The organism is Streptomyces sp. NPDC021622 (assembly GCF_040640795.1).
Lineage (GTDB): Bacteria > Actinomycetota > Actinomycetes > Streptomycetales > Streptomycetaceae > Streptomyces.
In genome coordinates this window covers 1-114,678 of record NZ_JBFACK010000023.1, presented here as the reverse complement: position 1 = coordinate 114,678, position 114,678 = coordinate 1, and the positions used below count along the sequence as shown (strand labels likewise).

Here is a 114,678-nt window from a genome sequence, read left to right as displayed (position 1 = left end):
CTGACGCTGGCGCACCTGTTCGCCGAGGTCGTCGGCGTCGACCCGGACCGCGGAATGATCGCCGAGGCAGGGCGCGCGGCCACCGAGCGCGGAGTGGCCGGGAAGACGCGGTGGGTGCGGGCCCGCGCCGAGGAACTGCCCGCGGGGCTCGGTACGTTCACCGTCGCGACCTTCGCCCAGTCCTTCCACTGGATGGACCGCGACCTGGTGGCGACGACGATCAGGGACATGCTCCGGCCCGGCGGAGTCCTCGTACACATCTCGGACGAGAAGTCGGAGCCCCGGACCACCGAGGGCCTGCCGTATCCGGCGGTGCCCTACGCGGCGGTGGACGAGCTGGTCAGACGCTACTTGGGAGCGGTCCGCAGGGCCGGCCGGGGCGTGCTGCCCCAGGGAACCCCCGGCGGTGAGGCGTTGGTGTTCGCCCGCGCGGGATTCACCGGCCCCCGGCGTCACGTCGTGCCCGGAGGCCAGGAGTTGGTGCGCACGGTCGACGACGCGGTCGCCGGGGTGTTCTCGATGTCGTTCTCGGCGCCGCACCTCTTCGGCGAGGACCGCGACGCCTTCGAGGCGGACCTGCGCCACCTGCTCCTGGACAGCTCCCCGTCCGGCCGCTTCTCCGAGCGCCAACCGGGCACCGAGGTCTTCGTGTGGGCGAAAGGTCCCGCCCAGCCGAAGCCGCGATGTGGTGCGGCATGACCCGGCGTCAGCCGTCGTTCTGCCGACTCGTAGGGTCAGAGGGGTGAATCACGACGACGCCATCGCCGCGCCAGCAACCCCCGATCCCGACTTGCCGATGCTGACCGTCGCGCAGGCCGAACGCCTGCGGGCACTTGCCGCCCCGTACTGCGAGGACGGTGGCGGCTACTCCCTGCACAACCTGGCGCAGCAGTGCCGCCATGCACCGGAGGACCGCTGGCCGGCCCTGGTGGACGAGCACTTCGCCGCTTTGCGGGAGGGGAGCCGGGGTGGCGAGAGCGCCGCGGAGTTGCTGCGCGGTGTGCACGCGCGGCTGCTGCCCGCGGATTCGATCGGCCCTGAGCTCGCCGGTGCCATGCGTTACGCACGCGTGGTGGCCGAAGGGCTCGTCTTCGCCTACGCCCTCGACATGCCGACCAGCGTCCGGATCCTGACCGACGCCGACGTGGAGCGTGCCGGTCTGGAGGAACTGGGCCAGGCGGCGTACGCGAACCTGATGCGCGTGCCCGTCGAGCACGACGAAGTGTCCGTCGAGGGAGGGGCGTTGCTGCACTCCCTGTACGGCGAATCCCCGTTCATCGCGAGCAAGGCGCTGTTCCTGTCCGAAGCCGCCCGGCAGATCACCGGCGAGGCACTGCCCGACGCCGGTGCCCTCGTCGTCATGCCGAACCGCAATCTCCTCGCGTACCACCCGATCGCCGACGGTTCCGTCGTCGATGCCGTCAACGGCCTTGCCGCGTACGCACTCGGGGCTCACGAGGACGGTCCTGGCGCCCTGTCCCCGCGGGTCTACTGGTGGCACAAGGGCGCCCTGACGTCGCTCACGGTCATCGACCCCGACACCCGCACCTTCTCGCTGCGGCCGCCGCCGGAACTGCTCCGCCTGATGAAGGGCCTGGTCCGCCTCGACGCCGCCGGACGGCTCGCCACGAGCACCACCGCCAAGGCCCCCGACACGGCCGAACTCACCCCCACCACAGCCGAGTCGATAACCCGGCTCGCCCAGCAGCCTGCCGGACTGACCGACGCCTTCACCTCGGCGCTCACCCTCGCCCACAGCCATTGCGCCGCCGACCCCCGAGTGGCGCACATCGACACGTGGGACGCCTGGGCCACCGCCGTACAGCTCGGCTCGGCGCTGTTCACCGGCGCGCAGGCGCAGAAATGCCGCCTCGGCGAGGACATCGAACCGCAGCTGCCCGCCCTCCCCGCCGAGCCGCCCGCGGACGCCCGCGCCTGGCTCGACGCCTTCTACCTCGCTCTCGCGTGCCGCAGGCAGGACCGGGCCGACCGGCTGTGCCAGGTGCCGCTGGAGGCGCTGCGGCAGGACGACTCGGTCGACGCCTACGTCCTGCACTGGATCGACACGCTGCAGACCTACTGGTCCCAGCGCCCCATGGACGACGTCGTACAGAAACTCCTGGCGACCATGGAAACGTCCATGCCCGAGACCGTGACCCACGCGCCGATGGACTTCGTGAACCAGATCGACTACCAGCCCGTCGCTCTCTTCCACCGCCTCATCGCACGCGACCACGACGCCTTCACCAAGAGCCTCGCCGAAGCGGTCGCCCACCACGGCGCGTACTGGGGCGACTCGGCGGCGCCCCGCGCCCAAGTCGCGCTCGGCCCGCTCGCGATGGCGAGCCTGGCCTACGACTACGGATTCCCCGTCCCGCTGCAGCAGCCGCACCTGCCCACGTACCTCCTCAACCGGGAGCGCATCGAGGAGTTCCCCGGCTGAAGGCCAGGAACCAGCACGGTGGTCCGCGCCGGTTCCTCCGTACCTACACCGGCTCTTCGTAGAGGCGCAGGCCGACCGGCACACGACCGCGCAGCGGCGCAAGGCGGTCGGCCAGAGCCGCGGCCCATTGATCGAGATCCTCGTCAGTGTCGTGGAAGAACCAGGAGTCGAAGCTGCCGAGCTGGACGAGAGCTGGATCCGGACGCTGACGACTGAAGCGCAGGAAGCCCAGCCAGGCATCCTGGGCGGTCAGTTCAGCGATCGGCGACGGCCCGGCCGCCAATTCGCCGCGCAGCAGGCCGAGGGCAGTGGTCAATGACCGCCTACGACCATTGAGCTTGGGATCAATCATCCAGGCGCCCCCGCCCGGGGCGAAGAGCCCCGTCTCGTAGGCGAAAACGACGGCCTGGACGCGGCCGCGCAGGTCCGGGATCCCGGATCCGGTGTCGGCCGTCGGGGGGTTGATGCTGACCGGCCCGTCGCCGGGGTAGCGCATCGCGGGGCGGCCTTCGCCTCCGGGCGCAGCGCGTCGATGAGCTGCTGCTGCTGGCTGCGCCGGTCTTCCGTCTCCATCCGGACATTGTGCTGCGCTCACCACCCCGTCCGCGGCGGCTTCTAGGTTCGCGGGGCCGACAACGGCATGTGCCTCTCGCGACCGACCTCAAGGACGGACGACTCATATGCGTCAAGTGATCGAACTGGAGGGTGTGGCGAAGCGCTACGACAGCGTCGGCGCGCCCGCGCTCGGACCGCTCACGCTCAGCGTCGCCCCCGGCCTGGACAAGCCGACCGACGGCGCCGTGAACGTGGCCGGGCGACGGATCGACCAGCTGAGCGAGCACGCCCTCGCCACGTTCCGTCGCGAACACATCGGCATGGCCCTCCAGTTCTTCAATCTCCTCGACGACCTCACCGTCGCCCGGGCGTTGGTCAACTGGCCCGCGCTGCTGCTCGCCGACGAGCCCACCGGCGCGCTGGACTCCGCCTGCTGGGCCTTGGAGGGATCACGCTCGCGATGCCGGGCCTGTGTAGCCGGGCCCGTGTAGGTGACGAAAGACCCGCCTCTACGATGGACCGATGTCGTCGATCAAGCAGTTCCAAATCACCTTTGACTGCGCGGAACCTGAGCGCGTCGCCCGTTTCTGGTGCGAGGTGCTGGGGTACGTCGTGCCGCCGCCCCCAGAGGGGTTTGCCACTTGGGACGATTTCGATCGAGCGCTGCCGCCTGAGCGTCAGGGTTCGGCGTTCGCATGCATCGATCCCTCAGGTGTCGGCCCGCGACTGTTCTTCCAGCGCGTTCCCGAAGGCAAGGTCGTCAAGAACCGGGTGCACATCGACGTGCGGGTCGGCACCGGGCTCGTGGGTGAAGAGCGCGTGGCCGCGCTTGAGGCCGAATGCGCACGGCTGATCGCACTCGGCGCCTCACGCGTGCAACTACTGCTCGCCGATGGTTTCGACGAGTCGTGCCTCGCGATGCAGGACATCGAGGGCAACGAGTTCTGTCTCGACTAGAGCCTTCAACGGAAGGGAACCTTCGGCATGGCCGTCATCCACCACACCGACCTCAAGCCGACCAAGTTGGAACTGCTCACCTCCTGGCTGCCTTCCCGTCCGTGGTACCGCGGTGGCGCGGCCGAACCGAAGTTGGCCAAGGCCGGCGGCTTCCGGCTGGACGACCCGCAAGGCGAGGTGGGGATCGAGTTCATCGTGGTCACCGATGCCTCCGGCCCTCACCCGACCGCCTACCTGGTGCCGCTCACCTATCGCGGTGCCCCGCTCGACGGGGCGGAGCACGCCCTCGTCGGGACCATGGAGCACGGGGTGCTGGGGCGGCGATGGGCCTATGACGGCTGCCACGACCCCGTGCTGGTCGCCCAGTTGGCGGCCCTGATCGAGGGGCGGGCGCAGGCCCAGGACCAGAACATCACCGGCGTCCCCGACCGGGAGGTCATCGCCTCCTACGCCGGTGAAGGCTCCATCTCCACAGACTTCACCGCCACCGACGATCAAGAAGGCACCCGGCTGACTACGGCGCATGGCATGACCCTGCGCTTGCACCGGGTCCTGCAGCCCACCTCGGACGGCCCGATTCTTCTTCCGCAGGGAGCGATCGGCCACTTCACCGCCTCCTGGCAGCCCCCCGGTGACACCCGTGCCCGGGCGGTGTTCGCCGTCTTGCACACCGGCACCCGGGCGTAGCCCCTACCTGCGTTTGTTCCTTGCACCTCGGGGGGTGGCGACTTTCGCCACGGTGCCGCAGCGTCGCAGCGCGCGCGGCGGCCGCGCCGTGGCGTCAGGCCCCTGATCCCGGATCGGCGGCCCGCCGCTCCCGAGGGCTGATCCACAGCGCCTCGCCCAGCGCGCACAGTTCGCCGTCCACCGTCGCGAGCGCCACCCCCACGGTGACCTTCCGACCCTCGCCGGCGATGGGCCAGGCGTAGGACACATGGCGCTCGCCCGCCCGCACCGGCCGCAGCTGCCTCCCGGTGAGCGCGGCCGTCACCGCGCCCGGCTTCGTCAGGCCGAACCTGATGCCCACCCAGCCGCCGGGGCAGTCGAGGGTCGACCAGACCATCTCAGGTGGCAACGTCCCGTCGTCAAGCGCGAGTTCGGCATCGGGGACCCAGGCCGCGGCGAGCAGCTCGCGCCCGGGGACGCGGGACGGAAAGACCCGTACGCCGAGTCCCACCGGCACCGGGCTGCAGCCGAAACAGTCGGGAATCGGCGGCGGCGACTTGCGGATGTGCCCGAGGTAGTCCTCGGTGGCCGCCTGCGCCTGCTCCCAGGTCGGCATCTCCGGCGGATCGAGCAGCAGTTCGGCGGGCGCGCACGCCACCAAGGCGCCGTTCTCGGCGTCGCCGAGCTGGCAGCCGCCGTCCGGGGTCTGCGTGACGTCCAGCGGCGTGTCGGGACACACCGCGCCACGGAAGTCGACGCGTACCGTCTTGGCCTCCGCGCGGGCGGCAAGCAGCCCCGCGACATAGCCGCCGAAGGCCACCCCCGGGTAGCCCGTCGCATGGGTGGGGACGCTCAGAATCCGGCTCGCTGTCATGGTCGACCACCCCATCACACCACCGCGCGACAGGCGAGGCACGGAGAGGAACAGTGATGAAGATCGCGGATCGCGCGCCGTCTCTCGCCGAACCGCCTTGATGTCAGGCTCACTTGAGATTCCAGGATGCGGTCGCCGCCAAGCTCACACCGCCCCGCGGTCGACCGGTGCCGTACTCGTACGCACGATCAACTTCGGTTCGACCGACGCCGGTTCGTGCTCGGCCTCGGGATTCTCGATCAGCCGCAGCAGGTGGCCGAAGGCCAACGCGCCCATCTCGGCGAAGGGTTGGGCGACGGTGGTCAGGGACGGCGAGCAGTACTCGGCGAGGTCGATGTTGTCGACGCCGACCACGGAGATGTCCTGCGGGACGCGCCGGTCCAGTTCATGCAGCGCGCGGATCACGCCGAAGGCCATCTCGTCGCTGGCGGCGAACACCGCCGTCACGTCGGGGATACGGCCCAGGATGAGGCCGTTGCGGTAGCCGGACGAGGGGGACCAGTCGCCCTCCAGGACGGGCGGGGCCGTGCGGCCCTCCGCCTCCAGGGTCTCCCGCCAGCCCTGCAGACGGCTCGCCGCGTCGAGCCATTCGCCGGGGCCCGCGACGTGCCAGACCGTCTCGTGCCCGAGGTCGAGCAGATGGCGTGTGGCCAGGCGCGCGGCCTGGACCTGGTCCACCGCGACGACCTCGGAGGCCGCCGTGCGCGACCCGTCGACGGTGACCGTGGGCAGGGAGTCCGTCAACTGCTCGATGCGGGGGCTCACATGGATGAGCGGGATGGCGAGGATGATCCCCTCGACGCGCTGGTCCGCGAGCCGGGAGAGCGCCGCCTCGACGGCGGAGGTGTCCAGCGAGGCGGTGGAGGCGGTGGACACCGAGTAGCCGGCCTCGTACGCCGCGCTCTCGATGCCGAAGGTCAGCGTGAGGCGGGAGTAGAACGTGGTCTGCAGTGTGACCACGCCGATCGTCCGGCTGCGCCCGGAGGACAGGATCCGGGCGGCGCTGTTCTTGCGGTAGCCAAGGCGTTCCACGGCGGCGAGCACCTTGGCCCGCGTCTCCTCCCGGACGTTGGGATGGTCGGAGAGGGCACGCGAGACCGTCTGCGCGGAGACCCCCGCGACCCGGGCCACATCGGCCATGCCGGGCGGCCGTCCGCTGCCCTCGCCACCGTTCACCGCATCCATGCGTCCACTGTCTCCACGCGTCCTTACTTCGGTCCGAGCGTCGTTCCGTACGTAGCTCCGTACGGCGTTCCGTACGGCGTTCCGTGCGCCGGATGATACCGGCCTCATCGCCGCCGCACCGGCCTGACAGTGCAATGGGAAAGAGCTATTGGCATCGATAACATTCTCTGCCATAGTTCCGGCCATCGGCGCGCTGAATGAGGCCCCATGTGGCCCACGGTGCATCGATCCCACAGCAGGCCCCGCCCTCGGTGTCCGGGTCTGAACCCTGCCCACGAACACAAGGAGGGGCCGTGCAGAGGACCCGTATGCGCACGGCGGGCATCGCCGCAGCCGCCACTCTCACGCTGGTGCTCGGCGGATGCTCGTCGTCCGGTTCGGATTCCGCCGGCGGAGGCGGTGACGGGACCGGGACGCTGAAGTTCTGGGGCTGGTCGCCCGGGTACGCAGACGCCGTCAAGGCGTTCAACAAGGCGCACCCCGACATCAAGGTCGAGTACCAGGAAGTGCAGCCCGGCGCCAAGGGCGGCTACCAGAAGATGCTCAACGCGGTGCAGGCCGGCAACGCGCCCTGCCTGGCCCAGGTCGGCTACGAGACCCTGCCGAGCTTCGCCGCGCAGGGCGCCCTCAGCGACGTATCGAAGTACGCGAACGGCGACAAGGGCGACTTCCAGCAAGCGGCCTGGCGCTCCGTCTCCCTGGGGGACGCCGTGTACGGGGCACCCGTCGACACCGGCCCGATGGCCCTCTTCTACAACAAGAAGGTCTACGACGAGCTGGACCTGAAGCCCCCGGAGACCTGGGCCGAGTACAAGACCCAGGCCAAGAAGATCCACGCCTCCGACCCGGAGCGCTACATCTCCTCGCCCTATCTGAACTACGACTACGCGGGCCTGTCCTGGCAGGCGGGCGCCAGCTGGTTCGGCATCGACGGCGACGCCTGGAAGGTGGGCCTCGCCTCGAAGGCCAACGAGAAGGTCGCCGGGTACTGGCAGGGCCTGGCCGACGACGGCCTGATCAGCAAGGCCCCCATGTACGACCAGTCCTGGTACACGGGAATTGGTAACGGTAACATCGCCTCCGTCGTCGGCGCCGTCTGGCAGGCCGGCGTCATCAAGGGCGGCGCCAAGGACGGCTCCGGCGACTGGGCCGTCGCGCCGATGCCGCAGTGGCAGGCGGGCGACACCGCGGTCGGCAACGCGGGCGGCTCGGCGACCGCGGTCCTCAAGGGCTGCGAGTCCACCAAGGCCGCGTGGACCTTCGCCCACTGGCTGAGCACCGACCGCAAGGCGTACGGCGGCCTCGTCGACAAGGCATCCCTCTACCCGGCCGCGCCCGCCCTCCTCGACCTGCCCCAGCTCAAGGCCAAGGACCCCTACTTCGGCGGCCAGAAGATCTACGACGTCTTCGCGGAGGCGGCACCCAAGGTCAACTCCGACTGGACCTGGGGCCCGGTCATGACCAAGACCTCCGCGGACCTCGACGACGCGCTGGGCAAGGCCTGGGCCGGCAAGGGCACGTTCAAGGACGCCCTGCGCACCACCCAGGACAAGACGGTCGGCGAACTGAAGAACCAGGGCCTGAAGGTGACCGAGTAGGGCGGACGCCCCGCCGCTCCCGATCCACTCGTTGCTCCCGATCCACCCGGGGCGGCCGGCCGCTGGGACCGGCCGCCCCCGCCAGGCGTCGAACCGGAAGAGAGCTCGTGACCACAACACTCAGCGCGGCCGAACCCGCCGCACCGACGCGGCAGGAAGCCCGGCCGCCCAGGCGCCGCCGCCGGGAGACGGCACTCACCAAACGCACCCTGCTGCTGTTCGGCGGCCCGTTCGTGGCCCTGTTCGCTGCGATGTACATCGCGCCCATCGTCTACGCGACCGTGAGCAGCCTGTACGTCGTCAAGCGCTCGGGCCTCGGACTGACCGCGCCGAGCAAGGAGTTCGACCCGCTGCACAACTTCGCGCAGGCCTTCGGCGACCACGACTTCCTCGCCGCGCTTGGCCGGGTGGGCCTGTTCGCCGTCGTCCAAGTCCCCCTGATGCTGGGCCTCGCACTCGGCCTCGCGCTGCTCATCGACGCCAAGTCGGCGCGCGGCAAGGGCTTCTTCCGTCTCGCTTCGTTCCTGCCCTATGCGATCCCGGGCGTCAGCGCGGCCCTGGTGTGGTCGTTCATGTACTCCTCCGGGTCCAGCCCGATCAACGACCTCCTCGAGCCGCTCGGCATCCAGATCCCGTTCTTCTCCAGCGGCTCGGTCCTGTGGTCGGTGGCGAACATCGTCACGTGGAGCTGGACCGGCTACAACATGATCATCATCTACAGTGCGCTGCAGCTGATCCCCGGCGAGGTCCTGGAGGCCGCGAAGATGGACGGCGCGTCCGCCCTGCGGATCGCCTGGAACATCAAGATCCCGGCCGTACGCGGCTCACTGGTGCTCACCGCGGTCTTCTCGATCATCGGCTCCGCACAGCTCTACAACGAACCGACGGTGCTCCAGCCCATCTCCGGAGGCTCCGTCTCCTCGACGTTCACACCGATCATGTCCGCGCAGTCGGCGGTGGCGGCAGGCAACTACCACTACGCCGCCGCCCAGTCGGTGATCCTCGCCGTCGCCGTCGGCGTGCTGTCGTTCGTCTTCTTCAAGCTGACCAACCGGGGTGACAAGGCATGAGCACCACCGTGACGCGACCCGCAGCCCCGTCCAAGGCGCGCCGCACCGCCAAGGCCGCGGCGCGCCGGGAGACCACGGCCGCAAGCCGCGGCGTCGTCCTGACCCTGCTGCTGATCTCCACCGCGTACTTCCTCTTCCCGCTGTGGTGGCTCCTGGTCTCGGTGACCAAGCCGTTCGGCCGCCAATTCAGCGGCAGCGGACTCTGGTTCGACGGCTTCGGCCTCTTCGACAACCTCAGCCGGCTGACCGCGCAGAGCGACGGCATCTTCTGGCGCTGGATGCTCAACAGCGTCCTGTACTGCGGGATCGGCGCGCTCGGCGCCACCCTGCTGTCGGCGATGGCCGGCTACCTCCTTGCCAAGTACGAATTCCGGGGCAAGGGCGCGCTGTTCGGAGCGGTCCTCGCGGCCGTACTGGTCCCGAAGATCCTCTTCACGCTGCCGCTGTACCTGATGTTCTCCGAGGTCGGCCTGATCAACAATCCGCTCGCCGTGCTGCTGCCCAGCATCGTCAGCCCGTTCGGCGTCTATCTCGCACGGGTCTTCGCCGCCCAGGCGGTGCCGGGCGAGGTGATCGAGGCCGGACGCCTCGACGGCGCGGGGGAGTTCCGCATCTTCCGGACGATCGCGTTGCCGATGATGCTGCCGGCGCTGGTGACGATCTTCCTGTTCCAGTTCGTGGAGATCTGGAACAACTACCTGCTTCCCGCGATGGTGTTGGGGGACGACCGCCTGCAGCCGGTCACCGTGGGGCTTGTGGGGTGGAACGCGGCTCATGGAGTGGCGGTTCCGGCGTCGTTGGTCGTGGTGGGCTCGCTGGTGTCGGTGGTCCCGCTGATCGTGGCGTTCCTGGCGCTGCAGCGGTTCTGGCGTGCGGGGATGACGGCGGGCGCGGTCAAGTGACGCGGCCGGCGGTCCGCTTCCGGGCGATAGCGTGCTCCGATGGCATGGCGAGAACCAACACATCGGACAGTGGACGGGCAGACGATCGACGGGGCCTGGTGCCACGTCTGGCGCCGCAGGCCGTGGGATGACAGACACTTCATCGACGACCTGATCGTCTTCGCCGACGGCGCGGTCAAGTGCGAGGAGTGGACCGATCTGCCCGGCCTGGAGAAGCTCCTGGAATCGGGCGACATCGCGGTCACGGAGCCGGGAGCGCCGACGGCTCCCGCCCCGCCGTCGAAGTGGCGTGCCCGCTACGGCGAACCACTGACCCCGCAGGGGTTCTTGCTCGAAGTCGCCGACAAGGTCGAAGAGTTGAGCGGGCGGCCGACGGCCGGACAGCGCTGCTGGGAAGCGATCCGACGCTTCCAGCGGGACCCGAGCGAACCCAACCGCGCCGTGCTGCGAGAGGCCTACCTCGCGGTGCCACCGCACCTGCGTGTCTTCGTCCTCGGCGACATGGACCACCAGGACCGCCCGCTGCGGATTCTGCTGACCGAGGTGGGGGAGGCCGTCGACGGCGACGGCCCGGTGGCGACGCCGGACATGCACCAGCAGGCCCTGGACTACTTCAACCAAGTGGACCAGGCGGTCGCACGGGCGCAGGAGCAGCGCGCGGAGCGGTACGCAGACGATCCGGCCGAGGCCGGCCAGGCCGCCTTCACCTCGCTGGAGACCGTCTGTCCGCAGGGGTGGCCGGAGGCGCTCGGCCCGTTCGTTCTCCGCAACGAGTACCCGGTGCCGGTGGAGTTCGCCGGGGAAACCTACCCCTCCGTGATCCACGGCTACTGGGCGCTGTCGGCGGCCGACCCCCTCGACCACGACCGGATACGGGATGCGCCGAGCGTTCGGGACGCGCGCGAGATGGGCGGCCGGGTGGAGCGGAGAGCGGATTGGCCCGATGTGCGGCTGGCGGTCATGGAGGGCCTCCTGGAGGTGAAGTTCACTCAGCACCCCGCGCTCGCCGAGATCCTCCTGGCCACCGGGGACAGCGTGATCAGCTACACCGGCCTGTCGGACTCCTCCTTCTGGAGGGATGCCGGTGACGGCCGCGGGCGCAACTGGGTGGGCCGCCTGCTGGAGTTGACCCGCGCCCGGCTCGTCGCGCGAGGGACGTTCCCGGAGGCAGTGCTCAGCCACGGACCCGGGCGCGGTCGGCGATGCCCTGAGTGAGGGTTTCGGCGAGGTCCTCGAAGTTCCATTTCCCTTTCCGGTAGGCGTGGTTGCTGACCCAGCAGACGAGGACGCCGTCGCGGAGGGAGCGTGCCAGGACGGCCAGCGACCAGCCGTTGCCGCCGTCGTGCCAGGCCAGCGGCCCCTCAGGGGTGGTGCGAGGTCCACCGGGCACAGACGGTCAGGGGTGGCTGAGGATCCCCAGGAGCCGGGTGACTTCCGTGGCGACGGCGTCGCGCGCGGGGCCGAGGTACTTGCGGGGGTCGGCGAGATCCGGCGCCGCGGCGAGGCGGGCGCGCACCGTACTGGTGAACAGCTTGTTCAGGTGGGTGGATATGTTCACCTTCGTCATGCCGGCCGCGATCGCCTTGGCCAGGTCGGTGTCGCCGACGCCGGATGAGCCGTGCAGGACCAGGGGGACGGCGAGGGCGGTGTGCAGCCGCTGGATGAGCGCGAAGTCGAGGGCGGCGTCGCGGGTGTGCATGGCGTGCGAGCTGCCGACGGCCACGGCGAGCGCGTCGACGGCGGTGGCGTCGGTGAACGCACGGGCCTCGTCGGGGTCGGTGCGGACGCCCGGGGCATGAGCGCCGTCCTTGCCGCCGATCTCGCCGAGTTCTGCCTCGACCCAGACGTCGGCGCAGTGGCAGTACTCCGTGATGGAGCGGGTGGCGGCCACGTTCTCCTCGTACGGGAGCTTGGAGGCGTCGAACATCACGGACGTGAAGCCGAGTTCGACGGCTTCACGGACCAGGTCGGCCGACTCGGCGTGGTCGAGGTGGACGGCCACGGGGACGTGCGCGGCGCGGGCGATCGCGAGGGTCGCCAGGGCGAGCGGGGCCAGGGCACCGTGATAGCGGGCGGTGTTCTCGCTGATCTGGAGGATGACGGGCCGTTGCGCGCCTTCCGCGCCGGTGACGATGGCTTCGGCGTGCTCGATCTGGACGACGTTGAAGGCGCCGACGCCCGAGTGCTGTTGGCGGGCGGCGTGGGTGATGGTGCCGGTGGGGGAGAGGGGCATGGGGCTTCTCCAGGGAGTGGCGGCCGAACGGGTGTGGGGCGTAAGGGACTTGGCCGGCAGACAGACAGGGACCGACGCCGCCTCGATCAGGACTCGATCAGGACTCGATCAGGACTTGGTCACGACTCGATGAGGGCTCGATGAGGACTCGATCAGGACTGGCCGTCGGCGAGGATCACCGAGCGGGTCAGGTTGCGGGGGCGATCCGGGTCGTATCCGCGGTCCTGTGCGATGAGGACCGCCAGACGCTGTACGAGGATCAGGTCGGCCAGCGGATCGAGGCCGCCCGCACCTTCGGAACCGGCGACGAAGGCACCGCCGACCTTCGCGACGTCGTCGGCCAGGCCCTGCGGAGCGGTTCCGAACAGCCACGCCACCCGGTTCGGCCCGGTGATGCTGATCGGCCCGTGGCGGTACTCCATCGCCGGATACGCCTCGGTCCAGGCGCCCGCCGCCTCACGCATCTTGAGCCCGGCCTCCAGCGCGAGCCCGTACGACCAGCCCGTGCCGAGGAAGGTGAACTGCTCGGCGCCACGCAGGTCCTCGCCGATCGGGGCGTCGACGGCGCGCTGCGCGTCCTCGATCGCGCCGGCCATCGGACGCACCCCGTCCGGCAGGGCGCCCTCCGCCTCCAGATGCGCGCGGAGCAGGGCGAGGACCGAGGTGGCGAAGCGCGTCTGGACCACCGACTCCTCGTCGGCGAAGTCCAGGACGGCGACGCTGTCGGCCAGGTCCATGACGGCGGTGGCGGGATCGGCGGTGATCGCCGAGGTCGGCACGGTGCCCTTGAGGCGGGCGAGCAGGTCAAGGACCTCCGTCGTGGTGCCGGACCGCGTGATGGCAAGGACCCGGTCGTAGGCGCGCCCGGTCGGGAACTCGGACGCGGCGAAGGCGTCCGTCTCGCCGTGCCCGCCGGTCTCCCGCAGCTGCGCGTATGCGAGGGCCATGAACCACGAGGTGCCACAGCCCACGACGGCTATGCGCTCACCGCGCCGGGGCAGGGCCGCGGAGAGCGATCCGGCGGAAGCGGCGGCCCGGCGCCAGGTGTCCGGCTGGGAAGCGATCTCCACGGAGGTGCGGCAGGTGTGCGGGGCGGCCATGGCGGGTGCTCCTTGGTGAGGGGACGTCTCCTGCGCCGAGCACGCTGTCGTATCGACATGCGTAATGTCAATAGTTGCTCGTTAGGGCGCCAAAAAATGCAGAATCAAGCATAGTGAGTGTGTGCACTGTTCATGGTGAGGTTCCGTGTCGGCCCTCTTCCGGGGCCGGTCACTACGATCAGTGACTGAGCCGGTGGATCAGACAGAGCGGGCAGGAGTCCGAGAACAATGTCCAAACGCGACCGCTGGAGCGCGCTGCTTGAACTGCTGGCCGCCGAGGGGCGGTTGGACGTCGAGGAGGCCGCGGGCGCCCTCGACGTCTCCAGCGCCACCATCCGCAGGGACCTCGACGAACTGGCCGAGCAGCAGATGCTGGTCCGCACGCGCGGCGGCGCGGTCGCCCACGGCGTCTCCTATGAACTGCCGCTGCGCTACAAGACGTCCCGGCGCGCGCCCGAGAAGCAGCGCATCGCCGCAGCGGCCGCCGACCTCATCGGTGACGGCGAGGTGGTGGGCCTCAACGGCGGTACGACCACGACCGAGGTCGCCCGGGTGCTCGCGCTACGGGTCGGCGGCAGCCGGCGGGACGGCGTCGACGCGGGAGCTCCCGCCGCCTCCGCACCCGCGCTGACCGTCGTCACCAACGCCCTGAACATCGCCGCTGAACTCGCCGTCCGCCCCCAGGTCAAGATTGTGTCCACCGGCGGCGTCGCCCGCCCGCAGTCCTACGAACTCGTCGGGCCGCTGACCGGCGGCGTACTGAAAGAGGTCGTGCTCGACGCCGCCGTCCTCGGCGTCGACGGCATCGACCCGCAGCTCGGCGCCATGGCGCACCACGAGGACGAGGCAGGCGTCAGCAGGCTCTTCACCGAGCGGGCCAACCGCGTGATCGTGGTGACCGACTCGTCCAAACTGGGCAAGCGCGCCTTCGCCAGGATCTGCGACCTCGACCGGGTGGACACCCTGGTCACCGACGTCAACATCTCTCCGGAGACCTCCGCACGCCTCACGGAGGCCGGCGTGAAGGTGATCGCCGTGTGACGCCGGGCCCTGGCAGCGGCGGGGAGCCGTTCTCTGCCGGCTCGCCGCAGGTCCGGGCCGGGGCGAGGATGTTTCGCGAGACGTCGCGATCCACGGAAGGCAGCGTCCATGGAGCAGGTCCCTCGCGAGCGCGATGCGCGCACCCGGCTGGATCTCCAGGCCATCGGTGCACTGCTGTCGGCCCAGCGGCAGCGGATCGGCGTCTACGCCCACGCCCACAGGCCGCACCCCCACGACGCGGAGCGGCCGCTCGAACGGCGCCCCGATGCGATCCCTGACGCCGTCGTGGAGCTTCTGGAGGCCATGCCGATGGCCGCGATGCTGGTGACGCCCGTGCTCGACGAGCGGGGCGAGGTCGAGGACATCCTGTACCTGGCCCAGAACAAGCACGCCCGCGCCTACGCGACCACCCATGTGCCGCCGGACGCCGTGCCGCGGTGGACCGGAGCGGTCCGTCTGTTCGAGCGTTTTCCCCTCCTGAAGCACACGCGCCTTCCCCGGATGCTCGCCGCCGCCCACCGCGAGCGCTCACCACAGGGGCCCGAGGCGGTGGAGTGGTTCATCCCCAGGCCGTCCGATCCGCCGGCCCGGCTGAGCAACGAGGTGCACGTCGCCCCGTGCGGCGAGCATCTCCTCGTGAGCTGGGGGCCAGGACACCGACTCCGCATGGCGATGGGCGCCCAGAAGCTGGTGAAGACCTGCTGGGCCGAATGGAACCTGGCCGACGACACGGTCGAACCCTCCGTGGGATTCGGCTACGTACTCGGCCTGGACGAGACCGCGCCCGCTCCCGACCTCCTCGGGCTGGCCGCGCTCGTCGCCCCCGAGAGCCTGCCCGAGCTGTACCGCACCCTGTATGAAGTGCTGCTGCGCAAGCACCGGTCCGAGTGCGAGCTGTGGATGCCGGGCCCGGGCCCGTACAAGCGCGTCATCCGCGTGGTCGCCGAGCCGGTACGCCCCGAAGGAGGGGGGCCGGTGTGGGCAGTGCGGGCCGTCATCGTCGACGTCACCGACGACCGTCGCCGCCGCGGCCAGGCCCGGGCGGCCGGCGAGGAAGCGCGCCGCCAACGCGGGCGCGCCGAAGCCCTGGCCGAGGTCTCCCATGTCCTCCGGGACGCGGTCCTGCCCCGCTTCGCCGGCGAACTCGCGTCCTACGGCCTCGATGCCGTCGCCGTGTACCGGCCGGACGCCACCGGATCGGGCGTCGGCGGCGACTGGTACAAGGCGCGAGGGCTCCCGGGCGGACGTATCCTCCTCGCCCTCGGCGACGCCCGCGGGCACGGTCTCTACGCGGTCACCCTCATGGCGAAGCTCCGCTACGCCCTGGGCGGCCTCGCCTACACCGAGGCGCCGGTGGAGCAGCTCACCCGATGGCTGAACGAGGTCGCATGCGACGACGGCACCGAATCGACCGCGACCGCCGTCATCGCCCGCTACCACCCCGAGCGTTCGCTGCTGCGCTGGACCTGCGCGGGACATCCGCGACCGGTCCTCCTGAGGGACGGCCGCGCCACACAGCTGCCCGCTCCCGAGGGCGGCCCCGGAGTGACCCTCGGCGTCATGCCGGGCATCAGCTACACGGCAGTCGAGACGTTTCTCGACGACACGGACATCGTCCTCCTCTACTCGGACGGGCTGATCGAGCGGCGGGACACCGACCCCGACGAGGACACGACCCGCCTGCTGAACGAGGCGGAGAACTGCCTGCGCGGGGCGAGACCCCCTCGCGGCCACGACGGGCTGCAGGAGTACGCGGAGCGCCTCTTGGACCGGCTCGACGGACCCCACCGCGCCGACGACGCCACCTTGCTCGCACTCCGACGCGTCCCCGTACCGAAGGAGCCGACGGGCTCCCCGTGACGCATCGGATGCGGGCACAGCGGCACACGCTCGTATCAGACCGCGGTGGGTCAGGGCGGGCCCGTCCGGACCGGTGGCGAGGGGCTGGTGCTCGTTCCCGTCCTTGCGCGGGAGGAGGAACGGGGTGGCCAGGAGCAGTACGCCGGCGATGCCGATCGCGATGCGGGCGTCGGTGACGGCGGCCAGGACGCCCCACAGGGCGGTCAGTACGGCGATCGCGCCGGTGCCGGTCACGTTCCAGGCCACCAGGACCCGCCCGACCCGCTCTGCGGGCACCCGCTGGAGCCGCTCGGTCGCGAACAGCGGGTTGAACACGCCCATGCAGGTGATCAGGGCCAGTTCCACGGCGATGACCACGACCACGCCGGCGGTCCCGGGCATGACGAAGAAGAGACCGACGGGCCACAGGGCACGCAGCACTCCGGAGGTGATCAGGACGCGGCGGCGCCCGTAGCGGGCCTCCAGGCGCGGGGCGAGCTGAGCGCCGACGAATCCGCCGACGCAGGGCAGGCCGAACGCGAGCCCGTACTGCCACGCCATCCAGCCGAGGTCCTGCAGCAGCAGGACGGCCATCAGAGGTTCGGTGGCCATGATCAGCGCGTTGACGGCCACGGTGTTCCAGAACAGCGGGCGCAGCCGCCGGTCGTCGTGGATGAACTTCCAGCCCTTGACCAGGTCCGAGGAGGCTGATCGCCGCCCCGCCCATGGTCGGGCCGACCGCCGTGCGGTCCAAGTGGTCGACTCGAAGCGGCCGTTGGCCACCAGCAGGCGGTCCGGGCGCACGAGCTGCTTGAGGTAGGCGCCACTGGCGGAGGCGAAAGCGATGTTCGCCGCCGCACTGATCACGGAGACGAGCAGCAGCTGGGTGTAGGTCAGCCGGCCGGCGAAATAGGCGGCCGGGATCGTCAGGAGGGCGGCGAACCGCACCAGGTCGGTGACGATCACGACGGGCTTCTTGCGGTGCGCCTCGACCCACGGCCCGAGCGGCAGCGCGAGGAGCGCGCCGACCGCCAGACCGGCCGCTGCAAGCGCCGAGACGGCCGCCGGTCCGACGTGCAGCACCTGGATCGCGATCAGGGGGAACGCACCGAACCCCAGCCACGTACCGACCGTCGAGGCGGCGAACGCCGACCACAGCCATCCGAACGATCGCCCGAGCTTCTGCCGTGCCATGAAGAACCCTCCGTCACAACCCACCATTGGCGGCGAGGATTCGACCAGGCGGACCGGCCTGCGATCCAACAACCACACCTTCGGCGAGCCACAACCGCGGGTTGTGCTCACATACGGTCTGCGGCGTGGACATCGAAGCCGTGCGCACCGTCGTCACCGTCGCGGAGACCGGACAGTTCGAGGAAGCCGCCGTGGAGCTGCGCATCACTCAGCAGGCCGTCTCCAAGCGCGTGGCGAGTCTGGAACGCGCGCTCGCGGTAGCCCTGTTCGTCCGCACCGCCCGCGGCGCGCGCCTCACCCTGGACGGACAGGCGTTCCTGCCGCACGCCCGCGAGGTCCTGCGGGCCGTGGAAGGGCGGCCGCCTCCGTACGTCCCGGTGAGCGGGCGCTGCGCGTGGACGTACTCCACCGGCGCATCGCCCCGGCCCTTGCCCTGCGCGGCTTCTACCAGTCCCACCCCGGGGCGACCTGCCCGAGGGAGTCAGCGCCGAGCGTGTCCCGGACGACCCGCTGCAACTGTTCGTCGGACCGGGCCCCCGCTCGCCGCGGCCAAGTCCTTGACCCCGGCGAACGTGGTGGGGCACCGGATCTGGATCCCGGGCATCAAGCAGGACACCGAGTGGGCGGCGTACTACGACGAGCTCACCGAAGCCTTCGACCTGCGCATCGACGCGGTCGGCCCCGACTTCGGCACCGAAGCGCTGATGGACTCCATCGCCGACTCCACCGCACTGGCCACCCTCGTCGGAACCCGGGACAGATACGTGTGGCCGGCGACCCACGACCTGCGACGGATCCCGGTCGAAGGACCGACGCCGGTCTACCCCCACTCGTTCCTGCACCGAACGGCCAACCCGCACCCGATCCTCGTAGCCCTGCGCAGGCATCTCATCGAGGCACGCCCGACGCCACCGGCCGACGCGTGGGCGCCGAGTTGGGCCGGCTCCTGACGCCGACGGCACGACCTGATGGCTTCCGCCAGACGCGGTCCAGGACCACCACCGGGATTTAGGATCCGGGCGTGGCAGACATTTCGGATGAATTGATCAGGCTGGAACGCTGGGCCGAGGAAGAGCGCGCGAAGCTCGCGGGCCTTGAGGGCGAGGAGTACGCGGTGCAGCAGCGCCGGTGGCGTGAGGCATCGACCATGGCGCAGACAGCCATCACGCACCACGCAAGGACGACCGGGCAGGACAGCTCCGAGGTCGGCCATGCGGTGCGGCAGGCCGTCCGGCACGCGAAGGAGGACCCTGCGGAGTAGCTGCCGAGCCGCCGGCATCGAAAGGTGGGAGGGCGGTCGACCGGTTCGTCAGCCCCGCCGCGCTCATCGGCCCGCCGGACCGCGCGCGGGCCCGGGCGGCCTCCACCGGTCGGTCAGCGAGGGCATGGGCGCCGGCGAGCCCCTCCTGGGTGAGTGCGACGGCCCGCGGGTCACCGCTCTCGCGGGCGACGGCCAGACCCTGGTCGTTGAAGGGATAGGGCGGCAGGGGCGTCGCCGCGCTGTTCGGCGAGGAGCAGCGCGGGGCCCGGCCCGAAGTCGACTTCGCGGTGCCAGGCGAGCGTCGTGCGCAGGTGCTCCTCGGCGAGGTCGAAGTCGCCTTCGCGGCGGGCCCCGGGGGCGAGACCGAAGACCGGAAGCCAGCAGCACCAACCGCTCGTAGTCTCCCAGCAGTTCTCAGCTCCAGTCGATCAGCGCACGCAGCGTCCGCTGACGCGGGTGCGTACCGCGGTGGCCGCCGGACAGGAGGCGGAACCTGTCGTCAAGACGCGCGGACAGTTCGTGTACGCCCAGCGCGCGGACCCGGGGCGCTGCCAGCTCCAGGGCCAGAGGCAGGCGGTCGAGGCGGCGGCAGATCTCGGCGACGGCCTCCGCGTTCTGCCCGGTGGCGGCAAAACCGGGCGTGACGGCCGCCGCGAGCCGCGCGAACAACCGCTCGGCGTCGGCCTGTTGCAGGGCAGGCGCCGTCCACACCGTCTCCCCGGCGAGCCGATCGGCTCCCTGCTGGCGGCTGCCGACGGCCACGGGATGAGCGGCATCGCAAGCGTCGTGGAAGCGATCTCCGACTAGCCGGCAGCCGCCTGGCATGCTGAACCGAGGTGTCAGGCCCGACGTGCGGGCAAGGCCATGGAGCGGGGGGATCGCGTTGATCGTCTGGGTGAACGGTGCGTTCGGCAGCGGAAAGAGCACACTGGTGGAGGAGTTGCGCCCGCGCTGGCCCGAAGCCCTGGTCTATGACCCGGAGATGGTCGGCTTCGTACTGCGGGAGATCGTGGAGGTGCCGACCGGCGACTTCCAGGATCTCCGGTTGTGGCGCCGGCAGGTTGCCGACCTGGCGGTGGGACTGGTCGAGGAGTACCGGCGTCCGGTCCTGGTTCCCATGACCTTGGTCAACCCTGACTACGTAGGCGAGATCTTCAGCGCGTTGAAGGACGCGGGCATCGACGTGCACCACTTCTTCCTCAAGGTGTCCCGGGACGTCTTGGAGAGGCGGATCGACGGCCGGACCTTCTTCCCTGACGACCCCGAGCGGGAGGAGCGCGTCCGGCATTGGGCCAAGGGCAGGATCGAGACGTGCATGGCCGCGGCCGACACCCTGCCCGGCGACACGGTCTTCCTGGACGGCGGGCTGCCCCCTCGGGAGCTGGCCGAGCAGGTGCTGGCGCGGGTCCACCTCAGCCCAAGCGCATAGGCAGTTCGGCCAGGCCGCGCAGCAGAGTGCTGGTCCGCCAGGTGAGTTCGGCCGGATCGGTGGCGGAGGCCAGCGCGGGGCGGTCGGCCAGGAGCCGGCGCACGGCGATCGTGGCCTCCGCGCGTGCCGGCGGGGCACCGAGGCAGTGGTGCATGCCGTGGCCGAACCCGAGGTGGCCCTGCGCGCGGCGGGTGAGGTCGAAGCGGTCGGGCCCGGGGAAGTGAAGGGGATCGCGGGAGGCCGCGGCGAGCGAGATCAGGACCGAGTCACCGGCGGCTATACGGGTGCCCGCAAGATCCAGTGGCTCGGCCGCGAAGCGGAACGTGGTGGCGTGGACGGGGGAGTTGTGGCGCAGCGACTCCTCGACGGCCCCGCCCACGAGAATGGGATCGGCGCGGAGCAAGGCGAGTTGGTCCGGGTGGCTGAGCAGGCCGTGAAGTGTTCCGGAGATCAGATTGACCGTCGTCTCATGACCGGCGACGAGGATGAGGAAGACCATGCCGAGCAGCTCTTCCTGGCTGAGGGATGACCGGTCTGCCAGCGTGGCGTCATCGTCGGTGGCGGTCGGTCGGGCGGCGGCCGCGGCCAGATCGCTGAGCAGAGTGTCGTCCGGGGCGGCGCTCTTCCGTTCGATCAGCTCGGTGAGGAATCCGGTGAGCGCGGTGGCCGCCGAGGTCGCGGCTTCGCTCGAGTTGGGCATGACCAGCTCGTTCGACCAGGTGTGGAAGGCGGCTCGCGCCGTGGCGGGGACGCCGAGGAGGTCGCAGATCACCGTGACGGGCAGCGGCAGCGCGTACCGGCTCACCAGATCCGCGGTCCCGTGCCGGGGCAGTGCGGCGAGCAGTTCGTCGGCGATGGCCTCGACCTTCGGAAGGAGCTCGGCGATCCGTCCGTGTGTGAAGCGGCCGGCCACCAGGCGGCGCAGTCGGGTGTGGTGCGGGGGATCGCTCTGCCGCAGACTGTGCAACGCTTGTTCCCGCTGCTCGCCGAGGGGAAGAGTGCGGAGGCGGCGGACCTGTTCGCCGACTCGGTGTCGTTCTCGAACCCGCACCCGCCGGGCATTCCGTGGGTACCGGAGGTCGACTCGGCAGACGGCATGCGGACGTTCTTCGAACTGCTGCGGACCCACGTGCAGGCCAAGGAGTTCGACCTCCGTCAGGTCATCGCCGAGGGCGACGACGTGGTGCTCATCGGGCGCATGGTCTCCGAGGTCAAGAAGACGGGCCGGGACATCGACACCGCGTTCGCCCTGCACACCACGGTCCGGGACGGACGGATCACCCGCTACCACCTCTACGAGGACAGCTACGCCGTTGCCCGGGCCTACTTCGACGACTGATCGTCAGGGGACCGGGACCAGGACCAGGGCCAGCACTTGAACCGTCCTCAGCGCCCACGCAACGCCGCCCCCCGCCTGCGCTGTTCTGCTGCCGGCTAATCCCGGCCCGGCAGGGCTCGACGATCACTACCGTCCCGTCTCATGACGACGATGACGACGATTACGACGCACACGGTCGAATACCCGGCCGACGGCCTGACGATGATCGGGCACCTCGCGCTCCCCGCCGGTGCCGACCGCCGGCCCGCGGTCCTGATCGGCCCCGAGGGGCCGGGCCTGAACGACTTCCAGCGCAGCCGGGCCGACGCCCTGGCCGAACTGGGGTACGTGGCCCTGGCCTTCGACATCAACGGCGGGCGCTGGTTCACCGACCCACAGGAGATGCTGGCGCACGTGACCCCGCTACTCGCCGACATCGACCGGATGCGGGGCATCGGCCACGCGGCACTCGACGTACTGCGCGCCGAGCCGCGCACCGACCCCGACCGGATCGCCGCCATCGGCTACGGCACCGGCGGCGCGATCGCGCTGGAACTTGGCCGCGACGGCGTCGACCTGCGGGCGATCGGGACGGTCAACGCACTGACCACGGGCCGGCCGGGCGAGGCGGCGCACATCCGTTGCCCCGTGTGGGCCGGGGTCGGATCGGAGGACCCGATCATGCCCGCCGAGCAACGGGACGCCTTCGCCGCCGAGATGCAGGCCGCGGGCGTCGACTGGCGCCTCATGGTCTACGGCGGAGCCCTGCACGCCTTCCACCACCCGCCGGTCGACCACGAGCAGACCGTGCTCCCCGGCGTCGGCCACCACCCGCGGCACGCGCAGCGAGCCTGGCACGACGTCGTCGGCCTGCTCGCCGAGTGCCTGCCCGTAAGTTGCCCCTAGGCGGAGACCGCGCCAGAGGCTGGCGATCAAGCTAGGCCGTGGTGACCCGGTCCAGTCGTTCACGCAGGTTCGCGGCGAACTCCTCGGCCCGCGCCAGTTGCGTACGCAGCTTCTCCGTCTGCTCGGACGCGCTCTGCTCGTAGGCGCGCACACGCTCCAGCAGGGCCTCCCGCTCACCGGCCGCCAGTTCCTCGCCGGAGTCGAGGCGGTCGGTGGCGGCCAGCAGGTCGCGCATCTGGTCCAGGGTGAAGCCGAGCGGCTTCATGCGGCGAATGACCATGAGACGGGCGACGTCGGCCTCGGTGTAGAGGCGGAAGCCGCCTTGGGAGCGGGCGGAGGGGATGACGAGGCCGGTCTCCTCGTAGTGCCGGATGGTGCGCAGCGAAAGCTCGGTCCGCGTGGCGACCTCGCCGATCTGCATGTGCTCGCCGCTCACTACGTGGACACCTTTCTCTCCTGTCGCCAAGGCCGCGCAGGCGGCCGCCGGCCGACGTCGATCTCTACCGTAACGTTAGGGTAGAGTACGGGGTCGTCGGGGTCGGCTCCAAGCTGCCCCGCGCCACGGTGCGGGCCGGATCGACTCCCTCACCGTCAGCCGTGTCGGGGCCGACGACGCCCCCGGCGAAGACCGATGCCTGCAGGAGAGAGCGCGTGCGCATGCCCAAGACGCCAAGCGCCGCCGCCTGCCCGCCGTGAACGTTCGCCCCTGAAGCAGCCGCGACGCGCACTCCTGCCCGCGCCCGCTGCGCCTTCTGACTTCGGCCCGCACCCGTACGTGGGCTTCGCAGATGGCCACCCCGGCCATCCGGCGCCTTCCGCACGCCCCCGACGACGGCCGGGTGTGCCCGAGCACGACAGGTACCCGTCTTGTCCACGTCCGCACTGTCCCCGGCCGCGCGCCTGCGTGGCCTGCGCCCCGACTGGCTGAACGACCCGAAGGTCTGGCGCACCGAGATCCTGGGCGGCCTCGTCGTCGCCCTCGCACTGATCCCCGAGGCGATCTCGTTCTCCATCATCGCCGGAGTCGACCCCGCCATCGGCCTGTTCGCCTCGTTCACCATGGCCGTCACCATTTCGATCGTCGGCGGGCGCCGCGCGATGATCTCCGCAGCCACCGGCGCCGTCGCCCTGGTCATCGCCCCGCTCAACCGTGAACACGGCCTGGGCTACCTGGTCGCGGCGGTCATCCTGGGCGGCGTCTTCCAGATCGTCCTCGGAGCGCTCGGCGTCGCCAGGCTGATGCGGTTCGTACCCCGCTCGGTGATGGTCGGTTTCGTCAACTCCCTCGCCATTCTCGTCTTCGTGGCCCAGGTCCCGGAAATGCACGACGTGCCGTGGCCCGTCTACCCGCTGCTCGCCGGCGGCCTCGCACTCTTGGTGTTCTTCCCGAAGGTCACCAAGTCGATCCCGGCGCCGCTCGTCTCCATCGTCATCCTCACCGTGATCACGGTCGCCGCGGGCATCGCGGTGCCCACGGTCGGCGACAAGGGCGAACTGCCCTCGTCTCTGCCGGTGCCGGGCCTGCCCGACGTGCCCTTCACCATGGACACCCTGACCACCATCGCGCCGTACGCCCTCGCCATGGCGCTGGTCGGTCTGATGGAGTCGCTGATGACGGCAAAGCTGGTCGACGAGATCACCGACACCCACTCCTCGAAGACCCGCGAGTCCATCGGCCAGGGCATCGCCAACATCGTCACCGGCTTCTTCGGCGGCATGGGCGGCTGCGCCATGATCGGCCAGACGATGATCAACGTAAAGGTGTCCGGCGCGCGCACCCGCCTGTCCACCTTCCTGGCGGGGGCGTTCCTGATGGTGCTGTGCATCGTCTTCGGCCCGGTCGTCTCCGACATCCCCATGGCCGCCCTGGTCGCCGTGATGGTGATGGTGTCCTTCGCGACCTTCGACTGGCACTCCATCGCACCCAAGACCCTCAAGCGGATGCCCGCGGGGGAGATCGCCGTCATGGTCGTCACGGTTGCCTGCGTGGTCGCCACCGGCAATCTCGCCATCGGCGTCGTCGTCGGCTCCCTCACCGCGATGGTCATCTTCGCCAAGCGCGTCGCTCACCTCGCCAACGTCACCTCGGTCACCGATCCCGACGGCAACAGCGTGGTCTACTCCGTGACCGGCGAGCTGTTCTTCGCCTCGTCCAACGACCTCGTCGGCCAGTTCAATTACGCCACCGACCCCGACAAGGTCGTCATCGACCTGACGGCGGCCCACATCTGGGACGCCTCGTCCGTGGCCGCGCTGGACGCCATCGAGACGAAGTACGCGCAGCGCGGCAAGAAGGTCGAGATCATCGGCCTGAACAGCCCGAGCGCCCAGATCCACGAAAAGCTCAGCGGCGAACTCACGGGCAGCAACTGACCGATGCCCCGGGCTGGTGCGCCACTGCCGCCCCGGCCTGCTGCTGGGGGCGATGCCACGCTGGGCCGACCCGGCCTCTTTTCCCGCCCCCTCCACCCCCTCCGCCCGCTCCGTCAGCCCAGGGACGTGAAGCTCCCCGACTTGATAGGCAAGTGAACGTTTGCCTATCCTGGGGTCGTGGCCGACGACCTTTTCAAAGCCTTGGCCGACCCCACCCGCCGCATCATCCTCGACGAGCTCACGGAGAAATCCGGACAGACACTGTTCGAGATCTGCTCGCGGCTGAGCATGAAGCATCAGCTGGGCATCTCGCGCCAGGGTGTCTCCCAGCACCTTGCCGTGCTGGAGGCCGCCGGGCTCGTCGAGACCAGGCGGGAGGGCCGCTACAAGTTCCACGACCTGAACACGGCCCCGCTGCGGCAGATCGCCGAGCGATGGCCCGTGCCCGATCCCTCCGGACCACAGGAGAGCACCCCATGAAGATCCACCTGACCAGCGTCTTTGTCGACGACCAGGCCAAGGCCCTGAGCTTCTACACCGAGATCCTCGGCTTCGTGAAGAAGTACGACGTCCCGGTGGGCGAGAAGGACCGGTGGCTGACCGTCGTATCGCCCGACGAGCCCGGCGGCACCGAACTCCTCCTGGAGCCCGCCGGTCACCCGGCCGTCAAGACGTACCGCGACGCGCTCGTCCAGGACGGCATCCCGCTCGCCCAGTTCGCCGTCGACGACGTGCAGGCCGAGTACGAGCGCCTGCACGGCCTCGGCGTCCGCTTCACCCAGGAGCCCCTGGAGATGGGCCCTGTCACCACCGCCGTCTTCGACGACACCTGCGGCAACCTCATCCAGATCGCGACGCAGCCGCAGTAGCCGCCCGGCTCAGTCGGTGCCCGGGCCGTAGTGCGCGGCGATGTCTTTGGAGGAGGCCCACCGGTTGTAGGTGGGTTCCTGCGGCCAGCCGTCGGGAGAGTCCTGCCACTCCTCCTGCCGACCGTATGGCAGCAGGTCGATCAGCGCGAAGGTGTGAGTGAGCTGCTCGGCTCCACGGCCGGTGGTGTGCCAGGTGCGATAGACGGTGTCGCCGTCGCGCAGAAACACATTGAAGGCGAATCCTCCACCGGGCGGTGCGCCGACATCCGTTCCGAACGGGCTGTTCGCGGTGGAATACCAGGTCATTCTGTTCCCGACCCGTCGCTTGTAGGCGAGTGCCTCGTTGATCGGGCCCTGGGTGACGATGACGAACCGGGCATCGTAATTGTCCAGGAATTCCAGCCGGGTGTACTGCGAGGTGAGTCCCGTGCAGCCCGGGCACTGCCATTGCTCGCCGGGAAACCACATGTGGTTGTAGACGATCAGCTGCGGCTTGCCTTCGAAGATGTCCGCCAGCCGAATCGGTCCGCCCTCGCCCTCAAGGGTGTAGTCGGGCATCTTGACCATCGGCAGACGGCGGCGCTGCGCGGCGATCGCGTCGAGTTCCCGCGTGGCGGCCTTCTCCCGGATGCGCAGGGCATCGAGCTCGTGCTGCCAGGTGTCGGCGTCGGCGACGGGAGGTAGTGCGTTTGCGCTCATGGTCCCTCACTGATCCTGTGTAGGGCTTGCGGTGTGTGGATGTAGACCCCGCCCGTTCGCCGAACTCATCGGTGGCAGGTCATTCCCGTCGCTGTCCTCTGCGCGGCAGGCGCATGCGGGAGGTCCGGGTCAGCCGAGCGCCGTCGGTGTGAGGCATCATGCTGGTATGAATGATCATCGGGGGCATTACCAGCGTCATGCTCAGCAACAGACACCGCACGGCGGGCAGGCGCCACCAGCACCGCATCCCTACGCGCGGCAGACGCCTTACGCACACCAGACGCCCTACGGGCAGCCCGCGCCTTATGGGCAACCCGCACCTTACGGAGATCCGTCGGCGTACGGAGACCCGTCGGTGTACGGAACGCCGAACTCCCCTTCAGGGCAGAACCCTTCGAGCCGGCTGCCGGCCCTGGCAGGGGACGCGCGCCGGTACCTCGCAGTGACCGTCGACCTGATCGTCGCTCTGTACGGCGCGGTGGCAATCAACGACCTGGTCCCGGAGTCCAGCCCATGGTGGACCCTGTACGCCCTCATACCGGCGGTGTCCTTCACCAATCAGTGCGTCCTGACGCCGCTGTTCCGCGGCAGTGTCGGCAAGCTGCTCTTCGGCATCCGTGTGATGCGCGCCGCCGACGCGGGCCGCCCCGGCCCGATCCGCGCCTTGAACCGCTGGCTCGCCGGACTGTGCTGGCTTCCGCTGCAGCCCTGGTACTGGCTCCGGGAGAACTTCGGCGGCAGGACGGAGAACTCGGTGAAGGAGAGCTGGACCGGCGAGCTCTATGACACGGACATCGCCGGACTCCGCGCCGTACGCCGTAAGGACCTCGCCGCCTGGCAGCGGGGTCACTGAGTCCTGTAGACCCGCAGCCTCGACGGCCCGCCGCCCTTCCCGGGCAGCGGGCCGTCCCGTCCCGCTCCCCGGCGGCCGGCCCGAACGCCGTCCGGCACGGAGGGCGACCGACACCGCCCTGCGGACGTAGCCCTGAAGAAGGCTGAAAGCCACTCAACCGCCCTGTGGGCGGGCAACTTTCGCGCACACCGCCCGGGTCCCTCCCGTCGATCGTCATCAACGAGAGGGACGGCACATGACACCCCGCACGATGAGATTCGGCTTGGCGGCCACGGCGGCGGCAGCAGCCATGACGGCGTCGTCATTCGCAGCGCCCGCCGCGGCGGACCCCGCTGCTGACTCCGCCCTCGCCCCTGGCAGGGATCACCACCGGTCGACCCAGCAGGCCATGGACGCCGCCGTCAAGGACGGCGTGCCCGGAGTGACCGGCCAGGCGATGGACAAGTACGGGACCTGGAAGGGTACTTCGGGCGTCGGAAACCTGAAGACCCAGCAGCCGCGCGGCGCCAGGGACCGCTACCGCGTCGCCAGCACCACCAAGACCTTTGTGTCGACGGTGCTGCTCCAGCTGGAGGCGGAGGGGGAGATCCGGCTCGACGACACCGTCGAGCAGTGGCTGCCCGGCGTCGTCCACGGGCATGGCCATGACGGCAGCAAGATCACCGTACGCCAACTCCTCAACCACACCAGCGGTATCTACGACTGGACCCTGGACCCGGAGATCCAACGGACCCTGTTCGGCAAGGAGTTCCTCAAACACCGTTATCGCACCTGGACCCCCGAGCAGCAGGTGCGGATCGCCATGCGCCATGAGCCGAAGTTCGCGCCGGGCCAGGGCTGGCACTACTCCGACACCAACTACATCGTGGCCGGAATGATCATCAAGAAGGTCACCGGCCAGTCGTACGGGGACGAGATCCGCCGGCGCATCATCGAGCCACTCGACCTGGAGGCAACGAGCCTGCCCGGTACCGACCCGCACCTGCCGCAGCCGAGCAGCCGGGCGTACTCGACATTGCGGGACCCGGAAGAGAAGAAGACGTACGACGTCACCGAGTACAACCCGTCCGTCGCGGGCGCGGCGGGCGAGATGATCTCCGACTCGGCGGATCTGAACCGCTTCTTCACGGCACTGATGCGCGGCGAGCTGCTGCCGAAGCAGCAGCTCGCCGAGATGATGACGACCGTCCCGATGGACGAGGAGAACCCAGACCTCCGTTACGGCCTCGGCCTTCGCCGGTCCAAGGCGAGTTGCGGCAAGGAAGTCTGGGCGCACGGCGGCAGCTTCCACGGCACGGTCGCGGTCGGCGCGACGACCCGCGACGGCAGCCACGCACTGGCGGTCAACTTCAACGGCGAATGGGCCGGCGACGTCGAGGCGGTCATCGACGCCGAGTTCTGCGGCAAGTGAGCCCGGCGAAAAGCGCTGCTGCTTGAAGTGCGGCAGCCGGCGGGGTGCGCCAGACCAGCGCCCAGCGGGCCGGCCGGGCGTCGCGGAGCGGTACGTAGGCGACGTCCGGCCGGGCGAAGTACCGGGTGGTTGGAGGAGACGGCGAGCACGACCGGTGCGACGTGGATGACAGGACCCACCGTCAGATCGGGCTCCCGGACGGGGAGCCACACCATGACGAGATCGAGCTCTCCGGCCCGCAGCCCGGTGTACGGGTCGGAGAAGCCGATGGTGCGGATCTGCACCACCCCCCCCGGGGCGGACGGTGGCGAACGCGTCGAAGCAGGGCTGCAGGTCGTCCACATTGGCGGCGATCATGCCCACGCGCAGTACGCCGTGCGTCCCCCGGGCCGCCTGCTCGGCGCGCCGCAGGCTCTCTTGGATCTGTCGGTGGGGTCGCCCCCAGGCCGTTGTTCGGCCCGCACCACTCACCCCGCCAGCTCCGCCAGCCACGGATGCCCGGGGTGGATGAATTCGAGCCACCCGCGCAGGGCATCCCGTCGCGACCGGCCAAGCAGCGGCAGCACCCCGTCGAAGTCCGCCTGATCCTTGGGTCGCAGCGCCTTCGCCTTGAACAGCAGCACCAACTCCGGTACCAGATACGGGACTCCGTCCGGCGTTCGCTCGATGATCGCGTCGTACGGCAGACGCAACTTCTCGTCCCTCCGGCAGATCCACGTCCCGCCCTCGTGCGGCTCGCGGAAGACGTCGAACAGGAACTGCCCGCTCGCCGGATCGCGCAGCCAGGTCTGATGCGTGGCCGCCAGCACCTCGGCTCCCGCGCCCGGCCAGACCCGCCCTGAACCGACCGCGTCAAACACGTACTCGGGGAAGCGGTCCCGAATCTCCGGGAACTCCGCCGCGGGCACCGCGATCTCCAGATCGCCGTGCGGCCGCGACTCTTCCCCGCGGAACAGATCCAGCGCCCACCCCGCCGCGATGCACCAGGGCGTACCGACCCCGTCCAGGCGCTCCGCGACGTGTTCCGGACGCCAGGCGTCCGCCCAACGGGCCGTCAGCTCGTCCATGGTGGGCACATCGCCGCCGGGCGGCAGGGATTCGGTCATCGGCACAACCTACGCGGAACGCCGGTTGCCGTCGTCGTCGCAGGGCAGGTCTCCGGCCTCGTGGTGGGCGATGAAGTCGCGGGTGGCCTGCCGTTCGACCTCTGAGATCGCGGTGGGTTCGACATTGATGACGCCGCCGAAGGGCCGGTCGACGTCACGGATGATGCACAGCGTCGTCGTCAGGAGCGCGGTGATCACGGTGAGCACGATGAGCTGGCCGCGGTTGTTCCTGCGGGGCAGGCAGACGGCGAGGGCCACGACGGTGATGGTCAGGGTGGCGAGCAGGAACCAGAAGATGGCGCTCGGGATGCTGGCAGTGGCCTGGGTGAGGCGTTCCTCGCGCTCGTCGGACCGTTTGTTGTCGGCGGCGATCAGCATGCCGAAGACGGGCTTGCCTTCCACATCCCGGAAGGAATGGCGGAGGTCGGTCGACCAGATGCTGGGCGCGGCCGACCCGCTGCCGTCGTCGGCCATGGCGGGCCATTCCTGGGCGCGTACGGCACGTGCGTAACACACGGCGTCCGCCTGGATCCGTTCCCGCTCTGACGCCGGTGTGTACTCGGCGATCTCGGTGAGCTGGTCGAGCGCGCGGGCCTCACCGCGCGAGGCGACCTCGGCCTTGCCGTAGGAGCCGGATGCGGTCACCAGCACGAAGGCCAGCAGCAGGACGGTCAGCGTCAGCAACGGGCCGACGAGGTCCTTGACGGCCATGCCGGCGTCGTCGTCGCTCATCAGCCGTGGTCGCAGGAACCGGTTCGCCGCAAGACCTGCGAGCAGAGCGACCACAGCGACGACGATGACGAGGACCACGGATACCTCCTGAGCAGGCGAAAGACCCCGCCGCTGCGGAATCCGCCGTGATCATGACCTGCTCTGCGACGACCGAAAGCCCCGGCACGTTCGATTGCCTCGTACGAGCGAAACGCTTGCGCCGGTAGGCCTCCCCGCCGGCTACGCCTGGGCGAGCCACAGGTCCGGGCCGAACACCTCATAGTGGATGTCGGCGGCGGCCACACCCTTGTCCAGGAGCTGCCCGCGCACGGCCCGCATGAACGGCAGAGGTCCGCAGAGGTAGGCGCGGGTTCCCGTTTCGAGGGGTACGTCGGTGAGGTCGACGCGGCCGGTGCGGTGGCCGGAGTCGGGGTCCTCGTACCAGAAGTGGGCCGTGGCGGCGGGGAGTTTGGCCGTGAGTGCCTCGTGGTCGCCGCTCAGTGCGTGGTCGCCGGGGGAGCGGTCGGCGTGCACGACGGTCACGGGGCCCGGGTGCCCCGTGGCCACGAGCTGCTCGAGCATGGCCAGCATGGGCGTGCAGCCGATGCCCGCGGAGGCGAGCAGCAGGGGCGCGTCACCGGGCTCGAGGACGAGGTCGCCGTAGGGTGCCGACACCCGCAGCTGGTCGCCCTGCCGGACGTGCGTGTGCAGGTGGTGCGAGACCTCCCCGTCGGGGTCTCCACCCGTGCCCGTGACCTGCTTGACGGCGATCGCGCGGGTCGTGGCGGACGGCGCGCCGGTGAGGCTGTACTGGCGTATCTGCCGTGCGCCGTCGGCCAGTTGGACCTGCACGGAGACGTACTGCCCGGCCCTGAAGGCGGGCGCCGGGTGACCGTCGGCCGGGCGCAGCAGGAACGACGCGACATGGGGCGTCTCCTCGGTGCGGGCCACCACCTCCCACTGGCGCCACACGTCACCGCCGGCCACGCCCTGCTCCGCGTACAGCCGCGTCTCGATCGCGATCAGGGCGTTCGCCATCAGCCAGTACACCTCGTCCCAGGCGGCGGCGACCTCGGGTGTGAGCGCGTCGCCGAGCACCTCGGCGATGGCCTCGAACAGGTGCCGGTGCACGAGGGGGTACTCGTCGGCCCGCACGCCGAGCGATGCGTGCTTGTGCGCGATGCGGTTCAGCATCACGTCGGGCCGCTCGTCGGGGTGCTCGACCAGATACGTGGCGAAGGCGGCGATGGATCCCGCGAGCGCCTGGCGTTGGGTGCCGGCGGCCTGGTTGCCGCGGTTGAACAGGTCGCGCAGCAACTCCGGGCGGGCCGCGAACAGCTTCCCGTAGAAGCGTTCGGTGATGTCCTCGATGGCGGCGCCGACGGCGGGAAGCGTGGCGCGGACGACGGCGGCCGCAGACTCGGTGAGCATCGACGGGCTCCTTAATGTGCATGTGAGATTCGTATTAAGCGGTACGCGGCGGCGCGGGCGTCGGCGGCGGTGGTGGTGCGGTCAGTCCGCCCGGGGCGTGGCGGAGAGCGAGACCAGCAACGGGCCGGTGGGCGCCTGGGTGAGATCGCTGAGGGTCAGCGGGTCGAGCGCGGCGAAGAACGCCTCCTGCGCCTGGCGCAGCGCGCCGCGCAGCCGGCAGGCGGAGCGCAGCGGGCACGGTGTCGTCCCCTCGCAGTCCACGACATCCCCGGGCCCTTCAAGTTCCCGCACGAGAGCGCCGACCGAGGCGTGGCGTCCGGCTGCGGTGAGCGCAAGCCCGCCGCCCCGGCCGCGACGCGCCTCGACCAGTCCCAAGCGCTGCAACTTGGCGACGACCTTCGCGGTGTGCGTGTACGGCACGTCCATGGCGGCGGCGACCTCGCGCGTGGTGGGCAGTTCGCCTTCTTCGACGGAGAGGCGCATCAGCACGCGCAGAGCCAGATCCGTGAACCGTGTCAGCCGCATGAGGGCAAGCTATTAAAGTTGCATCTGAAAGGCAAGTGACCGGCCTGGTGCTGGCGGTGCTGGCGGCAGGTCAGGCGTAGATCTGGCTGTAGAGGTCCTGGATCTCTTCGGTGGTGGGTACGACGGGGTTGTTCGCGGGGGAGCCGGAGGCCAAGGCCTGCTGCGCCATGAGGGGTGTCAGACGGCCCCAGGCGTCCCGGTCGATGCCGTGGTCGCGGGGGCTGGGGACGTGCAGGTCCCGGCACAGGCTGTGCAGGGCCTCGACGAGCTTGGCGGCCGCGGTGGCATCGCCGTCCGCGGTCGTCGCGGCCTTCAGGGCGCGGGCGCAGTCGGCGTACCGCGCGGTCGCCGCATGGAGGGAGAAGGCGGTCACGGCGGGGAAGAGCATGGCGTTCGACAGGCCGTGGGCGACGTGGAAGTGCGCGCCGATCGGGCGACTCATGCCGTGGACGAGGGCCACGCTGGAGTTGGAGAACGCGATGCCGGCCTGCGTCGCGGCGAGCATCATCGCCTCGCGGGCCCGGATGTCGCCGCCGTCGGCGTAGGCGTGGCGCAGATGGCGGCCGATGGTGGCGATCGCGGTGAGGGCGAGGCTGTCGGAGAAGGGGTTGGCCTTGCGGCTGACGTACGCCTCGACGGCGTGTGTCAGGGCGTCGATGCCGGTGTCGGCGGTCAGCCGCGGCGGCATCGACAGGGTCAGCTCGACGTCGAGGACGGCGGCGAGCGGCAGGAACGCCGGGCCCAGGCAGAGCATCTTCTCCTGGGTGGCGCTGTCGGTGATGACGGTGAACTGGGTTGCTTCCGATCCGCTGCCGGCCGTGGTGGGGACCGCGATGACGGGCAGCGCGGGGCCGAGGTTGACGCGTGGCGCCTTGTAGTCGCGCATCTGGCCGCCCTGGGCGCCGAGCAGGGCCAGGGCCTTGGCGGTGTCCATCGGGCTGCCGCCGCCGAACCCGATCACCGAGTCCGCCTCGTGGTCGTGCAGCGCCCGCAGTCCAGGGGCAAGGGAGTCGGTCGTCGGGTCGGGCACCGTGCCGGAGAACAGGCGCGGATGCAGCCCGGCCTTCTGCAATGTCGCCAGCATGCGTTCCGCCGCGCCCGTCTGCTCCAGGAATGCATCGGTGACCAGGAGGGGCCGGCTCAGCCCCAACCCCGTGATGACGTTGCCCAGTTCATCGGCGGCGCCGCGGCCGACGCGCATGATCCTTGGCAGGGACAGGCTGGCAACCATGCAGACCTCGCGAGGTTGGGAGGAAGGGGGGAGGGGGGGAGTTGGAAGAGGTGTTGGGGGAGGGGCGAGTTGGCCGGGGCAGTTCTGGCCGGGTCTGTTCTGGCCGGGTCTGTTCGACTGTGCCCCCTGCGCCCGTGTGCGTTCAATCGCCAATGACGCACACACGGTGTGCACTTATGCAGATACGTTGCTCTCGTGCGCCCCTGTCCACGTCCCCAGCCGGCTGCGAGCGAGCCGACCCTGCCCGTGCAGTCCGGCCGTGCGACGGTCGATCCGCGCAAGCTGCGCGCGGACGACCTTCGCCACCTGCTGGCCGTCGCCCGTACGGGGCGTCTGGTCTCGGCGGCCGACGCGCTGGGCGTCGACCACACCACCGTCTCCCGCCGGATCGCCGCGCTGGAGAAGAGCCTTGGCGTGCGTCTGATGGAACGGGGCGCCGAAGGGTGGGTCCTGACGGATGCGGGCCGGGCTGTCTCAGAGGACGCACGGGCGATCGAGGAGGCTCTGGCCCGGGTCGCCGACGCGGTGTCCGGCCAGGAGACGCCGTCGCTGCACGGCACCGTGCGGGTGTGCGCCCCCGACGGCTTCGGAACGGTCTTCGCCACGCCCGCGCTGGCCCGCGTTCGCCGGGACCATCCCCGGCTGCAGGTCGAACTGATCACGGCGACACGGCAGTTGACCCTGCACCCGTCCGGTTTCGATCTCGCCCTGGCCATCGGCAGGCCGCCGGGCAACCGCCTGGTGACCGAACACCTCACGCACTACACGCTTGGCCTGTACGCCAGCGACGAGTACCTCGCCCGGTGCGGATCCCCCGGGACGCGCGCCGACCTGGGGGAGCATGCGCTGATCTTCTACATCGAGTCGATGCTCCAAGTCGGCGACCTCGACATCGAGCGCCATCTGCCGGGCGCCGCTCCCGCGTTCTCCTCCACGAACGTCTTCGCCCAGGTCGAGGCCACCCGCCTGGGCGCCGGCATCGGCGTACTGCCGGCTTTTCTGGCCCACCGGGCGCAGCTGCGGCGGCTGCTGGCCCACGAGGTCGACATCCGGCTGCCCATCACGCTGGCCCTGCGACGCGAGGCGGTCACCCACCCCGCCGTACGGGCCGTGCGTGCCGCCCTGCGACAGGAAGTCGCCGACCACAGCGCGGAACTGCTCCCGGAACGTGCGGGCAAGACTCCTGGGCGCGGCGGGGACTCGGCCTAGCCCTTCGAGTCCGGCTTCCAGTCCTGCGCGAGGAGCCCGAGCAGCACCTCGTCCAGGAACTCGCCCAACACCCAGGCCGAGGAGCGCAGTACACCCTCGCGGACGAAGCCGTTGCGCTCGGCGGAACGCAGCATCGCGGCGTTGTCCGACAGCGTCTCGATCTGCAGCCGGTGCAGGCCGCGCACGACGAAACCGTAGTGGCACAGCACCGCGACCACATCGGTGCCGTAGCCCTTGCCGCGGGCGGACGGCAGCAGCCCGAGGCCGATGTGGGCGGACCGGCTGTGGTTGTCGATGCCCCACAGCGTCGCGGTGCCGACCAAGGTGTCGCCCTCCAGCTCCACGACGGAGAACTGGACGAGTCCCTGGTTCGTGTCGTCCACCACGAGCCGCGGATCCTTCGAGTCGGGCGTGATCGGCCGCCACGGCGAGCCTTCGGCCCGCGAGCCGTTTACCACGTCGTCGTAGAGCTCGGTCCGCAGAACCGGGATGTCGTCCTCGTGGCGGGCCCTGAGCCCGACCTTGTTGCCCCTAAGCATGCAAGGTTCCTATCCGACCGGTCTGGTCGGCGGCAAGCCAATAAGGGGCCGTCGCAGTCGGCGCAGAGTTCAGGTCTCCTTCACCGTGAGCTCCGGCGTCAGTGTCAGTGGCCGTGTTTAGGGTTGTGGCATGAGTTCCTCTCTGAGTGTGTACCTGCTCGATGTGACCGCGACCCGCGCCCTGGTCGGTTCCCGCGACGGCGAGCTGCTCGCGGTGATACGCGACAGCTTCGGCGACCAACTGGCCCATGCCGACTCCGAGTTCGCCCACGCGATTCAGGACGGCGCACCCACCGCGTTCGAGGCGCTGACAGCGGTCGTGGACGGCGGGCCCTTCAGCGACGACAAGAGCCACGCCTTCCAATATGGCTACGCCTACAAGCGGGTGTGTGATCTGACGGGTTCGTTCCTGGACAACTCCTGCTTCACTCCGCACCGGGGCAGCTGGCTTTCCGACGTGGACGAAGGACTGACCGCCCTGGGCATCACGGCGGTGTCGGTGGCGGACTTCGATTACGGCACGCTGCCCGAACCCCTGCCGTGGACGGACACCCCGAGCTGCGGCGAGTGGACACATGACCAGTGCGTACGGGCGTTGGAGCAGTTCGAGGCGACCAAGCGGGCCGTTGATGCCTCGGGCCAGGCCCCGCCCCTGGAGCCCGAGATGGTCGAGGCCGTCATGCAGTGCCTGGGGTGGCTGCGGCATGCGGCGGCACGGCCCGGGTTCGGCGTCATCGGCTTCCGCTTCTGAGCATCTCCGGCGGCTCAGCGTCCGGTGGCGCCGTCGATGAGTTCGCGGATGATGTCGGCGTGCCCTGCGTGGCGGCCGGTCTCCTCGATCATGTGGGTGAGCGCCCAGCGAACGCTCGGTGACGGGCGGCCTGAACGCCCCGGGCGGGGGAGCGGTGCGCCGAGATCGGCACAGGCGTCGAGAACCTTGTTCGCGCGGTCGACGGTTGCCCGGTAGCTCGCGACGACGTCGGCGACGCTGTCCGCAGGGTCCGGCCGGAACGTCGCCTGCCAGTCAGCGACCCTTTCGCCGAGGAACGTCGCGCTCTCGACGGCGATCAGATGACTGAGCAGGCCGAGCAGGCTCGTGCCCGACGGCACTGCTGCCGCCCGGACTTGGGGTTCTGCGGCTCCGTCGACTTTGGCGGCGATCGAGGCGCGCAGATAGTCGAGGAATCCGCGCAGGACGTCAGACTCGCTGTTCGCGGTGCGGGGCGGAGGGGTGTCATTGCGGCGCGCGGCAGTGGGCACGGCCTGCTCCTTCTCGTGGGGTGCTCGCTCTTGTGAGGTGCTCGCTCGTGTGGAGTGCTCGCTGGTGTGGGGTGCCTGGCGGGGCGGTGTCACTCGCTCCGGAGGATGAGCAGGACGTGGTCGATGACCTCGGCGGTGCGCCCGTCGGGGCCGACCGCGGTGCGACGTGGCGCATCCGCGCGTTCGACCGTCCACTGCGCGGGAGAGAGGCGCATCAGTGCCGCGGCCTCCTGAGGAGTCGGATAGCGCACGTCCGGGTCCTGATTCCACGACCACGGCGCCGTCGACCCGTGATCGACGACCAGGAGCCGCCCGCCGGGACGCAGCAGGTGCGCCGCGGAGCGGAGGATGCCGGCCCTGTCTTGCCCGTAGGGAGTGTGGAAGTAGTGGGCGGTGACCAGATCGAAGCGCAGTCCGGGCAGTGAGGCGCGAACGTCGTGCTGCTTGGCGGTGATCCGGTCACTGAGGCCGCGCGTGCGGGCCAGCCGGGCGAGCCGCGTCGCCGCCACGGCCGAGACGTCGAGGGCGGTGACCCGCCAGCCCCGGCTCGCGAGCCACAGTGCGTCGCCGCCACCACCGCATCCGAGGTCCAGCGCGTCCCCCGGGGGCAGTGCGGTGACTGTCTCGACGAGGCGGGCATTCGGCTGCGGATCTGCAGGTGCGGGCCGCTCCGCGTACACCTTGTCCCAGTACGTTGCCGCGTCAGAGGTCTCCATTGCGTTCCTTCCGATCGGTTTCCGTGGGGCCAGTCTCAGTCGACGTGTCGCAATGTGGCGTCGCTCCTTGCCGTTTCGGCAAGCTGGCCCCATGGACCCTGCAATGGAAGAAGTGCTTGACGCGGTCGGACCACGGCTGCGGGCGGTGCGGCTGGCGCGCGGTATCACCCTGGCTGATCTGTCCGCGACCACCGGAGTGTCCGAAAGCACCCTGTCCCGCCTGGAGAGCGGCCGGCGCCGGGCAACACTTGAACTGTTGCTGCATCTGTCCCATGCGTACGACATCCCGCTGGACGATCTCGCGGGTGCCCCGCGCGCCGGCGACCCCCGAATCCACCTGAAGCCGATCCGGCGGTTCGGCATGACCTTCGTGCCCCTGTCCCGGCGGCCGGGCGGAACACAAGCCTTCAAGATGCTCATTCCGGCACGGCCGGAGCCACTCGAACCGACATTGCAGACGCACGAGGGCTTCGAATGGGTCTACGTACTCAATGGCACTCTGCGACTGGTGGTGGGGGAACGCGATCTGACGGTGAAAGCGGACAACGTCGCCGAGTGGGATACGTCTTTGCCACATTGGCTGGGAAGCGCGGACGGCGGAGCGGTGGAACTTCTCGTCCTGTTCGACATGCAGGGTCCGCGCGCCCAGGCTCGCGGATGACGGGCCTGAGGGGGCGTGCCAAGGAGCATGAACGTGTCTGGTGAACGGCTGGACTTGGAGTGGCTGCGAGGCTGGTGCGAGCAGACTTCGGCGGCGCTCGGGCTTTTGATGTCGTCGTTTCTCAGTGCCCATGGCTTCCCGCCGGACGAGAACGCCATCATCCTCGCGACAGATGAGAGCCACGAGGCGACGGACGCACTCGTGGGCCTGACGCCGATCCCCTCCGACCTGACCACCCTTTACTGGGTGGTTCGCGAGATCTCCTGGCCCGATGTCGAGAACGGATATTTCATTCACTCAGCCTCGACGGTCGCCACGCACTTCCGCGAGTACGGTGCCGTTCAGGTCGACGACGAATCGCCTGGCATCGTGTTCGCCAGTGATGGTGGCGGCCATCTCTTCGCGGTGGCAGGCAGTGGACGAGTCTGGAGGTCGACCACGGCTTCCTGGTTCCACGATTTCGAGGTCGCCGCAGCATCCATCCAGGAATTCCTTGAACAGATCGGCCGACGGGTCGCCGACAGCCGGAACTGACGAGATTCGCGATCGCCCCGCTCACGACTTCCGGCACGGATTACGGTGACCGTGTGGATCAGGATGAAGTGCTACGTTACGCCTCGTCGTTCGGCGCAGCGGCCGTCGCCTACGCCGAGCACCGTCCGGACTACGCGCAGGCCGCGGTGTGTTGGGCGCTCGACCCGCGCCCGGCCCGCGCGTGCTCGACCTGGGCGCCGGAACCGGCAAGCTGACCGCCACGCTGGTCGCGCTGGGTGCCGAAGTCATCGCGGTCGAGCCCGACCCGGCCATGCTGACCGAGCTGCGGCGCTCGCTGCCGGGTGTCCGCGCCCTGTCGGGCAGTGCCGAGTCGATCCCGCTGCCGGACGCGTCCGTCGATGCCGTGCTGGCAGGCAACGCCATGCACTGGTTCGACATGGCCGTCGCGGGACCCGAGATCGCCAGAGTCCTCGCGCCCGGCGGCATTCTGGCCGGTTTGTGGAACCTCATGGACGAGCAGGTCGAGTGGATTGCCGGGCTCGCACGGGTCAGCGGCAGCGCGGCCATCGGCCCACGTGACACACCCGCCGGCTGGCGCGCCGAGACAGCCGGCATGCACCTGCCGAAGAAGTCCGGCATGGCCGCCCGTTTCGGCTCGCCGGAGCAGGCCGAGTTCCCGCACGGGCAGCGCCGCACCGCCGACTCTCTCGTCGCGACCATCGCGACGCGCGCGGGGATGCTGGTCATGCCGGACCAGGAACAAGAGGCCACGCTGGCCCGGATCCGCGGATTCCTTGCCGGCACACCGGAGACCGCCCGCGGCGAGTTCACCCTGCCGATGCGGACGGGCGTACTGCGCGTCCGGAAGCTGTGAAGGCCCCCGCGGACCATTAAGTGGTGGCGCACTGCAGGGCCTTGCCGCACTGTGGTCCGGGCCGACGGCAACCGCATCGTCACATCAGGGAGACAGACGCATGAGCACGCCACCATCGCCACCGGCAGCGGAGCGGACCGACGGATCAACCGTCCAGATAGGCGCTCTCGTTCCGCTGACCCGGCCTGGCTGGGCCGAGGCGGGCCAACACCTGCTCGCTGGACTCGAGTTGGCCGTACGCGATGTCAATGAAGCCGGAGGGATCCTCGGAAATCCAGTCGAGCTGGTGGTCCGGGACACGGCAGCTGATCCGGAGAGGGCCGCGGCGGCCGTTGACGAATTGGCTCGCCTGGGCGTGGCCGCCTTGGCGGGGGAATATCACAGCGTCGTCGCCCGCGCCGCTGCCGCCAGGGCCGATGCCCTCGGCCTGCCGTTCCTCTGCTCGTCAGCGGTGCTCGACGCGCTCACCGACGAGCCGACGGAATGGGTGGCGCGCCTCGCCCCGCCACAGTCCCGCGGCTGGCAGATCTACGCGGACTTCCTCCTCAGCACCGGCCACAGCCGTATCGCGGTAGCAACGCAGCCGAGCGTCTACTGGGCAACTGGGACCCGCATCCTGCGGGACCACCTCGCTCCACGCGGCGGCACCGTGACCGAACTCGACATGAGCGCGCTCGACCCGACGGCCCTGTGCGACGAACTCGTCGCTCATCGCGCGACAGCCCTTCTCCTCCTGGTCGGCCACCCGGAGCCGGCAGTGCCGATCGTCAGGTCCGTCCGCCGCGACCAGCGCCTCGCCGAGATCATGATCGGTGCTCCGGCCGGGCAACCGGAGTTCGCCGAATGGGCGACCCTGCTGGGCGACGACGGCGCCGCGATCCCGTTCCTGCGCTACCTGCCAGAGAGCCTCACCCCACTCGGCGTACGAGTCGAGAAGGCCATCCGCGAACAGCTTGCCGAAGCACCCTCCTTCGTCGCCTTCGAGGGCTACGACACGATCGCCGTCCTCGCGGACGTACTGCGTACTCATGGCGTGGACCGGGCGCGTACCGCGGAGTCCTGGCCGCACGTCGCAGTCGAAGGCACCCGCGGCCAGATCCAGTTCTCGCGCACGCCAGGCATCAGCGTGTGGCAATGGGATCGGCCGCCCATCCAAGTCGTTGACCGAGATCCGGCGGAACCCGATCGCTTTCGGATCCTTCACGCGGGCTGAGAGTCTCGCGTGGCGCACCGGACGTTCGCGAGGGCCGAACTCCCGCCGGGCGATGAGGTTCGTATATTCGGGGAGTGACGGATACAGGAGAGGCCTCGCCCATACCGGCCGGCGCTGCAGGGCGGCACGTGCGCGTGCCGCCGGTCAACGCCACGGCAGCTGAGGTCCTTGCCCAGTGGGCGGCAGCCGACGCCGATGTCACCCTGGACGCCACGCATCTGGACCTTTCAGAGGCCGACCTGTCCGGCGCCGACTTGTGCAGCGCGTTGTTGTGCCCGTCGACCGCCCGCGGCATCCTGCTGCGGAAAGCGGATCTTTACCGGGCGAACCTCGGCTGGTCGGACCTCACCGGCGCGGTGCTGACCGGGGCCTGCCTGGTCAAGGCCGAGCTGACCGAGACCGTGCTGCGCGATGCCGACCTGACGGGAGCCGACCTCGGCAGCGCGGACCTGTACGCGGTCGATGCCCGCGGAGCACGGCTCAGGGAAGCGCGCCTCGACGGCGCCTCGCTGCTCGGCGCCACTCGGCTGGAAGGCGCCGACCTGACCGGAGCCGGCGTGGCTCGCACGAGTTTCCAGGTCATCCTCGACGAACGCACCGAGCTCCAGGGATTGCACGGCAGCATCTTCGGGCCCGCCTTCGTCGCCGAACACGATGACCGGCGCGAACTGGCCGGTCTGGAACTCGAGTTGTGGCTCGCTGATCGAGGCGCGACGGTGGAGGTCCTCAACTCGCCCGCAGACACCACGACGTACTACGCGCGCATCTGTGAGGAGTTCCCGCGCGGCAATCCGGCAGGCATCGTGCGCCGCCGTCAGGCCGGAACCACCGTCCGCGACGACGCCTTCACCCGAAACCTGCGCTGGGAACCGACGGAGTACCTGCGCCGCTACGCACTGGGCCACAACGACGACGACCACGTCGAGATCACACCGGCAGAAGCCGATGCCTTCGTTCACCGCATCACCCGACAGCACAGGGCAGAGGACTGAACCGGCGACGGGTGAGGCACCCCGCCCTCCGCCCCTGGTCGGCACGTAGGCTGGCCCCGGACTCGGTGATCACGTGCCTGGAGGGAGGCGGCGTCGGATGGGCGGAGATGTTCTGCGCTGGAGCGAATACCGCAGCATGCCGTGGAAGAACGGCGGTGGTACGACCCGGGAGGTCGCGTCGGGTGCCGTGCAGACGCCCCTGAGCTCGGCGGAGCCCGCGGACGGCTTCGACTGGCGGGTGAGCATCGCGGACGTGGATGCGGGAGGCCCCTTCTCTTCCTTTCCCGGGATCGACCGCGTGATCACCCTGGTCGAGGGCGAAGGCATGGTGCTGACCGTGGACGGGACCCCGCAATCGGTCGGGCCGCTCAGCCCCTTCGCCTTTTCCGGCGACGCGGTGACGGACTGTCGCCTTGAGGCGGGCGCGGTGCGCGACATGAATGTGATGACGCGCAGGGGCCGGGCTACGGCACGGGTGCGGATGGTCACCGTCGCCGCCGCACAGGAAGCGGAGCTGGCGTGCGCCGAGGGCGAGACCCTGCTCGTCATGACCGCAACCGAGGGGATCGCCGTCGGCGGACCGGACGGGCGGGAGACCGCGCTCGGCCGTCTCGACTGCGTACGCCACGAGGGCCCGGGGGCGCTGACTCTACGGGGCGACGGCTCGGTGGCCGAGATCAGGATCACCGCGGCGCGCTGACGGTTGGAGCCCGGGTGCCGCGCGATTCCTGGGCCGGTCCGTCGCCGACTCGGGCGGCTGCCGCACCCCGACCCGGTGCGGATCACGGATCCAGCGGCTCCCACGAGTGGTGACGAGACGAAACGTCTTGTATAGTTCGGGCATGGCTTTCTTCTACTTTCTCTGAGTCCGGGCACGGCCGACGCCGCCGTTTCTGCTGCCCGTAGACCCTTCGCATTCCCAGGGAAAGTCACATGCGCGAACGCGCCCATACCGCTGTGCCCGCTGCCGTGGCACAGCTGTCCGTCAAAGACGTCACCAAGTCCTACGGCACCCGGATCGTCCTCGACCAGCTCAATTTCACCGTCCGCCCGGGCGAGAAGGCCGCCGTCATCGGCGAGAACGGCTCCGGAAAGTCCACCCTGCTGCGGCTCCTCGCCGCGGCCGAGGTGCCGGACGCCGGGGAGATCACCGTCAGTTTCTCCGGAGGCATCGGCCACCTCGCCCAGACCCTCGATCTCGCCCCCCACTGCACCGTGCAGGACGCCGTCGATCTCGCGCTGGCCGAACTGCGCGACATGGAGCGGCAGTTGCGCACGGCCGAAGAGCACCTCGGCGAGGCATCACAAGAGGAACTCACCGCGTACGGCGACCTCCTGACCGCGTACGAGGAACGCGGCGGCTACGAGGCGGACGCCCGCGTGGACGCCGCCCTGCACGGGCTCGGGCTCGCCGGGATCACCCGCGAGCGCGTGCTCGGTTCGCTCTCCGGCGGCGAGCAGTCGCGGCTCGCGCTCGCCTGCGTGCTGGCCGCAGCCCCGGAACTGCTGCTCCTGGACGAGCCGACGAACCACCTCGACGCGGCGGCCGTGCACTGGCTCGAGGAGCACCTGCGCGCGCACCGCGGCACCGTCGTCGCGGTCACCCACGACCGCGGCTTCCTGGAGCGCACCGCCACCACGATCCTCGAGGTCGACCGGGACGCCCGCACGGTGCACCGGTACGGCGACGGCTGGGCCGGCTACCGCACCGCGAAGGCCGCCGCCCGACGCCGTGCGGAACAGGAATACGCCACCTGGCTCGAGGAGGTGGCCCGTGTGGAGGACCTGCTCGAGGCCGCCGGGAAGCGGCTGGCCACCACCGGCAAGGACCCACAGCAGGGCTTCGGCAAGCACCGCCGCTCGCATGAGGCAAAGCTCGGCGGGCAGGTGCGCTCCGTCCGGGAGCGGCTGGCCCAGCTGCGGCGCAACCCGGTGGCGGCACCACCCGAACCGCTGCGGTTCACGGCGGCGCTGACGGCGGCGGGCGCCACGCATTCCGGGAAGGACCCTTCCCAAAGCACTCGTCTTCGCTCAAGCGGCAGCGGACAAGCACAACCCATCGCCGAGCTCGACGGCGTAAGCGTCGGCGAGCGACTGCATCTGGACGGGCTCCTTACGATCGCGCCCGGGCAACGGCTGCTGGTCACGGGCGAGAACGGGGCAGGCAAGACGACGCTGCTGCGCGTCCTGGCGGGCGACCTCCAGCCGGACACGGGGGCGGTGCGCCGACCGGCACGCATCGGGTATCTGGCGCAGGAGCTGCCCGCGCGCTCCACGCGGCTTCCTCTGCTCGCCGCCTACGCCGCCGGGCATCCCGGGCTGCCTGAGGAGTACGCCGACCAGCTCCTGGCGCTGGGGCTGTTCCGTGAGCAGGATCTGGACGTCCCGGTCGCGCTGCTGTCCGCGGGGCAGCAGCGGCGCCTGCAGATCGCGAGGCTGGCGACCCGGCCCGCGGACCTTCTCGTACTCGACGAGCCGACGAACCACATCGCGCTCGACCTGGTCGAGGACCTGGAGGCGGCGCTCGCGGCGTACCCAGGGGCGGTGGTCACGGTCTCGCACGACCGCGACTTCCGCGAGCGCTTCCCGGGGGAGCGGCTGGAGCTGCGCCGTGGCCGCAGATGCCGACCCTCGCCCGCGAGCGCTCCTCGCACCGTGCCGCCGCCCGGTGGCTCCAGGCGCAGCCGCACAGCAATCTGACATCCTGCCACCATGCGCGTACTGATCGTGACAGCAGGGAGCTGGGGCGATGTGGCCCCCTATACGGGACTTGGCGTGCGGCTGCGCTCCGTGGGGCACGAGGTGACCCTGGCCACCCATGAGCGGTTCGAACAGGCGGTGACCGCCCACGGACTCGGCTTCCGGGCCCTGCCCGTCGATCCGCGCCAGGAGCTGGCCTCGCAGGTCGGGCAGGGGTTGGCCAGAGCGGTCAGCCCGCCCGTCGCCATGGCCCGAGTGGCGCGTATGGCACGGGCGTTCATGCCCCGGCTGACCCGTGGCGTCGCAGACGCCGTACGGCAAGGCGCCGACGTCGTGCTGAGTTCCACGGTCACCGACCCCATGTGCGCGGCGCTCGGCGAGGCGTTGGGGCTGCCGAGCATCGGGGTCTACCTCCAGCCGGTCCAGCCCACAGGCGCCTTTCCGCCGATGCTCACCGGCGGCCGCTCGTTCGGATCGCACGGCAACCGCCTTGCCGCCTACGCCCTGTGGGCCGGCACTGACCACATCTTCGCCCCCGCCGTCGGCGCCCTGCGCCGCGAACTGGGGCTGCCGCGCCGGAGGTTCGGCGGCATGCTGGGCCTGCCGCGCGGGCGCAGTGTCCTGCACGGCTTCAGCCCGCGGATCGTCCCCCGCCCGACGGACTGGCCCCGAGGACACGAGGTCTGCGGCTACTGGTGGCCCCAACCTCCACCCGGCTGGGAGCCCGACCAGCGGCTGCTGGACTTCCTCGACGCGGGCCCGCCACCGGTCTTCGCCGGCTTCGGCAGCTTCGTCACCGCCGATGCCGAACGGCTGAGCACCCTGCTCGCCGACGCCATGCGCCGCGCGAGAGTACGCGGCATCATCCAGGCCGGCTGGAGCGGCCTGCACGCCGAGAACGACGACCTGATCACTGTCCAGGAAGTGCCCCACGCCTGGCTTTTCCCCCGGACCGCTGCCGTCATCCACCACGCGGGCGCCGGCACCACCGCGGCCGGGCTGCGCGCAGGAGTCCCCTCCGTCCCCGTCCCGGTCCAGCTGGACCAGCACTTCTGGGCGGCCCGCCTCCACACCCTGGGCGTCTCACCGCGCCCGCTGCGCTACCAGCACCTGACGGCACAACGCCTCTCCTCAGCGCTGACCTCGGCGGTCAAGAGCCCCGCCCTGCGCGCGCGTGCCCGGGACATCGCCGCCGCCCTCTCCCGCGAAGACGGCACACGCCAAGTCCTTACGGCCATCGAGCGGCTCGCCCCTTCCGGCAACGGCATTCCTTGACGACGGTAGCCGCAACTCCCCCAATCCCTGGCGCTATTGGGCCTCCAACCATTGCGGTACGGCCCTACCGCAATCGTTTACGGCGAATGTCAAACCTGGACGTGACGCCAGTGGTCTGTGTATTCCGTAGTTTCGGTGGCGACCAGTTCTGTACGTGTGGACGGGAAACAGCGAGCACGGACGGAACGGAAAGCACGGAACAGAAATGGGGGATACGAGAATGCTGACAATGAAGCACAAGACAATGATCGGCTCGGCCGCTGTCGTGATGGCAGGTGCTCTGGGCGCGACTTCGGCAGTGGCGGCTCCCGCACAGGCCGCCGCGGGCGGTACCGCGCCCGCGTGTATCGAGCGCAGTTACGTGAACAACGCCGACGGCGGAATGCAGGCCTGGCCGTACAACAACTGCGGCAAGACCATGCGGATCAGGATCATCGTCCACAACTGGCGTGACACCTCCTGCCAGTCCATCCCGAACAAGCACAGTGCGTTCTTCCAGACGCTGGGTGGACGGTACGACCGGACCGCGGTCTGCTGAGACACCGTCAGGAGATGATCGACGGCTGAACACGGGAGCGCGGGCCCGGCCACCATGAGGCGGCCGGGCCCCGCTGTCTCAGGCGGCCGGTAGCGTCGGCGTCCATGAACCGCGTTGAACTGACCGATGACGTAGAGGACTTCGGCCGCCCGGCCGCTCTCGTGGAGGAGACGGGCGAGCATGTGCCCCTCACCGAGGACGGTACGCCGGTGAGCGTGCTGCTCCCGGCAGCTGAGCAGGCGCATGACGTTCACCCGGCACCGCGTGGTGGTGGCCGAATTGCGCGATGCTGCGTGGCTTGACTGGCTGGAGGAGCAGGCGCTGCACGCACGCCAGGGGTGCATGAGCCCGAAGCAGGCGGCGGCGTTCGCCGAGTTCCTCGCCCGCCAGTAGTACGCCGGTGGCGTGGTGCGCGGTGGATCGAGTTCCGGTGTTGCGTCGCTGCTGGATGGCGCACCATGGGCCGCAGGGGGCGACGCTGCCCCGCGGGTGCGCCGGATCGGGCACCGAGGGGGAGGAGGAGACACGGTGGACGGGCATCGACCAGAGACGGCGGCGACGGCGATGACGACGGCGTTGGCGGCGGAGATGAGAGAGACGGTGCGGGCATTGCTGTCCGTGCTGGACCCGGAGCAGGTGCGCGAGCTGCGCGCGGGGCCGGCCCGGCTGGACGCGCCCGAGCTGCGGGAGTGGACGTATCTGCCGGGCGCGCGCCCTGGGCTGCCCACCGAGGGTCTTGGCGACCGGCAGCGCGAGGCCGTCGATGCGCTCCTCGCCACGGCGCACAGCGCGGCGGGAGCGGCGCTGGCGCGCGGGGCGATCGAGGTGGAACGGCACCGCCGAGCCATGGTCGGCGCCACGGGTGACGACCGCTACTGGCTGCGGCTCCTGGGTGACCCGGAAGGCGACGGACCCTGGGGCTGGCGGTTGAACGGCCACCATCTCGCCGTGCACGTATTGATCACGGCGGCAGGGATGCGGGTGACGCCACACTTCGTCGGCGCGGAGCCGGCGCGCATCACGCACGGTCCGCAGGCCGGCCGCAGGCTGCTGGGGCCGGAGGAGGATCTGGCCCGGGAGCTGGTCACGGACCTGGACGTCGGCCGACGGGCAATGGCGGTCTTCGCCGGCGCGCCTCCGGACGACATCTTGACCCGCGCCGACCCCTTCGCCGATCCAGACCTGCTGCCGACCGGCCTCCCGTACGGCGACATGACGCCCGGTCAGCGGCGGCTGCTTCAGCGTCTGGTGCGCCGCTACCTAGACCGCGCGCCCACGGCGTACGCGCAGGAGTGCTGGTCCGACGCCGTGGCGCGTGGACTGGACGCCCTCGCGTTCGCCTGGGCCGGTGGCCGCGCACCGGGGGACCGGCACTATTACTGCGTTCGGGCCCCGGACTTCCTCATCGAGTACGACAACACCCAGGACGGCGGCAACCACGCCCACTCGGTCTGGCGGCACGTCCGCCACGACTGGGGCGCCGACCTTCTCCGCGCGCACTACACGGAACAGCACCGGTGACTGAGCACTCGGTGCGGCCTGGGACAGGCGCCTGGTCCGGCCGCGGACAGGCCTGAGCCCCGGGCACATGGTGCGCCGGGGCTCACAGCGGACGAGACGGGGTGCGGTCTAGTACGGGCCGTTCACGTTGTCGATCGAGCCGTACCGGTTGGCCGCGTAATTGCAGGCGGCGGTGATGTTGGCGACGGGGTCGTAGCTGTCCATCGACGTGCCGGGCACGTGGTAGGCCTCGAACGTGGGGGCGATGACCTGCAGGAGCCCCTTGGACGGGGTTCCGGCGACAGCGTTGGAGTCCCAGTTGTTGATGGCCAGCGGGTTGCCGGAGGACTCGCGCATGATGTTGCGGTGGATGCCCTCGTAGGTGCCGGGGATGCCCTGCTCGGCCATGATGTCGAGCGATTCCTTGATCCAGCCGTCGAGGTCGTTGGTGTACGACTTCTTCGCCGGGGCAGCGGCGGGCTCGGCGGACGTGCTCTTGCGCTCGGAGCGGTCCGCCCGCTCGTCGGACGCCCTGGAGTCGGCCGACTCCTCGGCGGAGGCCTTCTTGCCGAGGGTGAGCTTGAGGCCGGGGTGGATCAGCCGCGGGTCGTCGCCGAGGGCGCTGCGGTTGTCCTTGTACAGCTGCTTCCAGCCGCCGCTCAGGGAGTGCTCTCGGGCGATCTTGGAGAGGGAGTCGCCCGCGACGACGACGTAGGTCTTCGGGGCGGCGGCGGGCTTGGCGGGCGGGGCGGCCTGAGCCGCGCCTGCGGAGGTCGCGCCGAGCACCGGGAGTACGAGCACGGCCCCGCCCGTGCCTGCGGCGGCGATGCCCCGGCTGAGCGGGCTGGACTTGGGACGGCGGTGCTTGCCCTTTGCAGGCATGACGAATTCCTCTCCGTCGCCTACGAGGTGAGCTGTCGGGTTCGGACGGGAGATGTCCGGTCGCACTGGGAATGCGACTTCACCCCGAGCCGATCCGGAATGCGGATCGACGGCTTACCTGGGTCCCCCGCTCCTGCCGTGCGTTTGTGAGTGGGTGGAAGAGTTCCCGGATGGCGGCAGGATTCGGCGTTCCATCCGGATTGACGGTGACGTTAGGCGAGAAAGCCCGGACGGAACAAGACACGAATTCGCAGAGGGAATGCCTGAGGTCCGCTCTTGGCGACCAGAATGCCCGGCCCCCTTTGATCGAAAAGCCCAACTTTCTTTGCGCAGAACGGAAGTGCGCTCGGCGACTCTCGGAACCCGCGGCCGCCGGTGTGACTCATTTCACCGAATTAGGCGCAGGTCGATTTGCTGCTCGGCGGCGTATCGGAGCATGCCATTTCGTGTGACTGTCCCGCAATGGCGACAGAATTTCATTCACGCCATAAACAAAGTTAAATGAGCAACTATAGTTGCAAATCTGGACATACTGCGGAGGTTGCTTGTGCCGCCAAAACGGGCATTTCGCCTGTAATGCCCTCGCGTGCACCGCCGCAGCCCTGGACACGGCACCGGATATATCCGGCAGGAGGGGGAGGGCAGGCCTGTGGCCGACGCCGCCGAAGTCATCGTCCAACCCCGTGTCCAACCCCGTACGCCGCCGCCTCCCGCGACGGCAGCCACCGCGGATGTCCTGGACGTCCGGAACCTTCTGGAGCGGCGATTCGGCGTATGTGAAACCACCGGCGGACCTTCCGTAACGCGGTGAAGGAGTCAGCTGTGCCACAGCGATCAGGTGTGGGAACAGCCGGGGGAACAACCGCCCGGCTCCAGGACCAGGACCACTCTTCGGACGCCCTGAGCTGGTGTGCATCGCGCGCGCCGACGCCGGGGGACGCATCACCCCGACCGGCGCGACCGCCGCCGCGGACATCTCCGTGAGCGGTCTCGACGCCGTGGCGGCCTTGGCGGACGTCACCATCAGTCCGCTGTTTCGGCGCGGACCAGGAGAGGCTGCGCGCCCAGGCGGGCGCCCCTCGGAAGGCACCGGTGCCGACGACGCCACCCTGGAGACCTCGACCGGATGGGACTCTTCTTCCATGTCGACGCTCCCGCCGACCAGTTGGACGCGCTGGCCGAGCGGCTCCGCGCGTCGGACGCCGTGGAGGGCGCCTACGTCAAGCCCGCGGCCGCCCTCGCCGTCCCCGAGGTCGTACCGAAGAAGGAGAGCGAGGAGACCGAACTCCCGCCGCTCAACGACATGCAGCCGACGGGCGCCGACGCACCGCCCGTCTCCCCGGACTTCAACGCCCGACAGGGCTGTCTCGACGCGGCTCCGGGCGGCGTCGACGCCCGCTACGCGTGGACCCTGCACGGCGGGCGCGGCGCCGGCGTCCGCGTGATGGACTGCGAGTGGGGCTGGCGCTTCACCCATGAGGACCTTCGCCTGAACCAGGGCGGCATCGTCTCCGGCACCGGCAGCACGGACACCGATCACAGCACCGCGGTGCTCGGCGAAATCGGCGGCGACGTCGACGCGTTCGGGAGCACCGGGATCGCGCCGGACACGGTCACCAGCGCGTCCGCCTTCTCCATCCCCACGGCCACGGCGATCCGGAACCCCGCCGACCGCCTCGGCCCCGGCGACATCATCCTGCTGGAGATCCACCGCGCCGGTCCGCACGCGACAGGCGTCGGCCAGGTCGGTACATCGCCGTCGAGTGGTGGCCGGACGACTACCTGGCCATCCGATACGCCGTCAACAAGGGCATCACCGTGGTCGAGGCCGCGGGCAACGGCGCGGAGAACCTGGACCACGCCGACTACGACACCCCGCGGGCGGGCTTCCCCTCATGGTGGCGCAACCCCTTCCGGCGCACCGCGCTGGATGCCGGCGCCGTGATCGTCGGTGCCGGGGCGCCGCCGCCCGGCACCCACGGCCGCCGGCACGGCCCGGACCGGTCCCGCCTCGACTTCTCCAACTACGGCGCCTGCGTGGACGCACAGGGCTGGGGACGCGAGGTGACCACCACCGGCTACGGCGACCTCCAGGCGGGCGACAACCAGGACTTCTGGTACACGGACCGGTTCAGCGGTACGTCCAGTGCCTCGCCGATCGTCGTGGGCGCGCTGGCGAGCGCCCAGGGCGTCCTGCGGGCGAACGGCCGTATCCCGCTGTCGCCCTCGCGGGCCCGGCAGCTGCTGCGCTCCACCGGCTCACCGCAGCGGGACGCGCGGTCGAGCGGGCCACGGCCACGACGGTCACGTACTGGCTGACGGTGAAGAACGTCGGCAGCACCCGATGAACTTCGAAGGCCGGTACGCGGTTCTCAACTAGGCGAGGAGAACGGCCATGAAGGTGCACATCACGGTCGCGGAGGACGCGGGCGCGGCCCCGGCGGCCGGGCCCGAGCGGCAGCAGCCGACTTCTTCACCACCACCGAACAAGCGCAATCGCGGGGCCGGCTCCGGGCTGAGCGAGCGGCTATACGTGCGCCTCGTCTGATTCTCCGCTGGGTGCCGCAGTTGCGGGACCCCGTCGGGACCGGGTTCGCGTGCCCCAGCGTTCAAGCGATGGTCCAACGGCGCCCACAGCGGCGAAGAACGCACCGAGAAGCAGCCAGCCGATGGTGCCCATTCCGAGCACGACGGTGGTGAGGATGGCAGGGGCGAGCGCCTGGCCCGCGCTGAAGCCAAGCCCGAGAAGCCCTTGATACTGGCCTTGGGCATGGTCTGGTGCCAGGCCGAAGCCAAGGGCGAAGCCGGCCGAGGACTCCCATATCTCCCCGAGGCTGTGGACGAAGATCGCTGCGACCACGAGGCCGGCGGCCGCCCACACGGGAGCGTGCGCGGCCAGGGCCATCATCGGACAGCTGAGCAGGAAGAGCAGTCCTGCCGTGCGGAATGCCTTGCCGCCATCGCGAGGGGTTTCGATGCGGGATCCGATTCTGGTCTGCAGGAGGACGCAGACTGCGGAATTGATCGCGGCTACCGCGGCCACGGTCCAGCGCGGTGCGTCCGTGTGCTCCGAGATCCAAATCGGCAGAAGCAGCGACACCACCGGGTACTGCAGCCCCATCGCACCATAGAGGGCTGCGAAGGTCACGAACGGACGGTCGGTGAGAGCGATCCAGCGGCGCTGCTGCAACGGCGGCGCCAATGCCCGGTAGTTGGGGAGCAAGAACAGGAGCAGGGCGCACAGCGCAAAGCTGGCCGCGTTGCCGAGAATCAGTACGAGATAGGCAGTACGCGTATTCGCTGCCACCGCAAATCCAGCACCCACGGTCCCCAGAACGACGCCCAAATTGACGTAAGTTCGGAGCTTTGCCCTGAACAGCGCCGGGCGGTCAGTACCGACCCGGACCACAAGGGCTCCCCAGGCCGCGCCGCCGGCGGCTGCGGCAAGTTGGTCAATGGTGGCGATGACCGTGAGGGCGGCCCAACTCTCGACCAGCACGAGAGCGGACATGGCCACTGCTTGAACCAACAGAGCGACCATCATGATCGTGCGCGGCCCACGTCGATCGGCCAGGTGACCTCCCGGTATCCCCGCGAGCAGCCCGATCAAGCCGGCGACGGTGAGGGCGACACCCACCTGCACCGCCGGCAGATCCACGACCAGCGTGAAGTAGAGGGCCGACGCACTGTTGAAGAGCCCATTGCCGACTCGATTCACGAAGCTGGCCAGGATTAGTACACGCTCCGACCTGCTGCCCCCCGCTATGCGCCGCGCTATTCGGCCGGGCGATCTCCCCTTGATCATGGCCGCAGGCTAACAGCGGCCGCACACACCGTCATTGGCGCGAAGTTGAACCGATTGCTGTCCTGTCTGAACCGAACTCGGGAACCGTTTCCCCAGATCTTGCGTGACGTCTTTGACGTGTTGTCGGCTGGTGATGAGGGGATCGAATGAGAGCGCGGACGATGGCGAGCGTGGCGGTGTCGGCCTGTGTGGTGCTGGTGGCGTGCGCGTGCGGTCCTGACAAAGCGAAGGAGGACACGGACGCGAAGTCTTCGCAGCCGTCCGCGTCCACGTCCACACCGACCGAAGAGCAGTCGGCCACGCCGTCCGCGTCCGCTCGGACCGAGAAGCCGTCCGCAGAGCCGACCGGCGACCAGCCCGCGCCCAGGACGAAGGCGGGCGCGATCAAGCGGTACGAGCAGTACCTCCACGCGCTGGGCCGTGAGGACATCGACACGGTCTGCGAAGTGGCCCGGCCCGCCGCGAAGAAGGCAGAGGACCAAGGGCTTGGCCCGTGCACGTCGACGTACGCCACCGTGTTCCAGATGATCTCGCCCGCGCAGAAGAAGGCCCTGAAGACGGCGACGGTCGACCCGCAGCGCGTCGCCGTGCGCACGCCCGTCAAGATCGAGATGCCGGTCGAATCGGTCAGGGCTTCCGTCACCTTCTCCGAGAGCGACCTCGGCAGTTACACCCTGGAGTACCTCAAGAACGATTGGTACATCACCGAGTGAACCCGACGCACCGTAGGCGTAGCCGCCCGATCGGCTCCGCCTTATGTGCCTGCTCACGCGCCCGTTAGGCGGATGTTAGTGGGGTGGGAGCTCGGCGTTAGTGACCCCGATCAGAGTGGGTGTTGTTCCCAGGAGCGAACAACACCCACTACCTACGGGGGATCTGCCATGCGTTCCAACACCACTGTCCGCGCTACTCGTCGCCGCACCCTGCGCGTTGCCGCCGCGGCCCTGGGCGTGGCCGCGGGTCTCTCCCTCACGGCCTGCAACGGCGATGACGTCACGGGGCAGGGCGACCCGTCGTCGGCGTCCAGTGCGTCTTCCTCAAGCGGCGGTTCGGGCTCGGGCGGCTCGGATCAGGGCGGCGGGCAGGACTCCGCCGGGAGTTCCGGCGGGCAGGGCACGGCCGCCGGGACCGGCTCCGACGAGAACGGCAGGATCGGCAAGTGCCGCACCGACGAGCTGGACATCACGGCGATGGACAGCACCATCGGCGGCGACACCGAGGGCACCGTCGCAGTGACTCTGGAGAACGGCGGCGGCCGGGACTGCGCGCTGTCCGGGTTCGCGGGTGTCGACCTGAAGACCAGTGAGGGGGCGCTGTCCGCGCAGCGCAGTGGTCAGCCGGCCGAGCGGATGATCCTCAAGGACGGGGAATCGGTGTCCTTCGGCATCAACTACCCGATGAACGACTCGGGCGGTTCCGGTGTCGGCGTCACGGGTCTTGTGGTGACCCCGCCGGGCGAGACGAAGTCGGTCTCCCTGGAGTGGCCGGGCGCAGAGACGTTGCCCGTCACCGACGGCGCCGGCTCCCCGGTGAAGGTCGGCCCGATCGGAAGCGCCGGCCAGGGCGGCTGACCCCCACGACCATCGCGATCCTCGGGGCTGATCTCCTGCTGCCCGACGGCGACAGGGTGCGACCGCCGTCATCTCCGGGCAGAGTTGACCGCGAGGTCATGCCAATGACGCACATGGTGAAAGACAGCTGGACCGACGCGAGGTGCTCTCGCGGAACCGGGGCGAACAATGTTCCGTACGCAGGCGGCCGAAGACGGTGACGAGCTGCTCGCCAGGCTCGCGGCGTTGACCTCCCGGGCCCGGGAACTCGCGGAGATGCAGCGCTCCCGGGTCGAGCTGGCAGTGGCCCTGCAGCGCGGCATGCTGCCGCACGACCTTCCGCACCCTCCCGGCGTCCGGCTGGCCGTGGGCTACATGCCCGCCAATCACGGCCTCAACGTCGGGGGAGACTGGTATGACGCCTTCACCATGCCCGACGGCCGTATCGGCCTGTCCATCGGAGACGTGCAGGGGCACAACATCAAGGCCGCCGCGTTCATGGGGCAGGTCCGGGTGGGCCTGCGTGCGCTGGCCTCGGTCACGGGAGACCCTGGGGAACTGCTCGCGCGTACCAACGATCTCCTGGTTTCCCTGGGCGAGGATCTCTTCGCCACATGTAGCTTTCTCCGGCTCGATCCGGCCACCGGCGTCCTGGAGTGCGCTCGGGCCGGCCACATTCCCCACATCTGGGCCACGGCCGACGGCCGGTCCGGTGTCGACGAAGGAGAATGCGGTCCCCCGCTCGGCGTACTCGAAGGCGCCGAGTACCCCGTGGTGTGCCACCGGCTCACCACGGGTGGCGTCGTCGTGCTGCTGACCGACGGAGTGGTCGAGGGCCCGACACTGAGCCTCGACGAAGGCCTGCACCGGGTGATGCGGCTCGCCGAGATCACTGCCGCTGCCGGACTGGGCATCAACGCTCTCGCGGGCGGTGTGATGCGGCTGGCGGACACGGTGGGCCATGAGGACGATGCCGCCGTCCTCATCATCGGCCACGACGACAGCGACCTGTAGACGTGCTCATCGCGCACCAGAGCAGAGGAGACAGGCGGGGGGATGACCGACCCCTGAAGAGGGCGGACGCGCCCGGACACCGACACGGGCGCTCGCATGGCCGAAATGGTCGGCTCGGTGTCTGATGGCTGCTGTGTTGCTGACCCGGCGGTTCCGGCTGTCCTTGGAGGTAGTCCTCAAGACAGCGGCCGTTGCCGCCTGCTATTACGTAGCCGGGCGGCTGGGCCTGCTCGGTCGACTCACTGTCGAAGGAGTGATCGTCACCCCCATTTGGCCGCCCACCGGCGTAGCCGTCGCCGCCCTGCTTGTCTACGGCGTGTCGGTCTGGCCCGGGATCGCCATCGGGTCCTTCCTCGTCATCGCGTCCCTCACCACCCCTCAGCCCACGACCCTCGTCACCGTGGCGGGTAACACCCTCGCCCCGCTCTGCGCCTATCTGATGCTGCGCGGGGTCGGATTCCGGGTCGGAATCTCACGTCTGCGGGACGGTCTTGCCCTGGTCTTCCTCGGCGGGCTCGTCGCCATGCTGATCAGCGCCACGGCGGGAGTCGGGCTGCAGGTGGTGACCGGTGGACTGGGGACGGGGCAGTTCTGGTTTGTCTGGCTGGCGTGGTGGGTGGGCGACGCGATGGGCGTCCTGCTCGTCACTCCGCTCCTGCTCGTGCTGGCGGGAGCCGCTGGACCACTGCAACTGCGGCGCTGGAAGGAGATGCTGTGCCTCGCCCTCACGGCCCTGATCGTCATACCTCTGGCTGTGCTCGGCAATTTGAGCCTGCTTTTCCTCGTCTTTCCGCTGCTCATCTGGGCGGCGTTGCGCTTCCAGCTGGCCGGGAGCATGGTGTGCGCGCTGTTCGCGTCCGTGCTCACCACCTTCGAGGCGAATACGCAGCAAGGCGCCTTCCTCCACTTGTCGGCCATCGAGGTCATGACCAAACTTCAGGCATTCAACGGTGCCGCTGCGCTGACGGCGCTCTTGCTGTCCGCCATGGCCGCCGAACAGCGCGCCACCCGCCGATCGGTAGAGAGTGCCTGTAAGGAACTCGCTGAGGTACTGGAGCACCTCGCCGCGGGAGAAACACCGCCCGAACAGTCCGCCAGGCACGCCACCGGCCTCCATACCGACGACACGGCGCCGGGGACGGAGCGCTATCGGGACGTGCGTTGACCGCGCTGACAACTCAGGCAGACGCGGCTCGCGCAGCCCGGCCGCATCCACCCCGATGCCCACATCAATCATCTGGAAGTACGCACCTGGCGCCCCCGCTGATCCCGTCCGCGAGCCATAGTCGCGCTCGACACCCTCTCGATGGACCACACGATCTCGCCCGGTAGGCCCCGGGATGCCGGGATGCCCCGATGCCGGGGGAGTGCGGAGGCGTCGGGATGGGGGCGAGGCACTGTTTGCATATGTGATGCGAGGTCAGGGTTTTGATGCGTTTTATGCATGGCGGTGGGGTAGGGTGGCCACCATGGTTGTGGGGCTGGAGGAGTCGTTGCGCCTTTCGGTGGCGGCGTTGATGCAGGCGACGGGGCAGTCGCAGCGCGTGGTCGCGGGGGTGTTGGGGCTGACGCAGGCGCAGGTTTCGCGTCGTCAGTCGGGCGCCAGCTCGTGGACTTTGCGTGATGTCGATGCCCTGGCCGGCTTCTACGGTATCGACGTACTGGATCTGTTGGCGGGTCCGACCAGGGCGTGCGAGGCACTGATGGCCCGCCAAGATCGCCGTGCCGGCACGGGGAAGGGGGCGGCGCGGTGAGTGGCGTCGGTGATTTCGATGCGATCGATTCGCTGCTCGCGGCGGTCGGTCCGGAAGCCGGGCTCCCGGCTCCGGCGAGGCGGCAGGAGCTGCGCGAGCTGGCACGGCTGTCGAAGGCGCAGGTGGCGCGTGCGCTGGGGGTGAGCCCGTCGACGGTTGCCGGGTGGGAGTCCGGCCGGGATCCGGTCGGTGAGATCCGTACCAAGTACGCGTATCTGCTGGACGGACTGAGCGCCAAACTCGCCACCGAGGCCGAGCCGGGGAGCGGGCAGTCCGCTGCTGAACAGCAGTCTCCGGTCCCGGCAGCTGATGTTCCTTCGCCGGGGTGCGACCAGCACGCCGACGAGGTGGAGGTCCTCGGGGTGGGGGAGCCGTGTGTGCTGTGCGGGGCTCCGGCCCGGCACCGGGTGGCGGGTTTCGTCCAGCACCTGGATCCCTCTGACTGCCGACCGGCCACAGCGGGGGCCCCTGCGGCCGAGCCCACCGCCGTCGAGCGGCCGGTGCAGCCGGCCTCCGAGCCGACGTCGAGCACGCCACGCACCCCCGCACCCGGTGTGAAGGTGGTGCCTGTGGGGCGTCGCGTGCAGGCGGCATCGGACATGCCGGACCTCATCGGTGAGGCTGTCGCAGCGGCGCTCGCCGAGCACGCGGGCGATGTGGAGGCAGCGACCGCGGCGCTGGTCAAGCGGGCGATCCCGGACGCGATGGCGCTGCTGGACGAGACCCGCAAGGGCGGCCGCTACGACATCGTCGCCCACCCGTGGCTGCCCGACGTGCTGCGCAAGCAGTCGGCCCGCGGAGCGGACCAGGTCTGGGAGGCCCGCCCGAAATGGACCCGCCCCGAACTGCCGCCCGGCGCCCACGCGGTGACCGCGCTGGACATCAACGGGGCCTACCTCTCCGCGCTGAAGACGCACCTGCCGCTCGGCCAGCTGGAGCACAGCACGGGCTTCGCCCATGACCGCCGCCGTGCGGGCATCCACCTGATCACCCCGCCTCACTGGGCGCACAACGACGTACTGCCCAACCCCATCGGCAACCGCGACGAACCCGGCCCACTGTGGGTGACCGAGCCGACCCTGCGCCTCCTGCTGCGCCTCTCGTCGCCGAAATACGGTCTGTGCGACCCCCCTGAGATCCACGAGTCCTACACCTCGGGCGCCACCGAAGGCTTGCTGGAGAAGTTCCGCATCGCCCTCAAGGACGCCCGCGACACGGCGATCGCCGAGGGCGATGAGGTGACCTTGGAGTACGTGAAGGCGATGTACTCCAAGTTCGTCTCGACCCTCGGTGAATCGAACTACAACCGCGAGATCTACCGCACGGACTGGATGCACCTCATCCGCTCCCAGGCGTTTGCGAACCTGTGGATGAAGGCCTTCAAGGCGCACGAGGAGGGCCTGATGGTGGTGCGGGCGATGGGCACCGACGAACTGCACGTGGCCGGCGACTGGCAGAGGGTCTTCCCCGAGGGACGTGCGGTTACCGAAGTGAAGGTCAAGGACCACTACACCGTCAGCACCGCTGCCCGGGCGGACGCACCGGTCGACGAGGACTGAGACGGGGAAGGAGAGCGAAGTTCCTGAGCGCACACACGACTTCGGCAAGCTCGGTGCCCGCGGTATCAAGGGACACGAGGCCGTCGCCCGCCAGCTCGACGACCTCGCCGACGGCGTCGCCACGCCCGTCGCTGCCAAGCGTGGCCTCATCGCCCGCCTGCGCTACCTCACCCAGACCGACCACGCCCGTGCCGCCGCACGGGCAGCGGGATTGACGGTCACCGACCGTACGATCAAGGCCTGGCTCGACGGAAAGCGCAGCCCGTCGAAGAAGAACCTCGAGAAGGTCGACGCGGCTTACCGTACGGGGCGCCGCCAGAACGTCGCCCGCTACCTGTTGGGACGCCTCAACGCCCGCGGCCGCGGCAGCCGCGTCGAGCTGCACCCCCTCAACCAGCCCCAGGTCGCACGGCCTCACCAGAGGGTCCAACGTCGGCTTCGCCGCCTGATATCCGCGGCGGCGAAGCACCGGGCTCTCATCAGCTTGCCCGTGCGGCCGACTATGGAGGGAACAGCGTGAGCAACCCGAACACTTCGGCTTCTGGCTCGGACCTGTGGAAGGGCTACGGCCAGGACAAGGCCGACGGCCAGCAGACGCTGGGGCGGTTCCGCTGGGACTGGTATCAGCGTGCGGAGTACGGAGCAGGCCGCGTACGTCGCCCGGGAACTCGCACCGGCCCGCGTCACGGCCATCGACAGCTCACCGACACAGCACGCCCGTGCCCTTGAGCGTCATGGCCACCTGCCGAACCTGGAGCTGGTCCAGGCCGACGCCGCGGCCCATCTGCACGAGCGGCCGACGACGTTCGACGTGTGCTTCTCCCTCTTCGGCGCGCTCGACTTCACGGACCCGCACGTCCTTCTGCCAGCCATCGCCGAAGCGTTGACGCCAGAGGGAGTACTGGTGTTCTCCACGCTGGCCCACTACCACAGCGGCCACGCCCCAGAACCGGAAGTGCGACCCGCGCAGATCCCGGCACGGACCGTGGACGGCACTCGGACCACCATGGACCGGTGGGTCCTTGAGGCGAGGCTGTGGGAGCAGCTCCTGGCCGCATCCGGCTTCATGGCCATAGATACCTTCACCGTGCGCGATCCGGGAAGCGACGAAGAGCGGCCCGTGGCGACGAACATCTTCCGCGCGGCACGCCGCCCTGCAAGCCTGTGATCATCTGCCGGGCTTGAGGCCACGGGTGAGCTCGTAGGCCTCGGCGGACCAACGCCAGTCGGTGAGTTCAAGGACCGTGCCGGCGCCGTCGATGACCGTGCGGATGACCCGCTGCAGGCAGACGCCGCGGGGCAGGGCGAGAACCTCTCGCTCGGCCGCGGTGCACGGGCGCGCCGTGATGGTCTCCACCCTCCGGAGCGGGCCGTGCGCGGCTCCCTCGAGAACGCCCCGGATGTCGGCGAGAGAGACCTCGGGGTCCTCGAGCAGGGTGCCGCGGGCCACCGGGGCTGGCTGAGTGGCGTGGGCTCGGGGTGGGGGAGTTCACGGACGATGGTGCCGCGCCGGCGGACCGCCTGGACCAGGCCCTCGTCCTCCAGTTCCGTAATGGCTTGCGACGCGGTCTGCTTGGCCATCCCGAACTGCGCGGCGAGGTCTACGAGGTGCGGCAGAGGCTGCCCGGGAACGCAGTCACCACGCGCGATGGCAGCACGCAACTCGTTGGCCAGCTGCCGCTAGGCAGGCACACGCGAAGCGGTCTCTGAAGAACTGATAACCAGCCATCATATTCCTAGGCCTATTCGGGGCCCGAATCCGCGGGGACCTCGAAACCTAACCTGCTCCAGAACCCCGGACACGAGAGTCCGCCTCTTCGTCACTCGAAGAGAGCCGCACCCATCTCCGGTTACGGAAATGGCCGAGTCACTGACACGCCCCGCCTAGTCGATCAGGAAAATCCCGTTTCCCGTGACAGTCATGCCGTCCTTGCCGTTGCGGCCGTCGTTGGCGCAGGTGAACGCGGTGGCGGTGTTGTTCAGCAGGTCTGTCCGGTTGCTGACCTTGGTCAGGCATGTACCGAGCGCCAGTTGGCCGAAGGAGTTCGGGTGGACGGCTTCCTGGATGTCTCCTTGGGGCGCCCCGTTGAGGGCCGGGTGGTCGGGGAGGTAGGGAACCCAGCGGACCCACTCCGCAGCCTGGGAGGGGAGGGGATTGCTCGAAGAGTTGGCCTGGGTGGCCTGAGCGGAGGCTTTGTTGCACAGTTCATGACCGGCGAACGCGTCGCTGACGTCGAGGAATTTGGCCCGCACCGAGTTCGCGGCCGCCTTGATCTCGCGGCTCATCCCGCCCACGAGGGTCTGCCGGGCCCAGTCCGTGTCGACGTCGTAGAACGGGCAGCCGCCGTTGCTGTACCGGGTGAAACGTGACTCGTTGTATCGGTAGGCGGTGCTCGGGGGCAGCGGAGCCGGGTAGGACTGCACCACCAGGCGGTAGTCGTCAGCCCGGTAGCCGGCGTGTTGCATCGTGGTCTGGATGGCCGCCAGGGCCCGGGTCACCTTGTCCCCGACGGCGTCGAGTCTGCTGTTCATGTCCGACCAGGCGTCGGCGTTCTTGCAGTAGGCGTAGAACGGCCACTTCATGAACCGTTCGGCGCAGTCCGTGATGATGTCCTTGAACCCCAGGTCGTTGCCGCCGATCGACACGACGATCATCTTGACCTGGTACCTCTTCGCGAGGTCCGCGAGCTGGTCGGTCTGTGCGTCCTCGCCTTTGGCGGTGTAGGGGCGGGTGATCTCGTTCGTCGTGGCACCGGAACAGGCGATATTGAAGCGCCGCCACGAGGGGACGCCGGGGTAGGCGGTGGTGCTGATCGGGGCGACGTCGGAGCGGTCGCACGCGTTGCCGCCGGGGGAGTAGGAAGTGGGGCCGTAGACCGTGTCAAGATCATGGTCGCACTCATCCTCACTCCTGGAGCAGTTGGCAGCAGCACGGTCCGTTCCCCACACCGAGCCCTGCACCCCGGTGCCGGCGTTGCCCGCCCACCGCCCGGCTTCCCCGGAGATGTAGCTGTCGCCCAGCGACACGATGGCCGGGTTTTTCGTCGGCACGCACACGGCCCGGCCGGCCCGCAGGATTTCATCGATCGGGTCGCAGGCGAACTCCCGCCGGGGAGTGGGAGGGGCGGCGCTGGGCCAGAAACCGACCGGATAATGGTCGGAGGCGTCCAGGTAGGTCAGACGGAAGCCGGTGTACTGGTTGTCGGTCAGCCCCTTGGCAATCATGTAGTCGAACTCAGACGCCGGGCCTTTCACCGGGTACGTGGGAAGTTCTGATCGGACAATCTCCGCGTCCGGGTAGTCCGAGGCGAGAAGCGAGTCGGGCGTGCGGTTGAAGTCACCCATGGCCGCCCAGTCACTGCTGCCCGCAGCAGCGGAAATCTTGCTGATCAAGCTGGGCACGTCGTTCCGCTGACTGCTGCCCTGTCTGTTCATGGCGTGGAGGGAATAGAACCAGGTCCCGTCCGCAAGCCGGATGCCGAGGGCGGGCTTGGCGCGCGTGTCCACCGTGCCGCCAGGCACGAGCGGCTGAGGGGGGATGACCTGGACCGCCCGCACCCCATCGGCTGGCTGATTGACAATGACAGCCAGAGAACGATTCTGGCGAGTGAGCGACCTCACCTTGTAGATGACGCAGGTACTCCGTTGCGGTGGGCCCGGCAGGGGCGTCCGACAGCCCACGTCCCACCGATAGCGCTCGACGGTGAAGCCGTGGGCGAGCGGCGTCAGCCGATTCACATACACACCGTCCGCCAGTTCCGCATCCGGGGGCATCGCGTCCGGGACTTCCTGCAGGGCGAGGACTTCGACCTGCTTGGCCGCCGGGAACACGCCCTGCTGCCAGCGGTCCTGAGCGCCCTGCATATTGAACGTTCCGGCCCGGTGCCGGTCTGCCTGGGCCCGGGCAGGATCCGGAAACACGGCTGCCTGCACCAGGCTTGCCACCGTGATGAGGACCAGCAAAACGGCCAGCAGAACCCGCCGGGCCCGCACCGGTGCACACAAGGCTGTCATTGCTGCTGTGCCCTCTCCGGAAGCCCTGCGCTCCCCAAAAGTCCCGCGCAGCTACTCCGCCCCTGGAAGCCTGGGAAGCCATGGAATGAAGGTGGCGGGGCGGAGCCGCGCCGGCCCGATGACACCCGGGGACAGAGAAGTACGTCAGGTCCGCGGCTGCCGCCGATCATCACCCGCCCCCAGCACGTCCCGCGCCGCGACACGGGCAGACGGGACAACTCTCCCCCGACTGGGCCCGCCACACGGCCGTGCCGTGAGATGGGAGAGGACCCGAGCATGACGTCGATGGGCAGCCCCACCACCCTGCCGGATCGAGTTCGGGGTCCTTAACGGCGGGGCGTACGCCGAACTGCTGTAGCACTGCGGCGTTGTGGACGTACGTGGACCCCGGCGGCCGGGCTGGCCGGGCCGACGCTTTTGGGAAAGCCCTGCGGATGCTCTTGTGGGCCCCCCGAGACTTGGTCTCGGGGGGCCCACGTCGTGGGTAGAGGTCGGCGATGTTGCGAGGGTTGAGGCTAAGCGTTGTCCCGCAAATGATCGACGAGGTGTTTGACCAGCCTGTTCCTCGTCAGCCGGCCAGGGCGAGGTTGTGGAGGCGGGCCAGAGGTGCCACAGGTCGGCGACTTGGAGGGCCTGCGGGGCGCCGCGAGTGGCGCTGTCGGCGAAGAAGGGGGCGCGGTCGCGACAGACGATCTGCCGGGCCGCTCGGCGAGCCAGGCCGCGAGGGTGTCGGCCTCCCGGTCGGGCAGCAGGTCGATCGGACGACGTGTCTCGACGTCGACGAGCACCGTTCCGTAGATCCGTCCCCTGCGCTGGGCGTGTTCGTCCACCCCGACCACGCGGGGCGTGGCAGTGGGCGGGTCCGGGAGCGAGGCGATCAGCCGCAGCAGGGTGTTGCGGCTGACCGGCGCTCCGAAGACGTCCGTCATGCGAGCCCCGGCCCAGCCCGCGAGCGCGAGGCCGACCGCGATGAGCGTTGATCGCAGCCGTTCCGTCCGCCGTCCGAACCGGCGGGTGAGCCCCGGCACCTGCTCGGCGAAAGTCTTGCGCGGGCAAGAGCTTTCCGCGCAGACGAACCGGCGCACCCTCAATGCCACCACGACGGACTTGCCCGCCGTCGGCAGATCATGAGGAAAGCGCAGATAGGAACCGTGTATTCGCCCCGACAGGCTCCCGCAGCCTGGGCAGGTGCCCTGCCGGGCAGTGCTCAGGGCGTCGACCCGGACGACCATGCCGGTCGCCTCGACCGACTCCGCCAATACATTCTCCAACCAGGAGAACAGCAACTCTTCTACTTGCGGCCGTACTTCGTTCACGGCGCAGCACTGTCGACCAGACCACCCACCGGGCGGGCGATTTTCGGGCTATCTCAGCCACCATTACGAGAAGATCGACAGTCACGCTGCGTACGCGACCACACCAAGTGGACCAGAGCCCGGGGATGGGGGTTGTTTGTCGGCGGCTTCGGGAGTCGTGTTGCGTGTTGTGGGTGTGATCAATGTCGGTGAGTTCGGGTGTCGCTTGCAGTCCAGCGGGTGTTGTCCCTGCCGGCACCCGGCACCTGGCTGCCTCGCACGAGCTGGACCCGGTCTTGGTGGGTCAGCGGGTGAGGGAGACGGCGAAGGGCTTGAGGCCGTGTCGGCGCAGGATGTGGGGCACGACCAGGATCATGGCCTCGGTGGCGCGGGCTGTGGTGATGTCGCCGAGGTCCTCGATCTGTTCGGGCTGCCAGCCCAGGTCGCCGAGCAGGCTGGTGACGGTCTTCTTGGCGTGCTTGTCGTCGCCCGAGAGGTAGGCGGTCGGTGGGGTGGCCAGGGTTTCGGGGGCGGTCATGACCATGAAGAGCATGGTGTTGAGGGTTTTGACCACGTGGGTGTCGGGGAGCGCGGCCTGGAGCCTTTCGGCGAGGCTGCTGCCGGGGTAGCACAGGTCGCCGGGCAGGCCGTGACCGTCGTCGCGGGTGGCGTTGGAGACGTCGATGAGGATCTTGCCGGTGAGTTCGGTGCGCAGGTCGGTGAGGCGGTCCAGGGAGCTGTCGCCGGGTGTCGCGTTGATGACGATGTCCGTGGTGCGGGCAGTGGTGTGCTGGTCGGTGAAGGCGATCTGTGGGGCGGGCCCGGCGGTGCGGGCGGTGGTGTCTTGGGGGCTGCGGCCGCCGAGGGTGACCTGGTGTCCGGCTGCGGAGAGCTTGCCGGCGAGGTTGGTTCCGACGCGGCCGGCGCCCAGGATGCCGATGCTGGTCATGCGGTGATGCTCCTTGTGGTATCGGGTGGGGAAGAGCGGGGACTTCCGGTCAGGTGATCGGAGAGAGGACCTTGAGGGCGGCGCTGTGGATGTTGGGGGCGGCGGCCAGGAAGTCGCGGCTGGTGGTGTTCCAGGGTTCGCCCGTCAGGTCGGTGACGGTGCCTCCGGCCTCGGAGACCAGCAGGGCGCCGGCGACCAGGCCGGAGCGGACGTCGGAGAACTGCCAGAACGCGTCCATGCGTCCGGCGGCGACGTGGATGAGCTGCATCGTGGCGGGAACGGATACACGCACGACCAGGCCGTTGATGAGCATCGCGGTGACGGAGTCACCGATCCGCCGGAAGGTGCGCTCGTCCTCGCCGGGCTTGGCCTGGCCGGTGCCGGTGAGCGTGGCGCCCAGGTCGGTCTTGGCGGACACCTTCAGGGGCCGGCCGCCCAGGTTGGCACCGCCGCCGGCGACTGCGGTGTAGGTGTCGCCGGTCAGCGGCAGGTGGACGACGGTGAGTACGGGCTGGTTGTCGCGGACCAGGGTGGCGGTGACGGCCCAGTCGTCCATGCCGTGGACGTGGTTGATGTTGCCCTCGGCGGGGTCGACGACCCACCACTCCCCGGGCGGGAGCGCGCCGCCGGCCAGCTCGTCCTCGGCCCACTGCGATCCCGGCCGGGCCCGGAGCAGGGGTTCCCGCAGCATGTCCAGCACCGCGTCGTCGTTGGCGTGGATCTCGCCCACGACCTCGTCGAGACTCACGCCCCGGGCGTGCGAGGTGTGGCGGTCGCGCAGCGTGACGCCGGCGGTCTTCACTGCGGCGGTCACGTCGGACAGGAGCGTCGTACCGGCGTCGAAAGGCATGGCTGTGCTCATGGTGGGCTCCCTGGGATCGGTAGAAGCGGGGCGGTTGTCTCGCCCCCGCACTTCGAAGGTAGGGCGCCCAATCGTTAACAACAAGTGCATGCTTGTCACTTGTAGAGTTACTGCCATGCAACTGGATCTGAATCTGCTCACGGCCCTGGACGCCCTGCTGGAAGAGGGCAGCGTCGCCGGCGCGGCAGCACGCCTGCATGTCACCGCACCGGCGATGAGCCGCTCCCTGGGCCGCATCCGCAAGGCCACCGGTGACCAGATCCTGGTCCGCACCGGCCGCAGCATGGTCCCCACCACCCGCGCGCTGGCCATGCGCGCCCAGGTCCACGCCCTCGTGCAGCAGGCCCACCAACTTCTGTCCGCGCAGCAGGAACTCGACCTGGCGGCTTTGGACCGGGTGTTCACCGTGCGCTGGCACGACGCCCTGACCGCAGCCTGCGGCACCGCCCTGATCGCCGCCGTCCACCGCCAGGCCCCCGGTGTCCGGCTGCGCCTGTCCGCCGAACCCGGGACGGACGACGCCGAGCTGCGCCGGGGTGAGGTCGACCTCGAATCCAGCTCCAGCCCTCCGACGCTCCCCGACATCTGCCACCGCCTCGTCGGCAAGGACCGGCTGGTCGTCGCCGTCCGACCGGGCCACCCGCTCACCACAGGCCCGCTGAGCCTTGAGCGTTACGCGGCTGCCGAACACCTCACCGTTTCGCGGCGCGGAAGCCTCCGTGACCCGATCGATGACGCCCTGACCGCACGCGGCCTCGAACGACGCGTCGTGGCCGCCGGGCCCACCGCCGCCTTCGCACTGCAACTCGCCCTCGGCACCGATCTGGTCGTCACCCTCCCCGACGCGGTCACCCGCAGGGCCCGGGAACAACTCGGCCTGGCCGCACTGCCGCCGCCACTCCAGCTGCCCGACGTACCCCTGTACCTGCTGTGGCACCAGCGCTACGACAACGACCGCGCCCACACCTGGCTGCGAGAGCTGGCCACCGAAACCGTCCAGGCACTATTCACACCACCGACCGCCTCTCAACAGCCCCTCACCAACCGGACCGGAAAGTGACGGATACGCCCCGGGAAGAGCCTGCGGCACCCGATTCCCGTTCCCGTGAACATCACCAGTTCGTGCGAGCGCGCGACTCCCCATCTCACGTCGAAACGACGGCATAAGTCGCGTACACAGCCGCTGCGTGCTGGGGTCTGCACGGCGGGCGTTGCCCTCGATCCGGCAGGCCAGGAGCAATGGCCCTTTTGCTGATGAGGATTCCTGAGATTCCCCGGGGCTGCTCGCGGTCCCCGCTTGGTTGCGCGGCGAACGGAGAGGCGGGATTTGTCCGGCAGTTGAGGGTTCGGACGGCTCTTCTGCAGCGAGGGCGCCTGCGGCGTCATGTATCCGCTCTCACCGCCGGTACGGCGTGGCATTACCGCTCTACCGCTCTACTGCTCGGCGGTGCCGTCCTCACCGTCAAACTTCGTAGATCCGCCCTTGGAGCCGTTCACCGGCCCGGTCCGGCCCGGCGCCCAGGCCATACCAGTGCTGATCCTTGCGGCCTTCGGGCGGTGCAAGGTTCACCGCCGCCCAGGAGAACACGCCCAGCAGGATGGAACGCCCGTGCTGCGTTGTGCGCACGGACCGGATAGTTCAAGCCGTCGGGGTGAGGAACTGGTGGCCGCCGCGCAGCGTGGTGCGCAGTTTGCGCTGAGTCGCGCGGCTGTCGAGGCGTACGTCGAGGGCGCCGGGAAGCGCGCTGTCTGCCCGCAGGCCCGTGGGCAGTCGAGAGGTGTCGAGTCCGTCGCGCCTGGCGATGAGGATGCCGAGTTCGTGGCGGCTCAGGGCCTGGTTTCCACCGAGGTGGTGGATGCCGCTGGCTTCTGCCGAGGCGAGTTCCAGGAGGGCTGCGGCCAGGTCGGTCACGTGTACCGGGCAGCGGATGTCGTCGGTGAACAGGACGCCGGGGCGGGCTCCGGAGGAAAGTTCGTGCACAGCACGTTCGTGTACGGACTGCCCGTCGCCGATGATCAGCGAGGTGCGGGCGACCACGGCGTGCGGATGTACGAGGAGAACCCCTGTCTCCGCGGCGGCCTTGGCCGCCCCGTACGGGGTGAGGGGATCGGGCAGGCAGGACTCGTCGTAGTGGACGCGGGCGCCGGAGAACACGGCATCACTGGAGACATGGATCAGACGGCTGCCCGACCTCGCCGCCGCCATCGCCAGGCGGACAGGGCCCTCGGCCGTCACCGCCCAGTCCGCCTTGCCGCTCGACGCGTTGACTACGACACGAGGGCCGACCTTGGCCACGACCGCTTCCACACGTTCGGGATCCCGCAGGTCCAGGGCGTGCCACGGGACCTCTCGCGTGCTCCCGGGCTTGGTCGTGTAGGTCGCGGCCGTAGTGTGCCCGGCCGCGACCGCTTGCCGCGTCAGCTCGGCACCCAGGAACCCGGAACCACCGACGATCAATACGGTCATGGCGCGACACCCTGGACCGGCCGTGCCGACAAGCAGCACCACAGAAGGTGAAGCCAGAGCCGTTGCTCGTGAACAAAGACGTCTCGCGGCAGTGCGAAACGTTGCTGACCGATGGGATGTTGACGCAACGTCTGCGACCGCTGCCAGCGGTTTCAAGCTCTGGATCGCCACCCTGAAGCTCCGGGGCACCAGCAAGTGCCTGCAGCCGGAGTCTTTCGGCCGGGGAGCGGGCATCACACTCCGGCCCTGCAGCAACTCGGCCGTTCAAGAGTGGAGTCTGCGCCTGGAGGCCAAGGCAGGGAGCGCGGAACGCTGGTGGGTCTGGCGGTCCCGGAACAATGCGCGCTGGCGAAGGCGCCGTGGAGGAAGTCAGTCACGACGGGGACAGGGTGATTCTCGATGGCTCCTCCCTCTCCAACGGCCGCATGTGGAAGCTCGCCCCCGGCGGCAAGTCCGGGTAGTTACGGGTGTGGGCAGTTGCCGTGCGGGACGTAGCGCTGAGGTTGGTCATGGTCTCTGGGCCGGCCCGGAGATGCTGGCCGACTCCACTGCTGCTGCCTGCTCCTGGAGAGCCTTGATCAGGGTCGCGAGCCGGGGGTGGTCGCGGCGGCGGCTGATCGTGGCAACGCCGATGTGTCGGGTCGGAGCCGGCTCCTTGATCGGGACGGTGTGTACGCCTGGCACGTGCGGGGCCAGCGCGATGGAGGGGATCAGTGAGATCCCCATGCCTGCGGCGACGAGCGAGCGCGCGAAGAAGTAGTCGGTTGTCGTGCCGCGTATCTCCGGCTCGAAGCCGGCGCGTTCGGCGTAGCGCCGCAGGTATGCCTCTGTCTTGAGGCAGCCGAGCACCCAGGGCTCGGCCGCCAGCTCGGTGATGTCGAGCGCAGCGCGGTCGGCCAGTCGATGGCCCTCGGGCAGCACGACGCGCAAGGGGTCTTTCAGGAGCGCAGTCCACTGCATGCTGGAGTTCTGGCTCACCTGGCCGGGCAGCGGGCCGTCGAAGTGATAGGCCAGGGCGAGGTCCACGGCGCCCTGGCGGACCAGGGGCAGGCTGGCTTCGGGCTCGCCCTCCCTGACATGGAGCACGGTGTCGGGATGGGCGGCCGTCAGCCGGGCGAGGGCGCCGGGCAGCAGAAGCCTGCCGCCGCTGGTGAACGTGGCGACGGTGAGCTGCGTGTGTCCCGTACCGAGCCGGTCGACCTGCTGTTGTGCGTGCGCGAGTTCCGCTGTGACCGACTCGGCGGCCTGGACCATGATCCGGCCAGCCTGGGTGAGGGTGACCCCGCGCGTGCTGCGCGCTACGACCTGCGCACCGAGGCTGCGCTCCAGGACGGCCACGTGCTGGGAGACGGCCGAGGGGGTGAGGAGGAGCGCTGCTGCCGCCTTGTTGAAGCTGCCGTGCTCCGCCACTGCCCGCAGTACGCGAAGGCGCTGCACATCGATCAACAGTATTCCTTAATGCGTATCCAGTAGGTCGGCACTTCTGCTGGTGACGGTAGGTCTTCACGATGGGGGCATGCAACGAATCTGTGTCATCGGCGGCAGCCGGTACTTCGGAAGGCTCCTGGTCCAGCGCCTGTTGGCCGCCGGGCACCAGGTGACGGTGATCAACCGAGGCTCCGCCCCGCCACTTCCCGGCATCGAGCACCTTGTCGCCGACCGTGACGACGAGAGCGCCCTGGCCGCCGCGCTGGGCTCGCGCACCTTCGACGTGGTCGTCGACCAGGTCTGCTACACCCCCGTGCAGGCCGCCATCGCCGCCCGCGCCTTCCGCGGGCGCACCGCGCGGTATGTCATGACGTCCACGATCGAGGTGTACGACCCGGCGACCGCCGCACTGCCCGCCGTCCCGTACGGCACACCGGTGCCGGAAGACATCGTGGATCCCGCCGCCTGGCTGGTGCGGACGGACTTGCCCTGGCACGACGCGGCGTACCTGGAGGCCCACTACGCCGAGGGCAAGCGCCAGGCGGAGGCCGTCTACACCCGGGACGGCGGTTTCGCGTTCGCCTGCGTGCGCAGCGCCCATGTGCTCGGCGGCGGCGTGCAGGAGTTCACCGGCCGCCTGGCGCACTACGTCGAACGCGTCGGCCAGGGCACGCAGATCGCCGTGCACGCCGAGGCGCTGCCCACGGTCTTCATCCACTACGAGGAGCTGGCGGACCTGCTGCTGTGGGCGGCCACGGCCACCGGCTTCACCGGCCCGGTGAACGCCTGCTCCGAGGGACTGCTCGACGTACGCGGCCTGGCCGCCGTCATCGGCGCGCAGAGCGGCCGGGAACCCGCGTACCGGACCGTCGCCGCGGGAGAGGCGGCCTCGCCCTTCTCCTTCGACCGCCACTACGCCATGAGCAACACCCGTGCGAAGGAACTGGGCTTCTGCTTCTCCCGCACCACCGACTGGCTGCCCGGCGCCGTCGCCGAAGCCCTCAACGCATCCGCCCCCCAAGCCACCTGAGGAACTGACCCGCCATGCGATACCGCACCATCGGGAACACCACCGTCAGCGCCGTCGGCCTGGGCGCCATGCCGCTGTCCATCGAGGGACGACCGGACGAGGAACGGGCCGTCGCCACCATCCACGCCGCCCTCGACGCGGGCGTCACGCTCATCGACACCGCCGACAGCTACCACTGGCACGCGGGCGAGCAGGGCCACAACGAACTCCTCATCGCCCGCGCCCTGGCCCGCTACGGCAGCGACACCTCCGGTGTCCTGGTCGCCACCAAAGGCGGCCGCGGCCGGCCCGGCGACGGCACCTGGACGGTCACCGGAACTCCCGGACATCTCAAGCGCGCCGCCGAGGCATCCGGCAAGCGACTGGGCGTCGAGGCCATCGGCCTCTACCACCTGCACAAGCCGGACCCGGCCGTGCCATGGGCCGACTCCGTCGGCGCACTGCGCGAACTGATCGACGCCGGCACGATCCGCGCCGCCGGGATCTCCAATGTGGACACCGCCCAGATCCGCGAGGCGCACGCGATCCTCGGCGACGAGGCTCGTCTGCGTCCAGAACCGGTACTCCGCCGCCGTGCGCGGCAGCGAGCCCGAACTGCGGCTGAGTACGGATCTTGGCCTGGCCTTCCTGCCCTGGAGCCCGCTGGGCGGCATCGCCCGTAGCTCCCTCGACGGCCCGTCGGGCCCGACCTCCGCGGGCACCGCCTTCGACCGCATCGCAGCCGAACGTGGTGTCAGCCCGCAGCGGATCGCTCTGGCGTGGCTGCTCGCCCGTTCCCCGGCAGTGATCCCGGTGCCGGGAGCCAGCCGCCCGGCATCCATCCAGGACTCGGCCCTGGCCGCCGGGCTCGAGCTGAGCGCGGCGGAGCAGGCACTGATCGACGATGCGCCGCCGAGCTGAACCGACGCCGCCCGACGTCCGCCGCGGCGGGACTCCTCGGAGGCAGCTGCTGATCTCCAGCAAACGGCTCGGATCGACTGGCCGGGGCGGGGGCCACGCAGCCGCTGTCGGGGGGGGCTGGGTGATTGTGTGGTGTTCGGTGTGCTGGGTCATACGTCGCTGAACCGGTCGGCCCTGGCCGGTTGCCGGTGAAGGCTGTCCCCCTGGGCTTTGCCCGCCGCTTTGATGCGGGTGACAACCAGGGCAGGGGGGCTGTGTGCGGTGGGGTCGGTGGGCTGGTCTGGGTCAGCCTGCAAGTTGGGTGCGGGCCAGGGTGTGTGCGCGGTCGAGGGCGTCGGTGGCTGTGCAGGGGATGTCCGGCTGCACACCGACACCTTCCCAGTTCGTGCCGGAGACGGGGTTGATGGCACGGCCCACGGGGATGCTGGCCTCCAGATGGGGGTGTACCGTCCAGCCGTCCCGCGGGTGCGCGCCGCCGCGGGTGGGCTCGCCGACGATTTCGGCGCGGCCGAGCTGCTGCAGGTCGTACGCGAGCTCCTCAGCGGCAGAGAAGGTGTTGTTGCTGGACAGTACGTACAACGGCTTGTTGCCACCGAAGCGGGTGCCGGGGACGTGCGGCAGGCTCCAGGACTGCTCGACGCGCTTGCCGCCGTGCCAGTGCATGGTGTTGAGGTGGGTGCGTTTGTCGAGCAGGTGACTGCAGACGAAGGCGACGGTGTCCGGGTCGCCGCCCTGGTTGGCGCGGAGGTCCACGATCAGAGCCTGGGCGCGGGAGGCCAGGGTGAGCGCGGCGCTCAGCGGTTCGGCGGCCCACTCCAGCGGGAACAGCATCGGTGCCAGCTCCAGTACGGCCACCCCTCCGTCGAGCAGTTCCACCCGGGGCGCGCCGCCCAGAGAGGTGTCGAAGTCCCGGCGCATGGCGTCCAGGTTGGCCGCCCCCTTCTGGGAGGGCACAGGGGTGGCGTGGTGCTTCAGCCTCAGGTGCCGGTCGCCGTTGACGGACTGCAGGTCCGCGGTGACCAGCCGGGCGAGCTCCTCGGCGTCGTCGACGTCGTAGGCGCCCTCGGTGAGGCGGCGTTGCAGCAGGCCGGTCAGCTGCTCGGCTGTCTCGGGGAAAACGTAGTGCTCGGTCAGCAGCCGGGCCGTCTCGTCGATGACAGGGGCCGGCGCAAGCTTCGTCTGAGTCGTCATGGCAGGGAGTAGAGCACTGCCCCGGCTTGCGGCGCAGCTCGACGCGAAGAAGGGCAAGGTGGCCCGCCACCTCGAGGTGCTCCGCGAAGCGGGGTTGGTCCACATCGCCGGGACCCGCCAGGTCTGCGGCGGCACCGGGCAGTACTAGCGGCACCGGGCAGTACTAGCGGCGCGCGGCCCGCCAGATGGTCGTCGCCGAACCCCGGGCGGCTGGCAACGCCGCGGTGCGCCGCGGTTGCCCGGGAGCTGGACCGCTCTTCCGTTCCTCTGAGGGACGCCCCCGGATGCGAAAGTGGTGTGTCGGGTCGCATTCAGCTGGCTGACGCCGTGGAGAGTGGGCCTTATGAAAGTCCGCAGCCGCATCGTGCTCCTCGCGTCCGTCTTCACCACGCTGGCGATCCCTGCTACCACTGCGCAGGCCACCGTCGGGAGCGGCTGTGACGCAGCGGCCCGAATCTGGGTGGAAGCGCACCAGCAGACGGCGCGAGCCGAACGGGCCGCACTGACCGACAGGCCGACCGCCCGGGCGGCGGCAGATCTGAAGGCAGCGAAGGAGAAGTTCGCGAGCGATTTCCTGCGCGCCGACCTCGGCTCGTACTCCATGGGTTACGACCTGGCCCAGCGCGTCGGTGACAACAAGCCGATCGCCGACCAGTGGCGAACGTCCCTGGACCCCGCGGCACTGCAATCCGTGATCACTGCCCGGGACGCCTACCTGCAGGCGGACGCGGCGCGGGACACAGCCAAAACGGTGGCCCTGACCGAGGAAACCGAGGCGTACAGAGACCTGGTGCGCTGCTTGGGCATCCCGGGCCCCACGTCGAGGGCCGTCCCGTGAGGGATCTTCGTGGTGGGTCAACGCCGTGTCGGTGGCGGAGTTGTGGGGTCCGGGGGGGGCACGGACGTGAGGGTCCTGGGCCGTGCTGTCGGTCGGAGGCCCTACCGGACCAACCGATCGTGGCCGGATGAATGCCGGCGTCGAGCTTCCCGGCCTGGTTACGGCCCCCTTGCACAGGGGGGCTTCCGCGGAGTGGACTGGCGGCTGCCGGACCTGGTGGCGGCGGTGGCACTGGCGCCGGGAACGGAGCGGGGCGCAGCGTCGGACGCACCCGATGGGCCGTCGGCCGCAGCCGGTCGCGGCGAGGCCGGTAGCAACACCCGAAGCCGCACCCGCCGCCGTCGCCTCCCGCCCCACCGGCCTTTCGATCACACCGTGCTCAAGATCGATAGGACAACGGCTTCTGACACTGCGCCGCCTGTGTTTGAGCCCTGCGAAGGGAGGTGAACTGGGCGAGGCCCTCGCCCAGTTGGTCGATGGGGCCGAGGAGGGTGTAGAGGAGCAGCAGCCCGTGCACGGTGTGTTGGTGGCGCTCTGCCGGCAGGCCCTGCCGGCCGGCACCGCTGGCTCCGCCTTGTTTGTCAGGGGGTGTTGGTGAAGGTGCGGCGGTAGGAGCGGGGTGGTACTCCCCGGCGGCGTACGAAGTGTTCGCGCAGGACGGCTGCGCTTGCGTATCCGACGCGGTGGGCGATTTCCTCGACGGGCAGGTCGGTGGTTTCCAGGAGTTCTTCGGCGCTGCTCAGGCGCAGGTTTCGCAGCCAGGCGTGGGGGGTGGTGCCGGTCGCGGCGGTGAAGCGGCGGGCGAAGGAGCGTTTGCTCATCACGGCACGCCGGGCCAGTTCCGTGACGGGGAGGGGCTGATGGAGGTTTGCGCGGGCCCAGGCGAGTACGTCGGCGAGGCGTTCGTCGCGGCAGTCTTGGGGGGCGGGGGCGGCCAGGTACTGGGCCTGTCCGCCGTCGCGGTGGGAGGGCAGTACCACGTCCCGGGCAACGGTGTTGGCCATCGCGGCTCCGTGTTCCCGTCTCAGCAGGTGCAGGCAGAGATCGAAGCCCGCGGCGGCTCCCGCGCCTGTGATGATGCGTCCTTCGTCGATGTAGAGGGCGTCGGGTTCGACGGTGACGTCGGTGTGGCGGCGGGCGAGGAGTTCGGCGAACCGCCAGTGGGTGGTGGCCCGCCGGCCGTCGAGCAGTCCGGCGGCGGCGAGCGCGAAAGCGCCGACGCAGTGGGCCGCGACCAGTGCGCCGCGTTCGTGTGCGGCCGACAGCGCATCGAGCACGGCGGGAGCCGGTGGTGTGCGAAAGCCGGCCCATGGCAGGGCGATCACCAGATCGGCGGAGGCGAGCCGGTCCAGGCCGTGCGTGATGGTGAGCGGCACGCCGAGGTCGGTGGGGACCGGTCCGGGCCGGTCGGTGCACAGGGCGAGGTCGAAGCCGGGCAGTGCCGCGCCGTGCGGGCCGAAGACCTCGGTGACGATGCCGACGGCGAGCATGCCGACTCCGGGCGGGGTGTAGGCGGCGACGGTCACGAAGGGAGGCACCCGTGCAGTGTGGCACTAATCCTGCGATCAGTGGCAGATGTGCCACTCGTGCGCGATGGGCCTGCCCGGAAGGATGGAGGCCATGACAGACGCACCGCTCGGCCGCAGCGCCGTGTACACGATCCTGACCACCGGGTATGTCGGCTCCACCGGCCCCGGAGTCGCCGCCACCGTCTCCTACGTATCCGACGCCGGCCGGCATGTGATCTTCGATCCGGGCATGGTGGCGAGCCGCGACCACATCCTCGCCCCGCTGGCCGAGTTGGGGCTGGGCCCCGACGACATCACCGACGTGGTGCTCAGCCACCACCACCCGGACAACACCATGAACGTGGGCCTGTTCGGACGGGCCCGGGTGCACGACCACAAGGTGGAGTACGTCGGCGACCAGTGGAGGAACCGGGATGCGGAGGGCTACGAACTCACCGAGTCGCTGCGGCTGATCCGCACCCCGGGCCACAGCGCCGAGGACATCACACTGCTGGCGGGCACGGACTCGGGCGTGGTTGCCTTCGCCGGTGACCTGTGGTGGCACGCGCAGGGCCCGGCGGACGACCCGGTGGCCCCCGACCGTGAGGTGCTGCGCGCCTCCCGGCTTCGGGTGCTGTCCGCCGCGGACCTGATCGTGCCCGGCCACGGCGGCCCGTTCAGGGCCGACGACACCACGCCGCGCTAGCCGCTTTGTGTGGCGCACCGCGGCTCCCACGGCAGTGAGCGCGGTCGGGTCGACGGGGGGCCTCAAACTCCCGGTAGTTCGCCAGCCTGGTCAGGCGGAGGGACCTCATGGGTTCTCGCAGCGCGGCGGGCAGGGCCTGTGCCTCTGCGCAGCCATCAGGTTGGAAAAGGCTCACTGACACCGGGATGCTGCGCCGGTCCCTGCCCTCGCGCCTCTTGGCGCGCGGTCCGCAACGCCGTGTTCGGCAGGCTCGGTACGGGCCAGGACATCGCCGGTGTCGTCGCCTTTTGGCGGCCCCGATGCGGGCTGGATCACCGGTGAGACCCTCTTGGCCGCCGGGGCCTGTTGTGACTCCCTCGCCGGCGCGCACGGTGTCACATCGTCTCCGTGCGTGACAGCACGGCCCGCTGCGCGGCCATCTGACTGTCCGTCACCGCACGCCGCGCGTCCCGTACAAAGCCTCGACTTCTGTTCCGCGAGGAGTCATGAGGCCATGGAACCGTCGACCGGCTCACCGCACCGCGAGCCGGACCCGCTGTCCCGGTGATGGGCACCCGGCCCGGCAGGTACATCGAGTCGGACTTCTTCCACACCCGGCACGGTGCTCGGCTCCCGGTCGGCGCAGATCGGGATCGGCCGCACAGCGCGCACCCTCCTCCACCGACACCTGACGGCCCGGTGTATGAACGCTGTGGGCGCGAAGACGCGAGGGCTGGAGCGCGCCCCTGCTTTGCGCCGGGCGGCACTCCTCGAGGCCAGGCTCGGTGGCCGGGCATTCCAGAAGGGCCGGCACCCCTCTGCGCCGCCCTGCCGGGGCTCCCAGGAGAAGGAGAGAGCGGGGGCGGGAGGTGCAGGCGCCGGGCGAGGGGGCCGGAGCGGGGCCCGCGACCGGCCAGCGCTGCGGCTTCAGCCGCATGGCGGGCCCGCACCGGAAAGACCGGTGCGGCATGCTCACACGAGCGAACTCGTCAGGTCGCGCCCCGAGCCGTGTCAGTCCGGATGGCCGGTCAGGGGGAAACACAGGTCATGGACGGTTTCTGCCCCTCTGGTCCTGCTCCAGCATGTGCGGGAGTTGCCCGAGGAGGGCGACGGCCGGCGTAGGTCCCTCGTGTGACGGGGCCGCCGTGCCTTCGGCGAATCGTGGCTGGCCACTGAGTGCGATGTCCTCGTAGATCCCCAATAGGCCAGTTCTCGCACGGCTTCTCGCGCTCTTTTCCCTGGGTTGCTGTGTGTTGGTTGAGGCTGTCTGCCCCGATCCGGTCCTGCGTGATCGGTGTGGTCGGGGCTGGCCACAGCTCCAGTTGTGCGTGGCAGGCGGTGGTGTTGGGCTACTTGTCGGTCTGTCGTGTTCGCGTAGGTGGGGTCGGGGTGTGCCTTCGTCTGTTGGGCGGCATGGTCGTGCCTTGCCTGTGGTGGGGCTGTCGTTGTGGGTGTCGCTGTCTGCTGCTTTGTGCCGTGCGGGTATGGGCGGTGCCGGCGGGGTGGGGGGAACTGTCCCATGTCGGTGGGGTTTTGTGTGGTTGCCGTGTGCCGTCCGGGGCATCGGTTTTCCGGCTTGTTTGCCGGGGCTGGCTGGGTGGTGGGGCGGGTTCAGGTTGGTGTGTGTTGGTGGCTGAGGTGGGTGGCGAGTTTGCGTATGTGTGGTGATGTGTCGGCTTTGGCGACGTGGCAGAGGAAGGTGATTTCGCTGGGGAGGTCTGTGCCGCCGAGGAGGGGGGGAGCAGGGTTTGTGTGTAGTGGGGGTGTGCCTTTTGCTTTGGTGTGTCGTGCGATGCGCAGCCAGCAGGCGGTGACGTGGGGGTCGGTGTCGGCGGGGGGTGAGGTGGTGTGTGCCAGGTGTGTCAGGACGTCGTTCAGGACGGTTGGGGGGATGTAGCTGCGGAGGCTGAGGATGGCGTCGCGGATTTCGATCACTGTGCGGTAGAGGTGTAGGTCCAGGGGGTCAGGGGAGCGTAGGTAGCCGAGGCGGCGGTGTTGGTGGGGCTGTGCCAGGTGGATTTCGGGTACGGCGTTGATGAGGTCGCGCCACAGGGGCTGGAGTTTGCGCAGAAGCCGTATGCGCCGGAGCGTCAGTGCGGTTGCGGTCGCGAGGGGGACGCAGATCGCGCTCGCTCGGGCGAGGGCGTAGCACCCGAGCAGGAGTGGGGTGGTCGAGGGGATCCACGGGAGCCGGATCCCGATGTAGAGGGCGCTGAGCAGCCAGTAGGCACCGGCGAAGAACGCGCCGAGGCCGAAGAGCCGTAATCCGGCGCGCAGGGAGGGGTTGTGGCTGGCGCGGCTGTACCGCCAGCAGGCGGCTGCGCACACGACGTTCGTGCCGAGGTTGACGGTCACGAGGACTGCCCAGTAGGCGGTGGTCGGTGAGGGCGGGCCGGCCGGGGGGATGGTGTGGTGCAGGTGTGAGTCTGCGGTGGTATCCAGCCAGGTGAGTGTGGCGATCACGGATCCGGCGAAGCCGTAGAGCGAGTAGGTGTGGCGGCCGCGGGCCGCCATGAGGACAAAGTCGAGCACGGCGGCGGAGGCGAGGACGCCGAACAGGTTTCGGGCCAGGGCGGTCAGGTGTGTGGGGGTGACGGCCTGGTGCACCAGCTCGTTGACCCATTCCAGGTGGAAGGTCACGGCAACGGCGGCGCCCATGACCGCTAACCACAGGGGGCGTTGCTCACGTGATCGCGCGGCGGTCGGTGCCCGTAAGATCACCGCCAGCCACATGCACGCGACGCCGGCTGTCTCCAGTTCGATGCCGAAGCTTCGAAGGTCGCTGAGTGTCACGGCCAGCATCGTTTCGGGGTGATGCCCAGAGCCCCGCCGAGAGCTTTGAGCGCGGGATTCGACGGCTCGGCGACCGGGTCATTCTGCGTGGTGAGGATGAGGCTCGCCATCATCTCGGCTTCGCGCTCTCGAGCATCCGAATACCCTGCCCGGTATAACATGTTGCGGACCATTCTCGGGTCCAGGTCCGGAAATAGCAGCTGTGCGGCCGCGCTGTCCGGGGACGATATGCCACGATGGTCGCAGAGTATATGAGCCAGCTCATGCATAATGATGTGATCTTGATGCGGTCGTGTGGTGTTGGCTTCGAATACGACGAAGTCGGCCGTGACCGAGGCTACCCAGAGACCGCACGGCTGTGCGGCCCCCAGGGCGAGGGGGATCAGATGGAGAGGGCGGCCTCGCCGCTCGCTCAGATGTGCGCATAAGTGTGCCGTATCGCGTGATGCGGGGAGCATCAGTGCTGCCAGACGGGCCTCGCACATGCGCCGCAGGTGTGCCGGGCTGCGTCCCTGTCCGCGCTTCATATGTGGCGACACGGGAGATGGCCGGTCAGCGGGGAAGGTCCTGTGGTGCGTGAGTGCACAGGCGCGGAGACCTCCGCCGGTGAGGGGGATCCGGGTTTCCTGGCATTCCTTATGCCGCTCTGGGGGCAGATCCTGAAATACCGGTTCAGCATTTTCCGTTTCCCCTTGTCTGTTGTTCGGTCGAGCCGACCGTGTATGGGGCATCTTGCAGGCGTTGGCCCTCGAGAACGTAGATAAAGGTGTGGTAAAGGCGCTGCTTGTGCGACAGCGGTCACGATAGCTTCGGGCGGTGCATCCAGCCATGAGGAGATCATGGGATTGCAGAGGAATGGCTTGATTTCCGTGCGGCGGCGGGCGGGTTGGTGCGCCGCCCGCCACGGGGAGGAGGGGGGTACCGGGCCGGCCGCCGTTGGGTTCGCTCCGGCGGAGCAGGAGGAGCCGGCCGTGAGGCTGGCGGCCTGCGTGAGGGGCGGCGTCCCGCCGCCGCTTGCTGGATCGCCGGTGCCGCGTGGCCCCGGGTGGGCTGTCCCTGATCGCCGCGGGCGGTGCTCTGGTGGAGGTTTGCGGGTCCGGGTGCGGGGGCGGCGACGGCTGTCGGGCGCTTCGCGGCGGGGTGTGGGCACGCCGGGCGCGGTCCGGGGGCGAGGGGAGATGACCGGCTGCACCAGCAGGGGGGCTTCTGCGGGGGCCTCGGTGAGCGGCTCTGGCCGCCACGCGGCACAGGCCGGTGCGGCGGTCGCGTCGTGAGGTGTGAACACGCCGTGGCGAGGGGGCGGCCAGGCCCAGGCCCAGGCCCTTCTTCACCTGGACAGTGCCTCCGGCGGTGACGGGAACCAGCACCTCAACGATCCTCGTGCCTGCGGGCCGAGGCACTTCCTGCGTTCGCGAACCAGTGGGGCAGCCCGCCTCGTGCAGGCGCGCGGCTGGGGTCAGGGCTGCGCCTTGCAGGCCGCGCGGGCCGCGCCGACCACGGCGACTGCGTCCTTGTATGAGATGTCGAGCTTCTTCTTGGTCTCCCGGGTGATGTTGACGGCGCTGCCGATGGCGCCGCCCACACCGCCGTTGCCGTCGGCGGCGCAGATCGCGTTGCCTTGACTGACGAGTTCCTCGTCGCTGACCCCGGAGGGTTTGTTCTTGGTGTTCTCAAGGACATTGAAGAAGATCTTCTTCCTGGCTCCGATCAGCTCATTGGCACTGGAGGTGCCGGTCGTTGCACGGTCCGATGAGCCGGACTCGCCATCGGCCGGGCCGCAGGCGGTCATGACGGCCATTCCCATGATCGCGACACCAAGGGCGACAATTTTTTTCGTCATTTGTTCTTGAACTCCCTGCGCCAGTGAATCGCTGTTAAGACACAACCCGTACCGGCCAGCAGGGAGCCCGCTAAGGGCTGGCACTTTGCCGCCCATTCGAGAAAGAAATAGTCTTCCCCCTTGGCGTCCGTGACAATTGAACCGATGCCCAGGATAATCATTACTATTCCTGCTCCCATGTCACCTCACCGCTCACACAGCACCGAAGTCGCAGAAATACTGTACAAGCGAAAGGAAGGGCGTAGGTGAGGCCTTGACGCGGCGGTGGAAATTTCATTCCCAGGTATAAGGCCGGGTACATCTTTCGATGTATTCCTTCGAGGGCGGGGTGGGGACGCGGACGGCATTTCACGCGGCCCCCGCTCGGGTGCCGGGCCCACCCGCCAGTGCTGCGCGGTGCGTGCCGTGTGCGCGGCAGGAATCCCGCGGCAGGGCTTCCGCCCCGGGGCGGTCGGCTGGCAGCAGTTGGGCCATCGGGCGGCTGTGCGCGCCGAACCTCCGCTCCACGCGGTGCGTGGTGCGTGGTGGGGGTGGGGGAGTAGGTATCCGGCGGGCAGGCGGGCAGGCGGGCAGGCGGGCAGGCGGGCCGCTTCAGCGCCGCTCCCTGCCGCTCCCTTCCCGTCGCCGTGTTGCGCTCTGGCCGGCGCAGGCGTTCAGGGGGAAGGCCCCCGCATGGGCAGGGCCTGTCCCGCACCAGCCGGAGCCGGAGCCGGTGGTGCTGGCGGCGGTTCCGGTATCCGGTCCGGTCATCGTGACGGTGGTTCCCGGGCGTTGTTCCGTGGTCTCCCGCGCCGTGTTTTGCCTGTACATCGGCGACCCGCAGGTGAAGAGGGCGGATCTATCGGGCCGGCACGAGATGCCCTGGTCGAAGTCCTGGCGCACCCTGGGGCGTTGCCCTGGGTCGTTGCTCTGGGCCGTTGCTCTGGCCCCCCCCGCCGAGGTCCCTGACGGGGTCAGGCTGGGAGGCCAGGGCAGCGAGCAGGTGGCGATCAGCGCGGCGGCCGGGTTGCTGCGGTTCAGAGAGGTGAAGAGTGCGGCCCGGCGGCGCTGACCGCTTTCGTGAGGGCGGGGGGGGATCGGTGTGCAGGGACGGTACTGGCGGCGCGGGGGTGCGGCGCAGGTCAGACGGTCTGCCCCGGTCACTGGTCGCTCAGCTGCGCCAGCAGCCGTTGGAACAGATCCGAGTTGGAGAGCAGCATGAAGCCGGCGATGGCGAACAGCCACGCGGTGTTCTCCTGCGCGTTGTCCCGGAGCCAGCGGTCCAGGCGCCGCAGGACCGGCTGCACGGCGTGCTTGGCGATCACGCGGAGCAGCGTCGCGAGCAGCGCGGGAGCGATCATCACCAGGCAGTACAGCGCAAGCAGGCCGATGCGCGGGCCCAGGGGGCGCTCCTCGCGGCCGAGGGTGTCGATGGCGGAGAGGTAGGGGAACATCGTGGCGGTTTCCAGGACAACGGCGATCAGCGAGACGGCCGCCACCCCCCGCAGTGTCGCGGACTCGCCGACTGCGGATGCCCGCCATCGGATCAGGCGGCCCTCGCCGGACGCGGGACGCCGCAGGAAGCCGTACCAGGCAGCCAGCAGGAGGAACGCGGCCCCGGCGACCGCTGTCACCACGTCGCCGGCCGGGGAGTCCAGGGCCGAGCGCATCGGGTCGCGTACCGCCGAGAGCACGCCCATCAGCAGGACACCGAGCAGCAGGTATCCGGCGCCGACGAGCAGGAGGTAGCAGAAGACGTTGGCGATCCGCAGTCCGCGGGGGGTCAGCAGGAACCAGACCGGGATCGCCAGTGTGGAGACGCTCAGCGTGTCGAGCAGGGCGAGGGGCAGAATCTGGCGGAGAACGTCCACGGAGTGCGTGCCTTCCGCTGTGCGGGATCGGTGGAGAGGGCAGGGGGGAGGAGAGCGTGTACGGTGCCGCTCGCCGTGCATGGCCGGTTGCCGGGTGTCTGCGCGGTGCCCGCGGGGCCGGTCACCGCTGCTCGGCACACGGGGGTCGCGGCGCCGGACGGCCGCCGTTTCGAGCCCGCCGAGCGCCTCCCGCGCCGGCGCCGTCACATCCGTCTCGGCCGTGACGCTGCGGCTCCTGCCCGTGCGCGGAGCGGCCGGCGGCGGGCATCGGGCACGCCCGCGATCTGGGCCCGTACGTCGGCAGTGATCGGGCTGTCCGCCGCGCCCGGCGGGCACGGGGAGCGATGGCGAGGGGGATCCCGCCTCCCGGCCGCGGCACGTGCCCAGCAGTCCGGCACCCCCCAGAGCGCGGTGAGTGCGGCCGGACGGGTGAATCGCTGGGCGGTGTCGGTGGGGTTGGCCGCCACCGCGGAGCGCGGCTGCTCCGGCGATGGCCAGGGGAGCCAGAACGGCAGGTGCGTCGCGCGGGGCGTAGCGGTGCAGAGGACGGGCAGGCCGCCGGGGCGCGGTTTCACCGTCGCTCGCGTTGAACCGGCTCAATGGTCCGCTTCCTTTCCCTGCTGGCCCCTGCTGGCCCCTGCTGGTCGCTGCTGGCTGCGTTGCGGCCCGCCGCGCCGGCCGGGCCGAACGTCTCAGTGCCCTCGGTCATCGTCCCGGTGCCGCGGGGGGAAGCCGAGGTCGTCGCGCAGCTCGCCCACGATTCCCTTGGACTTCTTGGACCGGAAGGACTCGGCCAGGTCAATTGCGCCGAGGATCAGCAGCAGGGAACCGAACGGTCCGCCCTGGAACCATTCGTACTTGAGGTCCCAGAAGAAAATTGTCAGGACGGCTCCGGCCGCCAGAAGAACAATCCCAAGAACCCTTTTGAAGTTCACAGTTACCCCCAGTTCGATTGCTTGTCTGACGGGTGCACCGTCGCAGGCAAGGCTGCCAGAAAAAGATCAGCTTCCCTATCGCGGCAGCGTGGTGAGGGTCGGCATCAAGCCAAAGGGCGGCCGCCGAGGGCGAGGTCGAAAACCGCCCGGCTCAGTTGACCGGAATCCTCGGAAACCAGGAAATGCCTACCCGGAAGGGACGTGATCTCCACCCGTTCCCCGATTTCTGTCCAGCGTTCGAGTATTTGAGCGGAGACCAGGGGATCCTCCGCGCCGCCATACACATGAATGGGCACGGCGAGCCGTCTTTCCTGCGGGACATGGCGGTACGAGCGGCACACCGCGACATCGTCACGCACCCGTCCCAGGAAAGGGACCAGCCAGGCGGGGTGGTCCAGCAGCCACGACGGGATTCCCCCGATACCGTGCAGCCACCGGATCAGCGCCTCGTCATCGTGCTCCGCCGCGAAGTCGTGCCAGGGCACCTGCGGCGCCCCCAAGGCGGCGACCGCCAGTGCCCGGGGTCTTCGCCCGCCGTGCTCTTCGAAGTGCCGGGTGAGGAGATAGGCCAGCAGACCTCCCATGCTGTGTCCGAACAGCACGTAGTCGTCGTCGGCCAGGTGCTCCTGCAGTTCCGTCACGAGGGCCGGAATCAGCTGTTCGGTGCGGTGGTAGCGCCGCCGGCTGCCGGCGTTCGCACCGCCGGGCAGGGCGAGCGGGAGCACCTCGACGCCCTCCGGGGCCTGCTGCGCCCAGGACCCGAACACGGCGGGGCTGCCGCCGGCGTGGTGCAGGCACACCAGCCGGGTCGTCCGGCCGCTCACCGGTCTCCTCGTGCGTGCGACGATCCGCCGCGGACCGGGGTGGGGGTGTTCCCGGTGACCGCGGCGGCCTGGTCGCCGCCGAGCACGTCCAGCAGGTGGTCGGTCAGCGACGCGACGGTCGGGTGCTCGAACACCGCCGTCTGCCGCAGCGCGCACTCCAGGGTCCGCTGCAGGTTCCGCCGCAGCTGGATGGCGGTGAGCGAGTCCAGCCCTCCGGCGAAGAAGTCCCCGTCGTCCGGCAGCCCCGGGCCGCCGGTGCCCAGCACGCTCGCCGCCTGTTCCCGGACGCACTCCCGCACCAGTTCGCGGCGCCGGGGCGCCGCAGCCGCGTCGAACACGGCACGCACCGATGCCCCAAGGGCCTGCTCACCGCGGTGCCTGCCGCCCGGCAGATCCGCGAGGAAGCCGCGGGTGGCGGGCGCGTTGCGGTCCGCGAAGCGCTCCCAGTCGGCCGGCAGGACGGCGATCGTGCCGCCGGGGTGGCGGCGGGCGGTGAGGAGCCCGGCCAGCAGGGCCAGGCCGTCCCGCTTGGGGATCACCCCCTCGCCCCGGCGCTCCAGTGCGGCTTCCATGCCCGCCCGCGCGCTCATGCCCGACTCGGCCCACGAGCCCCACTGGATGGCGAGGGCAGGCAGTCCCTGCGCCTGCCGGAACGCGGCAAGGCCGTCGAGGAACGCGTTGGCGGCCGCATAGTTCGCCTGGCCAGGGGTCCCGAACAGGGACGAGACCGAGGAGAACAGCACGAAGAAGTCCAGCGGGCACCCCGCCGTCACGGTGTGCAGGTTCCAGGCGCCGCGCGTCTTGGGCGCCATCACCCGCGCGAAGCGCTCCGGCGACTGCAGCAGCAGGACCCCGTCGTCCAGCACCCCGGCCAGGTGCAGGACCCCGGCCAGCGGCGGGAAGCGGGGATCGTCGCCGATCCTGCCCACGGCCTGGGCAAGCTGGCCGGCGTCGGCCACGTCGACGGCGAGTGCTTCCAGCGTCACCCCCTGGGACCGCAGTGTCGCGATCGCCTCCGTGGCGTCCGCGTCCGGCGGCGTCCGGCCCATCAGCACCACATGCCGGGCGCCGGCGCCGCAGAGCAGCCGTGCGGTCTCCAGCCCGAGTCCGCCCAGGCCACCGGTGATCAGGTACGTGGCGTCCTGGCGCACGGCGGCCGCCGGCGCGCCCGGCGCGGTCGGCGGGGCGGCGCGGCGCAGCCGTGCCGTGTAGCGCCGGGTGCCCCGGTAGCCGATCCGGTGGTCGTCGGCCGCCTCTTGCGCCGCGGCCAGCGCGGCCAGTTCGGCGTGCAGCACGCTCGCCTGCCCGCCGGGTTCCGCCTCGGGGTCGAGGTCGACCTGGGTCAAGCGCAGCTCCGGATGCTCGGCAGCCGCCACCCTGCCCAGCCCGCACAGCGCGGCCTGCGCCGGGCTGGTCACGGCCCGGCCCGCGACGGCCTGCGCACCGCGTGTCACCAGGCAGAGGCGGGGCCCGCCGCGCTCCATCGCGCCGAAGTGCTGGACCAGGCGCAGCAGCCGCTGTCCCAGGGCCACCGCGCCATGGCCGGCATCCCCGTCCCCGTCCCCGCCCCCGTCTCCGTCTCCGCTCGCCGGGATCACCGCCACCACCTCGTATCCGGCGTCGGGGCGGGATCCGCCGGCCACCGTGCCGCCCGGCGCGTCGTCGGCGCCACGCACCTCGCAGGTCACTCCGTGCGAGCGGGCCGACTCCGCGACCTGGCGGGCCAGTTCAAGGGCGGCCGCGTCCTCGGCGAGCAGCAGCCACCGGCCGCCGCCCGCCGGCCCGGCCGGCGGGCGGATCGCCGCCCACTGTGTGTCGTAGAGCCACTCCGTGCGGCCCTGCGGCCGGGCCGGGAGCATCGCCGCACGCTCCGCGCGTTTGAGCACGACCCCGGTCATGGCCAGGATCAGACCGCCGTCCGGGGCGAACAGGTCCACATCGGCACGGAGCGTCTGCGGATCCTTTCCCCGCGCGGGACGCAACCGTGCGTGGCACCACGCCTGCGTCGCCGCGGGCCGCTCGATCTGGATCACGTCGGCGCCCAGCGGCACGTACGTCCTGCGCCCGAGCTTTTCCGGGTACATGACGGTGAGCGCGAGGTAGCAGGCTTCCAGCAGGACCGGGTGCACGCGGTGCCGGGCGGCCTCGGCGCCCAGCGCGGGCCCCAGGGCGATCCGTGAGAGGACCGTCTCCCCGTCCTGCCACAGCTGTTGCGTGACGTGGAAGAGCGGTCCGAGGTCGATCTCGCGTTCCCGTTCCCTTCGGTAGATCTCCTCCGGCTGCAGCGCGGCACCGGCGAACGCCTCGCGCAGCGCCGGCAGCGCTGCAGGGGCGAGCGGGCAGCGCACCGGCTCGTCGGCCGGCGCCAGGTGTCCCGAGGCGTGCAGGGTCCAGGCAGCAGGCACCGCCGGTGCCTCGCCCCTGGCCGCGCCGGCCCCGTCGTCTTCTCGCAGCGGCCGGGAGTACACCTCGAAAAGCTGCCCCCCGCCGTCCGCGGTGAGCACGACCTGCATCTGGCGCAGACTCCGTTCGTCCTCGAAGGCCATCGCCCGGTGGATGGAGAAGTCGCGCAGCGCGGCCGGCACCGCCCCGTACACCTCCCGTGCCGCGCTGAAGGCGAGTTCCTGGTAGGCGACTCCGGGCATCACGACGGCCTGGAACACCCGGTGGTCACGCAGCCAGGGGAGGGTGGGCACGCCCACCGTGGAGTCGAACCGGATGCTCTTGCTCCGTGCGAGCTCGAGCCGGCTGCCCAGCAGCGGGTGGAGCGCGGGCGGACCGGCCGGGACGGCGGCCGGCGGCGCCTCGATCCAGTGGCGTTGGCGCTGCCACGGGTAGGTGGGCAGTGCGACGCGGCGGTGGCCGCCGCCGAAGAACGCCGACCAGTCGAGCCGGGCGCCGGCCAGGTAGAGGGCGCGGGCCGCCTCCAGCAACTGCTCGCGGGGCCGCTCCGGGCGCAGGCTGGGCACCAGCACCGGGCCGCCCACGCCCTCCTCATCCTCCTCACCTTCCTCGCGCTCCTCCAGGAGCTGCAGCAGCGTCGGTTTCGGTGAGATCTCCAGCAGGGCGCCGGGGCTCAGGGCCTCGAGCGCCGTGGCGGCGTCGTGGAACCGTACCGTCCGCGTGATCTGGCCGGTCCAGTAGCGCCAGTCCGCGATCTCCGCACCGATGAGGGCACCCGTCACCGTCGACACGATGGGGATGCGCGGGGGGTGGTAGCGGACCGAGCGCGCGATCGCCTCGAAGTCCGCCACCATCGGAGCCATCAGGGGGGAGTGCGAGGCGATCGAGATGTCCAGCACCCGGTGCCGGATGCCCCGGCCGGTCAGCTCGTCGCAGATCCGCCGCAGGTCGCTGGTCCGGCCGGAGATGACCGTCGAGGACGGGCCGTTGACCGCCGCGATCGCGGTGTCCCCGCTCAGCAGCTCCGCGACGGTGGCTTCGTCGGCCATCACCGCGACCATCGTCCCCGCCTGGGTGCGCTGCTGCATCAGCTCTCCGCGGGCGTGGACCAGCCGCAGGGCGTCCTCCAGGGACAGCACGCCAGCGACGCAGGCGGCGGCGTACTCCCCGTGGCTGTGCCCCAGCACAACTGCGGGCTCGACCCCCCACGACCGCCAGGTCTCGGCGAGGGCGTATTCGACGGCGAACAGCGCCGGCTGGGCGTAGCGCGTCTCACTGATCGGGGACGCCTCAGGCGCCTCGGGTGACGCGGGGAACAGCACGGACAGCAGCGGCCGTTCGAGCCGGCCGCGCAGCAGCTCGTCGCACCGGTCCAGAACGGCGCGGAAGACCGGCACCCGGTCATACAGGTCGCGTCCCATGCCCGCGTACTGCGGTCCCTGCCCGGGGAAGAGGAACGCCACGCTCTTCGGCCGCGGGGCGGACGACGGCTGCGGCGGGGCGGCGGCAACGCTTGCCAGGAGCTGCTCGCGCGCCTCCTGCGCCGAGCCCGCGACCACGGCGAGGCGGTGCGCGAAGTGGCGGCGCCCGGTCGCGGCGGTGAAGCAGATGTCGCCGAAGCCGGGCCGGGACGGCGCGGCGAGGAGGTCGAGGTAGCGGTCGGCCAGCTCGCCGAGGGCGGCGTCGCTGCGGGCGCTCAGGGGGAGCACGAACCGGTGGTCCGCCGGGCTCTCGCCGAGCGGGTGCGGCGGCTCCTGCAGGATCAGATGGCAGTTCGTCCCGCCCACCCCGAGCGAGGTGACGCCGGCCGTCCTGGGGCCGGCGCACTCCCATGGCACCGTCTTGGTGTTCACCCGAAACGGAGAGCCCGCGAAGTCGATCTCCTCGTTGGGCGCGCGGAAGTGCAGGCTCGGCACCAGCGTCCCGCGCTGGACGCAGAGCGCCGCCTTGATCAGCCCGGCGATGCCCGCGGCCTCGTCCAGGTGCCCGATGCCGGATTTCACGGAGCCGAGAGCGCAATGGCCGGGCCCCGGACGGCTCCGTGCGGTGGACGCGGTGCTGAACGCCTCGTGCAGCGCCGCCACTTCGATGGGATCGCCCAGTGCCGTGCCCGACCCGTGGGCCTCGACGTAGCCCACGTCTGCCGGGTCGACGTCGGCGGCCTCCAGCGCGGCCCGGACGACATCGGCCTGCCGGTCGGCGCTGGGTGCGGTGAAGCTGACCTTCGCCTCGCCGTCGTTGTTGACCGCCGAGCCCTTGATCACGGCGATGATGCGGTCGCCGTCCCCGACCGCATCCTCCACCCGCTTGAGGGCCACGACACCGCAGCCGTTGCCGAAGAGGGTGCCGGAGGCGTCCGCATCGAAGGAACGGGTGTGCCCGTCACCGGAGAGGATCATGCCTTCCTCGTGGAGGTAGCCGGCGTCCTGGGGCACCACGATGTGCACACCGCCCGCCAGCGCCATACCGGCCTCGCCCTCCAGCAGGCTCCGGCACGCCAGATGAACGGCGACCAGCGCCGTGGAGCACGCCGTCTGGACCGTGATGCTGGGCCCGCGCAGGTTCAGCGCGTGGGACACCCGGGTGGCCAGGTAGTTCCCGTCGTTGCCGAGCTTGAGCTGGAACTGCTCCAGATCGGACTCGGTCAGCGCTTTGCGGTGTCCGTAGCCGAAGTGCGGTGCCAGATTGTTGAGCAGGTACGTGCTCATGCCCGCCCCCGCGAAGACCGCCACGTCCGAGGCTCCGGCGCCGCCGGGGGCGTATCCGGCGTTCTCCAGCGCCTCCCACGCGCACTCCAGCAGGAGCCGCTGCTGGGGGTCGAGCAGGTCGGCCTCCTTGGGGCTGAGGCCGAAGAACGCGGCATCGAACCGGTCGACGGCCGGCAGCACGGCGCCCGCCGTCACGAAGTCGGGGTGCGCGGCCAGGTCCTGGTCCCGCTGTCCCCGCGCGCCGCCCGGCAAGGGCTCCACGGACTCCACACCCGCGACGAGATTCCGCCAGAACGTCTCGACATCGGGCGCCCCGGGAAATCTCCCGGCCATCCCGACGATCGCGACGTCCCCGCCGCCGCTGCGCCGGGGGGCGGCCCGCCCTCGGCGATCGGCCCCCCACCGGCCCGTGGACGCCCCCGCACCGCCGTGCTCGCCCGGTGGTGGCGCGGAGCGCTCCAGATGCGCGGCGAAGTCCCTGATGGTCGGGCAGCGCAGCAGGTCGACCATCGAAACGTCCCGGCCCAGGCGTGCGGTGAGCTCCTGACGGACCTTCACCAGCAGCAGCGAGGTACCGCCGAGGTCGAAGAAGCGGTCCTCGACGGACAGTTCCTCCACCCGCAGCGCCGCCTGCCAGACCTCCACCAGCAGCTGCTCGGTGGCACCCACCGGGGCCACCACCGCGGTGGGCGCCAGCCGCTCGAAGGTGTCCGGGGGGCGCAGCCTCCCGCGGTCTGTCTTGCCGCTCGGCGTCAGCGGCAGGGCGGGGAGCAGGCGGTAGGCCTCCGGCAGCATCAGCGGCGGGAGCCGCCGGGCGAGGAAGCCGTGGAGCACCCGCCCGGCACCGGCCTCATCCAGCCCCGCACCGGGCACCACATGGGCGACCAGGCGCTGCTGCCCGTCGATGCCGTGGGCGACCACGGCGGCGTCCCTGACCGCGGGATGGCCAAGGAGCAGCGCCTCGATCTCGCCGGCCTCGATCCGTACGCCGTGTGCCTTCACCTGGGTGTCGATGCGGCCGATCAGCTCCAACGTCCCATCGGAGCGGCGGCGGGCGAGATCCCCGGTGCGGTACATCCGGCCGCTGCCGAAGGGGTTGGCCACGAACCGCTCTGCCGTGAGCTCCGCTTGCCCCAGATACCCCGGCGACACCCCGGCCCCCACGACACACAGCTCGCCCTCGGTCCCCTCGGGCACCTCCCGCAGCCGCTGGTCAACGATGTGGACCCGCACCCCGTCGATCGGACGCCCGATCGGGGCGAGGGCCGGCCACTGCGCCGGATCGCCCTCCAGCGTGAAGGCCGTGGCGTCCTGGAACTCAGTCGCCCCGTAGTGGTTGTGCAGCAGCGCCCGGGTACGGCGGAACAGGGCCCTGACCGGCGGGCTGATCCGCAGTGCCTCCCCCGTGGTGATGACCTCGCGCAGCGCCAGGTCGGCCGAGGGCTCCTGCTCGACCGCCCGCGCCAGCTGCTCCATGAGGGTGACCGGCAAGAAGACCCGCTCGATCCGCTCCTCCCGGAGGAAGGCCGCCAGCGCGAACGGGTTGCGGCGGACCTCATCGTCGGCGAGCACGAGGGTGCCGCCGAAGCCGAGGGTGGAGAAGATCTCGTGGAAGGAGAAGTCGAAGCTCACCGCACAGATCTGGGCGGTGCGCAGCCGGCAGCTGCCAGGCCGGGCCCGGTCGTGCCAGGTCAGCAGGTTCATCAGGGCCGCATGGGTCATCACCGCGCCCTTGGGAGCGCCGGTGGACCCAGACGTGAAGATCGCGTAGGCCGCCGCGGCCGGATCGCCGGCCGCCCCCGGGCCGGCGGCGATCTGCTGGAGCGGCTGCCCGGGCTCGCCGGACGGCACCAGGTGGCAGCCCTCCGTGAGCCCGAGCAGCCGGGCGGTCGTGACGGGCGGTTCGGGGGGCCCGTCCGTCACGACCACGTCGATACCCGCCGTGCTGATCACGTGCTGGACGCGCTCGGCCGGGTCGGCCAGGTCGATCGGCACATAGGCCGCGCCGGTCCGCATCACCCCGAGCATCGCCGCCACGGCCTCTGGGGTGCGCGCCATGCGGATGCCGACGAAGTCGCCCTGGCCGACTCCCGTGTGGCGCAGCGCGGCGGCTGCCCGGGCCGCCATCGCATCGAGGGCTCGATAGCTCACCCGGCGGGCGCCGCAGACCAGGGCGACAGAGTCCGCCCGGTCACCGCGGGCGTGCCGCTCGACCAGTTCGTGGACGGTGCCCGGGGCCCTCCCCAAGGAGCGGGTGGCCTCAGCAGAGTGGTTCGGCATTACTGAAATCCTCGGCTCGATGTCGGGTCATGACGGCGGCTGATCCCTGCAGGAGGCCGGTGACAGGCGCTGCGCGCAAGGTGGCGGACCGATGGCGCAGCGGCGGCAGTTCAGGCAACGGATCCGGTATGAGGCCTAACGATCGCTTCGCCCGCGGTGAGGAAGACCGCGGTGATCGCGAAAGGATCTGCGGGTGAGCGAGCGGCCGGTGCAGCGCCGGTGGCGCGCCTGGCGGCGAGTTGCAGGCCCTCGCCGCCAAGGAGCCGGCTGAAGATGCCGCGCGCAGCGCACGGGCAGTGGTGCGGCGGCTGCCGCCTTCGCCGACAACGCGCACCTCGACCGCACCCTCCGCCGCATCCGCTACCGCCACTACCGCCACTACCGCCCCGCCCTCCGGCACCAGGCCGACGAGGCCCGGGGTCCCGCTACGAAGCGCCTCTTCAGACCAGCGGTTCGTACACGGCGGAGGGGAAGTAGTCCTCCCTGGTGCCGTCCCGGCGGATGTCCCAGGTCGAGCAGTGCAGGGAGCCGCCGTACTCGAAGACGTTGCGAAACGGCACGGTGAGCACCTCCAGCCCCTGATCGGCCAGCAGGTCCTGGAGCGGCTTCTCCTGCTCCTCGCAGATCACCGTGGTCGGGGAGAGGCTGAGCACGTTCATCGACAGCCACTTCGAGGACTGGCAGTACAGGGGCATCTCGTCGTTCGTCAGCACCGGCTCCGGCGCCTGGATCAGCTCCCAGCCGTTGTCCGTGAACAGCGACAGCTCGTCCTGCCGGATCGGCCGGTCGGGGTTGGTGAGGACCAGGCCGGGGCGCAGCGGCACGAAGGTGCAGTCGATGTGGGAGGGGAAGTAGTCCAGCGGGAAGTGCACGGGGTGGACACGGAAGCCCTTGGGCTCCAGGACCCGCTTCAGCCAGCGGATGCCCGCGCGGTTGGTCGTCATCGACTCCTGGACGATGATGTCCCGGCCGAACCGGCTCATGTCAGCGGCGTCGAAGACGACTTCGGCCTGCGTGATGCAGAACTCCGAGCTGTGCATCCGCCGGTGGCGCTCATCGACCGGCCACTCCCAGAAGTCCTGCCGGTACATGGCATCGGACATCGTCGGCTTGGGCGCCACCGTCCATCCGACCCTGGGGTCCGCCTCCCAGTACTCGTACACCAGGTGCCGGTAGGGCTCGTACTCGAAGTACCGCGCGCGGCGCGACATCGTCGCCTCGACGATCTCGTTGCCGACCGTGATCATGACGTCCCGGGGGCACACCGCGCAGTACTGGTTGGCGACCTCGAAGTGAGGGGTGCGCAGGGCCCTGCCGAAGTCGTGCCGGCCGGGGCGCCGCACGCTCACCCCACGGGACTCCAGCAGCCGGGCCAGCCCGTCGAGTTCCGCATTCGCCTGCGCCACCGCCTCCGCGGACTTGCCTCCGGTGGGGAACGGGGCTCCCTCGCGGCCCCTGACCTGGGGCCTGTTGCCCGGCTCGGTCGGCTCGAAGCACGCGCCGTCCGCCGAACCGACGACCACCTCTTTCAGGTGGTCCCACTCGTTCCAGGAGTTCACCACCGGTGTACCGGCGATCGCGGTCATGGCAGCCCTTCCGTCGTTGTCTTTCCTGCGCCATCCGCAGGCTGTGTGGGGGTGGGGGGGCACGCGGTGCCGGGCGGGTCCTTCCGGTCAGCCCGGCAGCCGCAGGAACCGGTGCCCCGCCCGGTCCTGGAGCAGCCTGCGCGTACAGGCCACGTAGACCGACTTCTCCGGGGCGACCAGGTCCACGGCACGCACCCGGTCGACGCCGCACAGGCCCTCGACGAGCCGAGGCAGGCTCGCCGTGTCGAACCACTGCTCCACGAGCATCCGCCGGAACGCGTCCGGGGAGTTCTCCACCGGCTTGCCGGTGAGCGGAGAGACCACGGCCGCCTCCGCGGTGCGGAACTCCCTCTCCTTGAGGAGATCGGTGAACTCCTGCGGCCCAGGCACCGCGTAGGGGCAGTGCTCGGCCCGGTCGATGGTGTCCATGACGGACACTCCGAGCTTGTTGAGCAGCGGGCCGATCGTCTCCGGCTCGGTGTTGCGCATGCTCACCGCTACCAGGCCGCTGCCCAGGTCGACCGAGAGCCAGGCGGACTCCTCGCGCATCCGCAGCGCCTCGGTCAGCCGGCGCGCGTCTCCCTGCGATGAGGCGAGGACCGTCAGCGTGGAGCCGCTGCGGCGCACCCGGTTCGCGGCGATCTGCCGGGAGTTGATCTCCCAGATGAGCTGGAAACAGGTCTCCTCGGTGATCGCGCCTGCGGCCAGCAGCGCGGGCAGGCAGCCCGCGCTCATCCCCCCGTACGCCGCCCAGCGGCCGTTCTCCCGCTCCGTCCGCCGGATCACCGCCACGGCGAGCAGCGCCTCGTGCACGGTGGAGGCCAGACCGGTGCTGCCCTGGTCCCGGTCCACCTCGTCGGGGTCGAACCGGCAGCTGCGGGCGGCGAGTTCGAGGTGGCCGTCGCGCCGGTCCAGGACGGCGGATACGGCGGACTCGGTGAGCGGCACCAGCCCGGGCAGGACGAGGGCCCGCTCAGACGCCATCGAGAACCCCGCCGACTTCGGGCCGCAGCCCGCACGCCGGGTCCAGCTTCATGGACTTCACCACGAAACCGGAGGGCTCCAGCACCACGTAGGAGTCCAGCTCCAGGCCGTGCAGGTAGTCGAGCACGCCGCGCCAGTCAAGGACCGCGGTGTACTGCTCCTTCGTCAACTGCCAGACGGCCTCACCACTGGTGTAGGGGCGGCAGTCGTTGATGCTGACCAGCGGAACCGTCGTATTGCCGAAAGGGTCCTTGAACGTCCACTCCTTGGTGAACGACTCCTGCACGTCGCCCATCAGGTCGCAGTGCCCCGGGAAGCTGTAGGGAATCACCTTGAACAGGGCGCCGGCCCGCATCAGCGCCGGCTTCATCGCGTCGATGTCCGACTCGCGGCAGGCCGCGATGAACTGGTTGCCCGAGACCACGACCGACATGTGGAGCAGGGATTCCATGCCGTCGGCGCGCAGTGCGTCGAACACCTTGACGTGATCGCCGTTGTAGAAGAAGACGCTGCGGTAGTCGGTGGGGCCGAAGGCTTCGATCTCTATCGCGGCCATGGTGTTGGACATCCGCACGATGTCCTCCAGCGACACCCAGCCCGCGGCCGCGGCCGCGCTGAGGTATCCCAGGCTGATGCCGGTGACGCAGACGGGTTGCATGTCCCGCCGGCGCACCTCCTCCCGGTAGCCGGCGATTCCCATGATGTTGATCAGCGGGCGGCGGAAGCGGGGGTCGTTCGCCTCCTCCTCCGTGCCGTCGCGCAAGATGGCGCGGAAGTCCATGGAGAGCGTGTCACTGGCCAGGTCCAGCAGGATCCGCAGCGCTTTCGACTCCAGACAGCGTTGGCGCATGTCCGCGTCGAGGAAGACCTGGGACGGAAAGATGTAGGCGCCGGTGCCGATCACAGCGAGAACCCGTCGTCGACGACGATGACTTCGCCGTTCACCGCGCAGAAGTCGGGGCCGGTGATCTGCCGGATGACCGAAGCCACCCGGCGGGGCGCCAGCAGCCGCTCCATGTAGTCGGGGCCGCCCATGATCTCCTCGAGGGCCTCCGGGGGGACGGTGCTCAGCTGCCCGCTGTCCCTGATGGGGCCGGGTGAGACGGCCGTGCACCGGACCCCGAGCTTGCCCCACTCGCGGGCGAATCCCCGTGTCAGCGCCTCGATGGCCGCCTTGCTGGTGATGTATCCGATCGCCCCCACGATGTAGCGCTTGGTGAGGATCGACGACACGTTCACCACGCTGCCGCCGCCGGTCGCGGCCATCGCCTGCGCACCGACCGAGCTGACCTGGTAGGCGCCGAAGATATTGGCGTCGATGACCGATTTGAACTGCTCCGCGTTGGAAACGGTGGCCACGGCGGCGTGATTGGTGACTGCGCAGTTCACGACCACGTCGCACGGGGTGATGTCGCCGAGCAGCCGGCGCACGCTCGTGGCCCGGGGGTCGGGGTCGGGCAGGGTCAGCTGGTGGACGACCGGTGTCCCGCCGTGCTCGCAGACCGCGGCGGCCGTCTTCTCGGCCGCGTCGCGCCGGTCGTGGTAGGTCAGATGCACCCGTTCCGCCAGCGGCGCGAACTCGCACGCCACCGCCTGCCCCAGACCGCTCGTGCCGCCGACGACCAGCACGTTGCGGTAGGCCGCCGCTTCCGTTTCGCCCATCATCCTTCTCCGCTCACACGGTCCGCGATGACGCGGATGTCGATACGCTGTGCCATGGCTTCGGCGCGCTCCGCCAGCCGCCCACGGTCCAGCCGGCGACCGACGCGAGGCTGGTAGTGCGGATACGGCCGTTCGTACTCTTGTCTGGTGAGGGCCGTCTTGACGGCCGGCACGGTGCCGTGTGCCGTCTGGAAGTAGTCGCGGCACACCGCTTCGAACGGCAGGCCGTCGCCGTCGCTGAGCGCCAGGTTCAGCGTGGCGTCGTTGTGGAGACCGGCCGTGAACTCGACACGGCGGCAGTTCATGACGTCGAAGAGGTAGTCGACCAGCAGCACGGCCGCCTCGATGCCGATCCCCGTTCCCCACAGGCGCTGTTCACCCGTCGCGCCGCCGACCTCGTACACGCCCTCCCCAAGGCGCCACCAGTGGACGAGCCCCACAACGGTGCCCCTGGTGTCCGTGACCAGCGCGGCGCGTCCCCCGTCGGCTTCGACGGCCGCATACCGGGACTGCCGGACCAGCATGCTGGACGTTCCTCGCAACAGTGCCTCGCACTCCGTGGCGCCCAGCCACTGAGCCACCGTGCCCAACTCGGCCTCGGAGAGCGGATGCAGCTCGCACAGCAGACCTTTCATGGCTTGCGCCACTCGCCTGCGAGCTGTTCGTGCAGGGCCTGGAGCGTGGTGATGCCCTCGACCTTCAGGTCGTAGACCCTGTCCCCGTAGAGCGGAAGCAACGCCGACACGAAACGCAGGGTGTCCATCGACTCCAGGCCGTAGGTGCTCTCGCTGCCGAAGACGACGGTGTCGTCAGCCGGGCCGTGATCGCCCACCCGGTCCTCGAACATCGAGACGAAAACCTCACGCAGTTTTTCCACGGTCACTCCACACTGATGTCGTTCGGCAGCTTGAAACACATCGAGCCCCACAGGAACCCGGCGCCGATGGCCCCCAGCACGATGAGGTCGCCCTGTCCGGCCCGGCCGTCGACGGCGAGCCTGCGCAGGGCGGTGAGCGGCGAGGCGGCGCCGGTGTTGCCGAGAGCGTCGGCGGTGACGGCCACCCGGTCCGGGTCCGAGCCCACCGCGTGCCCGATGAGCCGCACCAGCCTGGCGCTGGCCTGGTGCAGGGCGAACCCGCTGACGTCCGGCACCTCGACACCGGCCGCGGCCAGGGTCTCGGCAATCGACTTGGGAACCCGGGTGGAGGCCTCCCGCAGCACGACCCGGCCGTCCATCTGCAGGTACTGGCTGTGCAGTTCACGCCCGATCACGGCACGCTCGTGGGCCAGCTGCGAGGGCGATGCCATGTGGACGGCGTCGGAGAAGGCGTTGCCGAGGTCGTAGCTGAGCAGCCCCGCGGACGCCTCGGTCTTGCTGAACACCGCGGCCGCCGCGGCATCACCGAAGAAGATGCGGGTGGTCCGGTCGTACGGGCCGGTGGCGCGGGAGAAGCCTTCGGCACAGACGACGAGGGCGTTCTCCAATCCCGGCTCCTGCACGAGGCACGCCGCGGTGTAGATCGCGTACACGGAGGACGCGCAGGCGTGCTGGGTGATGTCCACGATCCGCGGGCTGGCGATGCCCAGCCGGTCCGCGATGATGACGCCGAGCGAGGGCATCAGCCAATCAGGGGTCGTACTCGCCACGACGAGAACGTCGACGTCCCTGGCCTCGAGCCCGGCGAGCGCAAGCGCCCTGTCGGCCGACTCGACCGCGAGCTCGGTGATGTTGTCGTTGTCTCCGAGGAACCGCCGCTCCCGGATACCGGTCTTCTCCTCGATCCACTCCGGCGTGGTGTCCAGCACCTCGCACAGTTCGGCGTTGGTGACGACCCGGTCGGGCAGAGCCAGGCTGACACTGCGCGGACTGACCGGGGCGAGTCCCCATCTGGGCACGAGGTCTCCTCTCGTAGGGTGATACACCGACCCGCGCCGGGGTCAGCGGCCGTCGCTGGACGTACTCGCGGACAGCTCCGCGCCCTCGGCGGCGCTCTCGGTGCCCCGCGGATCCATCACGTGGGGGGAGCCATGGTGTTTCCTCCTCATACCGCCCACGACGTGCCGTCGTGGGACACCGTGAGGTCTTGGAGGGTCTTCTTGCGGACGCGGCGCAGGAGCTCCTCGCGGTGCATCCCGTCCGGCCGTTCCCCGATCGGAAAGGCAGCGAGGTCCGCGCAGCAGACGACGGCCGGCCAGTACCGTCCGTCGATGAAGAAACGGTCCTTCAAAACGCCCTCTATCTCGAAGGCGGAGTGCGTGGCGAGGTAGTCGAGCAGCACCTCGTTGTAGGTGGCGACCAGCAGTTCCACCCGCCTGGCCTCACGGGCGCGCAGCAGGAAGGACATCGCCCGCCCGATCGAGAGCTCGGCCAACCGGGGCGTCCACGCCGCGTCGTCGCACGAGGTGACGTTCAGCCGGAAGAATCCCGGGGTCTGGCCGGGGGACCAGGTCACCGCGCCGACCACCTGGTCCGAGACCCGGACGATGAGATGTGAGGAGCGCTCGTCCTGTACGACGCGCCGTCGCCCGGCTGCGGTGCGCCATACCGGTCCCTCCGTGGACACGTAGGAGAAGGGCTGGGAAATCGCTCTGTCGAGCATTTCCTCATCCGCCACGGAAACCACGGGAATGAATGCGAATTCCGGTTGAACCGGCCTGCCTGTTTCACTTCCGGTCATGCCCGCTCCTCTATTGCCGACCTGGGGCTTCCGCTCCGGAATGGAGCCGCCGTCGAGAGCGGCAGCCCGTCACTCAAGCGCCTCGGCGCACTCGCTCTGGGCCGCGGCATCAACACGGATCTGATTATTTTTTCAGGGGGTGGTGTGTGGACGCGGACGACATGGCGCATCTCCGCGTCCACACACCCAAGTCACCGCTTCGAGCGGCGATCAGCTTCAGCAGGTGCTGCTGCCGGTGCTGGCCGGAAGCTCGACGCCCTCGGCGACGATCTCCTCGCCCTGCAGCTCGAGAATGTTGGTCAGGTCCATGGCCATACCTCCTTTCTGGGTATCGGTGAGGCCGCTCGGATTGGCGGCCCCCGCTTGGGGGTGCCCCATCCGGGCGGGGCCCGGTGGGGTCGGTGGCGGCTGCGCTTCAGGCCGGTTCGGCCGGCGCGGCGCGCGGGTCCTGGGGGTGCCGGGAGGGGCGGACGCGGGACAGTGGCCGCGTGCGCCGAACGCCCGCTCCACGCGGTGCGCGGTCATCATGGCGATGGTTCCCGGGTTCTTTTTCATCCGCGCCTCCCGGGGACGGCTCGGTGGCACGTGCTGACGGCGGGCGTGGCCTGCGGGAGTCAGCCGCGAGATCGCAGACTGTCCTCATCCTCACGGATGGCGCATGGAAAAAGCTCCCTGGCTTCTTCGCCGTCTGCGGCAGACAGTGAAACAGCGAAACCGCATGCTTTTCTAAGGCTGACATTTCAACTCCTTTCCCTTCAGGGCCGTTCGCCGACAGGTAAGAATCTAGGAGTCGGGATTCGGAGAGTCAAGCACGTGTGCGAGATTATCTGAAAAATCGAATCCGTCATGGAATTTCTCGAATTCGGGCATGCGGAATTACCGGCGGACACCTGAATTGACGCACCGGAAAAGGCTGAAGGGGGGAGGTTTCATTGGTGCTTGATAAGCTCCGCTGCCCGCTCAGGTGTTGCAGCCGGGACAGTTGAATCGGGCCCCCGCATCTTGCGTGCAAAGGCGGGCGAAGCCCAGAGCCGGTGAGCAGTGCTCGACCCGGTTGATGCTGGGCATGACGTACCCGCCACGTCGCCTATCTCGGCGGCGGCTTGGGGGAGTGCCGGCTCGGCGGCGGAGACGGCGTGCACGCCCCGTCGCAGCCGCACGGTGACCTTGGCCCACTCGCCCTTGTCCTGATGCCGGGCGCGCCACGATCGCGGCGCAAGTCCTCAGGCGCCAGCGCCCCCGGGCAGCGCAAGCCGCCAGGGGCGATCATGTGCCGGTCTGGTGTCACGCGGCAGGGCCGCAGGGCAGCTCTGCCGCGTGATTCCGGGTGCCGCCGGCCTCCCCGAGGCCTTGGCTGCGCCCGAGTGGAACGTTTTTGTGGTCCCTGCTGGACAGCGCGCCAACGCGACGTGATCGCGCTGGGCGATGGCGCAGCGGAATCACCCGGGCAGGGCGCTTCCCTGCGCGGCCAGCTCGCGCAGGAGGCGGTCGAGAACGCCAGGGGCGATGTGGCGCAGACGGTGGTGGCGGTAGCGTCTCGGCCGCTGCCGCCTGGGGGGATGGGCATGCCGCAGGAAGGCTTCGAGTCCCACGACAGCGGGCCGGTACCGGGCGGGGTTCTTTGCACGGCGGTGGCCCTGGCGGCGTCCTCGAAGGACACGCTCGTACATCGGTCTTCCGGATCGGTGATGCGCGGGAGGGTTTCCGCGCCGATGACCAGGATGGCCTCGAGGCCGTCGGTCCTCAGCAGGCGGCTGGCGGGCAGCGGTCCGCAGGCTCCGCCCGCGCGGGCCGCCTGGTGGCTGTCCAGCGGCCGGTCCCGGCCCGCGCCGAGCTGCTCTTCCATCGTCAGGACCGTTGAGGCAAGCGGCTGGCCGGGCGTGAAGGCGGCCACGATGATGACGTCGGCATCGGCCGGGCGTGCCCGTGCCCGCTTGAGCGCAATGCGCGCCGCGGCGACGCACGACTGCCAGGAGCGCACGCCTTGTTCCCGGCAGCGACGGCTGCGCATGCCCTTTCTTCGTGGGGCGATTTCTTCATCGCTCGTGTCCAGGCCCGGGGCCAGCACGTGAGGGGACAGGGACCGGCCAGGGGCCATGGCGGCGCTACCGACGATTCCAGTCGGTGCACCAAGCCCACTGGTCGGGCTGTTGACAGGCGGGTGGGTGGGAGGCCGGATGGTGGATGTCACGCTTCCTCATATCTTCGTGGCACGGGCGTAGGAGAGCCGGGCTCTGTCGCGGGAGGCTGGTGCGTGGCACGATGAAATGGCCAGTTCGGGGGACGTCATGGCGCCGATCCCCGGCCTTGAGCAGGTGCAGCCCCCTACGGCTGCACCTGCTCACGCGTCGACGGACCTGCTCTCGGTGAAGGGCAGGAAGGGGGCGGCCGAGGTGGCCGCTGACACGGCCAGCAGGACGCCGGCCGTGCCCGTGGCCAGGTCCATCGAGAGCCGCAGATTCTTCACTCCGGGGAAGGCCGCCTCCCCGTGGTAGGGGATGGCATGCCAGTGCAGGCGCTGGAGGTGCCGCTCGGCCAGGGAGCGCGGGTTCGGGCCGCTCTCCTGCGCGCCGATGCGGGCCACGGTGGCGAGCAGTCCCGCGCGCCCTCGGAACAGCGAGGACTGGACGACATACTCGGGTGAGCACGCGCGTACCAGTTGGGGCAGGCTCTCGGCGAGGCGGGCGTCCGCGTGGTGCTGCAGGACCTCGTGGGCGACCAGGGCGATGCCCGCACTGCCCGTGTCGAGGTAGCCGAGGGTGCGCACGCCGGGCTCCTCGTACTGCAGGGAGCCGTCAGACTGGGTCACCAAGGAGTCCAGGTCGAGGCGGAGCGCCCGCACGGCAAGGTCCAAGTACCGCTCGTCGCCGTCGTATTGGTGGCGGCGCAGCATCAGCAGGGCGGCTCCCGACCAGCCGTGCAGCAGCCCGGCCTCATGCCGCTCGCCGGAGCGCGTGGCGGAGCCGATGGCGGCGGCGACCTGCTCGGTGAGGGCGGTGGCCCGTTCCAGATAGGCGGCCAGGGCGTGCCGTTCGCCCAGGTGCTGCAGGTTCAGGGCGATGCCGCTCAGCCCCGAGTGCAGGCCTGGAGCCCGTGGCAGCTCGGCGTCCAGGACGTGCCGTTCCATCAGGTCCAGGGCCGTGTCCGAGTAGCCGAGCTCGTCGAGGGCGTAGGCGATGCCGGAGGCGCCCTCGTAGAAGCCGGGGCCCGGTTCGCGCAATGTCCGCGCACCGTCCACCAGCCACTGCTCGAAGTGCGGGAAGCGGCCCTGCCCCGAGGCGGCCAGGGCCCACAGGACACCGGCGGCGCCATGGGCGAATCCGTGTCCGCCGGCCTCCGTGGCGAACTGCTCGGGGTCTCCGGGAAAGAGCCGGTCTGTCCGGTCGGGAGTGGCCGAGCGCACGATGGCCCGCGCCATGGAGGAACAGACCGGCTCCCAGTCAGTGACCTTCTCATCCAGTGGTACGCGCAGCGGTCCCGCACAGGCCGCGGGGAGGTCGATGCGTTCGTGTGCAACGTCGAGCTCGGACAGGATGTCGGCGCCCCAGCCGGGCGGAACAGGGAAACCGTCCTCGATGATGCGGACCAGTTCCTGGGTCTTGGCGTGGGTGAGCCGGGTCAGGGAATTGAGCAGGACGAAGGCCCCGATGCGCACTGCCGCCAGGCCGTGCCAGTCGATATCCGCGCCGCGCTTGCCGCGGCTGGCGAACCCGGTTGCGCCGAGACCGGGCTGATAGGCGCGCTCGGTGATGTCACGGGCGAACTCGAAGTCGATCAGGCGCACGGAGTCGTCGTCCTGGACCATCACGTTGCCCGGGTGGAGGTCGCCGAAGACGACGCCGGCCGCGTGGAGTTCCTCGACGGCCTTCGCCACGGCGTCGCACACGCGCAGCGCGCGCTCGGTGAAGCGCTTCAGGCTGTCCGCGTCGGGCGGCGCGGTGGGGTTCTCGCGCAGCAGCCAGGGGCTGTTGCACGCCGTCCATTCCGTCAGGGGCTGGCCGGCGACGAAGTCCTGCGCCAGGAAGTGGTGTCCGCTGATGACGAAGTAGTCGAGGCATTGCGGGACGCAGGACACGCCCTGCAGGCGGGTCAGGGCCCAGTGTTCGCGTTGCAGGCGGCGTACGGCGTCTTCTTGGTGGCGGTCGAGTCCCGCGTGCGGTCGCGCCTCCTTGAGCACCACGGTGCGTCCGTCCGTGGTGCGCTCGGCCTCGTACACGCCGCCGCCGTTGGAGAAGTGCAGAGCCCTGCGCACCCGGTAGGGGTGCTCGCCCCCGCCCCCCTTGCGGGCGGCCAGTTGTGCTTCCAGGAAGGGGGGCAGGCGCGCCCAGGACGGCGGGGCGAAGACGGGTCCCCTGCGGTCGGGCTCCAGTCTTCCGTCGGGGGCGCGGTAGGCCTTCACCTGCCGGCCGGTCGCATCGAGGCAGTGCATGTCGCGGAACGCGCCGTAGCGGACGTAGAGCGGTCCCTGCTCCCAGCGCAGATCGCTGAGGATGTACGGCCCCTCTGCTCCTTCGAGTTGCCCGCCGAGGTCTTCCAGCAGACGCCGGAGCTCGTCTTCGTCCTGCGGGTAGATGGTCATCATCTTGCCGCTGGCGCCACGGGGGGCGTACTTGAAGTTGAGCGCGAGATGGGTGTTGCGGCTGCCCAGGTACTTGAACGCGATGCCGTGCGCCACGCAGTAGTCCCAGACGGTTTCCGCGAGCCGGTCGGCGTTGTCCAGCGTTGCCGAGACGTGCACCTTCCAGCCCTGCTCGGGCATGACATGACGGTCTGGCCGCATGACCACCCAGAAGCCGCGGTCGTCTCGCGACCAGCCCTGTGGCACGGCCCGCTCGGCGAGGGCCGGGCGGGCGTCGGGTAAGTATCCGCGGCCTTCGCGCCAGCGCGCCACGTCGTCGTAGAAGACCGGGTCGGCAAGACAGTAGAGCTGCTGGAACTCGAACACAGGAAACCATCCGGGGTCGGGGGCCGATACGGTGCGGCAGAGGTCCCGTGCCGCTCAGGTCGTAGCTGGCGCGTCAGCCCTGACGGGCTCGCGGGCGGTGGCCGGCTCGGCGGGTGCGGCCATGGCCTGCCGCTGCTGTTCCAGGAGCCTGAGCACGGCCCAGAGCGGGGGTGCCATGAGGACCTTGTCCCCGCTGGTGGAGCTGCGGCCCGGCTGTCCTGGGGCGACGCTGGTGTTGGGCCGCTCGCCCAGGCGGCGCAGGTTGTCCTGCAGGGCAGGGTTGAGTTCCGCGTGGGGCGGCAGCGAGGGGGCTATGACCACGGGGGCGCGGGTGCACTGCAGCGCCATGAGGACGGGAGTGTTGGCGGCTCCCGCGGCCATCCGGGAGATGAAGTCCATGCCTGCGGGGTAGACGGCGACGGCATCCGGCCAGTCGGCGAGGCGTACGTGCAGGGCGCTGGTCTCCGGCTGGTCCGGCCACACGTCCGCGATGACTTCGCGGCTGCCCATGACAGTGAGCCCCTCGCGGCTCACGAAGCGCTCAGCGCTGCGCGTGAGGGCCAACTGGACATCCAGATCGGGGTAGTTCACATGCAGCCAGTTCATCCAGAACGGAAGATGCATCACGGCCAGAGCGCCCGTTCCCACGATCAGCAGCCGCTCGGCCCCCAGGGCGGGTGCGGGCTTCTTGGCTGAAGCGCCGGGTGCGGCCTTGGCGGAGGTGTCGTCGGACGACATAGAGTCCCTCTCTCAGCGGCGAAGGAGACGCTTGTGAGCGGAGGCGATGCCACCCGGCCTTCGACTCATGAGCGAACTGAAGGGATGACGATTGATACATCAGAAGAGCTGGCGACAGTGGGAGGCTAGGTCGGCCCCCTCGGAGCTGTCAACTGGTGTGCATTTCAACTCCTCCAGGCATCCACACCAGTGTGCTGCTACGATGGCGGTGCTCGTCGCGAGGGAGGGGTAGCCATGCCCGATGCCACCGCTTCGCCGAAGCGCACCCTCGCCGACAAGCTCAATCACCTGTTCCGCACCGTGGTTCCGGCGGGACGCGAGCCGTACAGCACAGAAGAGGCTGCACAGGCGATCACTGCGACCGGGGTCTCGATTTCCGGAAGTTACATCTGGCTGTTGCGCAAGGGGCAGCGGGACAACCCGACCCTGCGCCATCTGGAAGCGCTGGCGAAATTCTTCGGCGTCCCGCCGGCGTACTTCTTCGACGATGAGACATCCCGAAGCGTCGACGAGGAACTCGCGCTCCTCGTCGCGCTGCGTGGTGCCGGAGTACAAGACGTGGCCCTGCGCGCGGCAGGTCTCTCCCCCGAGAGCCTGAGCTCGATCGCTGAGGTGATCAAGCGGGTGCGCGAGCTGGAGGGCCTGTCCACCGACCCCTCGCTCTAGCGTGCACCGGAGACCAGAGGCGCAAGTAGCCAGCGTCTTTCTCTCTCGCGGGGCCTTGCGCTGTTGAAGTCGTCTTGTCCGCTGCGGAGCCGGCCGGGCTGACACGGTGGGCGAGGCGGGCGAAGAGCGCGCAGCACCTGGCCCTCCGCGCGAAGATCGTGCTGCGGTGTGCCGAGGGCGGAACGAACAAGCGGGCCGCCGCCGAACGCGGGGTCAGCCAGCAGCCGGTGAACCTGGCGCTCCCCGGTCACTGACCTTGCTGCCGCGATGCCGTAGAGGGGCTGACAGGTGTTGGTTGCCGTTCGCGAGCACATCCCCACGCGGGCGGCCGAGTTGTTCGCCTCCGGACAGGACGACACGCAGGTGGCGAAGCAACTCCGCGTCAGTGTCCGCTCGGTGCGGCGCTGGCGCAGGACCTGGCGGGACGGCGGGGACCAGAGCCTGCGTTCCAAGGGGCCAGCTCGGGGCCGGCAGCCCGCCCCAAGCTGAGCGAGGCCCGATTCGCCGCCCTGGAGGCGGAGTTGGCCAAAGGGCCGGTTGCCCACGGCTGGAAGGACCGGACGTGGACTTTGGCCCGGACCAAGACGCTCATCGGGCGCCGGTTCCACCAGACCCTCACCCTGTCGGCCATCGCGCAGATGTTGCACCGCCACGGGTTCAGCCGCCAATGGCCGGCACGGCGGGCGCCGGATCGCGATGAGGACGTGGTCACCGGCTGGGTGAAGGACACGAGGCCGCAGGCGGAAGCGCCGCGGCGGCGCTCGGGGGCTGGATCGCCTTTGAGGACGAGGCCGGTTTCTCGATGACGCCGCCCACCACCCGCACCTGGGCCAAACGCGGCCACACACCGGTGATCCAGGTGCGTGGCCGGTCCCGGCGGCGCATCTCCGTCGCCGCACTGGCCTGCTACCGGCACGGCGCATGCTCCCGCCTGCTCTACCGGCCCCAGCGGCACGGCGACCGCAAGGAAGCCAGGCGCCGCGGCTTCACCCGGACCGATGACCGCGATCTGCTGATCGCAGCCCACCGGCTGCTCGGCGGCCCACGCGTACTGACCTGGGACGGCTTCAACGTCCATGAGGACGCCCGCATGCGGGCCTTCATCGACACGCCTTCACCGACCCCGACCGCCTCGCGCGAACTGCGGCACTCCTCAAGGACACACTGTTCACGGGAGACGGCCGACGTGGCCTTCGGCGATGAAGAAGCCGCCCCGCCACCAGCCCGGCGCCGGGGCAGAGGTGACCCTGCACTCACGTTCTTCGACTCATGATGGAACTCAAAGGCGGTTTCCCTTACGCTAGTTGAGTGACTGGCGGTGACGGACACCACTGCCGGCGTATGCGCGCCGTCAACTGATGCAAGCGTCACCGCGGTTGCCCGTCGCACCGGAGCGCAGCTCACAGGCCAGAACGGAGACGGCTATGGACAGCGAACACGGTCCGGCGGGGCACACGCTGGCCAGCAAGCTCGAGCACTTGTTCCGGACAGTCGTCCCACCCGGACGCGGGCCGTACAGCACAGAGGAAGTAGCCCAGGCCATCACGGCAAGCGGAGTATCGATCTCCAGCAGCTATGTCTGGCTGCTACGCAAAGGCCAGCGGGACAACCCTACAATGCGGCATTTGCAGGGGATAGCGGACTTTTTCGGAGTGCCTGCGGCGTATTTCTTCGATGAGCAGGTGGCAGCGGACGTCAGCGCAGACCTGGGGCTGCTCGTCGCACTCAAGGACACAGGCGTGCAGAGCGTCGCATTACGAGCAGCCGGCCTGTCATCCAAGAGTTTGCACTCGATCAGCGAAGTGATCGAGCGAGTCCGCGAACTGGAGGGGCTGCCCCAGGACGCGCCAGATCGCTGTCTCACAAACAGGGAAACACAAGACAGGAAGCGATCACCCTCATCTGGCGGCACGGCGCCCGATGAGAGAAATGGGGAGGATGCGTGAGCCTGTATGGCTTGCACCGCCGGTGCAAGGCTCTCATCCGCAGCCTGGATATACCGAGCCCGTTCGACGTGCATGCTCTGTGCCAAAACATCGCGCAACAGCAGGGCCGCCCAATCCAATTGAAGGCTCTCGCGATGCCCGCAGGCAGCCCTTGCGGGCTGTGGGTGTCCACGGCCACCAATTACTACATCTTCTATGAGAAACAGGCCAGTCCATTCCACCAGGAACACATCATCGTCCATGAGCTCGGCCATCTTCTGTGCGGCCACACCACTGCGGCAGTTATGACCGACGAGACGTCACGCCTGCTCATGCCAACCCTGAACCCGAACATGGTCGAAAGAATTCTGCAGCGCACCCACTACAGCACCCCGGAAGAAAAAGAGGCAGAAATGATCGCCTCACTGATTCTCCAGGGTGCCGAACGGGCTCCGGCAGAGCTGAACCGTCCTACACCAGAAGCCGACGAGACCATCAGAAGGGTGCAGCGCTTGCTGGTACACCGTCATGAGCGCCACCCACGAATCCGATAACGCATCCCATATGCGCCCCGACGATCTTCCATCATGAATTCAGTAAGGGAGCGAGTGGCGGTAGACCATGGCTAAATCCTCCAGACATGTTCACCAGGCACAGCGTAAAAGGTCGGCACAGCTGCTGGAGAGCTGCCGGAAAAGACTGGCGAGCCTGGAGCTTCCAGAGACGCCTGACATCCGGATGCTGTGCGAACACCTCGGTCGGCAACGAGGGCGCCCGATCCATCTCATCCCCGCGGCAATGCAGGCGCCCGATCCCTGCGGACTGTGGATAGCCGCCAACAATGCCGACTACATCGTTTACGAGGCCAACACCAGCAAACTTCACCAGGAGCACATCATCGCCCACGAACTGGCACACATGATTTGCTGCCATCGCGGCACTGGCGAACTCGACGAGGCCACCATGAACCAGCTGTTCCCAGGCCTCGGTCCAGAGCTGCTGCGCGACATATTCCGCCGTACCACCTACTCCGATGTACAGGAGGAAGAGGCCGAGATCACGGCCTCGCTGATCCTTGGGCGAGCCGATCGCTGCCCGCCCGAACGCACCTGGACAGTACCCCCCGGGACCGTCGGGACCGCCGCACGGATTGAGCGCTCACTGAAGAACTCCCCGACCAGAGCATCATGAAGGCAACCCGGTTCCAACCTACCTGCCTTTGGAGCTGCTGTGACCGGAGCCAAGAGCATCGTCTTCCCTCTGCTCGCCGCCTTATGCTGGGCGGCGTTCTTCTACAAATGCCGCGGCCTGAAACCGGGGCGGCGCGATCCAGCGCTGCTCGCACTATTGGCCGCTTTCGCCTTAAAGGGCACGGCCTTCGCGCTCGCAACCCCCGAAATAGCTCGGGCCGTCGACCGGCAGTCAGGCATATCTGACATAGCAGCACTGGCCATACACCTCCTCGGCGGCGTGGTCTTCAGCACCGCAGTACTCCTCGTGCTCCTGTTCTGGGCACACGAACCCGAACGGGCATGGCCGAAAGCCCAGTGGCGAATTTCCATCGCCGTGATCATGATGCTAGCCATGCTGTCGCTGTGGATCGTGGCCTCTTCCGAGGCGTCAGGGCGCTCAACGCACTATCTTCTGCAGAACATTCACCGGCCCGTGGTAGCCGCATACTCGCTCCTCTACGTAGGAGCCTTGCTGATAGCACTTTTCGAGATCGCTCGCCTGTGCTGGAGATACGCCAAAGTCGCGGGGGAACCATGGCTGCGCCGCGGCTTACGCCTCACCGCTGCGGGTGCACTGATCTATTCGATCAACTTTGTAAACCGAGCCTCGGCCATCGCCAGCGTACAATTCGACCTCCGCCCACTGGAGTGGGAAGTGCTGACCGTGCTAGGTGCAGGAATCGGCATACCACTCATAGTCGGTGGCCTCACCATGCCTTCCTGGGGCCCTCGCCTTTCGGCCCTGTATACCTGGTGGAACAATTACCGCGCCTACCGCAGCCTTGCACCTTTATGGCTCGCGATGCATCAAGAACTACCCGAGATCGTTCTGCATCCCCCAACTTCGACCCTGCCCAATCTGAACTATCGCTTGTACCGCCGGGCCATCGAGATCCGCGACGGACAGATCGCACTGCGCCCCTACATGAATCCTGAGACCGCCGTGCGGGCAGCCGAACTGGGCAGAGAAGCCGGATTAGTTGGCAATGAGCTACGGGCCGTGGTTGAAGCAGCCCAGCTGAAGGTGGCGCTCAAGGCCAAACTGGACGGAAGCTCCGTTCCAATCAATTCAAGCACCAGCAGCGACCATCCCGTTTCCTCCGAACTCTATGGTGGCGACGATCTGGCCAGCGAGACTGTTTGGCTGTCACGGATCGCGCGAGCCTTCGCACATTCACCGGTGGTCGCAGCATCGGTAAACGGTCGCTTCAGTTAGCGGCTACTTAGTTATGAAGGGGCACATCCGGGTGGTTTCCAGCGGCGCACAACAATACATACAGGGCCAGAGAACCTGGGCGGTCCGCGCTGCGCGGCTGTTCGACGGACATGCGTTGCGAGCGGGGCGCCCGCTGGTGCTCATTGAGGATTCACGCATCGCCGGTGTCGATATGACAGGGGCGGTCCCCTCCGCGGATCTGCCCGTTGTGGATCTCGGTGATGCCACGCTGCTGCCCGGGCTCATCGACTCCCACGTACACCTCGCCTTCGACCCCGACGACCGGTCGAAGCAGGCGATGGCGGACGAGGACGACCAGGCCACCCTGTCACGTATGCGCGCCCACGCCGGGCAGCAACTGGAGGCGGGCGTCACGACCGTGCGAGACCTCGGCGACCGTCACTTTCTCGCTGCATCGCTCCGGGACCGCTACGCGGCAGGAACGGAGACGGGCCCGGAGATCGTCGCCGCCGGGCCGCCCATCACACGAACTCGCGGACATTGCTGGTTCCTTGGCGGTGAAGCCGACGGCATCGCCGCCCTGGAAGCCGCAGTCGAGGAGCGCATCGCCCGCGACGTCGACGTGGTCAAGGTCATGGCAACCGGCGGTGTGACCACTCCCGGATGGGGACCGCACCAGTCGCAGTACTCACGTGACGAACTGGCCGCGGTGACCCGGGCCGCCCATGCACACGGCAAGCCAGTCACCGCGCATGCGCACGGCCGACAGGGCATGGCCGATGCCGTCGCGGCCGGCGTCGACGGCCTCGAGCACGCCTCGTTCTTCACCGAGGACGGTGTCGAGCCTGACTGGAAGATCGTCGCAGCCGCGGTGGAGGCAGGCATCTTCATCGGCGCCACCGAAGCCTGGCTGCCGACAGGCGCGATGGTCGCACCGCACATGGCCGAGCGCGTGGCGCAGCGCGCCGAGAATTTCGCGCGGATGCATCGCGAGGGAGCGCGGCTGGTCTGCTGTTCTGATGCCGGAGCCGGCCCCCGCAAGCCCCACGGCGTGCTCCCGTACGGCGTCATCCACTTCGGCTCCCTCGGCCTCACCAGCACCGAGGCTCTGGCTTCGGTTACCTCCCTCGCCGCACAGGCGTGTGGGCTGGCCGAACGCAAGGGGAGGATCGCCGTCGGCTACGACGCCGACCTCATCGCAGTGCCCGGCAATCCCCTGCAGGAGCTGGAGAGACTGCTCGACGTCCGCACCGTGATCCGAGCGGGAAGGACATTCAAGGGCCCGGAAATGAAGGGTGAACGCCGGTGAGGTGACTCCGGGCCACTCTCGAATAGCTCTGAGCAGTGCCTGGGGTACCGGTTGTGAAGATCGCTGCCCGGCGGTTCGGCGGTTCAGGGTGTCTACGCAGCCAAGGCCTGGTGCAGCCTGGGCCACACCCCCACCTGGCTCATCGGCGGCGCCGGAGTCCAGTTCGCCATCGGCTGAGCACCCCCCGGCTGCCGGCCGCGTCCTGCCGTCGGCGCGGTTGCCATGGGAGGCGTAGGACTTGTCGTCGGCGACCCCCTCGGGGTGAGAGCGTGGGCGTCCGATCAAGTCGCGGTCCCAGATCTTCTCCAGAACGGGAATGAACGCAGCGCTGCCAGAGTCCTGTCCGGCGTGTCAGAGTCGAACCGGGCCGCAGAGCGGGCCTGTTCCAGTGGCGTCGAGCCCGGAAAGGCCCCGGGCTTGCGCAACAGAGTCTCCAGGCAGTGATCCAGCACGAGCCGGGAGCCGCCCCGGCCGCTGAGCCGTTCGTGGCTGGCACGGTTGGGCTTGGGCGCGGGCGCATTCACGGGTGCGGCGCGGCACCGGCGGCGCACCACACAGCCGAAGTCGCCTACTACAACTGCCATGCCCACCGAGCCCATCCCGGCTCCTACTACCTGGTGAACACCAGAGGAGCGCACCGCTTGGACGACATCTTCGGCCTTGCCGCCACAGCAACCAGCAGCGAAGCCAGTGAGGGAACACCACACAGGCTCCGCCAACAGCCGCACCGGCATGAGGCGGCCTGACCTAGGGCAGACATCACGCCCGAGTCCTACGTGGCGCTCTCGCCACTGCGTTCCAGATGTTCTTCGCGAGCCCAGTTGAGGCCGAGTTCGGCGAGTTGCCCCAGCTGCCCGGTGTCGAGGCCGGTGCGGCGTTGGCGGGCGGTGTGCAGACGCTGGCGGAGCCGGATCTCGATACCGTCGATGGTCACCGTGTGCGTGGGGTCGACGATGTGGCGGCCATACTCGTCGACGAGCGGCCCGACATGGTCGAGGTGACGCCGAGCAGCCTCGACGAGCAGCTGGAAGCGTTCACCCCGGCTGCGTCTGCGCCCCGCCACTCGCGACTGCCCCTTACTGGCGTTCCCACTTCCAGCGCCGAGGCCTTGGAGCGTGTTCTGCGCGGTGCCGGCTACCTCGATACCTGCGCCCGCCCCGGTCGAGGTGAAGCCGATACCACGCCGACGGAGCTCGTCCTGCTGCTCGGGCCGCAGCGACATCCACCGGGCGAGCTGTCCCGCGACCCATTTCCCGAGGTCTTCGCCGCCGTAGCGGCGTGTGCCTGCCAGGAGTTCGCCGGCATGGCCGCCGTCACCCAAGTAGAGGTCAATCAACGAGAGATGACGTTGCCACCCGGCGTTCCACGGCCCGGCCGTGCGCCACGGCACCCCAAGCGCATCAAGACCGCCGACGCGCCCAGGCCACCGCTGACGGAAGGAGTCTCGTCGGCAGTCAGTCATGATCCTGCCGATCCCATGCACCACCCCACCAACCTCGACGGTCTCGTCGCGACGAGGCAGGAGATGACGGTGCCGGACGGCATACACCTCAATGGCCCGCCACACCTCCTGCCAGGCGTCTTCGCGGGGCGCCCACTCAATGCCGAGCTCTTCCAACTGCTCGGCAACATACGGATCGAGCCCGCCGGCCCGATACGCCTTGCGCCAGGCCCCGACCTGCACCCCAAGCAGGACACCGCCTTCACAGTGGCCGCGCGGGACCTTCAGATGCCCCGTACGGCCCCGGTACCGACGGGCGACGTCAAGGGCACGCGCCTGGTCGTCCCCCAGCCCCTCGCGCACGCGTAGCTGCACCCATCGGGCGATCTCTTCGGGCGCCCGCTCGGCCAGCACAAACCGAAGTACCCCACCCCGGCCGCCACCCCCGGTCCCTGCACCCTCGCCCCCCTCCCTCACACCCGCCCCCTGCCGATGGGGGACGCGCGGGGTAGCGATTTGGTCGATCAGCGTCTCGCTGTGAGAACGCAACGCACGCAATAGAGCCAGGAGAGGGTCCCAGGCGGGACCATACAGATCCGCCCGGCTACCCGGCTCAAGATGCACGACAGGAACCACGATTGTGGCGACCTTCTCCGCCAGCCCCGCCGACGAGCCCGAACACCCACCGCGCTCGGCCTGCTGCGCCTGGGCCCGCTGCTCAGCAGGGATGCGCAGAGCACGTCCGACGCACTGGACCAGGTCAATGGCCCCGGCTCGGGGGTCGATGAAGGCGACCGAATCGACGACCGGGACATCAACCCCTTCCCCGAGCAAGCGCACGGACGTCACCACGCTCAGATCGACTGCCCACCCGTCCGCGCCCCGCCCCTGCCCCAGTTGTTCGTGCAGGACGGTGTACCTCTCGTCGGCAGTGTTCCCGGCGGACAACGCTGCAGCTCCCACGCGACCCGGTACAGCCACGCCCGCCTCCCGCAGCCGCCTGGCCTGCTCAGACAGCGTGACGGCAAAGGCCTCGGCATCCTCGACCCGGTTCGCGTACGCCAAAACCCGCTTCAACCCGTACTGGCAAGCGGCCTTCAACAACGCGGTCTGCTGAGCGGCGAGATACAACCCCCGCGCCCTCTCACCAGCCCGCCCCTCGACCACAACAGCTTCCTGCAGAACAGGGTCGTCGACCTCAGCCACCACGATCTGAAACCGCGCAACCAGACCATCGGCCTGGGCCTGCTGCAAGGTGAGTTCGAAGGCCACGGGCCCGAACCAGGCCGGGTTATCCATCGAGGCCAGCGGTCGCTCACCGCCCCCGGCCGGCACCCGCACCCAGGCATCGCCAGCATCCCGCCGCGCCCCGCTCTCGCTCCCATGCTCGAAGCCCCCGCCCAAAACCTCCCCGCCACCGTCGTACCCGATGCGCTTCCCGCCAGCGCTCTCCGAACCAGCAACCCAGGCCACCCCGGCGCCGCCGACAGTCCGGTGTGGCAGGGTGCTCCAGATCCGCGGGGTTGCAGTGAGCGCGAGCCTCCGCCGAGCCGGCACCGCACCCTGCTCGTTCACCAACGCCCACGTGGTAGTCCCCGCACTACGGTGCGCCTCATCGGTGATGAGCAGGTCCCACACAGGCAGCGCCGGGATACCCGGCACCACCAGAGCGTGGGCCTCAGCAATAGCGGGCACAGAGGCATACGTGGTGAACACCGTCCACGCCCGATGCCCCTGCCGCTCCAACTGACGCCACCACCACGCCAGTTGAGCCGGACTCGTCGTCGACGGCACACCGCACGAGGCGAGAACCGGATCCCCCGCACCGAGGGAACACACCACGGCCATGGCACCCCGCCGGCCACCGTCACGGCGGAACGCGAGCAGGCTCTGCTTCACCAACTCCAGCGTCGGCTCCACCACCAGCACACGCCCGCCAGCGGCCACCCGGTTGGCCACCTCCGCCGCAAGCCGCGTCTTGCCCGTCCCACACGCCATCCGCACCTGCGCCCGCAGCCCACCCTCGCCGCCACCGGCCGGCGCTTCCAGCGCCCGGACGACCGCCTCACAACCATTCCTCTGATGCGGCATCAACGGCTGCACCGGCCCCTGCCTCCCGCCTCACCAACACGGAGCCCCGGAGAGCACCCACACTCTGAAACCAACTCACACACTTTCATTCTGCTACAGCAAACGCCCCCGCCGCCCCCCTTCCACGCCGACAGAGACAAGAACCCTGGACAACACCTCTCACACCCGGCCTGCGAAGAACCCCACCAATCCCGAAAGCACACCCCGCGATCAAGGCTGCGACAGAAGCCCAAAACACCGCGAGAACAAGGGAGTTCCGGTATTATGGAGGAAACAGATCATCGAGGAATGAGAGCCCTGCAATGCCGGAGAGGACACATGATTTCGGTCATTACGGGGCCCAGGGCATCAAGGGCAGCGAAGCCGTCGCCCGCCAACTCGACCAGCTCGCCGGTTTCATCGCCACCCCGATCACCGCAAAGCGTGGCCTGACGGCTCGTCTGCACTATCTGACCAAATCCGACCACGCACGCACCGCGGCACGCGAAGCCGGACTGACCGTCACCGACCGCACCATCAAGGCTTGGCTGACCGGCCGTCAACAGCCCTCCCGCGCCAGCCTTCAGCAGATCGAAACCGCCTACCGCACAGTGCGCCGACAGAACGTGGCCCGCTACCTGCTGCGCCGGCTGAACAGTGGGGGAGGGACCCGGGTGGAGATCCATCCGTTCAACCAGTCCCAGGTCGATCGGCGGTTCCAACGGGTGCTGGAGTACCGCAGTCTCAACATCCGCCAGTGGGATGCCATCGTCCGGGCCTGGGCCGCAGCGGACACCAGCGCGCTGGACGATGCATGGGTGGATGTCATCGTGGACCTCGGCTCCCAATGGGGACAATACGAATACGTATCCGCCGTCGGATTCGCGGCATAGAACTGAACATCTGTCAATTCTCTTAGAGAAACCAGAATTGACAGATGTTCACCAGCAGACCGCGACTTCCGCCGCTAGCTGCCGCTCTTAGTGAAAGCCGCGGAGCGGATTTCACCCGGAATTCGCGGAGCGAATTCCGGCAGGCCGAATCGCGGAGCGATTCGAGACCCGGCCCGGAGGGCCGGCGGAGCGCGGAGCGCTCCGGATCTTCCGCCGCGTAGCGGCGGCGCGTCGTGTCTGCGGAGCAGACCCCGCG

The 114,678-nt window shown here is 69.6% G+C and carries 103 protein-coding genes, 9 pseudogenes and 1 riboswitch (1 of these 113 only partly in view); of the genes and pseudogenes, 62 read left to right on the top strand and 50 right to left on the bottom strand.

Annotation, left to right across the window (positions count from 1 at the left end):
- Positions 1–699, top strand: the 3' portion of a protein-coding gene (locus AB0G47_RS35965; protein WP_360778811.1) for a class I SAM-dependent methyltransferase. Its footprint begins 171 nt before the window's first position; the window shows 699 of its 870 coding nt (coding positions 172–870); its start codon lies beyond the left edge, outside the window; it ends in the stop codon at positions 697–699.
- 43 nt (positions 700–742) lie between these two features.
- Positions 743–2,443 (top strand): Imm49 family immunity protein, encoded by a 1,701-nt coding sequence (locus AB0G47_RS35960; protein WP_360778695.1) that lies wholly within the window; start codon positions 743–745, stop codon positions 2,441–2,443.
- 43 nt (positions 2,444–2,486) lie between these two features.
- On the opposite strand, the gene AB0G47_RS35955 is transcribed toward AB0G47_RS35960, so the two are convergent.
- Positions 2,487–2,939 carry a hypothetical protein gene (locus tag AB0G47_RS35955; RefSeq protein ID WP_360778692.1) on the bottom strand — a complete coding sequence of 151 codons (453 nt, stop codon included), beginning with the start codon at positions 2,937–2,939 and terminating at the stop codon, positions 2,487–2,489.
- 184 nt (positions 2,940–3,123) lie between these two features.
- Between AB0G47_RS35955 and AB0G47_RS35950 the strand changes: the two are divergent.
- The 3 genes and pseudogenes from AB0G47_RS35950 to AB0G47_RS35940 form a co-directional block, all read left to right on the top strand.
- Positions 3,124–3,429 (top strand): annotated as a pseudogene (locus AB0G47_RS35950) (ABC transporter ATP-binding protein); the annotation flags it as partial.
- Positions 3,430–3,520: 91 nt separating this feature from the next.
- A complete protein-coding gene (locus tag AB0G47_RS35945; RefSeq protein ID WP_360778689.1) occupies positions 3,521–3,955 on the top strand; it encodes a VOC family protein in 435 nt (144 codons plus the stop codon).
- A gap of 27 nt (positions 3,956–3,982) precedes the next feature.
- A complete protein-coding gene (locus AB0G47_RS35940; RefSeq protein ID WP_360778687.1) occupies positions 3,983–4,642 on the top strand; it encodes a 1,4-alpha-glucan branching protein in 660 nt (219 codons plus the stop codon).
- A 94-nt stretch (positions 4,643–4,736) separates the two neighbouring features.
- Here the strand turns inward: AB0G47_RS35940 and AB0G47_RS35935 are convergent, their stop codons facing one another.
- Positions 4,737–5,495, bottom strand: coding sequence for a hotdog fold domain-containing protein (locus AB0G47_RS35935; protein WP_360778684.1), 759 nt, complete (start codon positions 5,493–5,495; stop codon positions 4,737–4,739).
- 144 nt (positions 5,496–5,639) lie between these two features.
- Positions 5,640–6,680: a LacI family DNA-binding transcriptional regulator gene (locus AB0G47_RS35930; protein ID WP_360778680.1), complete on the bottom strand. Its 1,041-nt coding sequence runs from the start codon at positions 6,678–6,680 to the stop codon at positions 5,640–5,642.
- A gap of 293 nt (positions 6,681–6,973) precedes the next feature.
- Between AB0G47_RS35930 and AB0G47_RS35925 the strand changes: the two genes are divergently transcribed.
- The 4 genes from AB0G47_RS35925 to AB0G47_RS35910 all read left to right on the top strand — a co-directional run bounded on the left by AB0G47_RS35925 (position 6,974) and on the right by AB0G47_RS35910 (position 11,465).
- Positions 6,974–8,278 carry a sugar ABC transporter substrate-binding protein gene (locus AB0G47_RS35925; protein WP_360778677.1) on the top strand — a complete coding sequence of 435 codons (1,305 nt, stop codon included), beginning with the start codon at positions 6,974–6,976 and terminating at the stop codon, positions 8,276–8,278.
- 107 nt (positions 8,279–8,385) lie between these two features.
- Positions 8,386–9,348 carry a sugar ABC transporter permease gene (locus tag AB0G47_RS35920; RefSeq protein WP_360778674.1) on the top strand — a complete coding sequence of 321 codons (963 nt, stop codon included), beginning with the start codon at positions 8,386–8,388 and terminating at the stop codon, positions 9,346–9,348.
- Complete coding sequence (locus AB0G47_RS35915; protein WP_360778671.1) at positions 9,345–10,250, top strand: carbohydrate ABC transporter permease; 906 nt, start codon at positions 9,345–9,347, stop codon at positions 10,248–10,250. The genes AB0G47_RS35920 and AB0G47_RS35915 overlap by 4 nt, the downstream gene beginning before the upstream one ends.
- A 69-nt stretch (positions 10,251–10,319) precedes the next feature.
- Entirely contained in the window at positions 10,320–11,465 is a 1,146-nt protein-coding gene (locus tag AB0G47_RS35910) for an NADAR family protein (RefSeq protein ID WP_360778668.1), read from the top strand.
- Here AB0G47_RS35910 and AB0G47_RS35905 read toward each other — a convergent pair.
- From AB0G47_RS35905 to AB0G47_RS35895, 3 genes are all read right to left on the bottom strand, one after another.
- Complete coding sequence (locus AB0G47_RS35905; RefSeq protein WP_360778666.1) at positions 11,425–11,640, bottom strand: hypothetical protein; 216 nt, start codon at positions 11,638–11,640, stop codon at positions 11,425–11,427. The two genes, AB0G47_RS35910 and AB0G47_RS35905, sit on opposite strands and share 41 nt — an antisense overlap.
- A 6-nt stretch (positions 11,641–11,646) precedes the next feature.
- Entirely contained in the window at positions 11,647–12,483 is an 837-nt protein-coding gene (locus AB0G47_RS35900; protein ID WP_360778664.1) for a class II fructose-bisphosphate aldolase, read from the bottom strand.
- A 152-nt stretch (positions 12,484–12,635) separates the two neighbouring features.
- Positions 12,636–13,583 (bottom strand): sugar isomerase, encoded by a 948-nt coding sequence (locus AB0G47_RS35895; RefSeq protein ID WP_360778661.1) that lies wholly within the window; start codon positions 13,581–13,583, stop codon positions 12,636–12,638.
- Between the two features lie 228 nt (positions 13,584–13,811).
- Here AB0G47_RS35895 and AB0G47_RS35890 point away from each other — a divergent pair, with 228 nt between their 5' ends.
- Together AB0G47_RS35890 and AB0G47_RS35885 are read left to right on the top strand one after the other, a co-directional pair.
- Entirely contained in the window at positions 13,812–14,624 is an 813-nt protein-coding gene (locus tag AB0G47_RS35890; protein WP_360778658.1) for a DeoR/GlpR family DNA-binding transcription regulator, read from the top strand.
- Between the two features lie 108 nt (positions 14,625–14,732).
- Complete coding sequence (locus AB0G47_RS35885) at positions 14,733–16,484, top strand: PP2C family protein-serine/threonine phosphatase (RefSeq protein WP_360778655.1); 1,752 nt, start codon at positions 14,733–14,735, stop codon at positions 16,482–16,484.
- Between the two features lie 126 nt (positions 16,485–16,610).
- Here the strand turns inward: AB0G47_RS35885 and AB0G47_RS35880 are convergent.
- Positions 16,611–17,657 (bottom strand): annotated as a pseudogene (locus AB0G47_RS35880) (MFS transporter); the annotation flags it as partial.
- 125 nt (positions 17,658–17,782) lie between these two features.
- Between AB0G47_RS35880 and AB0G47_RS35875 the strand changes: the two are divergent.
- Both AB0G47_RS35875 and AB0G47_RS35870 read left to right on the top strand, forming a co-directional pair.
- Positions 17,783–18,607: pseudogene (locus AB0G47_RS35875) on the top strand (LysR family transcriptional regulator).
- A gap of 71 nt (positions 18,608–18,678) precedes the next feature.
- The gene (locus AB0G47_RS35870) at positions 18,679–18,918 is read left to right on the top strand and encodes a hypothetical protein (protein WP_360778652.1); all 240 of its coding nucleotides are present in this window, start codon (positions 18,679–18,681) and stop codon (positions 18,916–18,918) included.
- 417 nt (positions 18,919–19,335) lie between these two features.
- Here the strand turns inward: AB0G47_RS35870 and AB0G47_RS35865 are convergent.
- Positions 19,336–19,623, bottom strand: a pseudogene (locus AB0G47_RS35865) (AfsR/SARP family transcriptional regulator); the annotation flags it as partial.
- A 178-nt stretch (positions 19,624–19,801) separates the two neighbouring features.
- Between AB0G47_RS35865 and AB0G47_RS35860 the strand changes: the two are divergent.
- A complete protein-coding gene (locus AB0G47_RS35860; protein WP_360778808.1) occupies positions 19,802–20,347 on the top strand; it encodes an AAA family ATPase in 546 nt (181 codons plus the stop codon).
- Here AB0G47_RS35860 and AB0G47_RS35855 read toward each other — a convergent pair.
- Positions 20,331–21,317, bottom strand: a pseudogene (locus AB0G47_RS35855) (cytochrome P450); the annotation flags it as partial. The gene AB0G47_RS35860 and the pseudogene AB0G47_RS35855 sit on opposite strands and share 17 nt — an antisense overlap.
- Between AB0G47_RS35855 and AB0G47_RS35850 the strand changes: the two are divergent.
- Together AB0G47_RS35850 and AB0G47_RS35845 are read left to right on the top strand one after the other, a co-directional pair.
- The gene (locus AB0G47_RS35850; RefSeq protein WP_360778649.1) at positions 21,309–21,686 is read left to right on the top strand and encodes a nuclear transport factor 2 family protein; all 378 of its coding nucleotides are present in this window, start codon (positions 21,309–21,311) and stop codon (positions 21,684–21,686) included. The pseudogene AB0G47_RS35855 and the gene AB0G47_RS35850 sit on opposite strands and share 9 nt — an antisense overlap.
- A 150-nt stretch (positions 21,687–21,836) precedes the next feature.
- Complete coding sequence (locus AB0G47_RS35845; RefSeq protein WP_360778805.1) at positions 21,837–22,571, top strand: dienelactone hydrolase family protein; 735 nt, start codon at positions 21,837–21,839, stop codon at positions 22,569–22,571.
- A gap of 31 nt (positions 22,572–22,602) precedes the next feature.
- Here AB0G47_RS35845 and AB0G47_RS35840 read toward each other — a convergent pair whose 3' ends face one another.
- On the bottom strand, positions 22,603–23,007 hold the full coding sequence (locus AB0G47_RS35840) for a MerR family transcriptional regulator (protein ID WP_360778646.1): 405 nt from the start codon (positions 23,005–23,007) through the stop codon (positions 22,603–22,605).
- A 431-nt stretch (positions 23,008–23,438) separates the two neighbouring features.
- Between AB0G47_RS35840 and AB0G47_RS35835 the strand changes: the two genes are divergently transcribed.
- The 3 genes from AB0G47_RS35835 to AB0G47_RS35825 all read left to right on the top strand — a co-directional run bounded on the left by AB0G47_RS35835 (position 23,439) and on the right by AB0G47_RS35825 (position 25,813).
- Positions 23,439–24,944 carry a SulP family inorganic anion transporter gene (locus AB0G47_RS35835; protein WP_360778644.1) on the top strand — a complete coding sequence of 502 codons (1,506 nt, stop codon included), beginning with the start codon at positions 23,439–23,441 and terminating at the stop codon, positions 24,942–24,944.
- 177 nt (positions 24,945–25,121) lie between these two features.
- The gene (locus AB0G47_RS35830; protein WP_360778640.1) at positions 25,122–25,424 is read left to right on the top strand and encodes a metalloregulator ArsR/SmtB family transcription factor; all 303 of its coding nucleotides are present in this window, start codon (positions 25,122–25,124) and stop codon (positions 25,422–25,424) included.
- Positions 25,421–25,813, top strand: a complete 393-nt coding sequence (locus tag AB0G47_RS35825; RefSeq protein WP_360778637.1) for a VOC family protein — start codon at positions 25,421–25,423, stop codon at positions 25,811–25,813. Before AB0G47_RS35830 ends, AB0G47_RS35825 begins: the two co-directional genes overlap by 4 nt.
- A gap of 9 nt (positions 25,814–25,822) precedes the next feature.
- On the opposite strand, the gene AB0G47_RS35820 is transcribed toward AB0G47_RS35825, so the two are convergent.
- On the bottom strand, positions 25,823–26,512 hold the full coding sequence (locus AB0G47_RS35820; RefSeq protein WP_360778634.1) for a DUF899 family protein: 690 nt from the start codon (positions 26,510–26,512) through the stop codon (positions 25,823–25,825).
- A gap of 166 nt (positions 26,513–26,678) precedes the next feature.
- On the opposite strand from AB0G47_RS35820, the gene AB0G47_RS35815 reads away from it, so the two are divergent.
- On the top strand, positions 26,679–27,365 hold the full coding sequence (locus tag AB0G47_RS35815) for an RDD family protein (RefSeq protein ID WP_360778632.1): 687 nt from the start codon (positions 26,679–26,681) through the stop codon (positions 27,363–27,365).
- A gap of 250 nt (positions 27,366–27,615) precedes the next feature.
- Positions 27,616–28,776, top strand: a complete 1,161-nt coding sequence (locus tag AB0G47_RS35810) for a serine hydrolase domain-containing protein (RefSeq protein WP_360778629.1) — start codon at positions 27,616–27,618, stop codon at positions 28,774–28,776.
- A gap of 467 nt (positions 28,777–29,243) precedes the next feature.
- Here the strand turns inward: AB0G47_RS35810 and AB0G47_RS35805 are convergent, their stop codons facing one another.
- The 5 genes from AB0G47_RS35805 to AB0G47_RS35785 form a co-directional block, all read right to left on the bottom strand.
- A complete protein-coding gene (locus tag AB0G47_RS35805) occupies positions 29,244–29,882 on the bottom strand; it encodes a hypothetical protein (protein ID WP_360778626.1) in 639 nt (212 codons plus the stop codon).
- Positions 29,883–29,891: 9 nt separating this feature from the next.
- Positions 29,892–30,692 carry a hypothetical protein gene (locus AB0G47_RS35800; protein WP_360778623.1) on the bottom strand — a complete coding sequence of 267 codons (801 nt, stop codon included), beginning with the start codon at positions 30,690–30,692 and terminating at the stop codon, positions 29,892–29,894.
- A gap of 141 nt (positions 30,693–30,833) precedes the next feature.
- The gene (locus AB0G47_RS35795; RefSeq protein WP_360778620.1) at positions 30,834–32,024 is read right to left on the bottom strand and encodes a globin domain-containing protein; all 1,191 of its coding nucleotides are present in this window, start codon (positions 32,022–32,024) and stop codon (positions 30,834–30,836) included.
- 81 nt (positions 32,025–32,105) lie between these two features.
- Positions 32,106–32,549, bottom strand: a complete 444-nt coding sequence (locus AB0G47_RS35790) for an Rrf2 family transcriptional regulator (protein ID WP_360778617.1) — start codon at positions 32,547–32,549, stop codon at positions 32,106–32,108.
- Between the two features lie 70 nt (positions 32,550–32,619).
- The gene (locus tag AB0G47_RS35785; protein ID WP_360778614.1) at positions 32,620–33,750 is read right to left on the bottom strand and encodes an iron-containing alcohol dehydrogenase; all 1,131 of its coding nucleotides are present in this window, start codon (positions 33,748–33,750) and stop codon (positions 32,620–32,622) included.
- A gap of 276 nt (positions 33,751–34,026) precedes the next feature.
- Between AB0G47_RS35785 and AB0G47_RS35780 the strand changes: the two genes are divergently transcribed.
- Positions 34,027–34,989, top strand: coding sequence for a LysR family transcriptional regulator (locus tag AB0G47_RS35780; protein ID WP_360778611.1), 963 nt, complete (start codon positions 34,027–34,029; stop codon positions 34,987–34,989).
- Here AB0G47_RS35780 and AB0G47_RS35775 read toward each other — a convergent pair.
- The gene (locus AB0G47_RS35775; protein WP_360778608.1) at positions 34,986–35,528 is read right to left on the bottom strand and encodes a GNAT family protein; all 543 of its coding nucleotides are present in this window, start codon (positions 35,526–35,528) and stop codon (positions 34,986–34,988) included. The two genes, AB0G47_RS35780 and AB0G47_RS35775, sit on opposite strands and share 4 nt — an antisense overlap.
- Positions 35,529–35,658: 130 nt before the next feature.
- Between AB0G47_RS35775 and AB0G47_RS35770 the strand changes: the two genes are divergently transcribed.
- Positions 35,659–36,279, top strand: coding sequence for a hypothetical protein (locus tag AB0G47_RS35770; protein ID WP_360778606.1), 621 nt, complete (start codon positions 35,659–35,661; stop codon positions 36,277–36,279).
- Positions 36,280–36,293: 14 nt separating this feature from the next.
- Here AB0G47_RS35770 and AB0G47_RS35765 read toward each other — a convergent pair whose 3' ends face one another.
- Together AB0G47_RS35765 and AB0G47_RS35760 are read right to left on the bottom strand one after the other, a co-directional pair.
- A complete protein-coding gene (locus AB0G47_RS35765; RefSeq protein WP_360778603.1) occupies positions 36,294–36,788 on the bottom strand; it encodes a DinB family protein in 495 nt (164 codons plus the stop codon).
- 89 nt (positions 36,789–36,877) lie between these two features.
- Entirely contained in the window at positions 36,878–37,504 is a 627-nt protein-coding gene (locus AB0G47_RS35760; protein ID WP_360778600.1) for a class I SAM-dependent methyltransferase, read from the bottom strand.
- Between the two features lie 91 nt (positions 37,505–37,595).
- Between AB0G47_RS35760 and AB0G47_RS35755 the strand changes: the two genes are divergently transcribed.
- The 12 genes from AB0G47_RS35755 to AB0G47_RS35700 all read left to right on the top strand — a co-directional run bounded on the left by AB0G47_RS35755 (position 37,596) and on the right by AB0G47_RS35700 (position 47,773).
- Complete coding sequence (locus AB0G47_RS35755; protein ID WP_266874316.1) at positions 37,596–38,165, top strand: XRE family transcriptional regulator; 570 nt, start codon at positions 37,596–37,598, stop codon at positions 38,163–38,165.
- 27 nt (positions 38,166–38,192) lie between these two features.
- Positions 38,193–38,699 (top strand): hypothetical protein, encoded by a 507-nt coding sequence (locus AB0G47_RS35750; protein WP_360778596.1) that lies wholly within the window; start codon positions 38,193–38,195, stop codon positions 38,697–38,699.
- A 53-nt stretch (positions 38,700–38,752) separates the two neighbouring features.
- The gene (locus AB0G47_RS35745) at positions 38,753–38,914 is read left to right on the top strand and encodes a hypothetical protein (RefSeq protein WP_360778593.1); all 162 of its coding nucleotides are present in this window, start codon (positions 38,753–38,755) and stop codon (positions 38,912–38,914) included.
- Positions 38,881–39,534, top strand: coding sequence for a class I SAM-dependent methyltransferase (locus tag AB0G47_RS35740; protein WP_360778590.1), 654 nt, complete (start codon positions 38,881–38,883; stop codon positions 39,532–39,534). The genes AB0G47_RS35745 and AB0G47_RS35740 overlap by 34 nt, the downstream gene beginning before the upstream one ends.
- A 100-nt stretch (positions 39,535–39,634) precedes the next feature.
- Positions 39,635–40,747, top strand: a complete 1,113-nt coding sequence (locus tag AB0G47_RS35735; RefSeq protein WP_360778587.1) for an ABC transporter substrate-binding protein — start codon at positions 39,635–39,637, stop codon at positions 40,745–40,747.
- A gap of 74 nt (positions 40,748–40,821) precedes the next feature.
- Positions 40,822–41,739 (top strand): pentapeptide repeat-containing protein, encoded by a 918-nt coding sequence (locus AB0G47_RS35730; protein WP_360778584.1) that lies wholly within the window; start codon positions 40,822–40,824, stop codon positions 41,737–41,739.
- Positions 41,740–41,836: 97 nt separating this feature from the next.
- Complete coding sequence (locus tag AB0G47_RS35725) at positions 41,837–42,439, top strand: HutD family protein (RefSeq protein WP_360778581.1); 603 nt, start codon at positions 41,837–41,839, stop codon at positions 42,437–42,439.
- A gap of 233 nt (positions 42,440–42,672) precedes the next feature.
- Positions 42,673–44,439 (top strand): ribosomal protection-like ABC-F family protein, encoded by a 1,767-nt coding sequence (gene abc-f / locus AB0G47_RS35720; RefSeq protein ID WP_360778578.1) that lies wholly within the window; start codon positions 42,673–42,675, stop codon positions 44,437–44,439.
- A 12-nt stretch (positions 44,440–44,451) separates the two neighbouring features.
- The gene (locus AB0G47_RS35715; protein WP_360778575.1) at positions 44,452–45,714 is read left to right on the top strand and encodes a glycosyltransferase; all 1,263 of its coding nucleotides are present in this window, start codon (positions 44,452–44,454) and stop codon (positions 45,712–45,714) included.
- A gap of 229 nt (positions 45,715–45,943) precedes the next feature.
- Complete coding sequence (locus AB0G47_RS35710; RefSeq protein ID WP_360778572.1) at positions 45,944–46,252, top strand: hypothetical protein; 309 nt, start codon at positions 45,944–45,946, stop codon at positions 46,250–46,252.
- A gap of 243 nt (positions 46,253–46,495) precedes the next feature.
- The gene (locus AB0G47_RS35705) at positions 46,496–46,645 is read left to right on the top strand and encodes a hypothetical protein (RefSeq protein WP_360778569.1); all 150 of its coding nucleotides are present in this window, start codon (positions 46,496–46,498) and stop codon (positions 46,643–46,645) included.
- A 135-nt stretch (positions 46,646–46,780) separates the two neighbouring features.
- A complete protein-coding gene (locus AB0G47_RS35700) occupies positions 46,781–47,773 on the top strand; it encodes a DUF3500 domain-containing protein (RefSeq protein WP_360778566.1) in 993 nt (330 codons plus the stop codon).
- Between the two features lie 108 nt (positions 47,774–47,881).
- Here the strand turns inward: AB0G47_RS35700 and AB0G47_RS35695 are convergent, their stop codons facing one another.
- Positions 47,882–48,634, bottom strand: coding sequence for a LysM peptidoglycan-binding domain-containing protein (locus AB0G47_RS35695; RefSeq protein WP_360778562.1), 753 nt, complete (start codon positions 48,632–48,634; stop codon positions 47,882–47,884).
- 4 nt (positions 48,635–48,638) lie between these two features.
- Positions 48,639–48,833, bottom strand: a riboswitch (cyclic di-AMP (ydaO/yuaA leader).
- Positions 48,834–50,452: 1,619 nt separating this feature from the next.
- Here AB0G47_RS35695 and AB0G47_RS35690 point away from each other — a divergent pair.
- Positions 50,453–50,953: a S8 family serine peptidase gene (locus tag AB0G47_RS35690; RefSeq protein ID WP_360778559.1), complete on the top strand. Its 501-nt coding sequence runs from the start codon at positions 50,453–50,455 to the stop codon at positions 50,951–50,953.
- A 76-nt stretch (positions 50,954–51,029) separates the two neighbouring features.
- The gene (locus AB0G47_RS35685; RefSeq protein ID WP_360778556.1) at positions 51,030–51,182 is read left to right on the top strand and encodes a hypothetical protein; all 153 of its coding nucleotides are present in this window, start codon (positions 51,030–51,032) and stop codon (positions 51,180–51,182) included.
- Here the strand turns inward: AB0G47_RS35685 and AB0G47_RS35680 are convergent.
- On the bottom strand, positions 51,162–52,439 hold the full coding sequence (locus AB0G47_RS35680) for an MFS transporter (protein WP_360778553.1): 1,278 nt from the start codon (positions 52,437–52,439) through the stop codon (positions 51,162–51,164). The two genes, AB0G47_RS35685 and AB0G47_RS35680, sit on opposite strands and share 21 nt — an antisense overlap.
- A 146-nt stretch (positions 52,440–52,585) precedes the next feature.
- Between AB0G47_RS35680 and AB0G47_RS35675 the strand changes: the two genes are divergently transcribed.
- The 8 genes and pseudogenes from AB0G47_RS35675 (at position 52,586) to AB0G47_RS35640 (ending at position 59,484) form a co-directional block, all read left to right on the top strand.
- A complete protein-coding gene (locus tag AB0G47_RS35675; protein WP_360778550.1) occupies positions 52,586–53,152 on the top strand; it encodes a hypothetical protein in 567 nt (188 codons plus the stop codon).
- Between the two features lie 168 nt (positions 53,153–53,320).
- Positions 53,321–54,010 carry a DUF4232 domain-containing protein gene (locus AB0G47_RS35670; RefSeq protein ID WP_360778547.1) on the top strand — a complete coding sequence of 230 codons (690 nt, stop codon included), beginning with the start codon at positions 53,321–53,323 and terminating at the stop codon, positions 54,008–54,010.
- Positions 54,011–54,178: 168 nt separating this feature from the next.
- Entirely contained in the window at positions 54,179–55,003 is an 825-nt protein-coding gene (locus tag AB0G47_RS35665; RefSeq protein ID WP_360778543.1) for a PP2C family protein-serine/threonine phosphatase, read from the top strand.
- Positions 55,004–55,127: 124 nt separating this feature from the next.
- Positions 55,128–56,168, top strand: coding sequence for an MASE1 domain-containing protein (locus AB0G47_RS35660; protein ID WP_360778540.1), 1,041 nt, complete (start codon positions 55,128–55,130; stop codon positions 56,166–56,168).
- A 304-nt stretch (positions 56,169–56,472) separates the two neighbouring features.
- Positions 56,473–56,757 (top strand): helix-turn-helix domain-containing protein, encoded by a 285-nt coding sequence (locus AB0G47_RS35655; protein ID WP_360778537.1) that lies wholly within the window; start codon positions 56,473–56,475, stop codon positions 56,755–56,757.
- Positions 56,754–58,316, top strand: coding sequence for a helix-turn-helix transcriptional regulator (locus AB0G47_RS35650; RefSeq protein WP_360778535.1), 1,563 nt, complete (start codon positions 56,754–56,756; stop codon positions 58,314–58,316). Before AB0G47_RS35655 ends, AB0G47_RS35650 begins: the two co-directional genes overlap by 4 nt.
- Positions 58,282–58,743: pseudogene (locus AB0G47_RS35645) on the top strand (hypothetical protein); the annotation flags it as partial. The gene AB0G47_RS35650 and the pseudogene AB0G47_RS35645, both read left to right, overlap by 35 nt.
- A 201-nt stretch (positions 58,744–58,944) precedes the next feature.
- Positions 58,945–59,484: a class I SAM-dependent methyltransferase gene (locus tag AB0G47_RS35640; RefSeq protein WP_360778532.1), complete on the top strand. Its 540-nt coding sequence runs from the start codon at positions 58,945–58,947 to the stop codon at positions 59,482–59,484.
- Here the strand turns inward: AB0G47_RS35640 and AB0G47_RS35635 are convergent, their stop codons facing one another.
- From AB0G47_RS35635 to AB0G47_RS35610, 6 genes and pseudogenes are all read right to left on the bottom strand, one after another.
- Positions 59,485–59,766, bottom strand: a complete 282-nt coding sequence (locus AB0G47_RS35635) for a UTRA domain-containing protein (RefSeq protein WP_360778530.1) — start codon at positions 59,764–59,766, stop codon at positions 59,485–59,487.
- A gap of 56 nt (positions 59,767–59,822) precedes the next feature.
- Positions 59,823–59,990, bottom strand: a pseudogene (locus AB0G47_RS35630) (GntR family transcriptional regulator); the annotation flags it as partial.
- 210 nt (positions 59,991–60,200) lie between these two features.
- Entirely contained in the window at positions 60,201–62,279 is a 2,079-nt protein-coding gene (locus tag AB0G47_RS35625) for a hypothetical protein (protein WP_360778527.1), read from the bottom strand.
- A 566-nt stretch (positions 62,280–62,845) separates the two neighbouring features.
- Complete coding sequence (locus AB0G47_RS35620; protein WP_360778524.1) at positions 62,846–63,589, bottom strand: transposase family protein; 744 nt, start codon at positions 63,587–63,589, stop codon at positions 62,846–62,848.
- Between the two features lie 340 nt (positions 63,590–63,929).
- Positions 63,930–64,580 (bottom strand): annotated as a pseudogene (locus tag AB0G47_RS35615) (NAD(P)-binding domain-containing protein); the annotation flags it as partial.
- A 43-nt stretch (positions 64,581–64,623) separates the two neighbouring features.
- Positions 64,624–65,436 (bottom strand): inositol monophosphatase, encoded by an 813-nt coding sequence (locus AB0G47_RS35610; protein ID WP_360778522.1) that lies wholly within the window; start codon positions 65,434–65,436, stop codon positions 64,624–64,626.
- A gap of 115 nt (positions 65,437–65,551) precedes the next feature.
- Here AB0G47_RS35610 and AB0G47_RS35605 point away from each other — a divergent pair, with 115 nt between their 5' ends.
- Positions 65,552–66,496 carry a LysR family transcriptional regulator gene (locus AB0G47_RS35605; RefSeq protein ID WP_360778519.1) on the top strand — a complete coding sequence of 315 codons (945 nt, stop codon included), beginning with the start codon at positions 65,552–65,554 and terminating at the stop codon, positions 66,494–66,496.
- A 402-nt stretch (positions 66,497–66,898) separates the two neighbouring features.
- On the opposite strand, the gene AB0G47_RS35600 is transcribed toward AB0G47_RS35605, so the two are convergent.
- The 3 genes from AB0G47_RS35600 to AB0G47_RS35590 all read right to left on the bottom strand — a co-directional run bounded on the left by AB0G47_RS35600 (position 66,899) and on the right by AB0G47_RS35590 (position 69,349).
- Positions 66,899–67,063: a hypothetical protein gene (locus AB0G47_RS35600; protein ID WP_360778516.1), complete on the bottom strand. Its 165-nt coding sequence runs from the start codon at positions 67,061–67,063 to the stop codon at positions 66,899–66,901.
- 12 nt (positions 67,064–67,075) lie between these two features.
- Positions 67,076–67,903 (bottom strand): sugar nucleotide-binding protein, encoded by an 828-nt coding sequence (locus AB0G47_RS35595; protein ID WP_360778513.1) that lies wholly within the window; start codon positions 67,901–67,903, stop codon positions 67,076–67,078.
- A 507-nt stretch (positions 67,904–68,410) separates the two neighbouring features.
- Positions 68,411–69,349 carry a LysR family transcriptional regulator gene (locus AB0G47_RS35590; protein ID WP_360778510.1) on the bottom strand — a complete coding sequence of 313 codons (939 nt, stop codon included), beginning with the start codon at positions 69,347–69,349 and terminating at the stop codon, positions 68,411–68,413.
- 70 nt (positions 69,350–69,419) lie between these two features.
- Here AB0G47_RS35590 and AB0G47_RS35585 point away from each other — a divergent pair, with 70 nt between their 5' ends.
- Together AB0G47_RS35585 and AB0G47_RS35580 are read left to right on the top strand one after the other, a co-directional pair.
- Positions 69,420–70,361 (top strand): NAD-dependent epimerase/dehydratase family protein, encoded by a 942-nt coding sequence (locus tag AB0G47_RS35585; protein ID WP_360778507.1) that lies wholly within the window; start codon positions 69,420–69,422, stop codon positions 70,359–70,361.
- 14 nt (positions 70,362–70,375) lie between these two features.
- A pseudogene (locus AB0G47_RS35580) lies at positions 70,376–71,261 on the top strand (aldo/keto reductase).
- 285 nt (positions 71,262–71,546) lie between these two features.
- Here AB0G47_RS35580 and AB0G47_RS35575 read toward each other — a convergent pair.
- The gene (locus AB0G47_RS35575; RefSeq protein ID WP_360778505.1) at positions 71,547–72,452 is read right to left on the bottom strand and encodes a S41 family peptidase; all 906 of its coding nucleotides are present in this window, start codon (positions 72,450–72,452) and stop codon (positions 71,547–71,549) included.
- Between AB0G47_RS35575 and AB0G47_RS35570 the strand changes: the two genes are divergently transcribed.
- Positions 72,451–72,600, top strand: coding sequence for an ArsR family transcriptional regulator (locus AB0G47_RS35570; protein WP_360778502.1), 150 nt, complete (start codon positions 72,451–72,453; stop codon positions 72,598–72,600). The genes AB0G47_RS35575 and AB0G47_RS35570 overlap by 2 nt on opposite strands.
- A gap of 195 nt (positions 72,601–72,795) precedes the next feature.
- The gene (locus AB0G47_RS35565; RefSeq protein ID WP_360778499.1) at positions 72,796–73,290 is read left to right on the top strand and encodes a hypothetical protein; all 495 of its coding nucleotides are present in this window, start codon (positions 72,796–72,798) and stop codon (positions 73,288–73,290) included.
- A 581-nt stretch (positions 73,291–73,871) separates the two neighbouring features.
- Here AB0G47_RS35565 and AB0G47_RS35560 read toward each other — a convergent pair.
- Positions 73,872–74,780, bottom strand: coding sequence for a helix-turn-helix domain-containing protein (locus tag AB0G47_RS35560; RefSeq protein ID WP_360778802.1), 909 nt, complete (start codon positions 74,778–74,780; stop codon positions 73,872–73,874).
- Positions 74,781–74,910: 130 nt separating this feature from the next.
- Here AB0G47_RS35560 and AB0G47_RS35555 point away from each other — a divergent pair, with 130 nt between their 5' ends.
- Positions 74,911–75,504: an MBL fold metallo-hydrolase gene (locus AB0G47_RS35555; RefSeq protein ID WP_360778496.1), complete on the top strand. Its 594-nt coding sequence runs from the start codon at positions 74,911–74,913 to the stop codon at positions 75,502–75,504.
- 1,590 nt (positions 75,505–77,094) lie between these two features.
- On the opposite strand, the gene AB0G47_RS35550 is transcribed toward AB0G47_RS35555, so the two are convergent.
- From AB0G47_RS35550 to AB0G47_RS35470, 17 genes are all read right to left on the bottom strand, one after another.
- Positions 77,095–78,276: an MAB_1171c family putative transporter gene (locus tag AB0G47_RS35550; RefSeq protein ID WP_360778493.1), complete on the bottom strand. Its 1,182-nt coding sequence runs from the start codon at positions 78,274–78,276 to the stop codon at positions 77,095–77,097.
- 1,456 nt (positions 78,277–79,732) lie between these two features.
- On the bottom strand, positions 79,733–80,212 hold the full coding sequence (locus AB0G47_RS35545) for a hypothetical protein (protein ID WP_360778490.1): 480 nt from the start codon (positions 80,210–80,212) through the stop codon (positions 79,733–79,735).
- Between the two features lie 1,043 nt (positions 80,213–81,255).
- Complete coding sequence (locus AB0G47_RS35540; RefSeq protein ID WP_360778487.1) at positions 81,256–81,966, bottom strand: GAP family protein; 711 nt, start codon at positions 81,964–81,966, stop codon at positions 81,256–81,258.
- Between the two features lie 692 nt (positions 81,967–82,658).
- Entirely contained in the window at positions 82,659–82,901 is a 243-nt protein-coding gene (locus AB0G47_RS35535) for a hypothetical protein (RefSeq protein WP_266874423.1), read from the bottom strand.
- 104 nt (positions 82,902–83,005) lie between these two features.
- On the bottom strand, positions 83,006–83,725 hold the full coding sequence (locus tag AB0G47_RS35530; RefSeq protein ID WP_360778482.1) for an alpha/beta fold hydrolase: 720 nt from the start codon (positions 83,723–83,725) through the stop codon (positions 83,006–83,008).
- The gene (locus tag AB0G47_RS35525) at positions 83,722–91,116 is read right to left on the bottom strand and encodes a type I polyketide synthase (RefSeq protein ID WP_360778479.1); all 7,395 of its coding nucleotides are present in this window, start codon (positions 91,114–91,116) and stop codon (positions 83,722–83,724) included. Before AB0G47_RS35525 ends, AB0G47_RS35530 begins: the two co-directional genes overlap by 4 nt.
- A gap of 440 nt (positions 91,117–91,556) precedes the next feature.
- Entirely contained in the window at positions 91,557–92,702 is a 1,146-nt protein-coding gene (locus AB0G47_RS35520; RefSeq protein ID WP_266874426.1) for a glycine amidinotransferase, read from the bottom strand.
- An 87-nt stretch (positions 92,703–92,789) separates the two neighbouring features.
- A complete protein-coding gene (locus AB0G47_RS35515) occupies positions 92,790–93,686 on the bottom strand; it encodes a hypothetical protein (protein WP_360778476.1) in 897 nt (298 codons plus the stop codon).
- Positions 93,676–94,590 carry a hypothetical protein gene (locus AB0G47_RS35510; RefSeq protein ID WP_360778473.1) on the bottom strand — a complete coding sequence of 305 codons (915 nt, stop codon included), beginning with the start codon at positions 94,588–94,590 and terminating at the stop codon, positions 93,676–93,678. The genes AB0G47_RS35515 and AB0G47_RS35510 overlap by 11 nt, the downstream gene beginning before the upstream one ends.
- Entirely contained in the window at positions 94,587–95,348 is a 762-nt protein-coding gene (locus AB0G47_RS35505; protein ID WP_360778470.1) for an SDR family oxidoreductase, read from the bottom strand. The genes AB0G47_RS35510 and AB0G47_RS35505 overlap by 4 nt, the downstream gene beginning before the upstream one ends.
- Positions 95,348–95,983 carry a GNAT family protein gene (locus AB0G47_RS35500; RefSeq protein ID WP_360778466.1) on the bottom strand — a complete coding sequence of 212 codons (636 nt, stop codon included), beginning with the start codon at positions 95,981–95,983 and terminating at the stop codon, positions 95,348–95,350. The genes AB0G47_RS35505 and AB0G47_RS35500 overlap by 1 nt, the downstream gene beginning before the upstream one ends.
- Entirely contained in the window at positions 95,980–96,225 is a 246-nt protein-coding gene (locus AB0G47_RS35495; protein WP_360778463.1) for a hypothetical protein, read from the bottom strand. Before AB0G47_RS35495 ends, AB0G47_RS35500 begins: the two co-directional genes overlap by 4 nt.
- A 2-nt stretch (positions 96,226–96,227) precedes the next feature.
- Complete coding sequence (locus AB0G47_RS35490) at positions 96,228–97,244, bottom strand: ketoacyl-ACP synthase III (protein ID WP_360778459.1); 1,017 nt, start codon at positions 97,242–97,244, stop codon at positions 96,228–96,230.
- A gap of 146 nt (positions 97,245–97,390) precedes the next feature.
- The gene (locus AB0G47_RS35485; RefSeq protein ID WP_360778457.1) at positions 97,391–97,963 is read right to left on the bottom strand and encodes a hypothetical protein; all 573 of its coding nucleotides are present in this window, start codon (positions 97,961–97,963) and stop codon (positions 97,391–97,393) included.
- A gap of 1,150 nt (positions 97,964–99,113) precedes the next feature.
- A complete protein-coding gene (locus AB0G47_RS35480; protein WP_360778799.1) occupies positions 99,114–99,872 on the bottom strand; it encodes a hypothetical protein in 759 nt (252 codons plus the stop codon).
- 495 nt (positions 99,873–100,367) lie between these two features.
- The gene (gene lanKC, locus AB0G47_RS35475) at positions 100,368–102,971 is read right to left on the bottom strand and encodes a class III lanthionine synthetase LanKC (protein WP_360778453.1); all 2,604 of its coding nucleotides are present in this window, start codon (positions 102,969–102,971) and stop codon (positions 100,368–100,370) included.
- A 54-nt stretch (positions 102,972–103,025) separates the two neighbouring features.
- The gene (locus AB0G47_RS35470) at positions 103,026–103,709 is read right to left on the bottom strand and encodes a flavoprotein (protein ID WP_360778450.1); all 684 of its coding nucleotides are present in this window, start codon (positions 103,707–103,709) and stop codon (positions 103,026–103,028) included.
- 234 nt (positions 103,710–103,943) lie between these two features.
- On the opposite strand from AB0G47_RS35470, the gene AB0G47_RS35465 reads away from it, so the two are divergent.
- The 10 genes from AB0G47_RS35465 to AB0G47_RS35420 all read left to right on the top strand — a co-directional run bounded on the left by AB0G47_RS35465 (position 103,944) and on the right by AB0G47_RS35420 (position 110,018).
- Positions 103,944–104,375, top strand: a complete 432-nt coding sequence (locus AB0G47_RS35465; protein WP_266874436.1) for a helix-turn-helix domain-containing protein — start codon at positions 103,944–103,946, stop codon at positions 104,373–104,375.
- A gap of 74 nt (positions 104,376–104,449) precedes the next feature.
- A complete protein-coding gene (locus AB0G47_RS35460) occupies positions 104,450–104,629 on the top strand; it encodes a hypothetical protein (RefSeq protein WP_360778447.1) in 180 nt (59 codons plus the stop codon).
- A 34-nt stretch (positions 104,630–104,663) separates the two neighbouring features.
- Positions 104,664–104,864 carry a helix-turn-helix domain-containing protein gene (locus AB0G47_RS35455; RefSeq protein ID WP_360778444.1) on the top strand — a complete coding sequence of 67 codons (201 nt, stop codon included), beginning with the start codon at positions 104,664–104,666 and terminating at the stop codon, positions 104,862–104,864.
- 32 nt (positions 104,865–104,896) lie between these two features.
- Entirely contained in the window at positions 104,897–105,181 is a 285-nt protein-coding gene (locus AB0G47_RS35450) for a winged helix-turn-helix domain-containing protein (RefSeq protein WP_360778441.1), read from the top strand.
- Positions 105,178–105,648: a hypothetical protein gene (locus tag AB0G47_RS35445; RefSeq protein ID WP_360778438.1), complete on the top strand. Its 471-nt coding sequence runs from the start codon at positions 105,178–105,180 to the stop codon at positions 105,646–105,648. The genes AB0G47_RS35450 and AB0G47_RS35445 overlap by 4 nt, the downstream gene beginning before the upstream one ends.
- Before the next feature lie 151 nt (positions 105,649–105,799).
- Complete coding sequence (locus AB0G47_RS35440; protein ID WP_360778435.1) at positions 105,800–106,321, top strand: helix-turn-helix domain-containing protein; 522 nt, start codon at positions 105,800–105,802, stop codon at positions 106,319–106,321.
- A complete protein-coding gene (locus AB0G47_RS35435; RefSeq protein ID WP_360778432.1) occupies positions 106,318–106,854 on the top strand; it encodes an ImmA/IrrE family metallo-endopeptidase in 537 nt (178 codons plus the stop codon). Before AB0G47_RS35440 ends, AB0G47_RS35435 begins: the two co-directional genes overlap by 4 nt.
- A 244-nt stretch (positions 106,855–107,098) precedes the next feature.
- A complete protein-coding gene (locus tag AB0G47_RS35430) occupies positions 107,099–107,491 on the top strand; it encodes a toxin (protein WP_360778429.1) in 393 nt (130 codons plus the stop codon).
- A gap of 39 nt (positions 107,492–107,530) precedes the next feature.
- Positions 107,531–108,748 (top strand): MAB_1171c family putative transporter, encoded by a 1,218-nt coding sequence (locus AB0G47_RS35425; RefSeq protein ID WP_360778426.1) that lies wholly within the window; start codon positions 107,531–107,533, stop codon positions 108,746–108,748.
- A 31-nt stretch (positions 108,749–108,779) separates the two neighbouring features.
- Positions 108,780–110,018, top strand: coding sequence for an amidohydrolase family protein (locus tag AB0G47_RS35420; protein WP_360778423.1), 1,239 nt, complete (start codon positions 108,780–108,782; stop codon positions 110,016–110,018).
- Positions 110,019–110,790: 772 nt separating this feature from the next.
- On the opposite strand, the gene AB0G47_RS35415 is transcribed toward AB0G47_RS35420, so the two are convergent.
- On the bottom strand, positions 110,791–113,562 hold the full coding sequence (locus tag AB0G47_RS35415) for a DEAD/DEAH box helicase family protein (protein ID WP_360778420.1): 2,772 nt from the start codon (positions 113,560–113,562) through the stop codon (positions 110,791–110,793).
- Positions 113,563–113,852: 290 nt separating this feature from the next.
- Here AB0G47_RS35415 and AB0G47_RS35410 point away from each other — a divergent pair, with 290 nt between their 5' ends.
- Positions 113,853–114,422 carry a transcriptional regulator gene (locus AB0G47_RS35410; RefSeq protein ID WP_360778417.1) on the top strand — a complete coding sequence of 190 codons (570 nt, stop codon included), beginning with the start codon at positions 113,853–113,855 and terminating at the stop codon, positions 114,420–114,422.
- The last annotated feature ends 256 nt before the right edge of the window (positions 114,423–114,678 follow it).

Bases quoted from the DNA above. Each gene is read 5' to 3' on its own strand.
- AB0G47_RS35410 (WP_360778417.1), top strand. From the start codon at position 113,853: ATGCCGGAGAGGACACATGATTTCGGTCATTACGGGGCCCAGGGCATC.
- AB0G47_RS35670 (WP_360778547.1), top strand. From the start codon at position 53,321: ATGCGTTCCAACACCACTGTCCGCGCTACTCGTCGCCGCACCCTGCGC.
- AB0G47_RS35465 (WP_266874436.1), top strand. From the start codon at position 103,944: ATGCCCGATGCCACCGCTTCGCCGAAGCGCACCCTCGCCGACAAGCTC.
- AB0G47_RS35760 (WP_360778600.1), bottom strand. From the start codon at position 37,504: ATGGAGACCTCTGACGCGGCAACGTACTGGGACAAGGTGTACGCGGAG.
- AB0G47_RS35755 (WP_266874316.1), top strand. From the start codon at position 37,596: ATGGACCCTGCAATGGAAGAAGTGCTTGACGCGGTCGGACCACGGCTG.
- AB0G47_RS35610 (WP_360778522.1), bottom strand. From the start codon at position 65,436: ATGAGCACAGCCATGCCTTTCGACGCCGGTACGACGCTCCTGTCCGAC.
- AB0G47_RS35585 (WP_360778507.1), top strand. From the start codon at position 69,420: ATGCAACGAATCTGTGTCATCGGCGGCAGCCGGTACTTCGGAAGGCTC.
- AB0G47_RS35790 (WP_360778617.1), bottom strand. From the start codon at position 32,549: ATGCGGCTGACACGGTTCACGGATCTGGCTCTGCGCGTGCTGATGCGC.
- AB0G47_RS35660 (WP_360778540.1), top strand. From the start codon at position 55,128: ATGGCTGCTGTGTTGCTGACCCGGCGGTTCCGGCTGTCCTTGGAGGTA.
- AB0G47_RS35520 (WP_266874426.1), bottom strand. From the start codon at position 92,702: ATGACCGCGATCGCCGGTACACCGGTGGTGAACTCCTGGAACGAGTGG.
- AB0G47_RS35565 (WP_360778499.1), top strand. From the start codon at position 72,796: ATGAAAGTCCGCAGCCGCATCGTGCTCCTCGCGTCCGTCTTCACCACG.
- AB0G47_RS35515 (WP_360778476.1), bottom strand. From the start codon at position 93,686: ATGGCGTCTGAGCGGGCCCTCGTCCTGCCCGGGCTGGTGCCGCTCACC.
- AB0G47_RS35770 (WP_360778606.1), top strand. From the start codon at position 35,659: ATGAGTTCCTCTCTGAGTGTGTACCTGCTCGATGTGACCGCGACCCGC.
- AB0G47_RS35890 (WP_360778658.1), top strand. From the start codon at position 13,812: ATGTCCAAACGCGACCGCTGGAGCGCGCTGCTTGAACTGCTGGCCGCC.
- AB0G47_RS35795 (WP_360778620.1), bottom strand. From the start codon at position 32,024: ATGCTCACCGAGTCTGCGGCCGCCGTCGTCCGCGCCACGCTTCCCGCC.
- AB0G47_RS35930 (WP_360778680.1), bottom strand. From the start codon at position 6,680: ATGGATGCGGTGAACGGTGGCGAGGGCAGCGGACGGCCGCCCGGCATG.
- AB0G47_RS35570 (WP_360778502.1), top strand. From the start codon at position 72,451: ATGGCAGGGAGTAGAGCACTGCCCCGGCTTGCGGCGCAGCTCGACGCG.
- AB0G47_RS35655 (WP_360778537.1), top strand. From the start codon at position 56,473: ATGGTTGTGGGGCTGGAGGAGTCGTTGCGCCTTTCGGTGGCGGCGTTG.
- AB0G47_RS35785 (WP_360778614.1), bottom strand. From the start codon at position 33,750: ATGCGCGTCGGCCGCGGCGCCGCCGATGAACTGGGCAACGTCATCACG.
- AB0G47_RS35805 (WP_360778626.1), bottom strand. From the start codon at position 29,882: ATGACCGAATCCCTGCCGCCCGGCGGCGATGTGCCCACCATGGACGAG.
- AB0G47_RS35775 (WP_360778608.1), bottom strand. From the start codon at position 35,528: ATGCTTAGGGGCAACAAGGTCGGGCTCAGGGCCCGCCACGAGGACGAC.
- AB0G47_RS35505 (WP_360778470.1), bottom strand. From the start codon at position 95,348: ATGGGCGAAACGGAAGCGGCGGCCTACCGCAACGTGCTGGTCGTCGGC.
- AB0G47_RS35915 (WP_360778671.1), top strand. From the start codon at position 9,345: ATGAGCACCACCGTGACGCGACCCGCAGCCCCGTCCAAGGCGCGCCGC.
- AB0G47_RS35560 (WP_360778802.1), bottom strand. From the start codon at position 74,780: ATGCTCGCCGTCGGCATCGTCACCGAGGTCTTCGGCCCGCACGGCGCG.
- AB0G47_RS35895 (WP_360778661.1), bottom strand. From the start codon at position 13,583: ATGGCCGCCCCGCACACCTGCCGCACCTCCGTGGAGATCGCTTCCCAG.
- AB0G47_RS35445 (WP_360778438.1), top strand. From the start codon at position 105,178: ATGACGCCGCCCACCACCCGCACCTGGGCCAAACGCGGCCACACACCG.
- AB0G47_RS35665 (WP_360778543.1), top strand. From the start codon at position 54,179: ATGTTCCGTACGCAGGCGGCCGAAGACGGTGACGAGCTGCTCGCCAGG.
- AB0G47_RS35695 (WP_360778562.1), bottom strand. From the start codon at position 48,634: ATGCCTGCAAAGGGCAAGCACCGCCGTCCCAAGTCCAGCCCGCTCAGC.
- AB0G47_RS35575 (WP_360778505.1), bottom strand. From the start codon at position 72,452: ATGACGACTCAGACGAAGCTTGCGCCGGCCCCTGTCATCGACGAGACG.
- AB0G47_RS35440 (WP_360778435.1), top strand. From the start codon at position 105,800: ATGGACAGCGAACACGGTCCGGCGGGGCACACGCTGGCCAGCAAGCTC.
- AB0G47_RS35500 (WP_360778466.1), bottom strand. From the start codon at position 95,983: ATGAAAGGTCTGCTGTGCGAGCTGCATCCGCTCTCCGAGGCCGAGTTG.
- AB0G47_RS35545 (WP_360778490.1), bottom strand. From the start codon at position 80,212: ATGGGCGGCAAAGTGCCAGCCCTTAGCGGGCTCCCTGCTGGCCGGTAC.
- AB0G47_RS35685 (WP_360778556.1), top strand. From the start codon at position 51,030: ATGAAGGTGCACATCACGGTCGCGGAGGACGCGGGCGCGGCCCCGGCG.
- AB0G47_RS35940 (WP_360778687.1), top strand. From the start codon at position 3,983: ATGGCCGTCATCCACCACACCGACCTCAAGCCGACCAAGTTGGAACTG.
- AB0G47_RS35820 (WP_360778634.1), bottom strand. From the start codon at position 26,512: ATGAGCGCAAACGCACTACCTCCCGTCGCCGACGCCGACACCTGGCAG.
- AB0G47_RS35725 (WP_360778581.1), top strand. From the start codon at position 41,837: ATGGGCGGAGATGTTCTGCGCTGGAGCGAATACCGCAGCATGCCGTGG.
- AB0G47_RS35900 (WP_360778664.1), bottom strand. From the start codon at position 12,483: ATGCCCCTCTCCCCCACCGGCACCATCACCCACGCCGCCCGCCAACAG.
- AB0G47_RS35470 (WP_360778450.1), bottom strand. From the start codon at position 103,709: ATGTCGTCCGACGACACCTCCGCCAAGGCCGCACCCGGCGCTTCAGCC.
- AB0G47_RS35555 (WP_360778496.1), top strand. From the start codon at position 74,911: ATGACAGACGCACCGCTCGGCCGCAGCGCCGTGTACACGATCCTGACC.
- AB0G47_RS35595 (WP_360778513.1), bottom strand. From the start codon at position 67,903: ATGACCGTATTGATCGTCGGTGGTTCCGGGTTCCTGGGTGCCGAGCTG.
- AB0G47_RS35955 (WP_360778692.1), bottom strand. From the start codon at position 2,939: ATGCGCTACCCCGGCGACGGGCCGGTCAGCATCAACCCCCCGACGGCC.
- AB0G47_RS35525 (WP_360778479.1), bottom strand. From the start codon at position 91,116: ATGCCGAACCACTCTGCTGAGGCCACCCGCTCCTTGGGGAGGGCCCCG.
- AB0G47_RS35605 (WP_360778519.1), top strand. From the start codon at position 65,552: ATGCAACTGGATCTGAATCTGCTCACGGCCCTGGACGCCCTGCTGGAA.
- AB0G47_RS35715 (WP_360778575.1), top strand. From the start codon at position 44,452: ATGCGCGTACTGATCGTGACAGCAGGGAGCTGGGGCGATGTGGCCCCC.
- AB0G47_RS35430 (WP_360778429.1), top strand. From the start codon at position 107,099: ATGCAGGCGCCCGATCCCTGCGGACTGTGGATAGCCGCCAACAATGCC.
- AB0G47_RS35735 (WP_360778587.1), top strand. From the start codon at position 39,635: ATGAGCACGCCACCATCGCCACCGGCAGCGGAGCGGACCGACGGATCA.
- AB0G47_RS35710 (WP_360778572.1), top strand. From the start codon at position 45,944: ATGAAGCACAAGACAATGATCGGCTCGGCCGCTGTCGTGATGGCAGGT.
- AB0G47_RS35935 (WP_360778684.1), bottom strand. From the start codon at position 5,495: ATGACAGCGAGCCGGATTCTGAGCGTCCCCACCCATGCGACGGGCTAC.
- AB0G47_RS35680 (WP_360778553.1), bottom strand. From the start codon at position 52,439: ATGATCAAGGGGAGATCGCCCGGCCGAATAGCGCGGCGCATAGCGGGG.
- AB0G47_RS35815 (WP_360778632.1), top strand. From the start codon at position 26,679: ATGAATGATCATCGGGGGCATTACCAGCGTCATGCTCAGCAACAGACA.
- AB0G47_RS35885 (WP_360778655.1), top strand. From the start codon at position 14,733: ATGGAGCAGGTCCCTCGCGAGCGCGATGCGCGCACCCGGCTGGATCTC.
- AB0G47_RS35750 (WP_360778596.1), top strand. From the start codon at position 38,193: ATGAACGTGTCTGGTGAACGGCTGGACTTGGAGTGGCTGCGAGGCTGG.
- abc-f (WP_360778578.1), top strand. From the start codon at position 42,673: ATGCGCGAACGCGCCCATACCGCTGTGCCCGCTGCCGTGGCACAGCTG.
- AB0G47_RS35945 (WP_360778689.1), top strand. From the start codon at position 3,521: ATGTCGTCGATCAAGCAGTTCCAAATCACCTTTGACTGCGCGGAACCT.
- AB0G47_RS35480 (WP_360778799.1), bottom strand. From the start codon at position 99,872: ATGGAAGAGCAGCTCGGCGCGGGCCGGGACCGGCCGCTGGACAGCCAC.
- AB0G47_RS35705 (WP_360778569.1), top strand. From the start codon at position 46,496: ATGACGTTCACCCGGCACCGCGTGGTGGTGGCCGAATTGCGCGATGCT.
- AB0G47_RS35810 (WP_360778629.1), top strand. From the start codon at position 27,616: ATGAGATTCGGCTTGGCGGCCACGGCGGCGGCAGCAGCCATGACGGCG.
- AB0G47_RS35675 (WP_360778550.1), top strand. From the start codon at position 52,586: ATGAGAGCGCGGACGATGGCGAGCGTGGCGGTGTCGGCCTGTGTGGTG.
- AB0G47_RS35845 (WP_360778805.1), top strand. From the start codon at position 21,837: ATGACGACGATTACGACGCACACGGTCGAATACCCGGCCGACGGCCTG.
- AB0G47_RS35825 (WP_360778637.1), top strand. From the start codon at position 25,421: ATGAAGATCCACCTGACCAGCGTCTTTGTCGACGACCAGGCCAAGGCC.